Raw genomic sequence first — 115343 nt, forward strand, 5'->3', positions numbered from 1 at the left:
TTCTTCATATAACTTAAAATATTAATAATAATTTCAACTATAAATAGTAGGGGCTAGCTATTTGATCCCGCCCATTCTCGCATACATTTCTACCATGGCAGCTTGTGTTAGCAACCATTTGCGTTCGTCTTTTTTCTTTCCTGAGAAATCCTTGTTGAATAAGCCATTTGTTTCGCGAGTGTTATTCCAAGCAAAGTCCAGATTCTTTTGGAATGTATCGATGTAAGTTTTATTTCCATCTAAATGGTATAGTTCAACAAAACCTCTGAGCATGACAGCAATAAACCATACATCATGTTCTTTAAGGACTTTAAATGCTTCGCCTTCGTTAGGAGTGAAATCAGTGAAGAAATAATTGTAAGATCCTTTTGCTATATTTTGTGCATCTTCCAGATAGTTATTTTCTTTCGTGATTTTGTGAAGCAAAGCAGCAGCTTGCATCATCTGTCCACTATTGTATGGATATTTGGCTTCGCTTATTTTTCCATCTAGGTTGATGTTGTCGAAATACACATAGTCAGTATCCTGAAGGTTTTTCTTAGTCCATTCATATAACTCCTTCCCTTGTGCAAGGTAAGAGCTATCTAGCGTTGCTTCGAACAGTTTAAGTGCAAATACTGCTCCGGGTGCATTAGAACATGTGTTTTTTGATTCTTTCTTTTGTTCGCACCAGTATATTCCTCCTCCAAGTTTATCATCACATCCGCTCATTACGAAGTTCCATATTATTTGAGCTTTATCCAGATATTTTTGGTCTTTTGTCTTGATGTATGTATCGGTAAAATCTATGCCTAGCCATACATTGTCGTCGTAGAAACGGTCTGACTCTTTCGCCGAGTTTATATAAGAAGCATAACCATAAGGCTCTCTCTTGGTGTCATAATATTCTTCCAGTCCATTCAGTACTTTATTGTCTAAGGTATTTCTGAATTTTGTGTCGTCCGACGTTTCAAATAGGGCATAGACTGCAGAAAAAGTGCCTGAATAAGGCCACAAGTATGAATATTGATTAGGAGCATCATTCTGCTCTTCCGAAGCTAGATAAGTTGCTTTGTAATCATCTTTGAATGGATAATTTTCTCTTAGTAGATTGGTCTCGAGAACCGAATAGTGCTTGTAAAGAGAGTCTAATGTCATTTCAGCTCTCTCTAAATTATTGTTTGTAGCGACTTCTTCTCCTTTTCCTTTTTTTTGCTCACATGCAAACGATAATAAACAACAGGCAGCAAGCCATAATACGATATGTACTTTTTTCATGATATTTTGGTATTGTTTTATACTTCGGTTGCAAAGATAGAAGGAATCATAATAGATAGGCTTTGTTTTAGGCGCTTTCGATAATTGTGTCGCAAAAGTAAAGGATATTGTCTCATATTTATATATATAACTCTGCCATATTTTGGACTTTTTGTGTCTATTGGTCAGTGTTTTTTGTTTTTCTTATATTGATTCCTTTATAAGAAGACGACCTAAAGATAAAACTTCTTTTTCTGAGGTAATGGATAGGTGTAAATCGATAATTGGAGAGTGGGCTAGCCTAGAATTTTTTCAGCTCTTGATACAGGCGTTGCACAGGTAATCCCATGATGTTAAAATAAGATCCTGAAATATATTCAACAGCTATATATCCAATCCACTCTTGAATACCATAAGCGCCAGCTTTGTCGAAAGGTTTATATTTACTTACATAATGGTCGATCTCTTCGTCTTCTAACTGAGCGAAGCGAACTTCTGAGGATACACTAAAAACATGTTGTTTCAGTTTGGTCGTAATGCATACTCCTGTGACAACTTGATGTGTATTGCCCGATAATTCATGTAACATTTGCTTGGCCTCTGATTCATCTTTCGGTTTACCATAAACTTTGTTACCGAGCAATACAATCGTATCGGCAGTAATTAATAAAGTATCCCTTTCAATATTGTTTTTATACGCATCAGCTTTCTCTTTAGCTATGTATTTAGCTATTTCTTCACCCTTAAGGCTGGGAGGGAAAGATTCGTCTATGTCGGGAAGGGTTTTTACTTCATAACTGAATTCAAGACCTGAGAGTAGTTCTTTTCTTCTGGGCGAGTTGGATGCTAGAATGATATTGTATCCTGATAGATCAAGCATTGTTTTGTTCTTTATAAAAGAGTTCTAATTCTAAAAGAAGACGTTTTATATCTAAGCCATATGCATATCCGCCTAAGCCATTTCTTTCGTTTATTACACGATGACACGGAACGATGATTGCCAGTTTGTTTCTTCCATTGGCAGAGCCTACAGCTCTGAAAGCTTTGGGTGAACCTATGGCAGAAGCTTGATCTTTGTACGACACGGTTTCTCCATAAGGTATAGTCTTAAGATAACTCCATGCTTTCCGTTGGAAGTCAGTTCCCTCTTGCTTGAGAGGAAGATCGAAACTCTTTCGTTTTCCATCAAAATACTCTTCAAATTGCTGTATAGCATCGTTCAGAAGAGGGGAAATTTCAGACGGAGTATTGGGTGGTTGCTCAGTAAGTATAGTAATAGAAGATATGTGATTATTCGTTTCTTCTATTTCTATTACTCCTACAGGTGATTGATAAAAAGCCTTCATTTTTCTTTTTGGGTTTATCTTCATACCAATCCCAACTCCAGTTTACGACTTGGCGAAGGCGTTTCAAGAAACGTTTTGATGGTTTATCTCTTAGGTATGATTCTATGTGTCTTTTTTTCTTGTCTTCTAGTATTTCATCTTTCTTTATCAGTATTCCCGTTTCTTCAACATTGCCAAATGTGTCATTGACTGCCGTTCCGAATACTTTCATCTGAGGAGAAAGGCTCATATAGGCATTTACTAATGGCGGTATGTTCAGCCCCAAGCGTCGGACTGATGTATTTAGAATGCGATAGTCTGCTTTGAAAGTGTCTCCGGTAAATAGTCTCTTCAATTTTCTTTGGTCTGTTTCTATCTTTAAAGATTGTTTTGGCCAAACAAGTTTTTCTACATCAGGAAAATATTTGTTTAAGAAGAATAAAATCATATCTCTAGCTTCGGTGTCGTAAGTGTCGTACATGGTTACTTTACCAAAGAAATATTTCATTGATGGGTCGGCGACAGATAGGGCCCCAAGTCCATCCCAAAGGTTGTCTAAAGCAAATATACCTTTCGATCCGGCTAATGTAGATTGATATTCTAGTGTAACAAAAGATCTTCCCAGCTCGAAAGTATAAGGAAGGTAATCTTCTATAAATCTTTTCGAAAAGTGGAAGAGGTGAGAGGTTGCTAATATAGGTTCTCCATTTTCGTCGAACTTTATATCCGGTCCGCAAATAAAACGATAACCGCCTAGTATCTCTTCGGCATCTGGATTCCATACAATCAATTGTTTGTAAGGATTGTCCATCGTATCATATTCATCTATATCAATAGACTTGCCGGTGCCTCCACCATAGTAACGGAATGCAATCTCGCGAAGACGCCCGATTTCTAACATGATGTTAGGCGAATTGTGATGCGTGACAATATAAATCTCGTTGTTGGCCTTGTTCGTATGCCTCAGAAACTTATCTTTGCTCAGTTCTGCTTTTATTAGACTTTTGTCTATTGGTGATATGATTGTTTCCATCTATTATTTGTCTGTTTTGCCTAATTCGTAAGTTTTTTCTTTCACATATTCAGCCCACTGAGAAGCACTTCTTTTTTCGTCAAAAAGAGTATATGGGATAGGTGTACCTACCATAATAGAAAAACAGCTATTTTTATTCTTAAACATTTCGTCGGGAAGTAAGATTAGTTCGATGTTGAATTTAATTCCGAGACGTTTCCTTATGTTTGCAAATCTATAAAAGAAATTTGAATTTTTTCCATTAAAATAGATAGGGACTATATGTCTTTTCGATTCAATAGCCTTTAAAATGAAGTTTTTCTGCCAAGGAAGGTCATAAATTAGCCCGTTTTCTTTTCGTGAACATAGCCCGGCTGGGAAAGTTATAATTTGATTGTCTGAGTCGTAAGCTTCTTGTAAAGTATTGGCAGCCATTTTTGACTGGCGACCATACTTGTTGACCGGAAGAAAGATGGACTGTAAGTTCTTTATAAAATAAAGTACGTCGTTTACTACATATTTTATTTTCTTGTCAAATTTTTGCCCGATGACACTTGATAAGCAGATACCATCTAGTCCTCCAAGTGGATGGTTAGAGACGAATATGTAACGTCCGTCATTAGGTATTTTATCCAATCCCTCTACCTTTAGTTCCAAATTGAAATATCCAACAACGGCATCCATGAAATCAACACCATCTTTGTCTGCATAAATGGTGAGTATCTCGTTTAGCTCATCAAGATGTATTTTCTTCTTGAGATAGTTTATAACAAAACGAGGAACTTTGTTATAAATTTTAGGAGCCTTCTCCTGTAATATCTTATCTAAATCGAGTCTCTGAGGTTCTCGCTTCATTTTTTTATAGTCTCTTATCAGTTTACAAAAATACCAAATAAATCTATAAATAAATCTATCGATGTATAAACAATAGTGTATATTAGTTAAAAGAAATCAGAATGTTGTAACTTTTTATATCTTCGCTATTCCTAGTAGAATAAAATATAGATGATGAAAGATAAATTATTTCTGAGTGTATTAGTATTAGCTATATCTCTTATCCTTCCGTTTGGTGTGTCAGCGAATTCGTTAGATGATAAGCCTGAGAAAGAAAAGTCTCCGATTGTAACCCTATCAGCTTCAAATTATCAGGAAGAAACGGCTAAAGGTTTGGTATTTGTGGACTTTTGGGCTGCTTGGTGTGGCCCTTGCCGTAGAATAGCTCCTATGTTAGATGATCTGGCAAAGGAATATAAAGAATCGGTAAAAATAGGAAAACTGAATGTAGATAATTACAAGAAGTTCGCGATAGAGCAAGGAGTAGAGGTATTACCTACTATTGTGATCTATAAAGATGGCAAAGAAGTAACACGAGTGAAAGGTGTTGTGTCTAAAGATAAGCTTGTTGAGATTATCAAGGCTTATTCTTCTCAGAAAGATTAGATCCAGTCGAATCGGAGATAGGGAATAACAGTCTTAGCGACATCAGTAATAAGAGGGTAGGTGTGGGATTCGTTACGCACATCCTCTTTTATTATTCTCTTATCTTGATCAAATTCAGCAACAAGATTTATGATTATACTGAATAGTATAATCCATTTTGCGGCACAAAAAAATCCTCCGGCTATTCTGTTTAGCGCAGTCATTTTTATTGCATCAACGAAGGATTCAATCAATTTTCCTGCAAAGAAAAGGCCTATAAGTATAGCTGTAAAAGCTAGAATGTAAGACAGTGGTCCTACAATGTGAGGCGAGGCTTCTGTAATTTTGATTAGTTCGGGTGCAATGTATTCTGATAGCTTTCCTGCAAAGACAGCCCCTAGTATGATGCCTGCAAGTGTAGCTAGTTGCATTACAAGTCCCGAAAACAGTCCTCTTATCATCGATAGGATAACGATAATGGCTACTATTAGGTCAAACCAATTTATATTTAAGTAAGTGTCCATAAACAACAAAAGTAAGAATTTATTCAATTCTTACTTCTTGTCGTATGCTTAAAATTTCGTTTATCCCTTAGTTTTTAGGATATTCGTCTGAAATTGTAAGTTTCTTTCTTCCTTTAGCTCTGCGAGATGCAAGTACTCTGCGTCCGTTAGCTGTTTCCATTCTAGAGCGAAAACCATGTTTGTTTTTTCTCTTTCTGTTTGATGGTTGAAAAGTTCTTTTCATCGCTATATCTTATTTTCTGTTATTATTTTCTTTCGAGTTTCGGGTTGCAAAAATAGGATGTTTATTTTATATAAGCAAGTATATTAACGTTTTATTTTTCGGAAAGTAATAAAACTATAAGGGTATTTATGCTTCTCGTCAGTCTGGTGATGTTCTGTTGAAATTTCTTTCCATTCACTTTCGTTTATATTTGGAAAGAAAGTGTCTGTCTCTTCAAACTTGTGATGGATACGTGTTAAGTATAATGTATCGGCGATATTTATTACTTCATTATAGATCGTTCCCCCTCCGATAAAAAATATCTGAGACTCATCTTTGCAAAGGTTAATAGCTTCTTCTATTGAACTACACATCTCACAGTTGTCGAATTGCAGATTTTTATTCCTTGTAATAACTATATTCCTCCTGTTAGGCAATGCGCCTTTGGGAAGCGATTCGAATGTCTTTCGTCCCATGATAACAGGGTAGCCATTTGTGACAGATTTGAAGTGCTTCAAGTCGTTAGGTAAGTGACAAAGCAGATCGTTGTCTCTCCCTATTGCGTTGTTTTCGTCAACGGCTACTATAATTGATTTTATTGTCATATCTTTTAGTCTTTAGTTTTATTATATATAGGCTTATTCAAAGCCACAGGGCTTCATCTTTAAGTAGTGAGAAGAAACTGGTTCCATCATAGAGCCTTCAAAATAGAGAAAATATCCATCGTGCCCCATATTGTAGCTAATCACAACGAATTCATCGGGATCTACACAGCATAAAGGTTCTTTTTTGTAGAATACTCTATTTTTATCGCCTCCATAGGGTGACGAGGGACAATAAACACGGAAGGTTTTAGCATCGGCTCCCTCCACTACATCCATCAATAAGGTATAAACTCTTCGTTTGTCTCGGTAAAAATAAGTGGACAAAGCTTCGAATGTTTTAGAGTCAGCTCCTTTAATCAGCCTCCCATAATAATAGACACGTTTCTTATCGAAAGCAATGTTACTATGTCCTTTCATGATACGAAAGGTTTTCTTGTCAATGCCTTTTAGCTCTCTGTGCCGCCAATAGACTCGTTTATGATCACAAGAGTAATGTTCTTCGTCTATTTCCATTCGGCGAAAATTTTTTAGATCACACCCCTCTAGTTTCTCTCCCCAAAAATAGATATTCGATTTGTCGGACGCATAATCAGTGTCCATTATTTTAAAGGTAGTAACATTTGCTCCTTCTACTATGTCTTCCTTGTAGAAAACATGATGTGTGTCGCAAGAATAAAAATCATTTAATGCCCTGAAAGAAGCTATATCTACCCCTTCTATCTGTTTGTTTTTAAAGTAGACCTTCTGACCGTCAGTTCCGTAATTGGAGTTGATAATATTGAAGGACTTGGCATCAACATTATTCATCCTATAATGAGAATAAAACACAGTGTCTCCTTTCGTATAATAACCTCTCTGTGCTGTAAGACCAAAAGGAGAAAGGAAAATAAAAATGAAGATGCCGACTTTCTTTATTTGTTTCTTATTTATGAAAACAAACAGCAATCTATCGAGTAAACGATTGGCAGATATCAAACATGTTTCTAATAGAGTATTCATATAAAGATAGAGGAGGTATTTATCCTTAATCCATAAATAATTAAGATATTTATTTGATGTTTTGAAGATTATTCAATCTTGCTTTAAGAAGTTTTATTCGATTACTCCAAAACAAGCCAGAGGTGTCGATGTTTTGATAAGTATCTATATTTATTTTTCCGGAAGTAATATCGCTCAGTATTTCACCAAGTATCTTTGGATCGTGCATGTCTGTAATCTTACCACATCCGTCTATGATAACATCTCGGGCTGCCCCTACGTGAGTAGTTACAATATAGTCATGGAAGATTTTGGCTTCGTAAAATACTAATCCTGAACTCTCGGTAGAAGATGTTAGGATGAAGACTTTGGCTCTACTGTAGTATTCCCAGAGTATTTTCTCGTCATAGATTGCCCCCGTGAATATAATTTTATCTATTAGGTGAGGGTTTTCCTTGAAGAAATTGTCTTTGTATTCAGTAAATTCATTATTAATAGGACCGATAAGATATGCTTTCCAATCCTTGAACTCAGTATGTTTAAGTCCTTCGAGAAGAAATTCAGTTCGTTTTTCTTTTGTCCCCAGCCTGCCAACAGTTATAAAGATGTTTTCTTTCTCCTCAAAAGATTTAGGCTTTACAGCGATCTCATTGACTAAAATATCGTCACAAGCATTTTCGAGGAGCATAGTCTTGTCCTTAAAATAAGGAGCTAACTGTTCATCATTGACTAGTAGGTCGTAAGCATCGGATGTCTCGCAGCTAAAGAGGTTGACTCGCTTAAAATAGGCAATGTAAAATTGTTTTTTTAGTTTTTCTTTAAGGCGTTGATCTTTGAAAAGAGAAGATACCCTCCCTACCATATAAGTTGGAATATCTAACTTTACATAAGATATGCCTTTGGGATTAAGGAGTTTGTATAGTAATGATATTCGCCCAGATCCCATAAGGATGAAGAGTGTCATCAGAATGTCTATCCTCCTTGCATTCTTGATGAGGTACAGAACAACTTTGAAGAAGAAAGAATGACTGCTTTTGTTTACCCCGTGACTAATCGGATGTAACTTCACTCCCCTATAAACATCAGGCAGATCCGTATTGTTTTCTGTGCGAGGGTATACTATCGTGACATCGAAGTCGCATTCCAGGCCTATGTAATATGGTACAAGAAAAGTATCTCGGGTTAGATGCATTCTCTCAAAATGATTAAGAATCATCGTAAAGTTTTTCTTCTTCATCTTTTTTGTAGCTGTTTGTGTTATTTCTTAGGAGTTAATCCTATCTTCTTCGCTTTCTCTATTAGGTATGCATATACGGCATTGTATTCATTTGGTATAACCCCATCTAGTATTGCATCTTTGATAGATGATTTTAATTGACCGACCTCTCTTCCGGGAGGAAGATTGAATATTTCCATAATTTCCTCACCCTTGATAGGAGGTTGAAAATTGCGAATATGGTCTTTCTCTTCTATTTCCTTTAGTTTCTGACGAACTATCTTGAAATTAGTTAGGTATCGGCGAACTCTATTTGGGTTCTTAGAGGTGATGTCAGCCTCGCAGAGAGTCATCAGGTCTTCGATGTCATCACCTGCTTCAAATAATAGACGACGAACTGCAGAGTCTGTAATGTCTTCATCTACCAATACCTGAGGACGCATGTGTAGACCTACCATCTTTTGTACATATTTCATTTTTTCATTCAGCGGTAGCTTCATGCGACGAAATATACCGGGAATCATTTTTTCTCCTATGAAATTATGATTGTGGAAAGTCCAGCCTAGTTTATTGTCGAAGCGCTTAGTGGCAGGTTTAGCAATGTCGTGCAGTATAGCCGACCAGCGTAACCAAAGATTATCCGTGTTTTTTGATATGTTATCTAAAACAGCCAATGTATGGTAGAAATTATCCTTGTGTCCAACTCCATCTTTTGTTTCAGCTCCTTTCAATGCGACTAATTCGGGAAAAATAATATCCAATAGTCCGGTCTTTTCTAATTGTAAAAAACCGATTGACGGTTTTGGTGATAAAACTATCTTGTTAAGTTCGTCAATAATGCGTTCTTTCGAAATAATGTTTATCCGTTCGCAATTGCGAGTGATGGCATCAAAGGTGCTTGGCTCTATATCAAATCCTAGTTGAGAAGAGAAGCGTATTGCTCTCATCATGCGTAAAGGATCATCGCTAAAGGTTATATCGGGATCGAGGGGAGTTCTTATAATCAGATTCTCCAAGTCTTTCAGACCATCAAAAGGGTCGAGTAGTTCTCCAAAACGGTCTTTGTTGACGCATATTGCAAGAGCGTTTATGGTAAAATCCCGACGGTTTTGGTCGTCTTCCAATGTGCCGTCTTCCACAATGGGTTTGCGAGAGTCTCTCTGGTAGGATTCTTTGCGAGCTCCTACAAACTCGATCTCCATATCTTTATATTTTATCTGAGCTGTCCCAAAGTTTTTGAATACAGATAAATGTGCCTTTCTTCCTAACTTGTTTGCTACAGTTTTTGCCAATTCTATGCCTTTTCCTACAGTGACAAAGTCAATGTCTTTGGATGGACGATATAAGAAAATGTCACGGACATAACCACCTATAACATAGCATTCAAGCTGCATTTCGTCTGCAGCTTGTCTTACTATGGTAAATATTTCGCCAGAAAGTTTCTTCTGTATAATATCTTGTACCTCTAAATTGTTGTCTATCATTCGAGTCTTCTTGTGCATACAAAGATAGTAATTCAAAGCTTTATGCTGAAAAAAAATATAAAATCTCTTTAGATATTGATTTTAAATATAAAGAGTAAAAAAAAGATTAATAAATAAGGAGGTAAAGGAAATAATTTGTACTTTGGCTCCGGTTTTAAGGTGTTATTTTATAATGATTTATAAGGAAAAGTTTTTTTCTATGCAAAAATTACAAAGGGTATTTTTGACACTTTTTGTTGTTTTTTCTTGTGCTTGTGGTTCTAAAGATGAAGGCGCTAAACTGCATTTAGAAGCTGCACGAAATTTCTATCAACAAGGTAAATTTGATCTGGCTAAGCAAGAAATTGACAGTATTAATTTATTGTATACTAAGGCGATTGAGGAAAGAAAGGCAAGTTTGGCCTTGCTTGATTCTGTACGTAGGGGAGAAAATGATTATACAATAGAAATATGTGACTCATTAATTACTTTATATACTCCAGAGGTAGAGAAATATAAAAAAGATTTTGTCTTTCTACAAAATAAAGAATATCAGGAAACAGGGACTTTTGTGCCAAAGACAATAGCTTCAGGAGGGGCTATAACTGGAACTACCTTACGTTCAGGGGTAGGAGAGGATGGTGTGCTTTATTTAGAAAGTGTTTTTGTCGGAGGACAGAAGCACAATCAAATTAAAGTATCAGCTAAAGATGGAACTTTTGTACAGTCTTTACCTGTTACCGATGAAGGATTGCTTTATCGTTTTTCGAATATGGGTAAAAGTTATGAGGTAATTCGATTTCAAGGAGCACATGAGAATGGTATTGCTAAATTTATATATGCAAACAAAGATAATCCTTTGACTATAGCGTTGGAGGGAAAAAATAAATATACGTACACTTTATCACAAACTCTGAAGTCAGCAGTATCTAAATCTTATCAGTTGTCTGTTATGATGCTTCAACTTGATAGTCTTAAGACTGAAAAGGAAAAAGCTGAATTTAAGAATTATAATCTAGATAAGAAATATGGAGCTGTAGAAGAACAATTATAAAACTAAAACATGTAGCCTATGGAGCGAAAAGCGCCATTTACTGAATCGATGAATCGAGCAGTAGAAACGTTCGTCCCTTATATATCCGTTGATTGTATTATCATGGGATTTGATGCAGGATGTATAAAAATTTTATTGTGTAAGCGCAAGGAAAGCGATAAATGGTTATTAACAGGAGGCTTTATCCGTCGAGATGAAGGCCCCGATGACTCAGCCTATCGAATATTGGAAAGTAAAACAGGAATAGGTAGAGATGGATTTCTGAAGCAATTCTATTTTTTTAATAAGAAGTGCAATGCGGGTGATGATGAAAACCTAATGATGCTGAAACGCTTAGATGTGGAAGAGATCCCGGAGAATATGGTGAATCTAGGTCGATTTGTAAGTTTAAGTTATTACCTGTTAGTAAAATATCAGGATGTTGAGATTGCAGCAGAGGAATATGAAGAACTGGAATGGTTTGATATAAATGCACTCCCGGAGCTATATGGGACTCATGGAATGTTGATCAATCTGGCTGTCTCTGAAATCCGGAAGCAAGTCGGTTTTATTCCTTTTGGTTACGAATTATTACCAGATAAATTTACAATGCCTGAACTGCGTAGTATCTATGAAGCAATATTAGGGCGTGAATTGGATAGACGAAATTTTCAACGAAAAATGCTTTCGATAGGCTATATTCAGCCATTAAACGAAGTTAGAAAAGAAGGAGCCCATAAGTCACCTCATTTATATACTTTCGTGAAAGAAAAGTATAGAGCAGCAAAAATAAAAGATGTGCAGTTAATGAGCAATAATCTATAAGAGTATAGCAATAACAAAAAGGACTGAATAATTATTCAGTCCTTTTTGTTTTATATGTAAATAGTTCTTATTTACCTTGTTGTGCGTCTTGGATCATCTTCTCGTTAGGAAGGATGTATACTTCAACACGACGGTTTTGAGTTCTACCATCTTTTGTACTGTTGTCAGCAATTGGTTGAGTAGATCCAAATCCTTGAGTCACCATACGGTTTCCAGAAACGCCCTTGCTTTGTAGGAAGTTATAAACAGCCTGAGCACGTTTTTCTGATAGAGGGTTGTTTATAGCATCGTTACCAGTGTTGTCTGTGTGTCCGTAAATTTGAACATCAGTATCAGGGTTGCTTTTTAATGAATTAGCAAAACTTGTAAGTGAACCTTGTGAAGTTGAGTTAAGAGTGCTTGAGTTAGTCGCAAATAAAATTCCAGATTCGAATGTTACTTTAATTGCTTGACCATCATTTATCGACTCTACTTGAGCACCATTGATTTGTTCCAACTCTTTCTTTTGTTTGTCCATTTTATTTCCGATGATAGCTCCGGCAGAACCACCTACAACAGCACCAATACCAGCACCCCATGCAGCACCTTTACCTCCACCGATAATAGCACCAATACCAGCACCTAGAGCACCACCTGCACCTGCACCAATACCACCGCCTTTAACAGTATCGCTAGCTCCACAACTAGAGAATAAAATAGAACAGCTTAAAAGAATAGCTGCAATAAATGAAAAATGTTTCATAATTATAAAATTAAAAATTATTTATATTGTGAATAGTCTTACTTATTCGAAAATACCAAGAGAGTCGCAATAGGCAAGTTCGCCTTGTATGATGAATGCAACCTCTTCTGGTAAGAATTTATTTACTTTATCTTTTTTGCTACTTTTAATAACATAAGCAATAATTTCATCCTCGTCAATATCTACTAAAGCTTCTCCGTCAGAATCCTCGTCCATGAATCCTTTTTCTTCATAGAAGTCATATATAACGTCGATAATATAATTTATCTCATCGTTAGTGTATTTGCCTTTAAGCTCTTGGGGAAGGTAATTCTGTATAAATTTTACAGCATCGTCTTCGTCATACAGACGTAAGTCTTTTTCTTCGCTCATTCTTTTACAATTTATTTAATAGATTACAATATTTATAACAAATAAATAATTGCGATGTTCAAAGAAGTGAAATAGATTTTGCTGGATAAAAAGTTTTCAATTCAATGTTTGTGTCAAATACATCGCAAAAATACAATTATTTCTTCTTCAAAACAAGATATGTCAATATTATCAGTGGTACAATCATTATACCGATGTATAACATATTAACCTCTAATAGGCTAGGTGCAAATAAAATAGCCATGATAAGTCCGATGGCGGCACCACCTAAATGGGCGTCGTGTCCAATATTTCCTTGGCTCGATTGCATACCATATATTGAATAAGCAAGATAGGCCAGACCAAATATCCACCCAGGTATTGCTATAGGAATAAGGAATATGTATATGCCTATATTGGGCTCTATGGCAATAGCTGCAAAAAGAATACCCACAACACCACCCGATGCACCTATGGCACTATAATAATATTCCCGGCGGTGTACCCAAAGTGATAGAAGTCCTCCTCCCAGTATAGCTGCTACGTAGATTGCAAGATATTTCCATAGACCAAATACTAATATGATAATATCAGAGAAAAAGTAAAGTGTCATCATATTAAATATAAGATGCATATAGTCTCCATGTAATGTCGCAGAAGTTAATAGTCTATCCCATTGCTTAGAACTGCCTAATATCGCCCCAACATTAAACTTATATCTGTCAAAGAAGGCCATATCATTAAAGCCTTTAATACTTGTAATAGCTGTTAGAGCAATAATAAGAATCGGAATTATTTCATTTATATTTAAATTCATTGAGTGTGTATTTTTTATTTTGGAACAAATATATAAAAAAGAGAGGTTACTTGTTGCTTAGTCGTTAAAAGATGAGAAAATAGCAGAAAATGAAAATATAGAAGTGTTATATTCGTTACTTTAGTGAAACTACAAAAGAAAGGACAATGAAAAAACTTTCACTATTCTGCTTATTTACGCTGTTTATATCAGGGCTTACAGCGCAAACTTCGATACGGGGAGTTGTGTTGGATAAGGATACAAGGAAACCTATACCTGATGTTATTGTTCAGTATGGCGATTTGTCGAATGAATATGTATCAACAGATGATAATGGTAATTTTGTAATTCCAGAAAACAATAGCACGGTAATCCATTTTCAATGCTTCGGATATAAAACAAGATCTGTCTCAAAGGAGAATCTCGGTGTTAGCAATCTTGTTTTCATGGAATTGAATCCTGTCTCATTAGCGCCCGTGACGATCAGTCCCGATGAAGCTGATAAAATATTGAAAGAGGTGATGATAAATACCAAGAAGAAACTTGTTGTCGAGATTCCATTGGCTTATTTACTGCATTTCGATCAAACTAAATTGTCAGACACACTTAAAAATGAAATTTATCTCTCTTATACAACATTATTAAAGTCGAAAGAACTAAAGAAAAAACTAAAAAAAGACAAAGTCCCATATGAATATAATATTCTTGATGTAAGGCGCTTGCAGCATGCAGTAATTCCTCCAACAGAGTTGTATGGTGCAGAATACCATGCTTCTCATCTTTTTTCGTTCGGAAAGAGTGCAAACAACGAAACCAAGAGGTCTTATACTTCCGATAGTTCATTAATTATTTTAGAAATTAAGCCTTTGCCCGGAAAGAAAGGATGGGCAGAAGGTGAAGTGATCATTAATAAGAAAGATATGACATTGATGTCTATTGAGGTGGCCTCGGTAGACTCATTAATGGAAGCTCAGCCTTACAAAAAGTATTTGGAACGAAAAGTGAAAGTTCTTAGGAAAATAGGGCGCTTTGAGTTTGCTGAAACTCATGGTAAATGTTACATGAAGAATTGCTATACATATTATAAATTCGGGATGTATGACGATTTAGGCAGAGAAGATGAAATCGTTTATCACTGCGATGTTAACTTTACAGGCTTCGTTAAGCCAGATAGAATAAGAAAAAGAACCTTAAGTGGTTTTTGTCAGGAATTGTTTTATCTTCCCGACTCAACGACAAAAGATTTCTGGCTCGAAGAACCGGATGAAAATGTTTATATAAGAGATAATGACGAACTGGATCAGGCTTTCTTAAATAGCACCTATGCCAAACATAAGAAAATGTCGAATATCATAAAGGCAGCCATTCCACCGGTAGCATTATTTGGATTGTTTATTGTGTTATTTAGATAAAAGGAGGAATAAAATCACTACATCTGATGATTGACCGCTAAAGCTGAATAGTTTTCCTTTGTATTAAACAAATCAACTTTAACAATGAAAAACTATTCTATAATTAGAAGATGTACTCTTTTACTCTGTACGTTTGTGTCTGTAGCTAATATTTTTTCACAAGGACCTCAGCGACAAGATACGCTATATACCGAACTGAAGAACGATATTGTAATACTGTCTACAACGAAAGAAACCAATAGCCTGAAATCGTTACCGGCAGCAGTTACGGTTTTTTCTCCAAAGAATCTGGAAGCTTTACAAGTCCATTCTTTAAAGGACTTAAGTGCTATTGTTCCCAACTATTTTGCGGCAGATTATGGTTCCAAAATGACAGCTCCTTTATATATAAGAGGTGTCGGAGCTCGTTCGGGAGAACAAACAGTAAGCATGTATGTCGACAATATTCCCTATTTTAATACAACTTCGTTTGATACGGAGTTGTTTGATATACAGCGGATAGAGGTTCTTCGAGGCACCCAGGGAACTCTCTATGGAAGAAATGCGATGGGAGGTATCTTGAATGTTTATACGTTCTCTCCTTTGACATACGAGGGAACAAGAATTAAGTTAGGGGGAGGAAGTCATGGGCAGTTATCAGCTAATGCTTCTCACTACCAACGTCTGAATCAAAAGATGGGTTTCTCTGTAGGTGCGTATTACAAGCAAGATGATGGCTATTTTGAAAATCTTTATACCGGAAAGAAAATTGATGATATAAAAAATGTAGGTGGACGTGCAAAGTTTGTCTGGGAGTTTTCGCCTCGTTTCTCTGCTACATATTCCACCAGTTTCGACTATGTAGATCAAGGTGCATTTCCTTATGAGAATGTAGAGACAAAGGAGATCGATTATAATTCCGAAGGCTATTATAAAAGGAAACTTTTTACCAATGGATTGGCTTTGCGTTATTTAGGGAATGGTTATGAGGTAAACTCGACAACCGGTTATCAGTATCTGAACGACGAAATGAATATGGATCAGGATTATACCCGTCTGTCTGTCTTTTATATAAATCAAAAGCAACGTCAGAATTCATTGAGTCAGGAGGTAACGATAAAATCAGCGAACCATTCCAATTATCAATGGTCGGGAGGTGTATATGGTTTTTATGATTATCTGCATACAACCCCTCCGGTGTATATGATGAAAGACGGAATACAAAAATACCTCCAAGCGCCGATTACAGCAGTAGGAGCTCCTTTGACTTTTACCGACGATCAAATAGACTTGAATGGACAGTACAAACGCCCTACATACGGCTTTGCCGCCTTCCATCAGTCAACATTCAATAATATTGCAGAAACGGAAGGCTTGTCATTGACACTGGGTGTTCGTCTCGATTATGAGAAAACAAAGTTAGATTACAATGCAGATGCAGTTGCTAATTTTGAGATTACAATACCGAATGTTCCAATGCCACCTCAAAAATATACAGCCAATGCTCTTTTAGAAGGAACCTCAGAAGCAGATTTTCTTGAATTTTTACCTAAAGCTGTATTGAAATACGAATTTCATAAAAACTCATATGCTTATGTGTCAGCTTCCAGAGGATATAAGGCAGGTGGACATAATATTCAGATGTTTGCCGATCTTTTGCAAGAAGAATTACAGAAAGAAATGATGGCAGGGATGCCTCCGGGTATGATGGGGCGAAATGGAGGAGCAAGTGACGATACCTCTATCGATGACCGTATATCTTACAGTCCCGAATATAGCTGGAATTATGAATTTGGTGGGCAAGTAGAAATTATTGACAATGCTTTTTCTGCTAATTATGCACTTTATTATATGGATATTCGCGATGTGCAAATAACTCAGTTTGTGAACAATCGCGGAGGACGTAAAGTCAGCAATGCAGGTGAGGCTGTAAGTAAAGGATTCGAGCTAGGACTGAAAGCGCGTCCATGCAAAGGCTTCTATCTGTATGGAAGTTACGGATTGGTAGATGCTGTGTTTAAAAACTATGTGGATGAAACCGCGAAAAAAGATTATACAGGAAATCATATCCCATTCGCACCAAGTTCTACTTTTAGTGTAGGGGGAAGCATTTCCTACGATCTGAAAAAGAATCCTGTACTTGATCGTTTTACTTTCGATGCTAATTATATCGGAGTAGGAGATATCTACTGGAAAGAAGATAACCTGATGAAGCAAGGCTTTTACGGAACATTAAATGCCCGCTTGGCTTTAGAGAAAAGTATTTTCACATTGGAATTCTTTGGAAAGAATATTTTAGATAGGGATTATCATACATTTTTGTTCGACTCGGATAATAAGTATTTCGGACAAAAAGGTAAGCCAATGCGTTGGGGTGCTGCCCTGAAAATTGAATTGTAAAAGTTTTAATATTAGTATATATAGATTACTCTTTAAGCGTGTGAACGTGTAAAAGAGGATGAGGAACCAACCGAAAAGGGATGATAATTATATTATTGTCCCTTTTTCTATTTATATTTATGTGTAAATAATTGGTTAGATGATAACTTTATTTCTATGAGATTGATAGTTTGGAATAGATATGAAAAAAAATAAATATAGAATAATAATATCTTTTACTTTTTTAGTCTGCTTGGTGCTAGCTTTGTACCATGCAAACATATTTCCTGTCGTAAGAATTCAAGAGAGTACGTTTTTTGTTAAAGATGCAGACTATAATCTTCAAAAAGGAGATATAGTAAATCCCTTACAAAATCTTGATCTTTCTTCAGACGTGGAAATATATTTACATATATCGAAGAGTGATTTGGAAGAGTTACCTGTAAAAATTCCTGATCATAAAATATTGTATACAAATAATGACGAACTAATTAGAAAGTTAGTAGAAGACTTTAATTGTATATATACAAATGGAGATATGGCTACTTGTGAGAGTTTGTTTTGTGTATTTATTGAAGGAGAATTAGTTTACAAAACAAATATAGTGATCAATGATGATTTTGTAGGTTTACAAAATTCAGCTTTAGGATGGGTTGAAATGTGTAATTCTTCTGAATTAGTGAATATATTTGAAAAATTTATTCCTGTTTATAGACCTATCATAAGTTTATAGACAAAATTATTTCTTTTTTATTTGTAGAACTTTAGTTGAAATAGAAATAGCTAGATCTAAAAAATAAAGTTGTAATTTTGTACACTTTAATAAAAATAGAATAACATACCCTTTTGGCATAGAATATAGATATGAATTATAAGAAGATAAAACTAAAACCTAAGAAAGAAGAATCTCTAAAACGCTTTCATCCATGGATATTTTCGGGAGCAGTACAACAAAAAGATGCTAGCCTGCAAGAAGGTGAAGTCGTAAATGTGTACACTGCGGCTGATGAATTTATAGCGGTGGGGCATTATCAGATAGGTAGTATCGAGGTAAGAGTTTTATCATTCGAACAAGAAGAGATTAATAGCGAGTTTTGGGAAAAACGTTTGTCTGTTGCTTTAAATTTGAGAAAAGCGATAGGATTATTGTCTCCCGAAAACAATTCATATCGTCTGGTGCATGGAGAGGGTGACGGACTTCCCGGACTTATCATTGATGTATATGCCGAAACAGCTGTTATTCAGTCTCACTCGGTAGGTATGCACGAATCGCGAATGGCTATTTGCGAAGCCTTGAAAGTTGTTTTGGGTGATGGACTGAAAAATATCTATTACAAGTCGGAAACAACTTTACCTTTTAAAGCTAACCTTGGAGCCGAAAATGATTACTTATATGGAGGCAAAGAAGTAAATGATGTCGCTATTGAGAATGGATTGAAATTCTATCCAGACTGGGTGAAAGGGCAAAAAACAGGCTTCTTTGTCGATCAACGAGATAACAGAGCTTTGTTGGAGCGTTATTCAAAAGGTAGCTCTGTACTCAATATGTTCTGCTATACAGGTGGGTTTTCTTTCTATGCAATGCGTGGAGGAGCAGAACTCGTACATTCGGTAGATAGTTCGTCAAAAGCGATTATGCTCACCAATAAAAATGTAGAATTAAACTTTCCTGACGATAACAGACACGAGGCTTTTGCAGAAGATGCCTTTAAGTTTTTAGGCAGTATAAAAGGAGATAAATACGACTTGATTGTATTAGATCCTCCGGCCTTCGCCAAACATCGTGGAGCAATTAAAAACGCACTGCAAGGCTACAAACGATTGAATGCAGTGGCTTTTGATAAGGTTGCACCTGGAGGAATTGTCTTTACGTTCTCATGTTCGCAAGTGATATCGAAAGATGCTTTCCGATTAGCTGTATTCAGTGCGGCAGCAATGTCGGGACGTAGGGTGCGTATTCTTCATCAATTGAGTCAACCTGCCGATCATCCTATCAATATCTACCATCCCGAAGGTGAATACCTTAAAGGGTTGGTATTGTATGTTGAGTAATCCTATTCTTCTACCCTAAGAAGACGATTTTTGAACATGTAACTTGCTGTTTGTAACATAGCAGCCGAATATGCTTTCATACTATCGGCTTTAGTTTTATTTTCTTCGATGAAGTTTTGAGGATTATTTTCCCTGTATTTATACAATCCTTCTATATTTGCTTTGAAGTTGTAAGAATAAAAATCTTCTTGATCGATGCAACCTAAGGCATCGTCAGAAGAGAAAAACATATACGGGCGGTTTTCCTTAAACAAATCGACTCCGAAAGTATTGTTTGTATAAGGACGATTCAGTAAACCCATTACAGTAGGGAATACATCTACTTGTCCTCCAAATTGTTCAAACTGTTGAGGGGCATCGGCAAAGCTAGGTGAATAGATTATCAACGGAATATGATTGTAAGAGAGAGGCATGTCGTATGTCTGAGAACCTACTATCTTACCATGATCGCCCAAGAAAACGAAAATAGTATTGTCGTACCATTCCTGTTCTTTTGCTCCTTCCATAAATTGACGAATGGCATCATCAGCAAAAGCTAAAATCTGATATTGTGTGTCTTTACTTATGCTTTTATATTTTTCAGGGATAATATACGGAGGGTGGTTACTGATTGTTAATAATGTAGCAAAGAAGGGTTGAGGTTCTTTTGCTTTCTCATTTATCTTATTCAGTCCATACTCCATAAGGAAATCGTCTGCCACACCGAAGCTGTTTCGACGTTTCTCTCTGGGGTAGTTCTCTTCTGCATATACTTCATCTATTCCGTTTTCATAGAGGAAAGCATTCATGTTGTCGTATTGAGCTTCATGAGTCATAAAGAACATTGTGCGATAGCCTTGTTTTTGCAATTCATTCGGTAAACCTTGACACAGAGGAATGTCCACGTTCTTCATCATATTACGGTCGAATAAAGATGGGAGTCCGTATAATGTAGCCAATACTCCATGATTGGTATGTGTACCGGCCGAATAAAAGTTATTGAAGTAGTATGATTCCCTTTTTAGTTGATTTATATAAGGTGTAACCTCTTGTCCGTTTTCTTTAACATCTAAGAAATCGGAAGACATAGATTCCATGAGGACAACAATCACATTCATATTCTTAGCCTCACCTTCGGTAATAATTTCTCTTACGATAGGAGATGATCCGGAATTGTTGTTTGATGATATATTTAATGTTTCTTGAGTAATGGCAATAGCATCTTCCTCCGAAATAATATTATCTACATTATGATGCGACTTGCCCGATTCAATAATGTCTCTCATTAGATAAAAAGATGGATTGATTCCTAGCTGATTTAAGAAAGAATTGGTGCAGAAGTAGGCTTGGCTTGTCCTTATCGGGTTGTATCCCATTCTTCCGCGTATGCCGAATAGGCAAAGACCTATTAATGCAGCAACAATAGGAATGTATAGAAGATATTCTTTTGGCTTTATGCTAATTTGTTCTTTTTGCAATAGTTGTTTGCTTATTCTGAAAAGTAGAAATCCAAATAATACAATCGAAATAAGGAAAAATACCATGTAGATATAGTACGATGTTTCCTGAGTTACCATACCTAGTGTAGTGCCTCCCTCTTCGTTCCAATTGAAGATGGAGTTATTTAGATGCTTGAAAAAGTAATGAAAATAAGGAATATTGGCTGTACCTATTGCAAAGAGAAGTGTATAAACAGCGATATAGAAAATATTACATATGGTGAATATTGGCTTCTTTACAATGTTGAAAAGTCCAAGAATAGATAGAATAGCAAGAGGTGCAATAGATATATAGCATGCAATAACGTTGTCGAACCATACACCGCGAAGCAATGCCGAAAATATCCAACTGAATTTGGAATCAACATCGGATATGTGTTGTAGATTGGTTAATAAAAGTACAATCCGTTGCGATGTCATAAACAAAAGTGCCAACAGATGGACTGATAGTATATATGTAATGTATGTTCTTATTTTCTTCATTCGTTTTCTTCTTCAATTTAAATTATCGAGTCAATTGCTCCTGAATTAAATAGTCGGCAGTAATCATCATCGATGTAGAGTATTCTTTCATATCTTTTGCTACCTCCTTTTTTTCTTGCAGCAAATTGTGGGTATCATTCTCTCTGTAATGATAAAGACCTTCACTTTTATCAACAGGATTGTAAATGTAGAAGAATTCATCATCAATGCATCCTAGATGTGTGTCAGAAACAAAATAAGTATAAGGGCGTTTTTCTCTGAATAAGTCTATCCCTAAGCTGTTGTTTATATAAGGCTGACGTAGTAGTCCCATTACGGTAGGGAATATATCAACTTGCCCTCCAAAGTCTTTAATCCGTTTAGGGGAGTCTCTAAATAGTGGAGAGTGTATAATTAAAGGAATATGATTGTAGCTTAAAGACATCTCGTAATTTTGCTTGCCTAATACTCGCCCGTGATCACCTAAGATTACGAAGATAGTGTTGTTATACCAATCTTGTTTCTTTGCATTTTCCATGAAAACTTTTAGACTGTTATCTGTAAAGGCGATAATGCGTTCATTATCTGTAGCTCCTGCATCTTTGAACTTGTCAGGAACAACATATGGGGGATGATTGCTGACAGTCATGAAAGTTGCAAGAAAGGGCTTGTTTTGCTTCGCTATTTCGTTTAATTTGTTAGAGCCAAATTCAAATAAATAGTCATCTTGCACACCGAAATTGTTGACTATTTTCCCTGTAGGGTAGTCTGGCTCTGCATATATTTTATCGAAACTGTTTTCGCTTAAAAAAGCATACATATTGTCGTATGACGGATCATGTGTCAGGAAGAAAAGATTTTGATAGCCGATAGATTTCAATACGGTAGGTAACCCCTTATAGTAATTAGGAGTAGACGGCATCATAGTTTGTTCAAATATTGGAGGAAAACCATATAAGGTTGAAGCAATACCATTGTTTGTGTGTATACCGGCAGAATAGAAATTCTCGAAATAATATGATTCAGCTATTAATTCATGTACGTAAGGCGTTAATGTTTTGCCTTTGTACTCCATCTCTAGGTAATTGACTCCCATCGATTCTAAGAGGATGATAACTATGTTATAGTTTTTAGGCTCCTCCTCAAAGTTTACATTTCTGCTAATTGGAGATTTTTCTGTTGGAAGAGAATCAATCGCAAAAGTATTTTGAACATAGGCGATAGCCTCCTCAGCAGAGATTAAGTTTGCTAACTTGTTTTGTTTCTTTGCTTGACTGCTACTTTTTATTAAAAAGAAAGAAGGATTTATTCCCAATTGATTAATGAATGAATTGTTGCAAAAATAAGCGTCACTAACACGAATAGGGTATCTTCCTAATCCTCTAAAACCAACGAAACAAAGTGCCCATACAAGGAAGACAAAAGGAATGTAATATTTGTAATTCCGCTTACTTATATTTCCATACGGTTGTTTGAGAAGTATATTTCCTATACGATGTACAAATAAAGCAAAGGAAATAACCACTAATAAAAATAAAGCAAAGAAGATATAATAAGAAGTCTCTTGTAGTATCATTCCTGCTGTGCCTTCAAAACCAAACCAATTGAAGATAGAATTATTTAAATGAGTAAAATAGTACGAAAAGTAAGGTATATCAGCGACAGATATGGCAAAAATAACTGTGTAGGATATTATATAATATATATTGAAAGACTTGATAAGAAGTCGGGGGATCTTGTTAAATAAAGCTACAACTAATAGTGTGACTGTCGGTAAGATTGCTATATAGCAGGCAATGGCGTTATCAAATTGTATTCCTTTAAGAAAAGCTCTGTAAATTAGAGGGAAAGGGTTTTCTACTCCAGATGTTTGTTCAATATTACTAAAGAATAATATAAATCGAAGTATAGTTAAAATAGTAAGTGCTAGAATGTGAATAGATAGAATATAGCGAAATACAGCTATAGGTTTTTTCATTGTTAAGAGCGTCTTGTTTTCTAAAAGGGTTACCCATAAAAGAGTAACCCTATATTATTGAATATTTAGGATAATAAAGTTATTATTCCTGTCTATTACCAAGCAAATAAAGGATAATCTTTCATCGTTGCATTTACTTTCTCATGAACGCTCTTTATTACTTGTTCATTTTCAGGGTTAGAAAGAACAGTGTCGATCATTTCTACAATTTCACCCATCAATGATTCTTTGGCACCTCTGGTAGTGATAGCAGGAGTACCAAAACGTAGACCAGATGTCTGGAATGGACTACGGGAATCGAATGGAACCATATTTTTATTTGTTGTAATATCTGCTAATACAAGAGCTTTCTCTGCCAATTTACCCGTCAATTCAGGGAATTTAGGACGTAAGTCTATTAGCATAGAGTGATTGTCAGTACCTCCGGAAACAACTTTATAACCTTTGTCCATGAATGCTTGAGCCATTACAGCTGCATTTTTCTTCACTTGAGTCTGGTATTCTTTGTAAGAAGGATCAAGGGCTTCGGCAAATGATACTGCTTTAGCTGCAATCACATGCTCTAGAGGTCCTCCTTGCATTCCAGGGAATACAGCAGAATCCAGCAATGCCGACATCATACGAACTTCGCCTTTAGGTGTTTTCTTGCCCCAAGGGTTTTCGAAATCTTTGCCTAATAGGATAGCACCACCACGAGGACCACGAAGAGTCTTGTGTGTTGTTGTAGTAACAATATGAGCATGAGGTAGTGGGTTGTCTAGTAATCCTGCCGCAATAAGTCCTGCAGGGTGAGCCATGTCGACCATGAAAATGGCACCTATTTCATCTGCAATTTTACGTATGCGTGCATAATCCCACTCGCGAGAATAAGCCGATGCTCCGGCAATGATTAATTTAGGTTTCTCTGCACGAGCAACTTCTTCTAGTTGATCGTAGTCAACTTGTTCTGTATCTTGTCTTACATTATATTCTAAAGCATTGAACATTAACCCTGAAAAGTTAACGGGTGAACCGTGCGAAAGGTGACCTCCGTGCGAAAGGTTTAGTCCCAGAAATTTATCTCCTGCATTTAAACAAGCAAGAAATACAGCTGCATTAGCCTGCGCTCCGGAATGAGGCTGTACATTAGCCCATTCAGCTCCGAATATTTCCTTTAAGCGATCTATTGCTAGTTGTTCGCTTAAATCTACGATTTCACAACCCCCATAATATCTTTTCCCCGGATATCCTTCTGCGTATTTATTTGTTAGACATGAGCCCATAGCTTCCATAACTTGAGGGCTTACAAAATTTTCGGATGCGATAAGTTCGATCCCTTTGATTTGTCTTTGATACTCTCTTTCGATAATATCGAAAATGGCATTGTCTCTTTTCATAAATTGTAAATTATATTATGAGGTAAAAAAAGTTTCTACTATTTGGTTTTATTATAAAATTATAAGCTTTGAATTTCTTGATTTCTTGCTTGTACCTCCAGCCTAGGTAATTCTGAGTGAATTTTCTCCAGTTGCTTTTCTAAATTCAAAATATCACTGGTCATACTCCTTTTTCCTTCAGGAGAAGATTTTGAATATTCTTCTCTCATTACTTTAAGTTTATTTGATATGCTGATATGTTCAGCTTTCATCTGAATAACTCTGTGGTATGTATCTTTAGCGTTGCTGTTCTTGAAATCAGAAAGTGTATAGTAAGTGTGTTTGTCGTTAACAACAAATTCGAAATCACGAACAACTTTAACTTTTTCTTTCGGAGCCTTTCGTGCAAGTTCGATCACACTCGAATAGTTTGTGCCATCGATCCATGTGTCTTTGATTGATGAAATTCTAGCTCTATTAGCTAAAAAAGCCTCGTCATCACTTTCTATCGTCTTAACGGACTTATTTGGTATAAAAGTATATATACAGACTTTACCTTCGGGTTGATATCTGTCAGAAGCAAACCAGCCAATGCCCTTTTCTTCATCTATTACCATCATATAGTCATTGTATGCCGAATTGAAAGGCATATTTAGTCTTTCTGGTGTCAGATAGTTGTCATTGTTCATATTGTAACGAGAAACAAATAAGTCATATCCGCCGATAGATTCAACATCTTTGGCTGCAAAGTAGATGGTTACACCATCGGTCATTACATAAGGATAGTTCACATCTCCGGTTAAACCAAAGTTCGTAGATGAAAGTCGTTTTTCATTTCCAAAGTCATCCAGCAGTTTTTCCATAGAATATAGAGCATATACTCCATTTCTATCCGGCTGAGAATAATAAGCTTTGGTCTCTTTTTCGTTAAAATATACAGTCGATTCTACATCTTTGTTGGCAGAAAACACAGTGTTGAAATAGTCAATCCGTCCTGAACTGTGACTTAGCTTGTAAGCTGAAAGGAAACTTCCTTTGTCAACAACAAGACTGTCTATAATCTGAATATCTTCTGTGTTAGAAACCATGCGGTTAAGTCTGGACATTGCTTTCCGTTTTTCTTCCAGTCTGGCAATGTCACTCTCTTTTTTCTCTGCTTCAACAGAGTTTTTGCGAGGCTTTTTTTTGTTCAGTAAAGATTCGTATTTGTCAAAAGCCTCTTGCGCATTTGTAAATTGATATTTCTCTGTATAGATGAGACCTAGATAGTAGAATGAATCTTGTATGTTTTTTTTAGATGAAAGAAGAAGACATTCTTCCGCTTTGTTTAAGTTTCCGCCAGTTTCAACAAGACAAGCTCCATACCAATGGTTTAAATTAGCGTCAGTAGGTTTCTTGCCATACTCTACTTCAAATATGGGTAAAGCACTGATATAGTTTCCTTCCAGATAGAAGGCTTTAGCTTCTGCTAATGTTTGCGAAAAAGCAATAGGTATGTATAGTACAGAAAGCAATACGTATATAGCAAACCGTTTCATAATTTAGGTCTTTTATTGATGGTCTCAAAGATAAGAATTTATATTATAAAAATCTTACAATAAAAAGCAAGAAAGAATAAACTATCCAAGTTGGCTGAACGGAAATAAATAAGGTTAGTTTATTTGAATGATAAATGAGTCCAGACAGGGTAATGATCTGAATATTTAACTCTGTCTACTTTGCAATTGTATGATTCTATATTCGGAGAGTGCATAATAAAGTCAATCCGAACAAAGAAATAGTTCTCGTGATACGTTATCCCCTTCCCAAATCCAGTGTTTACATGCGAATCGATAAGATTATTCCCCTTTATTGTGTGATATGTGTACGAAATAGGTGCATCATTGAAATCTCCGCAGACTATTGTTGCGTCGGTTTTTTGTTCGTCTAACTTTTGCTTTATCAGTTCAGCCTGCTTTTCTCTTATTTTATATCCGGCTCCAAGTCTGCTATGTAAGGAGTGAGCCATTTCATCAAAGGACTCTCTATCTCTGGTTTTTAGAAAATCCTTGTATGCTTTTTTATCTTCAGAGGTCAGTCTGTTCGATTCTAAGTGGTTGTTTACCAATGTTACTTTTTTTCCTTGTATATCTAGAGTATACATAACAGAACCGTTGTAAGTGCTTTCGATAGGCAGTTTATGCGTGTCAGATATTGGGAATTTAGAGTAACAAGCAACTCCATAGACATGCCCTTTACGTTTGCGTCCCAGATTTATGACTGACCGATATGGATAGTCTTTCATAATTTCGTTGAATTCACTCTGCGTAATAATATCTTTTTTACCCTTGCCTGTAGAAACTGTAAATTCCTGAAGACAAACAATATCAGCATTACTCTCTTTTATATAGTCGAATATTGGGTTGTTTCTAGCCTCTTTACCTCTCAGCCAATTGAAACTTCTTACATTATAGGAGAGTACCTTGAAATTGTTTTCGGGGATCTGACTAGTTTTAAGGTGGATGGGAAAACTAGTACTGATCGGACTCCAGCAACAAAGTATAACTGCAAGTTGCACTAAAGCATACTTCCACCGCCAAGAAACCAGCCATAAGATAAGGTATGCTATATTTATAAAAAGGATGATCGGAAATCCCAATCCTAAATATGCAATTATTGGAATTTTAGATGGTACGACATTCCATGCCAAAATCGATATAAGTAAGACGATTATTGCTATAATATTTGTGGCAAATATTGTGTATTTAAGATATTTCCAAATTGTATTGCTGAAAAAATCACTTTTTGCTGGCATCGAATAATCGTTTTTTTTCATCTGCACTCAGACTGCTGTATCCGGCAGCCTTTATTTTGTCTAATATACGATCTATCTCCTCGTTCTGATCCTTTTTGCGTTCATTGTATTCGTAGTCGGCATCCCTTTTAGTGTGCTTGACCTTCATTTTTTTTGAAGGTTTAGATATGTTGGCAAAAGAATCTATGATTTTACTTACCCATTTAGTTATATCTTTTCCTTGCAGGTATTGTTTTGCATAGATGTAGCCGATCAATGCTCCTCCTATATGTGCCATATGTCCGCCAGGGTTACTATTGCCTGCTATTCCTATAAAATCAAGAACGAATATAATAAGAGCAATATATATAATCTTTATTCGTAGGAGAAAGAATAATGAAACCTCTGTGTTTGGTCTGTAGAAGGCTGCAGCGAAAACGATTGCCATAACAGATGCTGAAGCTCCCCACATAACGGCATCGTTCGATTTAGCAAATAAAGGAATTGTATTATAAGCTAAAATAAAGATAAACGCTCCAGCCAAGCCTCCTAAGATATATAAACTACCCAGATTCTTTGCACTGAAATGAGATAGGAATATTCTTCCAAACCCGTAAAGGACAAGCATGTTGAACAAGATATGGAAGAAGTCTATATGAACAAACATGTACGTTAGAGGCGTCCAAAATCTGGTTGCCAGTTCACTAAGATTGGACGGAACAATAAGGAAGCTCATCACATCTTCTGTAATGTTGACCTCAAATAGCTTAGTGATGTTGATGGCTACTAAAAGTAGAAATACAACAACATTTATAACTATTAATCTCACGAGGATATCCTTCCTCTTTAATATCGGTTTTATATTATCGTTGAAAACTCCCATCTTTAGTCGTTAATTTACCTTTATGCTTCCAATATAAGAGTATGATAAGTCCGGTCAATAAACCTCCTAAGTGTGCAAAGTGCGCGATGTTGTCGCCTTCTCTGTCGGCTATGCCTAGAGCTAGTTCTATAACACCATAGCCTATAACGAACCATTTTGCTTTGATTGGTATAGGAGGGAAGATCAACATTAGCTCAGCATTAGGAAAAATCATTCCAAAAGCGACTAGAATACCAAATATAGCACCAGACGCACCAACCATACCTCCATTTAACAAAAGATTAAGCCCTCCTAATGTCGGATCCGCGTAATTCTTATCTTGCATCAATATACTTAAGCCTTCAGTGTTTATCTTTTGTAGGATATCAGGAAGTATTTCTGGAGGGATACTTGCCTCTAGGTATGAAACCCTTAAATACATGACGAGCAGTTGTAGTAAAGATGCTCCTACGCCGGCTATCATATAATAAAATAAGAACTTTCGGGGTCCCCATATCATTTCTAATGTTCGTCCGAACATGAATACAGCAAACATATTGAAAAATAAATGCCCAATACTACCATGCATAAACATGCAAGTGATGATTTGGTGGGGCATAAAGCTGTCAGAAGTAAAATAATGAAGAGCGAAGATGTTATCTAACGTTCTGTCTTTGAATAAGAGAGTGTCTGCTAAAAAGAAAATAACGTTTATTATTATTAAGTTTTTAGTGACTACAGGGACACTACTCATAAACCCTACATTGTTTTGATTCATTTTACGATCTTATAATATAAATATTAGAGAGCCCCAAAATTACTTATATTTTTTGTTTTGTGGGTAAAAATGGTGTTACGTTTAGATTTTTTCTGATTTAGAGTGAGTTTTTCTTTTTTTTATTTATGATTATTAAATAAAACGACTATATTTGAAAATCATAAAAAAATACTATGTAGACAATATGATATTCAGTAATATAATGTTTAATTAATCATTACAATTTTATTATGAACAAAACAGAACTAATCAATGCTATCGCTGAGAAATCAGGTTTAAGTAAAGTGGATTCAAAAAAAGCGCTAGAAGCGTTTATCGAATCAGTAACAGAAGAAGTTAAAAAAGACGGAAAAGTAGCTCTAGTAGGGTTTGGAACATTCTCTGTAACTCATAAGGCTGCAAGAAAAGGAATTAACCCTAGAACTAAAGCAGTTATCAATATACCTGCAAAGAAAACAGTTAAATTCAAACCAGGTGCTGATCTAGCAGCTCTGTAATTTAACAGTAAAGAAAAAATAAGAAAAGCAGAAGGTTTTAAACTTTCTGCTTTTTTGGTATTTATATAAAGGGAACTTATTCTAATAAGATCAGCTTATTACTACTTTTTTTTATAATTTTGCAATCCTGTTTGCTCAGCTTGTGTGAGTGACGTTTTATTAAGATAATTCAGATATCCTAACATGAAAATAGAAAATAAATTACAAGAGTTAGCTGTGAAGGCTATTGAATCTCTTTACGGACAGGTAGTTGCCGAAAATCAAGTCTCGTTACAAAAGACAAAAAGAGAATTTGAAGGACACCTTACTTTGGTTGTGTTCCCTTTTCTTAAGATATCGAAGAAAAGTCCCGAGCAAACAGCTCAGGAGATCGGAGAGTGGTTGGTTGCTAATGCCCCTGAAGTAAAGAAATTCAACGTAATAAAGGGTTTTCTTAACTTGTCTGTTTCGTCTTCAAGTTGGTTGGGTCTGTTAAACGAAATTCATGAAACAGTAGATTATGGATTTAAATCGATGGAGGCTGATGCTCCATTGGTAATGATTGAATATTCGTCGCCAAATACAAATAAGCCTCTGCACTTAGGACATGTTAGAAACAACTTGTTAGGCTATGCTCTTTCCGAAGTGTTGAAAGCCAATGGTTGCAATGTAGTGAAAACGAACCTTGTAAACGATAGAGGTATTCATATCTGTAAGTCTATGCTTGCTTGGCAAAAGTGGGGTAATGGAGAAACTCCGCAGTCGAGTGGAAAGAAAGGTGACCACTTAGTTGGTGACTATTATGTATTGTTTGATAAACATTATAAAGCAGAACTGGCAGAGCTGAAAGCAAAAGGATTGTCCGATAAAGAAGCCGAAGCTCAATCCGGATTAATGGCTGAGGCCAGAGAAATGCTTCGCAAATGGGAGGCCGGAGATATGGCTGTTGTCTCTCTTTGGGAAGAAATGAACTCATGGGTATATGCCGGTTTTGATGAAACATACAAGAAACTAGGTGTTGACTTTGATAAGATTTATTACGAATCTCAAACATATATGGACGGAAAAGAGACAGTTATGGCTGGTCTCGAAAAAGGAATCTTCTACCAAAAAGAAGATGCTTCTGTTTGGGCAGATTTGACAGACAATGGGTTAGATCATAAATTGCTGCTTCGTGGCGATGGTACATCTGTATACATGACCCAAGATATAGGTACTGCTAAGACTCGTTTCGATGATTATCCGATCAATACGATGGTATATGTTGTTGGAAATGAACAGAACTATCACTTCCAAGTTTTATCTATTCTGTTAGATAAGCTAGGCTTTGAGTTTGGAAAAGGATTAGTTCACTTCTCTTATGGTATGGTCGAACTTCCTGAAGGAAAGATGAAATCTCGAGAGGGAACGGTTGTAGATGCTGACGATCTTGTTGAAGAAATGGTTAGCACAGCTAAGGAAACTTCGCAAGAACTAGGTAAACTGGATGGTGTAAGTGAAGAAGAAGCAAATAATATCTCTAGAATAGTAGGTATGGGCGCTCTGAAATATTTCATACTGAAAGTTGATCCTAAGAAGAATATGACTTTCAACCCGAAAGAATCGATCGACTTTAACGGTAATACCGGACCATTTATTCAATATACATATGCTCGTATTCAATCTGTTATCCGTAAAGCGAATGAGCAAGGATTAAGTATTCCTCAATTTTTACCTACTGATATAGTATTAACAACTAAAGAAGAAAATCTTGTTCAGCTGATAGCAGACTTTGCTGCTGTGGTGAAGCAGGCCGGTGATGAATACAACCCGGCACTGATTGCGAACTATGTATATGATCTAGTGAAAGAATACAATCAATTCTATCACGATTTCAGTATATTGAAAGAAGAGAATGCACCGTTGAAAGATTTCAGATTAGTATTGTCAGATGAGGTAGCTAAGACAGTGCGAAAAGGTATGTCTCTACTTGGTATAGAGGTGCCGGATAGAATGTAAATACGACTTTGATTACGATATATCTATAATGTGCTTCAATAGTATTGAAGCACATTTTTTATTAAAAAAGTTGTACTTATTAATAAATATGAAAAAGTAATTTATCTTATTGATACACTAGGCTCTTTTTCTTAACTTTGGAACAATTTATAAAAAAGCAATCACTATAAATTATATTTATGAGAAAGATATTATTATCGCTATTCTTATCTACCTTATTTATCGCGAGTTCTTTTGCTCAGGAAATGCCTACATCTTGGACTTCTAAATTACTAGATAAAGGCAATGGAGAAGTTGAGTTAACTTTCAACTTCAAAATAGATAGAACATGGCACCTATACGATATTCATATACCCGAAGGCGGTCCTATGGCTACAAGCCTTTCGATCGATAAATTAGTTGGGGCGGAAAAAGTAGGAGAGTTTAAGTCTGTTAATTCGAAGCTGATCAAGAATTACGATGAAATTTTCGAAATGGAGATTGGCTATTATGAAACAGAAGCAACCTTTGTTCAGCGATTTAAAGTAACCGATAAAAATGCTTTCTCGATAGAGGGGGATCTACGTTCTCAGGTTTGTAGCGAAGTAGATGGACAATGTATTCCTATCAAAATAGACTTGGACTTTAAAGGGAAAGACTTACCAAGCACGTTAGCTGTGGCTGGAAATGTAGCTACTGCAACGCCCGATGCAGAAGGACAGCAACCTGAAGCAGAGCCTAAGACAGATAGCGTTGCTGTTGCAGTATCGCCTGAATCTAAATCAGACCTTTGGACTCCTGTAGTAGATGAACTGCGTGCCTATGGTGCAGAAGGTGATACATCAGACCTCTCTTTGTTATGGGTTTTCTTAGGTGGAATTGGAGGGGGCTTTATTGCTCTATTGACACCATGTGTTTGGCCAATGATACCAATGACTGTAAGCTTCTTCTTGAAAAGAAATAAAAAAAGTAGAAGTAAAGCTATCAAAGATGCTGTTACCTATGGTGTAGGTATTATTGTTATTTATGTTGCTTTGGGTTTGATCATTACAGGAATATTCGGCCCTAGTGCATTAAATGACCTTTCTACCAGTGCTATTTTCAATTTATTATTCTTTGCTCTGTTGGTTGTATTTGCGGTATCTTTCTTTGGTGCTTTTGAAATAACTTTACCTTCCTCTTGGACCAATAAAATGGATCAAAAAGCGGATTCAACATCAGGAATATTAAGTATATTTTTCATGGCATTTACACTGGCTTTGGTATCATTTTCATGTACCGGACCAATTATTGGGACGCTATTGGTGCAAGCCTTTGCCGGATCAGGAAATTTATTGGCTCCAGCTATTGGGATGCTTGGCTTTGGTATAGCTTTATCTATTCCATTTTCGTTATTCGCCATATTCCCTTCATGGCTCGAAAGTATGCCAAAATCGGGAGGATGGCTCAATTCGGTAAAAGTAGTATTAGGATTCTTAGAACTGGCTCTAGCTCTTAAATTCTTCTCTGTAGCAGACTTGGCTTATGGATGGGGATTGTTGGATAGAGAAGTGTTTTTGGTTCTTTGGATCATCATATTCGTTCTGTTAGGAGTTTACCTTTTAGGTAAATTGAAGTTGCCGCACGATAGTGATCTGAAACATGTAACAGTACCACGCTTATTCTTGGCTATAGTCTCATTTGCATTTGCTATTTATATGGTACCGGGACTATGGGGTGCGCCATTGAAAGCAATTAGTGCATTTTCTCCTCCGTTATTTACGCAGGATTTCAATCTGTATAAAGGAGAAGTTCATGCTAAGTTTGATGATTATGAAGCGGGGATGGATTATGCGAAGCGTGTAGATAAACCTGTAATTATCGACTTTTCGGGTTACGGTTGTGTAAACTGTCGTAAGATGGAGGCTTCTGTGTGGACAGATCCTAAGGTGAAACAAATTCTTGAAACAGACTATGTGCTTATCACATTGATGGTGGATGATAAGAAAAGTCTTCCTGAAGTGATTGAGGTGGAAGAACATGGTAAAACATCTAAACTGAAAACGATAGGTGATAAATGGAGTTATCTGCAACGTCATAAATTTGCAACCAATTCTCAGCCTTATTATGTGTTGTTGGATCATGAAGGAAAACCAATCGGACCTTCATATGCGTATAAGGAAAATGTAGAGGAATACATTAAATTCCTAAATACAGGATTAAATAATTATAAGAAACAGAAAGAAAATAAATAAACTAAAGAGAAAAAGCAGAACCGAAAAGTCTGCTTTTCTTTTTACCTTTATCTTTAATTATATAGAAAGAATTAAAGAGAGAGAGAGCAAGTAAAAGAATAGCAAAATATGTCACCTTTGTTACTTTTTAGTTAAAATCAGGATTAGAAGTTTTTAAATACTATGCATACAAAAGAACAAAAAATGGAGGCTTTCGGGCGTCTTTTAGATATTTTAGATGAGCTTAGAATGAAGTGTCCGTGGGATGCCAAGCAAACAAACGAAAGCTTGCGTACCAATACAATTGAAGAAGTGTACGAGTTATGTGAAGCCATTATCAAAAATGATAGTGAAGAGATAAAAAAGGAGATAGGTGATGTCTTGCTTCATGTAGTGTTCTATGCCAAGATAGGTGAAGAAAAAGGAACTTATGATATTGCAGATGTATGCCATGCCCTTTGCGATAAATTAGTTTTTCGTCACCCACATGTTTTTGGAGACAATACTCTGGAGACAGCGGGCGAAGTAGAAAAATCGTGGGAGCAGATCAAGTTGAAAGAAAAAGGAGGCAACAAGACTATTTTAGAAGGTGTACCTTCATCATTGCCATCGATTGCTAAAGCTCACCGTATTCAGGATAAGGCTCGAAATGCAGGCTTCGATTGGGAAAAGAAAGAAGATGTATGGGATAAGGTATTCGAGGAGTTGACCGAACTAAAAACTGAAGTGTCGGCAATGGAAGAAGATAGGATGGAAGCCGAATTTGGAGATATGCTTTTCAGTCTGATTAATGCTGCAAGATTGTATAAAGTAAATCCAGATAATGCATTGGAACGCACCAATCAAAAGTTTATCCATCGTTTCAATTATATAGAGCAGGAAGCCAAAAAGCAAGGGAAGAATCTTAAAGATATGACCTTAGGAGAAATGGATGCCTTGTGGGAGCAAGCAAAGAAATTGCAAGCTTAAGAAGAGTTTATTTGTTCCTTTTCTTCCAGTTTTCGTAATCCTTGATAAAGCCTCTGCACATCCAATTAGCCAAAGCTTGTCTGTTGTTGGGGTCGAGAAAGCGCCTTTGATCAAATGCATTTTGTATATTCCCAAGCTCTGCATAGATACCAACAGGAGATGTGTTGCTAAGAACATATAAGTCGCGAGCTGTAACTGTACCCGAATAACCACGGTTGGGTTGATGTCTGTTATAATGATTGTCAAATGTTTCTCGCATTGTTTTTGTTAGCCTCTTGCCGTCGGGACTACCTGCATGATAAAAATATACATCAATTTGCTTCTGCTTATTTTCTCTGCTATCAAGGTGGATAAATGCAGCCCTTTTGTATTTATCTTTTGAAGCTTTGCTTAAACTGTTGATTTTATCACTCCGTTGTTTTAGTCTGTCTTTTTGCCCTCTGGGTATTTTTGTTCCCATACATGTCTCTCTATCGCTGTTTGATAGATATTTATCATCGCGGATGCCATCTTTAGCATCTTGAATTATCATATGTACAGTTGCTCCTTCTTCTAGTAGCGCCTTGGCTAAACGTAAAGTAATGTCATAAGCATATTCGTCTTCGTGTAGAACTCTGCCATCTGCATAGCCTACTGCTCCACAGTCTGGGCCCCCATGTCCGCTTGATAAGAAAAATGTTGCTCCTTTTAGTTTGTTAGATCGAATGGTGTATTCTTCATATTTCTTTCCAAACAGTTTGTTTACTTGTTTCGAGCCATCGGTAGAAGTCGTTGTTGCTGAAGACGCATTAGAACTCTTTTTTATATCAGGGAGGGTGTATTTAATCCCTTTTCTTAGAGAGTTATCTTTTCCTAATTTGCTTTTGTTTAATTCGATGAATTTATCATAATATTCATTCCCTGTCCGGTCATGTCTTTTCAAGAAAGCGTGTATTCCTTCTCCATTGCGAGGAGAATCCTTTTTTGTTTGGCAAAATATGTTTGATGTTGTGGAAAATAATATGAAAAACAATAAAATATATATTCGGATCATTGATACAAACTATTCGGTGAAAATGATTAAAGAAACTGTCTCACAGACAAAGATAGCATATAACAAAAAAACGGCACCTAAACTAGGTGCCGTTTTTTATATTAATTAAGAAGTAACTCCTTATTATTTACGTTGAACTCTTTTGTATCCGTAAACAGCTTTGTCTCCAAGTTCTTCTTCGATGCGAAGTAATTGGTTGTATTTAGCCATACGGTCAGAACGGCTAGCCGATCCTGTTTTGATTTGTCCAGAGTTAGTTGCTACTGCGATATCAGCAATAGTGCTGTCTTCTGTTTCACCAGAACGGTGAGAAGTTACAGATGTATAACCTGCACGGTGAGCCATTTCGATAGCATCAAGAGTTTCTGTTAAAGTACCGATTTGGTTTACTTTGATAAGGATAGAGTTAGCGCATCCTAGTTCGATACCTTTCTTAAGGAAGTCTACGTTTGTTACGAACAAGTCGTCACCAACCAATTGGATTTTGTTTCCAAGTTTGTCAGTGAGAGCTTTCCAACCATCCCAGTCGTTTTCTTGCATACCATCTTCGATAGAGTCGATAGGGTATTTAGCTACTAGTTCTGCAAGATATTCAACTTGTTCTGCAGAAGTGCGTTTAGCTCCGTTAGGACCTTCAAATTTACTGTAATCGTATACTCCGTTTACATAGAATTCGGATGCAGCACAGTCAAGACCGATCATAACATCTACACCTGGTTTGTAACCAGCAGCTTCGATAGCTTTCATGATAGAGTTAAGTGCATCTTCTGTACCATCTACAGCTGGAGCAAATCCTCCTTCGTCACCTACAGCAGTGCTTAGGTTACGATCGTGAAGAATCTTCTTAAGAGCGTGGAATACTTCAGTACCCATTCTCAAACCTTCTTTGAATGAAGGAGCACCAACAGGGCGGATCATAAACTCTTGGAATGCGATAGGAGCATCAGAGTGAGAACCTCCGTTGATGATGTTCATCATAGGTACAGGAAGAGTATATGTGTTAGTACCACCAATATAGCGATATAGAGGTAACTCTAGGTAGTTAGCAGCAGCTTTAGCTACAGCTAGAGAAACACCAAGGATAGCGTTAGCTCCAAGTTTAGATTTTGTAGATGTTCCGTCAAGAGCGATCATTTTCAAGTCGATACCTCTTTGGTCAAGAGAAGATTCTCCTTCTAGAGCCGGGGCAATAATGTTGTTTACATTCTCAACAGCTTTAAGTACGCCTTTACCTAAGTAGCGTTTTTTGTCGCCATCGCGAAGTTCAAGAGCTTCATGCTCTCCAGTAGATGCTCCTGATGGAACAGCAGCACGGCCTACTACGCCACACTCTAGTGTTACATCAACTTCAATAGTAGGATTACCTCTTGAATCCAAGATTTCACGTGCGAAAATTTTCTCGATTCTCATTGTTTCTGTAAATTTAAATAAATGAATAATTTATATTGTTTTATTGTTTGCTTTTTCTTTGCGACACAAAAATACTTCTTTTTCTTGTATTTAAGGTATTAATTCGATTGGAATTTATTGACTCTTATGTTTTGTTTTGACAAAAATTAAATCTTCTCTAAATGTATGATGACTAAAAAAACTATTAGGTAACGCAGAGGAGTATCAAGTGTTACTCTTGATTGTTTTCTGTTTCATCATCTATTCCGAGTTGTTCGTGCAGTTTTGACATGGATTTTACTCGTTTATCCAGAATCGCTTTGTATGCTATAATCTGTAAAGATAAATCAGATTTACTTTGTTCTGGTAGCAGTTCGTAAGCTTTGTTTATCCAGCTAAGAGCTTCTTCTGTATTGTCTAGATATTCGTATGCCAAAGCTATATTGGATGCTAATCGAGCTTTTTTCTTGTTGTTACTCTCATTTTCGTATATGTTTTTCCAAAAGGATGCAGCCTCTTCCCATTTGTTGGCTTTAGCTAATCTCTCGGCTGCTTTCATTTTTGATGATCCACTGGAATAGTACCATCTATTTTGAGATTGCCACGAAGGAATGAATTTGCCTGTTAGATTATCTGCACCTATAGTGCAAATCTCAGCCATCAAGTCATTTAGTTGCAGTATGTTTTCTCTCGATTTACTCCAACGAGAAAAAGATTCAGTGTATAAACTATCGAGCTGTATAATAGGTTTTCCGTATAATTCACCATCTTCCGAGAATACTCTGACTAGTGTCCCTAATTTAGTGCCAAGGATATGATAACTTTCTAGATAACCAGTATTTTCACTTTCAAGTTGTCCTGAGATAGTGAATAAATCAAGAGAGATAATAGCATTAGCCCCTTGTTCAGCACATATTGATTGTACTTTTCTTTCAGATAAAGGATGTACTTCCTCTATGGTGTTATTCATGCGATAAGGATACAATTTAACTTCATTAAAATATTTCTCTTCATTCATAAACTGATTTAATGAATTCAAAAGTACCTTTTTAGCACTGTCTACTGTCAAAACATGTAATTCTCCATCTTTGCTCTCTTCTTGTTGGGGCAGAGAAGCTAGTTTCGGCGAATTATCTACAATTAATATATTGGTGACTTCCGGGGGGAAAGTGACAGAAGCCGGTTTTCTAACATCAATTGTAACTATATTAGTTGAGTTGCAAGATGCTAATATTAGAATAATGGAAAAAATATATAAAAACTGTTTCATTGAATATCTTTTTTGAGATTATAATAGAGTTTTTTTCAACCTGGAAATAGAAAAAGATTATTGACTATCCATCAATATATCCTCTTCTATACTTAAATCCAGTTGCCTTTTTAACATAGGAGCATTCTTAGCCCTATTCTTGATTATGCTTTTGTAATATCTAACATAATTAGTCAATTCTCCATCGTCATTTTTTGATAATAAATCATTTGCCGCATTGATCCATATTTGAGCTGATTTCAGATCATCTTTATATTCACAAGCAAGAGCCATATTAGATGCATATATGATTTTCTGTTTTTTATTCTTTGTATTGTTGAAAGCCTTTTCCCATTCGATAAAAGCTTCTTTCCACATATTTGCTCTCATTAAATTAGACGCCTCTTTTGCTTTATCTGGTAGCTCTGTGAACAGTATTCGTTCTTGTGTTTCCCACTTAGGTATATAAAGATCTACAAGGAGGTCTGCTAATTGGACGGGATATTCGTATATTAGATATTTGTATAATCGGCCTAAACTGTAATTATCTCCACCTAATGGAAGGGTTATTCTGTTAATGATAGGGGGAGTAAGAGAATCTCCCAATGCAGAATAATTTCTAATAGTATAGTCATTTGTTACGCGATAAAGATTTTTATTAATTCTAGATATGCTGATATCTATGAAATCAAGTGAAATCAAAGCATTAGCATCACTCTGATAACAAATGTCTCGTATATCTTCTTTTGTTAACGGCAATTCGAATAATGAATCATTTTCGTAATATAGATATAAAGGCCTTGGGTGATAAGGGTATACCTCAACAGTATCTATTAGCCCATCTTCACTCATAAACAGAGCAATATTGTTTAATAAAGCAGGTCTGATAGAGTCAATTAAGAAATTCCTCAATTGAATAGCTTGGCTTAAGCTATCTGTAGGATGTTTCGCTTTAAAGGAATTGTCTGTAATGATAACCTTGCTGGTACCAGAAGGGAAAGTAACATGTGCAGGCTGACGTATGTCAAGATAGATGTACTCCATTGTTACGCACGAGTGTAGAGATGTGAATATGACCACAGTAAGAATAAAGAAAAGCCACTTCTTCATATAGATCTTTTTTTATGTTTATAAATGTATGGAATTAAGCTTATATTTGCAATAGATATAATTCTGAAAATGGACTTATTGGCTGTGAATGATATTTTTAAGCTAGCTGCTGATGTTGTATGCAATACATCTCAAAATGTATTTCTTACAGGTAAAGCTGGTACGGGTAAGACGACTTTTTTGCATTACATATGTAACAATACAGATAAAAATGTCATTGTCGCAGCACCTACCGGGGTTGCGGCTATTAATGCGGGGGGAGTAACATTACACTCTCTGTTGCAATTGCCATTTGAGCCATTTATCCCTAATTTTGAAGGAAAGAAGAAGTTGGACTTTCACTTCAAGCTGCGCAAGTCAAAAATCGAGATGCTTCGCGAATTGGATTTACTTATTATAGATGAAGTAAGTATGTTGCGGGCGGATCTGTTAGATGCTATTGACTATATGTTGAAGCGATATAGAAACAATCAACGACCTTTTGGTGGTGTGCAGATGTTATTTATTGGTGATATGTTTCAGCTGCCTCCGGTTGTGCAATCTGCCGAATGGGAAGAGTTAAAATATTACTACCCATCTCCTTTCTTTTTTCATGCTCAGGCTTTGGCTGATAATACACCTTTATATATAGAATTAAAAACAATATACAGGCAGCAGGATCAGCGTTTTATCGAAATCCTGAATCGTATAAGAAATAATTGCACCACACCTTACGACCTTACGATATTAAATCAACGATACAATCCTACTTTCAAACATTCAGAAGAAGATAAATATGTCGTGCTTTGTACCCATAATTATAAAGCAGATCGGATAAACAAGGAAGAACTGACTCGTTTAGATACGAAAGAATTTGTTTTCAAAGGTGAAGTGAAAGGCGACTTTTCTGAAAATTCACTGCCTACCGAGCAAAATCTGGTGTTGAAAGAAGGTGCTCAGGTCATGTTTGTGAAAAATGACGTGGGAGAAAGTAGGCGCTATTATAATGGGAAGCTGGCTACTATAAGTCATCTGGGCTCTGATCGCATTGAAGTCCGTTTCGAGAACGGCTATTTGATGGAGTTAGAAAAGGAGACCTGGAATAATATACGCTATACTCTGAATGCAGAATCGGGGGAGATAGAAGAAGAGGTTTTGGGTTCTTATTCTCAATATCCTATACGGTTGGCGTGGGCAATAACAATACATAAAAGTCAAGGGTTGACTTTCGATCGTGTAATTATAGATGCTGGTCAGGCCTTTGCTGCCGGTCAGGTTTATGTCGCCCTTAGTCGTTGTACATCGTTAGAAGGAATAGTCTTGTATTCACGGATAACACCGCAGAGTATAAGTACAGATCCGTATGCAATGGAGTTTGCAAAAACAGAGCATGATATTCGCTATTTGTATCAGATCTTGGCAGAAGAGAAACCTCGTTATTGTGCCGAACAGTTGAAGAAATACTTTGACTGGTCGCCTTTTATCAGAAGTTTGCGTTCGTTGTACGAATTAGCTTCAGAAAAGAAAATTCCTAAACAGGAAGAAACTCAGGCTATTATTGCTCAGGCTTGCAGTAGAGCTGTGGAGCAACAGGAAATAGCGCAGAGTTTTGTACGAGAATTAAACCATATTCTGGTATCTCCAAATGTGAATCTGAAATATCTTCAGGAAAGGGTATGTAAAGGTGTACTATATTTTCATCGCGATATACAGCAGTATATACTCTCTCCTATCGAACTGCATCTTGAAAGTTTGAAAAATGCGACAAGAATCAAACTCTATTTACGGAAAGCAAGAGAAATTTATGCGACTTTGGTAAGTTTACAAAAAAAGTTGGAGACTGTCCGTTATGGAGATGTTTGTCTGACTGATGGGTTGATATTTGATTTGTTTATACCTGAAAAACAAAAGACGGAAGAGTTTGAAGAAGCCTCTAAAAAGAAGCCTCAGAAAGGAGATAGCCAAAAATTAACATTGACTTTGTTTAAAGAAGGAAAATCTATCGAAGAAATAGCATCGGAACGAAACTTGACTATAAATACAGTAGAAAGTCATCTTGTCTCTTTTGTCTTAAGCGGAGATGTGGCTCCAGATTCGTTGATGGATGAAGCAAAACTAAATAAATTACTCTCCTTGCTGGAAGTGGTTGAGCCCGCGACTTCTTTATCTAGAATAAAAGAGATGGTCTCGGAAGAGTACTCTTATACCGAAATAAAAATAGCATTAAACTTTATTGCTTATTCTCGAAAATAGGCTCTGTATCTTCTCGTTTTTTTGTATTTTGCGAAGAAGTGATCTGAGGAAGATTTACTGCCTTTCTTAGAAAGCTGATTTTTTATACTGTAAATAACAAACTGTAAGAACTATGAAGAAAAGGAAAATAGGGATACTAGTGGGTAGTCTTAGAAAGAATGCATATTCTAAAAGTGTTGCAAATTGCTTGATAGAGATAGCTCCGGAGCATTTTGATGTGCAAATTGTAGAAATAGGGAATCTCCCTATCTATAATCAAGACTATGATGATGAAGAGATAGAAGAGTATTCGAAATTTAGAGAAACTATAAAGTCTTTGGATGCAATACTTATCGTTACTGCCGAACACAATCGTTCGATGCCGGCGGTATTGAAGAATGCCCTTGATGTGGGGTCAAGACCTTATGGGAAAAGTGTGTGGAATGAGAAGCCCGGAGCTATAATTAGTCAGTCATATGGAACAATTGGCGGTTTTGGAGCAAATCATCATCTTCGTCAAGTGACGTCTTTTCTATTTTAATAGTATATATATCGCTATTATGTGGCAGATACTGCCTGCTAAAACAAATAAATGAAATACAGTGTGCATGTACTTCAGTTTGGTAAGTGAGTAAAAGATAGCTCCGATTATATAAGCTACACCTCCGGCGATTAACCAATATAGAGAATCTACTTTTTGTATATCAACTAGCGAATCGTATAGAGGCTTTAATGCAATAAGGATGGTGCATCCCATTAGTACATAACAAATTGTCTCTATATAACTATGTTCTTTTAGTTTTTTGAAGCTGAAAAAAGTGCCTGTAATTGCCGCTATATAGACTATGGATAGAATTGTCCAACCCCACATCCCTTGGGTGCGTAAGGCTAATAATGTAAAAGGTGCATAAGTTCCGGCTATATGAAAATAGATTGCAGCATGATCCCATTTTTGAAGAGTGGCTTTTCGGTTTGGCTCCGAAGTAGCATGATACCATGTAGATGTTAGATAAGAAGCTAACATCCCAAATAAATAAGCAATAATACTTATTATTGCCCATTTGTCATTGCTCGAAATAGCTATTGAAAGGAGTTGGTATCCGGCAATAGCTCCAAGTAATAATCCTAATCCATGAGAAAGGGTATTTGCTAATTCTTCCTTTGGGGTATATGTTCGTTTTCTCATTATCGTTTTATGTTTCGGGCAAAAGTACATATTTAGTTTTAAGAATAAGCTTCTGTTCAAAGCCTAATCGTTAAAAATGACATAGCTGGCAAAACTGGATATGTTTTTTTGAATATAGAAGGTTGTTTTAAGGAAAATAATTATTAATTTTGGCTCAATTTGAGAATATGATTTATGGAGTCATTTAGAACCAAAATGAGATTACATTTTATCAAAATATAAATATTTGAAAGCCGTACAGTTTTGTATTCGGCTTTTTTTTTGTCCTAATTATTCAAAAAATTAATAAATCGGAATGAAAGAAGAAAAGAAAGTAGTACTTGGTATTCAAGAAAAACCTAAGCCTGCGCAGTGGTTGTTGTTGAGTATTCAGCATCTGTTTGCTATGTTTGGAGCGACGGTGCTTGTGCCGGCCTTGACGGGAATGAGCCCGGCTGTTGCACTGGTGTCTAGTGGTATAGGTACGTTAGCCTTTATTGCTATTACAAGAGGCAGGGTGCCTTCTTATCTAGGATCTTCATTTGCTTTTATTAATCCTATTATAGCAGTAAAAGCTTTAGAGTTAGATCCGGCTTCGGGTGTCGCTGTAGGTAGTTTCCTGGTAGGTAGCTTCTTGGTCGGTATTACTTATGCTATAGTTGCTCTAATTATTGCTAAAGCAGGTACTAATTGGCTGATGAAATTATTGCCACCTGTTGTAGTTGGGCCAGTAATCATGGTTATCGGACTTGGATTGTCTGTTACCGCTGTGGGGATGGCAACGAATAATCCGGCAGGTGAGTACGATCTCGATTATGTATGGATAGGTTTTGTTACATTGCTTATCACCATACTGACAGCGATGTTTACACGAGGTTTTCTGAGTGTGATCCCTGTGTTGGTTGGTATTGTTGGTGGGTATGTTTTCTCTATAATCATGGGAGTAGTAGATCTTCATGCTGTAAAAGAAGCAAATTGGTTTGAGATACCTCCGTTTATGATCCCATTTGTAGATTATACACCTTCTTTCACTTGGCGAATAGTTTTAATGATGGTTCCCGTAGCTATTGTGCCTATTGCTGAACATATAGGACATCAACTTGTGTTGAGTAAGGTCGTGGGAAAAGATTTAATTAAAGATCCGGGATTGGATCACTCCATGTTTGGAGATGGGGTGGCAACTATGATTGCTTCAGTAATAGGTGGACCTCCTAATACGACATATGGAGAAAATATTGGTGTATTAGCAATCACCAGAGCGTTTAGTATCTATTTGTTTGTAGGTGCTGCTGTTTTCGCAATCTTATTTGGGTTCTGTGGTAAAATTGCAGCGTTGCTTACTACAATTCCAACTCCGGTTATGGGAGGAGTCTCTATTCTGCTGTTTGGTATTATAGCGTCTAGTGGGTTGCGTATGTTGGTAGAGAATAAAGTAGACTTTAGTCGTAAGCGTAATTTGATAATTGCTTCAGTAATCCTTGTAATTGGTATTGGAGGAGCAGCAATTCATATCGGAAAAGGATTCTCTTTGGAGGGTATGGCATTGGCTTCTATTATAGGAGTTGTTTTAAATCAAGTTTTACCAGGAAAACAAGTTGTTGATTTTGACGAGATGTTCAAAGATTGATCGGGGCTGACAAAAAGATAAATTTAATACATAAGAAGCGAGAAAGATGAGATATTCCTTCTCGCTTTTATGTTAAAACAAGGATGCTTTTAATCTTTTGGAAATGTTAAAAAAGATGCATCTGTTTGTTGACGCATGTTTGGTCTCTATTTGTTAACTTTTAGTTGATTAGCAATGTCTATGTTGTTAAATATGTCAAAAAAGCTGTTAAAATATAGGTTTTTAAAAGTTAAAAACTTGTCACTGTTTTATTTATCTTCTATATTTGGAAATTATAATTGACAGAACCCTATCTTTTATTTGTAAACCATGGAGAAAACCCTTGTTATTTTGAAGCCTTCTTGTGTTCAAAGGTCTTTAATCGGAGAGGTAGTGTCTCGTTTCGAGAAAAAAGGTTTACGATTGGTAGGGATGAAAATGGTTCAGTTAGATGATAATGTTTTAAATGAGCATTATGCACATCTTAAAGATAAACCGTTTTTTCAGGAAGTCAAAAATTCCATGCAAGCTTGTCCCGTTATAGTTTTATGTTGGGAAGGTGTAGATGCAACTCAGGTTGTTCGTTCTATTGTTGGTTTTACATGTGGACGTAACGCTGTTGCTGGAACTATTAGAGGTGATTTTTCTGTAAGTATGCAAGAAAATATCGTTCATGCCTCTGATTCTGTCGAATCGGCAGAAAAGGAAATTAAAAGATTTTTTAAAGAAGAAGAGATTTTTGATTACAAGCTGTCTGTTTTATCTTTTTTATATTCAGAGAGTGAGATATAAAATTATGCAAGCGAAAAATAATAATTTGACCCTAACGCTTAAAAAATGCTGCCTCCTTCCTATAGCAGCAATGTTTTTGATTTCAATGAGTAGTTTCTCGCAGACGAATGGAGGAACTACGAACAATAAAGCAGAGAATTCTGATCGTGTTGAGCTGAAATATAAACAGCGACACAGCAGAGCTACTACAGAGAATCTATATGCGGATGGTATTAAGATAAAAAGAGATCTTTCTTTGTTGAAGGAAATTCAAGAAGAACGTATTCTTGATGCCGATGAAATACCTGCAGAGGAATTATATAGTAGTATTTGGAATAACCGTTATGTGAATGCATATCGTTCTATCGAAAATATTCCGGATACATTCAGAGTCAATCTTGATAATTTCACAATGCCTTCGATGGGACATGTGACTTCTCATTATGGAATGAGGGGGAGAGGACGTCGTAAGCGAATGCATTATGGAATAGACTTGAAGGTTCAGACGGGAGATACTATCTATGCTGCATTTGATGGTAAAGTACGCGTAAAACAATATGAACGTAGAGGTTATGGCTATTACGTAGTGTTGCGCCATCCAAACGGACTGGAAACTGTATATGGTCACTTATCTAGATTTTTAGTAGATGAAAATGATGTTGTTAAGAGTGGAGATCCTATTGGTTTAGGTGGTAATACCGGACGTTCTACAGGTTCTCATCTTCATTTAGAGTTCCGCTTCCTAGGTAATCCTATTAATCCTACATTCATAGTAGACTTTGACAATAAAGTGTGTCATAAAGATAATTATCTGGTGACAGCTTCTAGTTACGATCGTAGTAAGAAAGGAGTTAATGTGAATCTGTTGGCCTCATCATCCTCGTCTGCAACAAGATCAAGTGCTACAGTAAAAAACAAATATGCTTCAGGAGAGGTTAGTTACCACCGTATCAAAAGTGGAGATACCCTTGGGGCTATTGCCGGTAAGTATGGAACATCTGTACGAAAATTGTGTTCGTTGAATGGTATTTCGACGAAGACAGTGTTACGTATAGGAAAATCGATAAGAGTAAAATAGAATTATAATAAATCTGTATTTAAGAAAATATAGGGCTGCAAATTTTAATTTGCAGCCCTATATTATTTATAAGAATAAGTTTAGATTACCATTCTATAGGCTTGATCCCTTTTTGTATTAAGAAGTCATTTGTCTTGCTGAAGTGATCATTCCCAAAGAAGCCATTGTGTGCAGATAGAGGTGACGGGTGTACCGATTTTAGAATAAGATGCTTGTTGGGATCTATAAAAGAAGCTTTCTTCTGAGCATACGCTCCCCAGAGGATAAATACAATGTTTTCCCTCTTTTCTGCAAGTTTATGTATTGCAGCATCGGTAAAAGATTCCCATCCTTTCTTCTGATGTGACCCAGCCATGTGTGCTTGTACAGTAAGAGTAGCATTGAGCAGGAGTACCCCTTGATTTGCCCATCGGGTAAGATTGCCTGACTGAGGAACAGGAATGCTTAAATTGCGATTGATCTCTTTGAAAATATTGACTAATGACGGAGGTTGACGTATCCCATCAGGAACAGAGAAAGAAAGTCCATGAGCCTGCCCATCATTGTGATACGGATCTTGTCCTAATATAACAACCTTAACCTGATTGAAAGGGGTATGTTCAAAAGCATTGAATATTAGCTTAGCCGGAGGAAAAATCTGTTTTGTCCTGTATTCATTTCTAATAAAGTCGGTGAGCTTTATAAAATAATCTTTTTCAAATTCATCCTTTAGCTGCTCTTTCCAGCTTTCTTCAATTTTTACATCCATGATAATCGTAGTTTTCTTTGGAGGATAAAGATAAGATAAATGGATGTAAGTTGCTTAAAGTGTTTTGATATTTGTGATAGTCCTTTATCAGTCGTACTTTTGCATCAGTTATGAATAAAAGTATTTTACGTTTAGCTGTTCCCAATATTATATCAAATATAACTGTGCCTTTGTTGGGTATGGTTGATCTATTTATTGTGGGGCATCTTGATTCGGAAGATTATATTGGAGCAATAGCTTTAGCTACAATGTTGTTTAACTTTATCTACTGGAGTTTTTCCTTTTTGCGCATGGGGACAAGTGGGTTTACTGCTCAAGCGTTTGGTGCAGGGAGTAGAGTAGAGCAAACGAATATATTATTGCGATCAATGAGTGTGGCAATGGGGGCGGGTATCTGTATTATACTTCTGCAATACTTGATTACAGCCCTAGGCTTTTATCTGTTGAATGCAGATCCTATGGTTCGCGGCTATGCTGAAGATTATTTTCATGTGTATGTTTGGGCTGCTCCGGCTGTATTGGGTATGTATACTTTCAATGGTTGGTATGTAGGTATGCAAAATGCTAAAATACCAATGTTTGTTGCTATTGGAGTCAATGTAGTCAATATTGGGCTTAGCCTCTTGTTTGTGTATGGATTTGGAATGAAAATAAAGGGGGTAGCTTTTGCGACGCTTTGTGCCCAATATACAGGCTTCTTCTTTTTCCTTTTGATGTGGAATCTTAAATATGGCTGGCTAAAGAAATATTTTAATCTGATGGTACTTCGAGACTTGAAGTCATATATTCCTTTCTTTAAAGTTAATAGTGATATTTTTATCCGAACAATGGCTCTGGTTGCAGTTACTACATTTTTTACATCTGCATCTTCCCGATCGGGCAAGGATATCTTAGCAGTAAATGCATTGTTGATGCAGATGTTTATTCTGTTTTCGTATATGATGGATGGCTTTGCATATGCAGCAGAAGCCTTGACCGGAAAATTTATTGGTGCAAATAAAAGATTAGAACTGAAGTTTTTGGTCAAACGGTTATTTGCATGGGGAATCGTAGTCGTTGTTTTATTTACTGCGGTTTATGCTTTCTTCTTAGAAGATATTTTAAGGTTGTTGACAGATAAAGAAAATATTATTGCGTTAAGTAAAGAGTATCAGTTTTGGGTGCTTCTTATTCCGGTTGCGGGTTTTTCAGCCTTTCTTTGGGATGGTATCTTTGTGGGTGCCACTGCTTCGCATCAAATGCGGAATTCGATGCTTATTGCAGTTGCTGTCTTTTTTATTATTTATTTTGCTTTTTCTCATATTTCGGCGAACAATATTCTTTGGTTTGCGTTTATCATGTATCTGGCTCTAAGGGGAATAGTTCAGAGTTTTATGGCTCCTGCTATTTTGAATGATTCCAGATAGTTGATAATCAATTCAGTAATATATTAATTTGTTATGAGTAAAATTGCAATAGTTTACGGCTCTTCTACCGGAGCCACAGAGGCGGTAGCTGAAAAACTTCAGAAAGCATTGGGTGAAGCTGACCTTTACAATGCTGATGGGTTGAATGTAGAAGATCTTAAGTCTTATGATTTCTTGATCTTTGGAGCTTCTACGACAGGAATTGGAGACCTTCAAGATGATTGGGATATCCTCCTTCCTAAAATTGAAAAATTAGATTTCACTGGGAAAAAAGTAGCTCTATTCGGATTAGGAGATAGTGCTTCTTTCTCTACTAGCTTTGCCGGAGGAATGTATGTAATTTACAAAGCATTGAAAGGAAAAGTGGAAATTGTAGGTTCTGTATCAGCAGAAGGCTATACTTTCGATGATTCGGAGGCTTTGGTTGACGGTCGTTTCGTTGGGTTGGCTCTTGATGAAGATAATGAGTACGATCAGACAGAAGGACGTATTGACTGTTGGGTAGAAGATTTGAAGAAATATCTATAAAAACCGGTAACGTAAGCATATAAATAAGGCTGTGAGTCGTAAGATTTGCAGCCTTATTTTTTATATAATTCGATAGCCTTGATTAGCAGAATTGCAGCTGTAAGAATAACAATAAGCACAATTAGAACAACAGGAAGAGAGCTTATTAACGAGCCTGTATTGGAGGCAAAGTATAGATAAGAAAATATTCCGATCAGTAAAACCCAACTGATAGAAGACAGGATAGAAAGTATTACTAGTAATTTCGATTCTTCCTTTTTTGCACCAAAGTGCCTGATCAGTATATAGATTGGAACATTGAAGCAAATGAATAGGATGATGATATTAATTAATGACATGCTGTTTTTCGTTATAGTTATCCCAGTACTTTGTTTTTAGGAGTTGTAGCTACAAACTCTTTCAGATAAAATGGTTCAAAGTAGGCAACGTCTACAAAGTCTTGCTTTGCATAAGCTTCATTGGCTAATTTTACCATATCCGAAGCTTTCGGATATATTCCATCTATAAAGATAGTATTTTGTTTTGGTAATACCTCTTTACATTTGGCTGCACCGTTCCCAAAAAATACTATCTGTTTTTCCTTTAAAATATCAGCGAACGAATTTTCGTCGATAATATCTGCACTGGTAGGACGTATTTCATTTAGATCTGTGTCTAGTAGTAGGTCATATACTTCCATCCTTCTGGCATCTATCATAGGACACAGAATCGCATTATTGTCTATTGCTTTATTATCAACAATTCCTTGAGCCATTATTTTAAGTGTATTGATGGCGATGAGGGGGATGCTTAGACCATAGCAAAGTCCTTTAGCTTCAGAAATACCAATTCTAAGACCGGTGTATGAGCCCGGGCCACAACTAACAGCTACAGCATCCAGTTTTATGTTTTTTGCACGCATTTCGTTGATGGCATCATTTACAAATACGCCTAATAGGACAGCATGCGAAGGTCCTTTAGTTTCTTCTTTATAGTAAATGATTTCGTTATCTTTTGATATTGAAACAGAGCAGACTTCTGTTGCTGTTTCTATGTTTAATATGTAGGACATCGTTATTTAAATATTTGAAGTACAAAATTAAACAATTTATAATAAAGCCTGCTCAATATCTATTTTTCTTATACGCCATTTTAATTCTTTTTTGTACATTTGATTGTTTCAACAATGTAAAAAAGAGGTTTTGTAGCGATTTTATAATTTGTTGAAATAGATTTAAAAGACGAATTATGGGAAAAAATAGAATACCGCACAAGTCAGATAAGAAAAGAGGCAAGAAAGAAATTACAAAAAGTATAGTTAATTTCTTTAATAGTAATTCTGCTGACTCATTTAGTCATAAACAAATAGTTGAAAAAATAGGGCTGAAAAAGCCAGTTGAAAAAGAAATAGTAGCTAATGTATTGTATAATCTGCTCGAAGATGCCTTTATTGTAGAAACAGCTAAGGGAAAGTTTAAATCTAATAATAGAGGTTTATTTCTGGAAGGTATTTTTGAAAGAAGAAGTAACGGAAAGAATTTCTTTGTCCCTGATGGAGACGCCGAGGATTCACATATATTTATCGCTGAGCGTAACTCTGAACATGCGATGGATGGCGATAGAGTGAAAGTGCAAATGCTGGCAAAGCGTAAAGGAAGAGCGCCTGAAGCAGAAGTAGTTGAAATTCTGGAACGTAAACGTACGACCTTTGTAGGTGTACTCGATGTTCAGAAACACTTTGCTTTTCTGGTAATGGATAGTAAGTTCCTTGCAAATGATATCTTTATCCCAAGAGAGAACCTTAAAGGAGGAAAAGATGGAGATAAGGCGCTTGTAGAGGTCGTAGAGTGGCCTAAAAAAGCAAAAAATCCGATCGGAAAAGTAATTGATATACTTGGTCTGGCCGGAGAAAATAATACAGAAATGAATGCTATTCTGGCAGAATTTGGTTTGCCGTACAAATATCCTGCAAAAGTGGAGGCAGCTGCAAATAAAATTCCGGATGCTATTCCGGAAGAAGAAATTGCCCGTCGCGAAGATTTTAGAAATACATTAACTTTCACAATAGATCCACGCGATGCAAAAGACTTTGATGATGCATTATCCATCAAACATTTGGATAATGGAAATTGGGAAGTAGGAATTCATATTGCCGATGTAACATATTTTGTACAAGAAGGAGATATTATAGACAAGGAGGCTGAGAGTCGTGCTACTTCCATTTATTTGGTCGACCGCACAATCCCTATGTTGCCGGAGCGGTTGAGTAATAACCTTTGTTCTCTTCGTCCTAACGAAGATAAATTGTGTTATTCGGCTGTGATTGAAATGGATGATGAGGCAAATGTGAAAAACTATCGTATCCTTCGCACTATAATTAATTCTGATAGACGATTCACCTACGAAGAAGCACAAGATATAATCGAGACAGGCGAAGGTGAATATAAAGATGAAATACTTAAATTGAATGATCTGGCTAAAAGATTGAGAGCTAAACGCTTCAAAGATGGGGCAATAGCTTTTGATAGACATGAAGTTCGATTTGAAATTGACGAGAAAGGTAAACCGTTGAGTGTCTATTTCAAATATGCAAAAGACTCTAACAAATTGATAGAAGAGTTTATGCTTTTGGCAAACAGAACAGTTGCAGAGTTTATAGGCAAGGTTGCAAAGAATAAGAATCCAAAGACTTTTGTATATAGAATTCATGACGTTCCGAATGCCCAAAAGATGGAGAATCTATCGGAGTTTATTCGCCGATTTGGTTACAAGATAAAGGTTGATGGAACCAAAACTTCAGTATCAAAGTCAATTAATCATTTGTTGGACGAAGTAAGTGGAAAGGCCGAAGAAAACTTGATTTCTACTATTGCCATACGAGCGATGGCTAAAGCCACTTATTCTACAGTAAATATAGGTCACTACGGATTGGCTTTTGACTATTATTCTCACTTTACATCTCCTATTCGCCGCTATCCCGATATGATGGTACATCGCCTGCTTACCCGATATATGGACGGAGGGCGTAGTGCCAGTAAGCAGTTGTACGAAAGTAAATGTGAGCATAGTTCCGATATGGAGCAACTGGCTGCAAGTGCAGAACGTGCATCCATCAAATATAAACAAGTAGAATTTATGTCGGATAAACTGGGACAGGTATTCGATGCTGTAATTTCAGGAATTACAGAATGGGGACTTTATGCTGAAATAGATGAAAATAAGTGTGAAGGTATGATTTCTATCCGTGATCTGGATGATGATTTTTATGAGTTCGATGAAAAGAACTACTGTCTTCGCGGACGTCGCAAAAAACGCGTATATAGTTTAGGTGATCCGATAACAATTAAGGTTGCTAGAGCAAATCTTGAACGAAAACAATTGGATTTTGCTTTAGTTGAATAATAAAACGGAAAAATAAATGATTGGGTATCTGTGAAATAATTTGCAGATACCCAAATTTATGTTACCTTAGACGATTGTTAAGGAAAGCTAATTCTTTAACAAACTAAAGGAAATTGAAATATAAACAAACGCAAAACACATTACATTATGAACAAGTATTCTATCAAATCTTTTATTGAAGAAACGACTCAGGACGAAACGAAAAATGGATTCTTTGAACTGGAAAGCCCTTATATGCTCGAACTAAACCTGAATGACCAAATGGTTATGGTAAAAAAAGGAGCTATGGTTGCCTATACTGGTAACGTGAAGTTCAAAAGAGAGGGGATGTTGAGTAAAGGAATCGGAAATCTTTTAAAGAAGACAGTGTCTGGAGAGGGAACCACAATGATGGAGACTACAGGTACAGGTCGTGTATATGTTGCCGATTTAGAGAAAAGAGTGAGAATCTTGTATCTGGAAAATGAAAATATAGTAGTAAATGGTAACGATATTTTAGCTCACGAAGCTTCTATCAAATCAGAAGTGAAAATGATGAAAAGTATTGCCGGAGTTATGGGAGGAGGCTTGTTCCAGGCACGTCTGAACGGAACCGGTCATGTTGCAATTACTACTCATGGAAACCCTATGACTTTGTTAGTTAAACCTGGACAACCAGTATTTACAGATCCCAATGCGACTGTAGCGTGGTCTGGTAATCTTAACCCCCAAATGAAAACAGATATCTCTCTAAAAACATTTATTGGTAGAGGTAGTGGTGAAAGTTTTCAGTTGATGTTCGAAGGTGAAGGATGGGTTATCGTTCAACCATGTGAGGAAGTATACGGAATGCCTCAATAATAAAAAAAAAGCTATATATAATAAAAGGTGCCCAAAAGAGGTGCCTTTTATTGTTTATGGTATGTTAATATCAATGGTTGGATTGGATAAAAAAGCAAATTAGTTATACAAAATTGAGTGATTTATACTACTTTTGCTAATTATTTAATATTTAAGAACGTTCATCCATGAAGACTGTTAAAGTTAAGGATAAAGAATTTGAACTATTCCTTAGTCAAGAAACTATTGAAAAGGCTATTGCAGATGTAGCAGAAAAGATAAATAAAGATTTAGCCGGAAAGAATCCGTTGTTTATTTGCGTACTGAACGGATCATTTATGTATGCATCAGAATTGATGAAACGTGTCAGTATCCCTTCAGAAGTGTCATTTGTGAAAATGTCTTCCTATAAGGGAACTGCCTCAACCGGAAAAATTAAAGAAGTATATGGGCTAGAAGAAGATATCAAAGGTCGTACAATTGTAATTATAGAGGATATTGTCGATACAGGTCATACAATAGTTCAGATGCTGGATCAGCTAGCATGCGATGAGCCAAAAGAAATTCTAGTCTCTGCAATGCTTTTAAAACCAGCAGCATTGAAACATTCAGTAAAGCTAGACTATATAGCACTAGAGATACCAAATGATTTTATTGTAGGTTATGGTCTGGACTATGATGGATACGGACGCAATCTACCTGACATTTATAAAATAAAAGGATAATATAAATAAATAATAGATTTGAAACTGTCAAATCTATTTTGTAACTTAAAAGACATGTTGAATATTGTTATTTTTGGAGCACCGGGTTCGGGAAAAGGAACTCAGAGTGAAAATTTAATTAAGAGATACAACTTAGCACACATTTCTACAGGTGATGTATTACGTGCAGAAATGAAAAATGGTACAGAATTAGGAAAGTTAGCTGAAGGTTATATCGCTAAAGGACAGTTGGTTCCAGACGATGTTGTAATTGGTATGCTAGCAAATGTGTTAGATACAAAAAAAGATGCAGCAGGTGTTATTTTCGATGGATTTCCTCGTACAATACCTCAAAGCGATGCGTTGGATGAGATGTTGAAAGAAAGAGGTCAGGAAGTTTCTATTGTTGTAAGCTTAGAAGTTGAAGAGCCGGAATTGATTGAGCGTTTGATCAAACGAGGTCAACAATCAGGTCGTTCTGATGACAATATGGAAACAATAAAATCACGTCTTGACGTATATAAAAATCAAACATCACCTCTAAAAGAACACTACGAGAAAACTGGAAAACTGGCTTCTATCAAAGGTGTAGGTACAGTTGATGAAATCTTCGAGCGTATAGCAGAGGCTGTAGATAAAATAAAATAAAAATAAATGTGCAAAAGGAAGTTATAGGACATCTTATAGCTTCCTTTGTCATCTAAAAGCATAAGGAGTGCTTAATACAAAAGAGGAATTCTTTTGTATTATAAAAAAGAAATATGGCAGATTCAAATTTTATAGATTACGTCAAAATATATTGCCGATCGGGTAAAGGTGGTCGTGGCTCGACCCATTTCCGTCGTGAAAAATACATTCCCAAAGGAGGACCTGATGGTGGTGACGGAGGAAATGGGGGAGACATTATATTGCGAGGAAATCGTAATATGTGGACCTTGCTGTATTTAAAATTTCAACGTCACATACTGGCAGGGCATGGCGAGGGTGGTTCCAGACGTATGAGTACTGGAAAAAGTGGAGAGTCTAAAATAATAGAAGTACCATGTGGAACAGTTGCTTATGATGCCGAAACCGGAGAATATTTGTGCGATGTAACAGAAGACGGACAAGAGGTGATCTTGCTGAAAGGAGGTCGTGGAGGTAGAGGAAATACTCACTTCAAGACACCTACCAATCAAGCTCCGCGTTATGCTCAGCCTGGAGAACCTTACGAAGAACGTCGTGTAATCTTTGAATTGAAAGTTTTGGCCGATGTTGGTCTGGTTGGATTTCCCAATGCAGGTAAATCGACCTTGCTTTCGGTTGTTTCTGCTGCCAAACCTAAAATAGCAAATTATCCGTTTACAACACTTGAGCCAAAGATTGGTATTGTTGGTTATCGAGATTATAAATCTTTCGTTATGGCTGATATACCAGGTATTATCGAAGGTGCTAGTGAAGGAAAGGGGTTAGGCTTGAGATTCTTACGTCATATAGAGCGTAATTCACTGCTACTATTCATGATAGAAGCTGAAGCGAAAGATATTCATGCAGAATATAGAATTTTGTTTAATGAACTAGCAAACTATAATCCGGAGCTTTTAGACAAGAGACGTGTTTTGGCTATTACTAAGTCTGATATGTTGGATGAAGAACTGATGCAGGCTTTGTCTGAAGATTTACCTGACATACCTCATATCTTTATTTCTTCTATAACCGGTATGGGGATTACCGAACTGAAAGACTTGTTATGGAGAGAGCTAAATGCAGATGGAGAGTATAAAAAATCATTTGAAATATCTCACCGAAATCTGGATATAAAACAGATTGAGTTTGATGAGGATGAAGATGAAATTCCGGAAGATGATTATGTTGAGGACGATTGGGATGATGAAGACGATGATGACTTTGATGCAGAGTTTTATTACGAAGAAGATTTGGATAAGATAGAATAAACGAAAAAGCCGGACAAGTATTTGTCCGGCTTTTTCATTATAAGAACATATTAGTCAAATTGTTTCTTTATTTTCTTAAGCCTCTCTTTTTCTTCTTTGTACGCTTTTTTTAAGGCTTTCTCTTGATTCTTTCTTTCCGATTTACTCAATAGCGGATTGTCCTCAATCTTATCTTTTTCCGCTTCATATCTTTCTTCTAGAGCATCTATTTGGTCATCTATTCTGTCAGATATAGCATCTTCGTAATCTTCATTATCCTTTCTATCATATTTTTTGTCAAAATATTTTACTTGATCTTTAGAAAGAAGTTTTTGAATTTCTTTTCTGTATTTAATAGCAGCTTCTCTTTTTTTCTGCCCTTTTTCTCTTCCAGTAAGTAATCTGCTCTTTCCTATTTCTTGAAATAACTGGCTTCTTTCCTTTTTCAATTTCTTTATTTTTTCAATCTGTTGGGAAGAAAGTTGATAATCTTGATAGTATTCTCCTCCTTTGTAGTAGTTTTCTAAACTTGGCTCTTGAGCATTTGCGATTGCTACGAATGCAAAAGAAAGTAGTAATAGTAAAGTTTTTTTCATAATGTAATATATCTAATATTTGTTGTACGCTGATAAGACGACAAATCTAATCAAAAGTTTAGTATGTTTAGGTATTATAACATGCTTTGTGTAAAATTAACAAAATAGAAATGGAAGATAAAGTGAACTTTTTGACTTTTAAAGCCCTTCAGAAATATGATTTAACTCACTTCGTAACAACTATATGCGGTGGAGTCAGTAATGGTAATTATTCAACATTCAATCTAAGCCTGTATAGTGGCGACGAAATTGATGCTGTTGCTGAGAATAGAGAACGTTTAGCAGATACTTTAGGTATTCTCGAAGAAGATATACTGGTTCCTTACCAAACACACGAAGATAAAATATTGCTTATAGACGAAGCATTTCTTGAAAAATCAGATTTAGAAAAAGTAAAGCTTCTAAATGGAGTGGATGCACTTATTACTAATCAGAAGAATATTTGTATTGGTGTAACTACAGCAGATTGTGTTCCTGTATTGCTTTACGATCCAGTAAGAAACATATTTTCCGCTGTTCATGCAGGGTGGAAAGGTACAGTTTTGCGAATTGTGGAGAAGGTTATTGATACGATGGTTTATACATTTGAGTGCTCTCCTTCTGATATAAAAGCTGGGATTGGACCTTGTATCTCTCAGCCTCATTTCGAAGTGGGTAAAGAAGTCGTTCAAGCTTTTGTTGAAGCGGGATTTCCTATGGAAAAGATAGGTGTGAGAAACTCAAACTCAGGTAAGATGCATATTGATCTTAGTTTAGCTAATAAATATTCTTTAATCGAAAAAGGAGTTTTGCCGGAGCATATAGAAACGTCTAATTTGTGTACTTTTGCAAATCCTGATAAATTCTTTTCGGCACGCAGACAAACTATCCATTCGGGGCGTATGCTGTCAGGAGGATTTTTGAAGTAATATTCATATATTTGTTATAGGCATAAATAAAATTCATAAAATGAATCACTCTATACTTTTACCTTCCGAATGGCATCCGCAAAGTGCGATTCAGTTAACATGGCCTCATTTCGATACAGATTGGGGATATATGTTAGAGGAAGTGACCGCATGTTTTGTCAACATAGCAACAGAAATTCTAAAACGTCAAAAACTTATTGTTGTATGCAATAGCGCTGATGCAGTAAAGTTTGAACTTAAAGAATCTGAAAAATATTTTGAAAATCTACAATTGATTGAATTACCTACTAATGATACTTGGGCTCGTGATCATAGTGTAATATCTGTGATAAAAAATGGGAGAAAGTGCATTTATGATTTTACATTCAATGGTTGGGGACTGAAATTTGCTTCAAATTATGACAATCAGATAAACAGAGGCCTTTATTCCAATAGTATTTTTAATTCGGATGTGGAATATGAAAACAGAAAAGACTTTGTTCTCGAAGGAGGAGGTATTGAATCGGACGGTAAAGGAACTTTATTAACGACTTCCGAATGCTTATTGTCTCCTAACCGGAATTCTTACTTGTCAAAAGATGGAGTAGAGGATTATCTTAAAGAGATATTTGGGCTTGATAGAGTCCTGTGGTTAGATCATGGCTATTTGGCAGGGGATGATACTGACAGCCATATCGATACGTTGGCTCGCTTCTGTGATGAGCATACGATTACATATGTAAAATGCGAAGATAAAGAAGATGAACATTACGAAGCGTTAGCCAAAATGGAAGCTCAACTGAAAACTTTTGTCGATTACAAAGGTAACCCTTATGACTTAATTCCATTGCCAATGGCAAAGGCCGTTTACGATGAAGATAATGAACGATTGCCAGCTACCTATGCCAACTTCTTGATTATGAATGATGCTGTCCTTCTTCCGATTTATAACAACAAAGAGAAAGATGAAGAAGCTGTGCGTCAGTTGGCAAAAGCCTTTCCTACACGGGAAATTGTGGTAATCGACTGTTCTTCGCTTATCAAGCAGCATGGATCGCTTCACTGTGTGACAATGCAATACCCTGAAAACTTTATCCGATAGTAGTTGTTATGAAAGATCAGAAAGCATTGTTATTCAGATGTCTTCGGAATGATATTCCGGCGATGGTATTTTCGGGCAACGATATTTTATTTCTACCTCTGTTGAAGAAATATTATCAGGATGCTAAAGAAGCCGGATGTACACAAGAGTTTTTAGACGATATATAATTAAGGATAGAAGAGTTTGAGAAACATATTGAGATGTCTCCCGAAACAATTAAATTACCAGATTGATTATGAAAATTGGATTAATACAACAAGCTAATACGTCTGACGTACAAAAAAATATAGAAGGCTTAAAAGATAAAATAAGAAAAGCCGCAGCACAAGGTGCAGAACTGATCGTTTTGCAAGAGTTACACAACTCATTGTACTTCTGTCAGATCGAGGATACTAATATTTTCGATTTGGCAGAGACAATTCCAGGCCCATCTACCAATGAGTTTGGAGCATTGGCTAAAGAATTGGGTGTCGTTATTGTTCTCTCTTTATTCGAACGTAGAGCGCCGGGACTGTATCACAACACGGCAGTTGTAATGGAAAAAGATGGAACTATTGCCGGTAAATACCGCAAAATGCATATTCCAGATGATCCTGCATATTACGAAAAATTCTACTTTACGCCGGGTGACTTAGGCTTCAAACCTATCGAAACTTCTGTAGGAAAACTAGGCGTTTTGGTTTGTTGGGATCAATGGTATCCCGAAGCAGCACGTTTGATGGCAATGGCGGGAGCCGATTTATTGATATATCCTACTGCTATCGGTTGGGAATCGACAGATACAGATGCCGAAAAAACGCGCCAACTGGGAGCTTGGGTTATTTCTCAACGAGGACATGCCGTAGCTAATGGGTTGCATGTTGTCTCTGTAAATCGCACAGGTTATGAACCAGATCCTTCGGGGCAAACAAATGGCATCACATTCTGGGGAAATAGCTTTGTAGCTGGTCCTCAAGGTGAAATCTTATGGGAAGGATCAAATGATAAAGAAGAGGTGCAGTTGGTTGAAATAGATATTGCTCGTTCGGAGCAGGTGCGCCGTTGGTGGCCATTCTTTAGAGACAGACGAATTGATGCTTTCGGTGATTTGACGAAACGTTTTATCGATTGATGTAATGTCAGAAATACCTATAGATATACTAAATAGAAAAGGAGTAACTAAACTTTGCTATTTGACAGATGAGATTAGAAACCTGCTAAACGCAGGTTTAATCGCTTCTGTAAATCTGATAGAATGGCTATCGGTAGATCATCAACTTCTTGTAAAAGCGGTTTTGCCTGCAGAATATCATGCCGACTGTTTAGCTGCTATAGGTGGTCTGAATCAAAGGACAGCAATGAAATGTATTCCTGTTGTAGGGGAAACCCTATATAATAGAGGGGTAGATATAAATTCACCTTTATTCCAAGAATTAAGATCGCATGCATCCGACTCTGTTCGTTGTTGGGCAACTTATATTATTGGATTGGATGAAAAATTGTCAATAGAGGATAAACTAAAAAAGATCAAATCTTTTGCTGCAGATGATAATTTTGGAGTAAGGGAGATAGCTTGGATGGCTGTTCGTAAGGATATAGATGCCCATCTTGAAACTGCAATTGAAATTTTATCCGAATGGGTAATGGAGGAGAGTCCATATGTAAGAAGATTCGCAACAGAATCTACTCGCCCAAGAGGAGTTTGGTGTAAGCATATTGATAAACTAAAGGAAGAGCCTCAGTTGGCAATTTGTCTTTTGGAACCTCTAAAATCAGATCCTCATAAATATGTACAAGATAGTGTCGCCAATTGGTTGAATGATGCCAGCAAAACTCGTCCCGATTTTGTAAGAAATATATGTGAAAAGTGGCTGAATGAAACTGATTCAAAAGAAACAAAATATATAGTAAAGAAAGCTTTGAGAAGTATAAATTGAGAAGATCATTTTTACTAGCATTCTCTATGTATTTTAATGATATAAACCTTAATGGAGCTTAAACAAGATATACATAAAACATACCTTTCTAAAAAGACACTCTGGCTGATGACAGTAGGAGCGGGACTTGTGGTAGCGAATAACTACTACAATCAACCCCTTTTAGGTATGATTGCCCGAGAACTGCAAGTCAGCGAAGAGGCGGTTAGTCGTATCTCTATGTTCACTCAGATTGGCTATGCTTTTGGTTTGTTACTTATTGTTCCTTTGGGTGATATGTTCAAACGGAAGAAAATCATCTTGGGTAGTTTTGGATTGAATATCTTGATGCTTCTTTCTTTTGGCTTGGGTAATAGCCTTTCTGTATTGCTTATATCCAGTCTGTTGATAGGTGTTACTTCGGTTGTTCCTCAGATGTTTGTGCCTATTGCGGCACAGTTATCTGCGCCCGAAGATAAAGATCGGAATGTCGCAACAGTAATGAGTGGGCTTCTGGTCGGAATACTAGGTTCCAGACTGATTAGCGGTTGGGTAGGAGAGTTACTTGGTTGGCGCGAAATGTTTTATATTGCCGGGGGAATAATCTTTATATTAGGAGTGTTAATCTTCTTTCTTCTGCCTGATATAAAACCTACATTTTCGGGAACTTATAAAAAGTTGATGACTTCTATTCTCCATTTTGCCCGAACTATTCCAAGTTTGCAATTGGCATCTGTTCGAGGCGGGCTAGCTTTGGCTTCATTCTCTGCTTTTTGGACTACATTAACTTTTCATTTAGAGCAACCTCCTTTCAATGCGGGAAGTGATGTGGCTGGTACGCTTTCTATCTTTGGTATAGCAGGGGCATTGTCTGCTTCTTTGGTTGGTAAATTGTCTAATAAGGTGAATAAAGCTCATATGATTACTGTAGCTATATCGTTAATGATTATCTCATGGCTGATATTCGGTGGTGCAGGCTATACGTATATAGGACTTATTGCCGGTATAATTTTAGTAGATATGGGGCTGCAATCGACTCATGTATCCAATCAAACAATAGTTTTTTCCACTCACCCCGAAGCAAGTAACCGACTCAATGCAGTGTATATGACATCTTATTTTATAGGTGGCTCACTGGGTACTTATATGGGCGGTATGGCATGGGGGAGATATGGTTGGAATGGAGTAGTGGTAGTAGGAGGAATGTTTGCCCTACTGTGTCTGATTATACATCTGTTGTTTTGCAATAAAAAGAAGTATCAGGTATAAATTAGAACTTATCCTTGAACCAATACTTCACAGCCCATAACTTTCTGTATAGCTTTCTTAATCTGAAGCGGTGCTTATAGTGGTACTTGCTAGTATAGAATTTGTCGCGTCGAGCTTGTATCGGATACTTATCCAATAAAGCCCAATCTCTCTGAAATATTTCGTTAGTTGATATTGCTGCAATGCCGTATTTCTTAGCGAGGATAGAATAGATACTCTGATCGTGCCTGTTCTCTACGAATCCCGGCAAATTAGGCTTGCGCGAAGGAGAATCTGTTGCTAAGCTATAATCGTCCAGATATGCCTGATACCAGTCTTTTACAAACTGTATCACTAACGGGCTTTTCTTGAAGAAAATTATAGTAGATTCGAATTGAGGAGTGTGAGTATACGATTTGTCGTCATAGACTCCGTAATACTCAAAGACATCACCTTTAGTCCATTCATATTCGTAATACAATGTTTCGGGCATACCATTATAACTCTCTACCTGACTCTGTACACCGAGAATTCCAGTAGGCGTTTTATCTACAATGTCGTAATATTCCAACAGTCGCTCACGTCCTTCTGGATTGAAATAACAGCCGATGTCGGAGTAGAGTAATACATCCCCATCGTCCATTTTTTCTAATAGTCGCAGTATGAAATAAGGCTTCCAACACCAATAGCCAAAGCCACGAGAATAAGGGATGAGGTATCGTCCCCATCTTTTGTAGAAGTCCTCGTCTAAGTTTTCTTGAGATATGGTGTGTACCTCATCAAATATATTCATGCTCTCGCACATCTTCCTAAAGCGAGGAAATCCTTCAGTAAGGTAATAGCTTCCGAATGTACAAACAGCTCTTTTCATCGGTGGTAAGTTTTTGGGTGTATCAAACTTTTGAAGAAATAGTTGACTCCCCAAAGTTTTCCGTAAATCTCTCTTAGTCTGAAGCGGTGGTTGTAATGCCACATGCTTTTATAATAAACTTCACGTTTAGCCCAGATAGGGTATTCTTGCATAATACTCCAATCGTAGTTGTCAAACTCATTTGGGCATAATTCGTTGCGTGAAAATTCCTCTATTTTATATTTTTTTGCTAAAATAGAAAAAATACTTTGATCGTGCCTGTTATCAGAAAAACCGGGTAAGTTAGGGGACTTTGAAGGTTTGTCTGTAATAAGGTCAAAATGATTGTATATAACTTCGAGCCATTCGGCAACAAAATTCATAACGAGAGGTGATTTCTTTAGAAAGATTACCGTTGCTTCAAATTGCCTTGATTGAGTATATTCTTCATTATCTCGTACACCAAAGTAATCGAATATATCGCCTTTAGTCCATTCATACTCAAAAAAAGCAAGTTCGGTTCTGTTATCTTTACTTTTTTCTTGTGTTCTGGCAGATAGTATTCCTGATTCAGACTGATTGACAATATCGAAATATTCTAATAGCCTGTCTTTCCCTTCGGTGTTGAATGCACATCCCAAATCTGTATAGAGGAGTATGTCTCCATCTTCCATTTTATCCAAAGTCTGTTTTATGACCAAGGGTTTCCATCCCCAATAGCCATAGCCTCTGGAATATGGATATAGAAAACGCCCATACTTCTTTCTGAACTTAGGATCCAAATCATTCTCGTCGTATGTATAAATCTTGTCGAAGAGATTGAATGACTCCGCCTCCTTAGTGTAACGGTCGAAACCTTTAGAAAGAGGATAATTGGCAAATGTGCATACTATTTTTCTCATACAAGTTTGTTCTTAAATACAAAAATAGGGTATTTATTCAATAAATACCCTATTTATATAAATGGTAATTTTCTATTGTATTACTTCAACCCATCTTCCTATAGTTCTACTTTGTTCGTCAGGGCTATACATAGCTTCTACCGAAACTGCCGGCAGATAGAATCGTCCGCAATAAGCAGCTTGCAATCTTACACGGAACGACATAGAATAACCCGATCCGATATTGAAATATGTGTAAACCCTGTCGTCTCTGATGTCTTCATAGTTGTACGAGCTGTTTACTGTACCTGTTGCACCTTCGTTATACAGACGATTGTTGAAAATCTCCCATCCCGAAGCAAAAATTTGACTGAGTGTCATATCTGTCAAGAATTCTCCGGAAATATTTTGTACAATAACATTGGCATAAAACTCTGTTCCTTGTTTTAGTTTTGTTACATCGATCTCATTATTGTTCTGATCAACATATTTTACAAACAAGTTAGTGCCGTTGTTTTGGGCAGGAGTATTATCTACAAGAGGTTGTGTACGTCCCAGTAATCTGACAAAGATTTCTCCTTCTCCTTTATTTCTGAAAGATATATTTATTTTTTCCTGAGGCTTAATGTCTATCTCATGGAATACATTACCCGAATTTCCTGCTGGTTGTTTCACTCTATTCAGTGTCCAGTCGTAGCTGATAGGACCAGAAGTCATCTTTTCGGCAAGTTTCGACATCGCCATCAATCCATATGCAGCCATTTGTGTAGAAATGTATCTTGCACTAAGGTCTTTAGATACTTCTCTGGCTAGCACCAAGGCTTTGTCTGTTCTTCCCAGTAAGATGTATGTTTCCATTATCATGGCCATATCGCGAGACGCACTTCCGTAGGTATTATTGTTGAACGAATATTTATCGACCTTATCGCTCACATTGTTCACAAGCTGGTTAGCCGCATCCTTTTTACCCGAAATAGCATAAGCAGCAGCAAGACGCCAACGAGCTTGTATTGTCAGGTTAGTCATTTCTTTCAAGCGGTTCATCGCTCCAAGTTCAGGTTCTTCCGCCAAGGCTAGCGTATATAATCTGTAAGCTTGTTGCAAGTCGCTCATAGAATGGCGGTAATATGAATTGTAGATATCCGATTTGTTCCATATCTGAGCCGATTTTTTCTGGAATTGCTTCCATTTATTGATTACCGATGTTGGCACTTCCCATCCTGCGCGTTGTGCTTCAAGTAAAAAATGTCCGGCATAGGTAGTAACCCACTCGTTAGGATAACGGTCTCCCGGCCAATAAGCAATACCTCCATCAGCCAACTGGCGGGCAGAAATGATCTTAATAGCTTCTTTTATGTTATACTCGATCTTCGCTTTCTCTTTATCCGTAAAATTCCGGAAAGCTGTTACGTATAGAAGAGGGAAAGCTTTAGAAGTAACCTGCTCTGAGCATCCGTGAGGGTATGCAAACAGATAATGTAAATTCTTGTTCAAGTTAACTCCCGGCATACGAGAAACCTCGAGTTTAACCCAGTCTTCAGCTTGTATGGCGTCCATTGCTATTTCTAGGTTAGCTGAGTCTTTTGCTGTGACTAGGGCTTGAGAACTGAGTAATACTGGCGGATTAGGATTGCGTATCTCGATATTAATGGTTTCGGTCGCAGTTTCACCACCTCCGGTAGCTTTGATCACCACCTTCTCCTGACCAATTTTCTTAGCAACTTTAACTTTGAAATAGATTGTTTTATCTCCTGTTTCGCTAAAAGATACAGTTTGTGATTTTCCTTCAGTAAATTGGAACAAGCCATTTGACTGTACGGATACAGAAACATTCTTCACTTTCTTATCCATTGCAAATACATTGACAGGAAGCAGAATCTCTTCATCAGGACCTGCTACACGAGGCAATGTAGAGAGAATCATCAGAGGATTTTTCACCGCAACGGTTTTCTCGGCATTACCATATGCACCTTTCGAATTTCCGGCTACAACCATAACGCGTACAGAACCGAAATAAGAAGGTAAAGTTAGTTTATGAGTATCTGTTTTTCCCCCTTTTAGAGTGAATGGTCCAATAAATTTAACGACAGGTTTGAAGCGGCTCATCGTATTGTTACCAGGTTTTAAAGATTCGTCACCACCAATACTTAGTAGAGGTCCTATTTTTCCCGTTTGAGCACCGACTACCTGATCGTACATATCCCAAGTGCGAACACCTAAGGCTTGACGTGAGTAAAAATCATGCCATGCATTTGGAGTTTTGAACGAAGTAAGATCAAGTAATCCTTCGTCTACAATGGCTAGAGTATATGTCATATCTTTACGGTTCTTTTCCGAAACAGAAACCGTAAACTCTTTTTCAGGTCTCAATTCATCAGGCATATTTATGACTGGAGAAAGGATTGTTTCGCTGTTCTCAACATTCACATTAATTACTCCATACATACGGATAGGCAATCCATTGTCAGTCTGTGCGTTAGGTTGTAACAGACTGGCAAAAATATAAAAGTTAGGAGTCATTTCTTCCGTAACGGTGAATGTGTACTTGGTATCCTCGTTAGCACTTGTGTTGACCCATTCTTTGGATAGAACTTTAGATCCGTCTTCGATACTTATCAAAGCTTTTCCATTCGAACTCTTAGGAATGATAACAGATGCTGTTTCTCCTACTTTGTATTTTTGTTTATCAGTAGTAAACGAAAGCATTGTCAGTCCATTCGGGTCGTCTTTTTGGGAGCGTCCTCTCCACGAAGGCCAGTCTACATAAAGTGTTTTACCAGTGATATGTCCTCCATCCTGATCGTTGACCATAACAAGATAACGTCCCCAGTCCGGATATTCGACACGGAATTTAACTTTAGCCTTTCCGTTGGATGTAGATATGTCTTGATTCAAAATAACTTCAGTAGACGTATTGTTGACATAAGAAGCCAAATTATCGTTCGAGTTCCACCACCAAGCCCAGTCTATCTTATAGATCTTTACATTAATATTTTTTCTGTTGATAGGTTTTCCTTCCGGAGATAGTGTGATAATATCGAGCATGTTGTCTTTGTCTGTTTCCATCCATCCATAATCTCTATCGGTAGGAGCCTTGACTCCTACATATGCTGGGAACGGAGAATAAGCAGATGTCTGAGTGTAAATGCTTGCATCACCACCCGTCTCAAATACACGCGATACTATGTTAGCTTTTAGCATGCCCGGTGCACTTGCCGCCTGTGGTAGGCTTGCGCTTACAGACGCATTTCCTGAAGCATCTAATTTGCCATCAAAGATTGTATAAGTATCGGTGCTGAAAGATGATGTAGGGTTGTTGAACGTATATTGTTCGTATCCCTTGAACGGATTGTGTACTTTATTCAACGTCATTTCTACTTTTGCTGCCAGATTAGCTGCAACAGCACCATGTAGCCACTGAGAAGATAATGTTCCATGAAACGATCCGCTTCCTGCATCTATCATATCTCCTACATTAAGTCTAACCTTTAGGCGATTGGGTTTTACTGTTTCTATTTTCAGTGTTTTGTAGAAAGTAACGCCTCCTACTTTTACTCTGGCTTGCCAGTTACCGGTAATGGCATTGGCATCGGTAGCCATACGGAATGGGTAGAATCCATCTTTACCCGAAGTAGAAACATGTCTTTGTGCTAGTTGTCCTCTAGGGTTGTATAGCTCTAAAGAAACAGGATGATCCTTGGGCAGAGTTTGATTTTTATCATCAAGTATAAAGGTAGTGTAGATAGAATCTCCTGGACGCCATACACCACGTTCTCCATAAATATAACCTTTCAGACCTTTTTCGATCTGTTTTCCGCTAACATCAAAATTACTAAGAGATAAAGAGAGGTTAGATGTTACCTTCAAGTAGCCTTTTTCTTTTCCATTAGATGCTACAACAACAAATGGAACGCCTCCATTGTACTCTATAGTAGTGAAACCATTGCTATCGGTAGTTCCACTTCCTATTCGTTGCATCTGATAATTGTAGATGTCTACAGTTGCACCCGAAATAGGAGAAGTAGTCAATATATTGGCAAGGGCTACAAGCATTTTCTTTTCACCGCCAAGTTTTGTTGTGATACCAATATTTGAAGCCAGAGCAATCGTCGAATTTGATTTATTCATGTAATAAGATGCGTGGCAAGGATTGTCTCGCTCATCCCAGTCGTAATTATCCCAATCCCAATTTTCGTAATAATAATAACCAGGATTGTCCCATGTGGCTTCATCCTCTTCGCTGATTTGATTGTCAAATCTTTCTAAAGTAGCCTCTTCCGGAAGCTGAGGTGTTACTCCATCGCAAGGGTATAGGGAATATTCCTGCTTATAAGTAAAGTCGACCCGATAAATAGCTCCGGGGTCTTGTTTCATTAATTTGGACAAATCAAGAGAGAAGTTGTTCCATTCACTTAGTTTCATTGTCGGATCCTCATTGAGGCGGATGCGTTTTTTCAGGATCAAGCGACCAAATCGTTTAATCTCGTCACTTCCTCCTAAGTTATTTGCTTGTAGATAGCCCAGAATATTGTTTTCAAATATCTTGATCACTTTTACATCCACTGCCCAAAGATTTACGGCTTGGAATGGAATAATGAGATTTTCGGAATTAGGAAGAATATTGCCGGAATTAAGCAGCTGTACATCAGGTTTGCTTTGCTGAAAGCTTACACTGGCTACATAATCTTCTTCCATCTTTATATTTGCAGCACTTTTTAGCTCTTTAAATACTTTCAGTTCTATACTTGTACCTCTGACTGTTTTGTCCAAATATAACTTTAATACATTCTTTTGTATATCGTAGGTATAATTAGTTATTTGTCCCGGACGTATCAGCCCTTGTATATTTTGATTGATAGAAAGAGGATCACTAAATGTGATACTTATACACTCTTGAGGAGAATATTCTGTTGATACATCTATAACCTTAAACAGAGGCATTCGAGGTATTGGTATTTTAAATTCTCTATTCGGCTCTTTTTTTACATTAATAGGGTCTCCTTTTACGTGAAGAGTATATTCTAGATCTTTTTCGGTTCTGTACAAGCTATCAATAGATATTGTAAAACGTCCTTTGGTTTCTGTAGGAGTTACTTTTATTTTTGCTTTATCCAGTTTTTCTCCACCTGATAGAGAAAATATTTTTTGAACATCGTCAAACTTTGCATCATCAGCAAGAAGCAAAGTACCTTGTACATTATTCCAATTGAGGTTGTTTTCTTTTATTGGAGAGTAAGGATTCAGCTTGATGTCATAATTCTGTTCAGGAACATTAAATCCAAACTCAAAGCTTTTGAATTTGCTATCAACTTTCAACACTTTGTCTAAAGAAAAACTAGCTTTGTATTCTTGTCCTTGTTTCAACTCGCCTGATTCGGGAACGAATTTTATTGTTCGGGAATTTACCCAAAAAGTTTTTCCTTTGATTGAAGGTGAAAAGTTGAATAGTTTCTGTTCTATTTCTTTATTCAATTCTACAGTAGGAATGTCTTGAGTGAGCTCAATTTGGATCTCGGATGAGGAAGAAATCTTTCCGTAGGTGAATGCTGCTATATATTTAGCAAACTCGGAATTTATCTCTTGTGAATCGTCTTTGCTTTTGCAAGAATAGATGATGAAGAGACATGAAGCTAGGAATAAGCTAAGTAAAAGTGCTGTTCTTTTCATATCGATGAGTTTTGTGTCTGATGTAAATATCTTGTGTCCTTTTAAGGATTATTTACAAATATAAGTGTTTTTAGTATTAGTCAATGCTTAAACTTACTAATTCTAAATGTTTTATTGTGTGTTTTCTAAGAAACTCTATTCAAAAAGAGGATAAATGAGAATATATTTTCCTCGCCCGGAAAAAAAGAAATAAATCGAGAGGGAAAATAGAAGATATTTAAGTTATTGTACTCCCTGAAATTAAATGAAGAGATAGAGACTGAAGGCCATAACTGCCATTCCTGCAACAAGTCCCATGATAGAAATATGGTGTTTGCCATATTTTTCGGCACTAGGTAATAATTCATCTAAAGAAATGAAAACCATGATGCCTGAAACAGCGGCAAGAATGATACCATTCATAGTAAGAGTCCAAAATTGCATAAGAAAGAAATAGGCTATTAATGCCCCAAAAGGCTCAGCCAACCCAGAAGCGAAAGATAGCCAGAATGCTTTTTTCCGATTACCTGTAGCATGATATATAGGCACAGCAACAGCAATACCCTCTGGTATGTTGTGTATAGCTATGGCTATGGTGATAGGTATTGCTACATCCAGCGAGCTTAGGGCAGAGGTGAAAGTTGCTATCCCTTCAGGGAAGTTATGGATTGCAATAGATAAGGCAACAACCAATCCGGTGCGCTTAAGAGCTCGTTTCTTATCGCCCATGTCTTCTACTCCTTGGATCTCATGAGGATTCATCGATTTGGGAATAGCAAAGTCTATGAGGTTGATAAATGCAATTCCGGCAAAGAAAGCAAGTATAAGGTACAGAGTCCCTTGTTTTTCGCCGAAAGCAGAAACTAACTGATCTAGCCCTTGTGGCATCATTTCCATAAAAGAGACATAGAGCATAATACCTGCCGAAAAACCGAGCGAAGCACACAAAAAATTAGTGTTTGTCTGCTTTGCTAAAAGGGCTATAAGGCTACCTATTCCGGTAGATAGACCAGCGAAGGCGGTTAGGGCGAATGCTAATAGAATACTATGTTCTGTCATGTTTAGTGATTAATCCAGTGCAAAGATAAAATATAAGTTTTTAAGGATTGTATAATTTTCAAATAAACCATAGAGGAATTTTACATATAGGAGCAATTTCGCTATTTTTAGGTCACAACTCCTATTAAAATTGATAATTACAGTAAAAAAAATAATGATATATGGTAGAGGTTAAAAGTAAAGGGAAAACAGGTTCGCTCCTGTTTGTAATTTGTTTAGGAGCTTCTTTAGTTCCGTTTATGAGTTCCGCCTTAAATTTAGCCCTTCCTTATATCAACGAAGAATTATCTCTTGATGCAGTCATGTCTGGCTGGGTGCCAGCATCATATATGTTATCGACAGCAATTTTGCAGATTCCATGTGCGCGTATTGCCGATATGATAGGGCGTCGCAAAATATTTATATGGGGAGCTGTTCTTTTTACTATATTCTCGGTCATGAGCGGATTAGCAACAACAGGAACTGGTCTCATTGTTTATCGCTTTCTCTCGGGAGTGGGTAGTGCTATGATGTTCGGAACAAGTACGGCTATATTGACTTCCTCTGTCCCTGTTGAAAAACGCGGGACAGCACTTGGAACTATCGCTGCAACTGTCTATTTTTCGTTGGCAGCAGGTCCTTTTCTGGGAGGAATGCTTACTCAGTACTTCACTTGGCACAGTCTGTTTTATGTATCTGCTCTTGTTAGCTTGATGGTTGCAATTGGAGCTATCCTTGTAATAAAAGAAGACTGGAAAGAAGAAACGAAGAGTAAATTTGATATAATAGGATCTATCTTATTTGCCATAGGATTATCTTCTCTTATCTATGGTTTTTCGGAGTTGCCGCATATCAAAGGTTTTGTGCTGATTGGGGTGGGTATTACCATTCTTATCGTATTTGGCATATATGAGAAAAAGCAAGAATATCCGGTTTTTAATATTCGTGTTTTTCTCGAAAACAGAGTCTTTCGCCTATCTTCTATTTCTGCACTGATAAATTATTCTGCAACTTTTGCTATATCTTTTATGCTCAGTCTCTATCTTCAATATGTACGTGGCTTATCACCCAGAGATGCAGGATTGATACTGATCGTACAATCGATGGTGCAAGCATTAGTTTCTCTGAAATCGGGGCGGCTATCGGATAAGATGTCTGCCACATTTTTGACTACAATGGGGATGGCTATTATAGCTGTCGGACTCTTTGGATTGTGTTTTATTACAGATACAACAAGCTACTATTTTCTAATAACGCTCCTCGTACTGTTAGGTTTTGGTTTTGGAATATTCTCTTCTCCTAACACTAATATAGTGATGAGTTCGGTAGAGAAGAAAAATTACAGTATGGCTTCGGCTACATTAGGTACAATGCGTTTGACAGGGCAATCTTTTAGCATGGGGATAGCAATAATGGCTATATCCTTGATGGTAGGGAATGTGAAAATAACGCCATCTGTACACGACGAGCTGATAGTAAGTATGAAGATAACATTTGTCATCTTTTTTGTCTTGTGTTTATTTGGTGTTTATGCTTCGTCCGTACGAGAAAAGAGGAGGAGCAAGGGTGCGTAACTATCTTTAACAGAAGAAAGAGTTCGTATTTTGCCAATATTTCACAGAATACCTATCTTTACCCATTGTAAACTATAACCAATATTGATATGAAGAAGATATTGTTCTATACATTGTGTTCATTCTTGATGCTAAGTCTATTTACTTATTGTGGACAAAAAGCAGACAAAAAAACTGGGGAAATAGAAACTCAGGAGCAGACTCAGGAGCAGAAAGAAAAGGCTACATCCTATTATCTGAAACTAGCCGAAAAAGAAAATAAAAATATGCCTCAGGTGTATAACGGAGGTATAAGGTTAGATAAACTCGAAGCTGTATCAAAGAACGAATTTAAGTATTACTATACTATGACAAACGATCCGAATGTGTCGCAAGAAGAATTTGTCAGAAGCTCAAAACTTCCTCTTTCTTTGGGTATACGAGAAAGTAAAGACAAAATTTTCGAAACATTCAAAAAAGACAAGATGACTTTGATCTATGCATATTACAAAATGGATGGAAGTCTTTTTGCCGAAGTTGTATTAACACCGGAAGATTATAAATAAAATAAAGAGAAAAGAATGATTAAGCATATTGTAATGTGGAAGCTTAAAGAAGAAGCTCATGGAAATGATAAAGCAACAAATGCGAGACTGATTAAAGAAAAACTGGAAAATCTGAATGGAAAAATAGATGGTTTACTAAAACTGGAAGTTGGTCTGGATTTTTTAGGAGGGGGCAATTTCGACGTTGTTTTATATTCAGAATTAGCGAGTAAGTCGGATCTTGATGTTTATCAAAATCATCCTCTACATCAAGCTACATTACCTTTCATCAGAGAAGCTGTTGAAGAAAGAAAAGCAGTAGATTACGAATTATAATATGCAGGAAATAATACAGGATATTCGTCGTAAGTGTCGTCTTGCGATGAACGGAATAGCTTCTACTAGCATGAGGCAAAGAGGTTTGGCATACAAGATAAACTTTGGCTTACAAATCTCTCAAATTAAAGAACTGGCATCCAATTACAAACCTGATGCTGGGTTAGCCAGCCAGCTTTGGAAAGAGGACACTCGCGAGCTTAAGATTCTGGCTACATTACTTTATCCTATTGCTGAATTTACACGCGAAGAGGCGAATAAATGGGTCTCAGAAGTGTCTAATCAGGAGATAAGAGAGCAGGTGTCTTTGAACCTTTTTCAGAATCTGTCTTTTGCTAAAGAATTGGCAGAAGAGTGGGGACGATCAGAAAATCAGAATATAAGAGCAACAGGCTATTGGTTGTTGGTCAGACTATTTCTGACTAAGAAAATGACAACTGAGGTTAGTGTTGAAACCTTTCCTTCGATATGGGATGATGTAATTTCAGAAGATACTTTTTTAAGAAACTCGGCTTCTTTGGCATTGAAGCATATTGGGCGACAATCTTCGGCTATAGCCCAAAATATATTGTCGAAACTCGGAGTTTATAAAAATAGTGAAGACTTGGTCAAGCTAGAGGCATACAATAGTCTGGCTTTCGAATTTGAATTTTATTTCGAAGACGATAAATAAACGACCTCTAATATTGTGTATCCCATCTGCTTTTAGTATATTTATATCAGTATTAATCTGCTAAAACGAATGTCATGAAAGAAGATCTAGTTACTTTAAAGAGTTCCGATTTTGAAGCAGACCTAGTCATAGCAAAATCATATTTGGTAGATAATGGTATCGATTGTGTAATCAATACCGGATATTTGACAATCTCCACTTACGAAGGCAAAGCCGCAAGGTTGCAAGTTAGGCAGGAAGATTACCGAAGAGCAGCTGAGTTGTTAATCGAAGGAGGATTCTCGAAAAGAGAAGACTTTGAAAATATAGAAGTGTATGAGTAGTGTGGTAACAATAATGTCTTCGACCGTAGCTAATGATTTGTTTGTTGCCAAAACTTATTTAGAAGCTAATGATATAATTTGTTTTGTTCAGGACGAATTAATGAATAGAGCATATCCAGGGGTTACAGGTGGAGCGAAACTGTGTGTAGCAGAAAGAGATGCTATTAGGGCAGCTGAGTTGTTGATAGAAGGAAACTTTGCTACAAAGGAAGATTTTGAAATACCGGAGTCTACGATGCGGATGGTAAGGATATACGAAAAGATAACGGACTTCTTTAAGAAGAAACAATAAAACGAAAGAAGCATTTCTTATTTAGAAATGCTTCTTTTTCTTAGCATACCCTTGTATTCTGGGTCGTAATTCTGTATCCACCATCTATACATCAAGGTGGCAGTGATACAATATATTCCTGTCTCTATCCATAATGTAATGTACTCGGGCCATACATCAGGCAGAGTAGCACCCATCGTATTTATTTTTACAAAACCATGTATTCCCGGTGTAGATGGAATGATATAAGCTATGGCTTTCAACGGATCGGGAATTGATGTCCATGGCCAGGAAATACCCGACATAAAAATAAATATAACGCTGGTGAATACAAATAGTAGCATTCCGAACTCCCTTTGCGAACAGAAATAAGAAAGTGTCATCGCAAAGAATGTTGCCGATAACAAGAATGGCATAAGGAATGCCGCGATAGTGAGCGGATCTCCTATTTGTGGAAACTTGAATAGATAAGGGACAACCCTAAGTACCCATACACAAATGACCATATAAAGAGATGCGTAACAAAATGCCTTACCCATTGTTAGTTTTACTGCGTTTACCTTACGTCCCTTTGCTGTATGCGAAGCTATAGTAAAGCGTTTCTGGTCGTTGTGCGTACCTATGATTGTACAAATTCCAAGCAATAAGGTTTGTTGAATAATCAATATCAATATAGCAGGAACCAAGAAGCTGGCAAAGCCATTTTGAGGGTTATATAGTGTGACCCATTCGCTCTCTACGGTTTGTCTTGTTGTAGCGTCTTGTTCCTGACTTCCTCCACCCATTTCAGCTACACGGATATCAGCACCCATATCGAGAGAAACTTCGGTAGCGCTCAGCAACATTGCTTTGTAAAACAACAAACTGCTCATATCGGCATATACGCTTACAGAGGTCTGCTGCTGTGTATGTATTTTTTTACTGAAATCGCGAGGAATGTACATTATGCCATAAGCTTCTTTCCTTCGAAGGGCTTCTCTGGCTTCCTCCATGTCGGTAGCATAACCAATGATATTCACATCGGCAGTAGCATCAACTTTCCTTTTGAATTCTCTGGATAAAGAGCTGTTGGAATCATCTACCATAACGACTTTCACTTCGTGAGCTGTTTCATTATTGTAGATGAAACTATAAAGGACTGGATAGGCCATAGGTACGATAAAGAAAAGCAGAATAACAGCTTCGTCTTTGAAAACGACCTTCAGTTCATTTATCCAAACATAATATATATCTAGTAGAAGTTTCTTCATAGCTTATAATTCGTATATATCGTCTTCCAGTAGTTTTTTTACAGGTCTTAAAAAAAACAGAGATAGTAGCACAAATGCCAGCAAGGCGGCATATTGGTACATAGAATATCCAACAGGGATTCCGTTCAGAGCCTGATCTATATAAATAAGGAAGAAGTGACGTAGCGGGAACAAGTTACTTAATGCACTCAGGCTTCCGTCCATAGCCAATGTTGAGAATGAAAAACCTGCAATAGAAAATGAAACCATCCCTATCAGACTGGCAACACTAAGAGCAAAACGATAATTTTTGAAAATGGCCAATATGATGACACCTACTCCTTGTGCTGCAAGTATCAATAGAAGATAGTTGAAAAACATTGGCAGAAAACCATTACCCAACGGGAACCGATTGTAGTAATACAGTACGGACATAAAGAATAGAGCAATTACTAAAAAGATAAGCGTATAAGGAAGTAACTTCCCTATTACAACCTTGAGAATGGAATTGTTCCCCATCTTTAATAATGATCGTCCGTTTTGAGCTTTTATATCATAGCCGAAAGCTGATACAGTAAAGATCAAAATTATCAATTGTAAAATACCCGGCAGAATGACATTGTTCAGGTAAAGTGAATAATTGAGCCAAGGATTACCGATAGGATGCGAATCTATTGTAATTGGTTGTAGTATGGGCATAACCTGATTTACGGTAAAGCCTTTTGCCTGAGCTGTCTGTAAGCCTACCGATGCAGAGGCAAGGGTAGATATAGTCTTCAGGTCTTGAAACAATAGCGATCCAGATATCAGAAATGCATTATTTGTATAATATACCAATTTAGGACGATTGCCGGAAACTGCATCTCTAGCAAAATTTTCGGGTATAGTCAGCACAGCAAAAACCTTCATTTGCTCCATCTGGTGACGGGCTTCCTTGAACGATAGGCTTTTGTATTCAATATTTGTTTTCTCGAAAGCATCAAGCTGGCGAATCAGCTTTCGGGAAGTAGGAGTATTATCTAAGTCGACTACAGCAATAGGAATTCTCGATGGCAGACCACTATCCATCATCCATAGCAACAATACCATAGATAACAATGGTGCCACCATCATTCCCCATATACATATTTTAGAAGAAGTGATTAGTTGCCACTCTCTTCTGAATATTGCCAGTATGCCTGTTTTAGAATTCATTTATAGTTATTCTTTAATAATAAGCGACATTCCGGGTAATACTTCGATGGATGGATCTTTAAATCTGGCCCTTACTTCAAATGTTTTGCGATCGTACTGACCTGTAATTTTCGTCGCTTTCCATGCAGCATAAGATCCCAGATCCTTGATGTAGTAGATTGTCATGTCTATATTCTGATCCAATGCCGGAACGAATACTGTAATGTCTTTACCCACTTTGTAGTCTTTCAGACGATCTTCTCTTACATTGAACGATCCCCATTTATCATCTAGTTTGGCAACATTCATGATAGGGGCACCCGTCCCAACAAGTTCCCCCTCATTCGGAAACTTCTCTGATATACTTCCATCGATAGGAGAGATTAGGTAGCTTTCTGCAATGTATGACTCTACTTCTGCTACTGCACCTTTGGCTCTTTCCAATAAGGCAGCGGCGGCTTCTCTGTCCTCTCTTTCTGCACCGTTTACAGCCATGTCGTATTGAGATTTAGCGGCTCTTTCGGTTGCTACTGCTGCTTCGTATTGAGCTTCTACCTCGTCGCGTTTCTGAGCTGTTACTACCCCTTTGTCGTATAGGTTTTTTACTCTCGAAAACGACTTCTCGGCAATGTCAACACCTACCTTTGCTTTTTGCCACATTTCGTAAGCACCTTGTATTTGTTCTGCTCTGGCTCCTTTAATTGCTTTCTGATTTTGAGCCGCAGCGCCAGATGCAGCTGCAGTAGCCTGTGCAAGCTTGGCTTCTACATCGGGAATACTTAATACGGCAAGTGTATCTCCTTTTTTTACAAAGCTACCTTCTTCTACCCAATATTTGGCAACACGTCCGGGCACTTTACTTGATATACGTACTTCTGTTACATCGGCTTCACCTTGTATGATGTTATCTTCTTGATTCAAGAAAAAGAATCCATATAGTCCGACAGCTATTATAACTGCAGCAAATACCAGTATCGGAATTAGTTTTGAGCCTGATTTTCTGTTTTCAGTATCCATAGAATTATTATTTATTTTCAAGAGTTGTTGGTTGATATTGTTTTCTTCCTAAAGCTTTATTTAGATACATATTGCATAATATAATATCTATTTGAGCGTCTATAAGCTCTGCATGAGCTGATAGCCAAGCAGTATGGGCAGCCATTGCATCGGAGGCAGTGATTACCCCCTCTTCGAAACCTGTATTTGCATATTGGAGGTTTTCGTTAGCTTTCTCTGTATTCCTCTTAGCTGCTGTTAGCTTTTTATTGGCTTCGATAAGCTTATAAGTTTCCTGATTGATCTGTAACGTTATTTTTTCTTTTGCCTCGGCTAATTCTAGTTGTTTAATTCTAGTTTCTGCTCTGGCTGAATTTAGTTTGGCCGAACTGGAAAAGAAATTTAGCGGTACTTTCAGAACCAAGCCAACATTCCACATTCCTCCAAACTTATGTTTCACTCCATCAAAAGCACTTGGATTGGTCCAGAGATAATTGGCTGTAAGAGCAAGGTTGGGCATAAATTCGGCTTGCGCAATCTTTTCTTGTTTCTTGTATATCTGAGAGGCGAGTTGCAAACTTTTTATTTCAGTCCTGTTCGATAGCGCTTCTTCTATGTTCGGAACAGTCGTTTGCTCCTCGTTGATAGCAATGGTTTCTATATTTTCATCTTGTAGAGTGATGGCATCTGTTATTTCTAATCCGCATAATTGAGTAAGCAGCATCTTTGATAAACTAAGTCCATTCTCGGCTTTTGTCAATGTCATTTCAGCTTCATTTAATTTTACATTGACTGATAGTTTATCTGCTTTAGTCGCCATTCCTTCTTGTTCCAGTAGTGAAACGTCAGCTTCCATCTTTTTTAGAAGTTGGACATAGGCTTCGGCTAGTTTTTTCTTGTTGGCAACAGATACTACCTGCCAGTATGCATTGTCTACTTCAACAATAACATCTGTCATTTGTGACTCTTTCATTGTTGTTGCCAGTTCTTCTGCATAGCTGCGAAGATCGTTGTAAGCAATGATTTTACCTCCCATAAACAATGGTTGGGTAAGATTAAAGCCTCCAGCCCATATGTTTTGAATATCAATTTCGCCCATTCCTAAAATTTTCTGGCGAATGTCACTAATGTCGATCGGAGTGCCAGCAGGGGGCAAAGTTGGTGGAAGCGGAATTCCTAAGCCCGATAGATCAGGCATAGGAATACTAGATGGGATGGAAGATGAAGGAATCAGGTTTAGATTCTTCTGATTACGCAGATATCCTCCCATAAATTGTATACTCGGAAAAAACTTACTAAGAGCCTCTTTTTTGTTGTAATAGGCAATACGCTCTTTTTCTGAGGCAATCTTCAGTGTTTTATTGTTTTCAATAGCTAATTGCCGACACTGATCCAGACTTAAAGACTGTTGAGCAGCAATGTACGGTACAGCTACGGAAATTAAGAAAATCAATAAGATTGTTTTCTTTTTCATATTCATAAAATATAATTAGTGTCTGTTTTGTTTTATTAATTGTTTATGCAACTAAAAAACTGAATGCAAAAATAAAATACTTTTTAAAATAATAAAAGCATTTCTTTGTGTTTACTATAATTTAACATTTATAAAGAGGAAAGGTTCATTTCTAATTCGTCTGTATTATTGATATTTAAATAAAATCCTCTTTCTATATTCTAAGAAAGAGGATTTTATTTAAATAGTACTTTATTTTAGCCTAATTGACCTGTAATTGATCTTGCTCTATCGTATGCTTTTTCTTTTTCTTATAATTGTAAAAGTACATGTCGTCAAAACTCTTGTTCTGATTGTATTCAGTTCGTTTGAAGAAGAAACATGGTTTAATATCCTCTAATTTATCCACTCCGCATGCTCCAATAAATTCAGCTAAAGAGAATAATGTATTTCGGTGGAAATTGGCTACACGTACGCTCTTGTTTGCCACATTTAGCCCCTTGTATAGATTTTTGTTTTGTGTTGCAATCCCTACCGGACATTCTCCACTGTCGCAACGAAGGGCTTGTATGCATCCTAACGAGAACATCATTCCTCTGGCGCTGTAGCAAGCATTAGCCCCAAGAGCCAAGGCTTTAGCAATATCGAAGGCCGTGATGATTTTTCCAGAAGCAATAATTGAGATTTGTTTCTTTAGATTACGCTTCGTCATTTCAGTTGATACGAAAGCTAGCGAATCGGAAAGAGACATTCCCAGACTATCAATAAACTCAAGAGGAGCAGCACCTGTTCCCCCCTCGGCTCCATCCACAGTGATGAAGTCAGGTATGATATTAGTTTCTAATGCAGCGTCTAGTATGTCACAAAATTCGCTTTGTCTACCAATACAAATTTTGAAACCAACAGGTTTGCCTCCCGAAAGCTCTCTTAGTTGAGCAATGAAGTTTAATAAACCTTTGGCATCAGAAAATGCGCTGTGGGAAGTAGGAGAGTGGATTTCCGTATATGGTGGAACGTTTCTTATTTTGGCTATCTCAGGTGAGTTTTTCTCGGCTGGTAGTAACCCTCCGTGTCCGGGTTTAGCCCCTTGAGATACTTTTATCTCGATCATTTTAACGTTTGGAAGATTCGCCTTTTCTTTGAATAGCTCAGGCGAGAAATTTCCATTTTCATCTCGACATCCAAAATAACCTGTTCCTATTTGCCAAATAAGGTCCCCCCCTTGTAAGTGGTATTCACTTATACCACCTTCACCAGTGTTGTGTGCAAAGTTATCCATTTTAGCTCCTTCGTTGAGGGCTGTAACGGCAGTTTTACTCAATGCTCCGTAGCTCATAGCGCTTATATTTAATACGCTTAGGCTATATGGTTGTTTACATTGAGCATTACCTACATTTACCCTGAAACTCTCAATAGAAGCTTTTTTTGTGTATATGGAATGGGCTGCCCATTCGTAACCTATTCTTTCAGGGTCATCTTGCATACCAAAAGAGATAGTTTGCTTTTCATTCTTGGCTCGTTGGTAAACAATGGAACGCTGACGACGGTTGAATGGTTTTCCATCTAACTCTCCTTCAAAAAAGTATTGTCTGAACTCAGGTCTGACAGATTCAAAAAGATATCTAAGCCTAGCTAGTACCGGAAAGTTACGTAGCAAAGCTCGTTTCTGTTGTATGAAACTGTCGTAAAAAGCTAATGCTAATAGTGCTAAAGGAATAAGAGACCACCAATATGAAATAATGTCTTTATACGCTAAAAATAGCATTATTCCCGCAAAGCCTAAAAAAAATGCCCATATTATCAATTTGATACTAAGGCTAGGTGAAGATGTCTTTCTAGTCATGCTTGTGTCTTTACAGTTGATATCAATATTGTTAAATAATAGTATTGTTTTCTTTATTTACTATCTATATGTAAAGATATAAGATAAAAGAATATGGCAATACTTTTTTACGAATATTTCATCCTTGAAAGGCTAAAAATAAAAACACCCCTATATGCATAGAGGTGTTTCTGAATATACGAATAGTAAATATTATTCTTTGTAATATATATGTTTTACCCTGTTAGATATAGAGGTTAATATCTCGTACGGGATAGTATCAATCTCTTGCGCAAGATCAATAACAGAAGGTTTTTCTCCAAAGATATGTACTGTATCCCCTTCTTTTGCATCGAGTCCTGTAATATCAACCATAGATAAATCCATACATATATTGCCAACTATAGGAGCCATTTGTCCATTGATAAGAACTTTCCCAACACCATTTCCAAATTGGCGACTAAGCCCATCAGCATAGCCAATACGGATAGTGGCTATTGTGGCATCGTAATCGAAATGACCTTTGCGTCCATAACCAACGGTTTCCCCAGCTTTAATATGCTTGATTTGTAATATTGTTGTTTTTAGTGAACAAACATTCCGTAAGCCTTTAAGTCCGCTAGCGCTTACGCCGTAAAGACTAATTCCTAAGCGTACCATATCCAATTGCTCTTCGGGGAAACGTTCTATACCGGCCGAGTTTAGGATATGCTTCATGATAGGGTATTGCATCCCATCCTCTATTTGTTTTGCTGTTTTTTTGAAAGTGCTGATTTGTTCCAAAGTGAAATCGTCAAAATCCCAGCTTTCGCTCGCCGCAAGGTGAGAGAATATGGATTGAATACGGACTCCTGTTTGTTCTTTTATTTTTTGTAAAAGTTCAGGAACATCTTCTTCTGTAAAGCCAAGACGATGCATTCCCGTATCTATCTTTATATGTATAGGGTAATTGTTTATCCCTTGAAGCTTGGCCTCTCGGATAAAAGCATCAAGGATCCTGAAATTATACACTTCGGGTTCGAGACCGTATGTTGCTAGTTCTTCAAAGCCTCCGACCTCAGAGTTCAGAACAATAATTGGAACTTTGATTCCTTGCTTACGAAGCGATACGCCTTCTTCTGCTATAGCAACGGAAAGGTAGTCGCATTTGTGATATTGTAATGTTTTTGCAATTTCGGGAGCACCAGTACCATATCCGTCAGCCTTGACCATACAAATCATTTTTGTGCCGGGTTTTAACTTCGATTTATAGAAATTGAAATTGTGCACGATAGCATCTAAATCAATATCTAAGACGGTTTCATGTGTTTTTACTTCCAGAAGTTTATTGATGTTCTCGAAAGAAAAGCTTCTTGCCCCTTTCAGTAGTATAAACATGTCATGGAAATCGTGCCAAAGATTGGAGTGAATGAAATAATCGGTTGTCTCATAAAAATAGCTTTCAATATCGACAAACATTGATTGATGAGCTGAAATTTCTTTTCCTATTCCAATGAGTAGATCTATTTTCTTATTTTTTATCAGATTTGAAGCCAGATAGTACAACTCTTTAGATTGTAGTCCTGATTGGGGAATATCTGATATTATCAGGGCTTTCTTTTGATCTTTGACGGTCGCTCTTTGTACAAGAAAATCTAGAGCTATGTTTAGCGAGTTAATATCTGAATTGTAAGAATCATTAATTAATGTAATGTTATTTTTCCCCTGACGAACATCTAATCGCATGGCTACAGGTTCTAAAGTTGCCATGCGTTCATTTATATCCTTAATAGGGATATGTAGGTATATAGCTGTAGCTAATACGTGTATAGCATTCTCGATCGAAGCGTCATCGTTGAATGGAATCGTAAATTCTGAAACAAAATCAAGGATAGAATAATGAATTGTTGAAGAAAACTCGTTCTTCTTGATTTTAAGAATATGTACTGGGCTATCGGGAGATCCTTTTTTAGACCACGTCAATCTTTTGTGCGACAGACAGGCTATTTCCATGCATTCGTCAATAAGTTTGTTTTCTTCTTCGCAAATAATGACATCGCAATGAATAAAGAGCTCTAGTTTTTCCAGACACTTTTGTTTCATGGATTTAAAGCCTTCTTGATGTGCCTGTCCTATATTGGTGAGAATGCCGATTGTAGGATGAATGATCGCTTCGAGTTTAGACATTTCCTCTGTCTGAGATATTCCAGCTTCGAAGATGCCAAGTTGGGTATGGTTATTAATTTGCCAGACAGATAAGGGAACTCCTATCTGAGAATTATAGCTACGGGGAGAATGAGATATATTATAATTATGATGAAGAACCTGATATAACCATTCTTTTACAATAGTTTTTCCATTACTTCCAGTAATGCCAATTACAGGAATGTTGAACTGCTGACGGTGGTAAGCGGATAAGCGTTGTAATGCTTCTAGAGGATTGACAACTACCAGAAAATTAGCATCTGTATAGGGTTCCCACTCTGCATGTAAACAAGAAACAACAAAGTTGCGAACGCCTAAGTCGTATAACTCGGATACATATTTGTGACCATCATTATTTTTGGTTGTTAGTGCAAAGAATAAAGTTTCGGACGGGAAAAATACCTGTCTGCTATCTGTCAGTAGAATGCTTACTTCACATTTGTGAAGATCAGTAGGTATAGCCTCTAAAATCTGAGCTATTTTTTGTATAGAGTACTTCATTTCTCCCTGATTGTTTGTGATAGAATTTTCTCCAATTTAGTAATCTCTTTCTTACAACAAATGTATGGATATTTTTTGTTGAAGGCTTGTAGTTTTAACAAAGTTTGCTTTAAAAAATCCTTATGCTCTGTGCTATCCGCATTAATTGCTCTGTGATTTAAAGCATTGTTTATTTTAGCCCATTCCTTAATGATTTGAGCTGTGTCTTCGTTGAAGAACATTTCAGAGAATCGTTGCCATATGTACTTGACCGCAAGAAGAGTAGGGTGCGTCATGTCTTCGTTGTAGAATCGATAATCTCTTAGTTCGTCCAGAACAATCTCGTAAGATGGGAAGTAAGATGTTCCTTCATTGTTTCTGATTAGTTGATCGATAGCCAAGAGAAGGATACTTTTACTCAACTGATTGTCGTGAGCGCCATCTTTAAGGTGGCGGATAGGACTGACGGTGAATATAATTTTTAGGTTAGGGTTTATTTCTCGTAGCATCCTTATTAAAGTATTCCAATCTTCTACTATCGAGTGAATGTCTAAACGATATCTACTGAAGGTCGATGCCGGTAATTTATGACAATTACCAACAATAAGATTCAATTCTTTAGCCTGAAAAACATAAGCTGTACCAAATGTAATGATAAGAATGTCTGCTTTTTTTATACTGCAAGTTGCCGTTGTTAAAGCGTCGTTTATTCTGTTTATGCATGTAAGCTTGTCTGCGGAAGAGAAATCTCCATGATGCCAAAAACTATGATAAAGCCCATTATGGTAAATGATTTCATTTTCAGTAAAAGTTTTACCCTCAATGATCCGATTTATAGCCTGACTTATCGACTTGGGATTGTATAGAATGCCAAAAGGATTAGAATTGATATTAAATTTATTTTCATATAAAAGTCTTCCGATATTCTCAGAAAAGCAAGACCCAAAAGCCAATAGATGCTCTTTGTGAGAAATGGAGATATTAGATGGTGGTATATTTATTTTACTCCTAAATTCCATATGCTAATCTTTATTTTTATAAGTAAAGGTATAAAAACCATTTAATATACTTGCTATTAGAATCGGACTACATTTTGTCTATGTTACGGCTTTTAGTCGAGAAAAGGAGGTGAGTTTTATAATATTTCTTATATTTAAGGTTTGATATGTTTAATGCCCATACTTATCTCAAAAGAGTAAATTCTATTTATTTTCCATGATATATACACTTAAACTATGAAAAAGATTTTCTTGTTTTTAATTATCTCAGTTTTAGTAGGCTGTAAAACATCTCCCAACGAACCTGTGTTGGCGAAATGGATAACGGCGAATGTAGAAGGAGTAGATGCACCCAATAGATGGATCGCATTCCGAAAAGACATAAATCTGAAAGAAGTCCCTAAAGAAGCTTTTACCAAAATAGCAGTAGATAGTAAATACTGGCTTTGGATAAATGGCGAGTTAGCTGTTTTTGAAGGAGGATTGAAAAGAGGTCCTAATCCTACAGATACTTATTATGATGAGTTGAATCTAGCACCTTTTTTGAAGGAAGGAGAGAACCAAATATCTATTCTGATGTGGTATTTTGGGAAAGAGGGTTTTTCTCATAAAGACAGTGGAAAAGCTGGGCTGATCTTTGATATGGATGTAGATGGTCAACACTATGTGAGTGATGCCTCGTGGATGAGTCGTGTCCATCCTGCGTATGAGAATACTGGAGAACCATTACCTAACTTCCGATTGCCGGAATCGAACATTCGCTTTAATGCCGAAAAAGATATTGTAGGATGGCAATCTAGTAATGACTTCGAAAAATATGATTTTAAAACTTCTGTAGAAATAGGAAGTTGGGGAGATGCTCCTTGGAATGCTCTTGTAAAAAGACCAATTCCATTTTGGAAAGATTTTGGTGTCAAGTCAGCTTCTTTTACTAAAGAAGAGAAAGATGGAAAAATAGTATATACGGCATCCCTTCCTTATAATATGCAGATGACTCCGATATTGGATGTGTCGGATGAAAAAGGGGGAAGTTTAATTGAGATAGAGACAGATCACCTATATGGTGGAAGTGATACTAATCTTCGTGCCGAATATATCACAAAGAGTGGCAAGCAGGAATATGAATCTATCGGGTGGCTAAATGGGCAAAAGATCATTATAAAATGTCCAAAAGAAGTTGTCGTTAATAATATAAAGTATAGAGAGACTGGGTATGATACTCAAGTTGATGGTTCTTTCTCTTGCGATAATGAATTTTATATGAAGTTCTGGGAGAAAGGTTTGAGAACTCTGTATATAAATATGCGTGATACTTATTATGACTGCCCCGACAGAGAGCGTGCCCAATGGTGGGGGGATGTTGTTGTGCTTATGGGAGAGAGCTTCTATACCTATTCAACCTCTGCTCATGCTTTAATGAGGAAAGCAATCCTTGAGCTTGTTGATTGGCAAAGAGAAGACGGAACTTTATTTTCTCCTATCCCTGCAGGTAATTACTCAAATGAACTTCCAGCACAAATGCTGGCAAGCATTGGTGAGTATGGGTTTTGGAATTACTATATGAATACCGGTGATGAAGAGATCTTAGCGAGAGTATATCCAAGTGTAAAAAGATATTTGGGTGTGTGGAAGTTGGATGATACAGGTCTGACAGAATATCGAGCAGGTGACTGGTCATGGGGAGACTGGGGGGATAATATTGACGAAAGACTTATCCTTGCAGGATGGCATTATATAGCATTGAATAGTACGGCTAAGATGGCAGATATATTAGGGCATAAAGAAGATGCTAAGGAGTATCGCAGCCTAATGGAGAAAATTAAAGATGCTTATAATAAATGTTGGGATGGAAAGTGTTATCGCCATCCTTCGTATGAGAAAGATACAGACGACAGAGTGCATGCAATGGCCGTTATTTCGGGAATAGCAGAGCCTAAAAAATATAGTCAACTGTTTGAGGTATTTAAAACACAATGGCATGCTAGCCCATATATGGAAAAATATGTGATGGAAGCTCTTTTCCAAATGGGATATGGCGAATATGCATTGCAACGTGTAGAGAGAAGGTTTTCACCAATGGTTAATTCTAAAGATTATACAACTCTCTTTGAGGGTTGGGAAGTTGGAGGATACGGTGGAGGAACGACCAATCATGCATGGAGTGGGGGAGCCTTGACTGTAATAAGTCAGTATTTGTGTGGTATAGCTCCTATGAAAGCTGGTTATGATTTATTTAAGATAGAGCCTGATCCGGCATCGTTTAACTCGGCATCTATATCTGTACCTACTGTTAAAGGTCTAATCAAGTCGGAATTTATGAAAGATGGTAATACGTTTACACTAAACGTGAGTATTCCTGATGGAACAGAAGCGTTAGTGTACTTGCCTAAAGATTATAAAGAGCAGGTTTTGATTAATAATCAGTCTCCGAATGAAAAACAAAATATTGTTGATGCTAAATATAAGAAAGCCGACAAATTAGGGTTCTTGTTAAAATCAGGGGAATATACTCTTCAAGCTAAGCGCATTAAATAGTAGTTATAAGTTGTATTTATATAGAATGCTCTCTCATTTGTTTTATCTTATGGGGGAGCTTTTTTATGGATTGCTATAAAAAAAGAAAAGGTTGTCATCCCGACAATCTGATTTGTGATTTTTAGTCTTTATATATCAGTTATTTAACAAACCTCTGTTTGAAACTATATACAAAATTGTATACACAAAAGCGATTTATACTATTATTTAGAACAGTACTGTGGCGTGCACATAAAACCTAGCACAACGGACTGTATTATATCTAGTTACAAAGGTATAAAAAAGACATTACTCCAGTGCTCTCAACTGTATGTTTTTTTAGTATACATAACTGAAAGAAACTTTATCAATACATATATAATATAGGTTTTTGATAATGTTGAGGTAAAATAGGGTATTCACATATCCTATCTAAAATGTTTCTAATAATTATTATAAAACTAATAAAAGTAAAAAACGAGGAGGGTATCCTCCTCGTAACGTATTCGATATATATAATTTAGCTTTTTTTTAAAGTCTGATTTTTATAGTAAAAATATAACTATATCAAATAAATCAATGTCTAGGAGGGGGTGATAGTGTAACAACTATAATTAAATCACGACCCTATCTTTATTTAATTTCTAAAAAGGCTATCCACTTTTTGTTTATGCTTATTATTTAACTGCCAATCTTTTTGAGTTTCATCTATTCTCAATTTAGTATTTTTGTATTCTTTTGCTAACCACAACTTTTTATCTATAGAGTCTATGGATACTAATATCTCATGTAACTTTAAAATATCTTTTTCTTCTACGTCTGAATTCTCTAGCAACGAATATTTGTCTTTTAAAATGTCACCAAGACTTGAATAAAATTTAGGAATCTCAGTACAATATATATTGTTATAAGCAAACTGAGACAATCGTAAAAATGAATTGCTGTTATCTTGATAAGAAAAGCCCCAATTTCCTTGATAATAGTATTTGTAGTCAGTTGTACGTTCACCTATGTATATCAAATCACCATAAAAGAAAGGAACTTTACTTTTAAATGGCTCTAATGATTCAGAAAGCATTTTTCGACCTTCCTCTAGCTGCTTTAAAAGACTATCATTTCGAATAAGATTGATAACATCAATATTATTATATAATGATTCTTTACCTTTCTTCTCAGACTCTTCGAGATAGGGCATCCAAGTATCCATATAGGCATACCTTTCACCTACAGTCATGTCTTGTTCTCTTACTTCTTGTATCTCCTTTTCTATGGCAGTTTTTCTACTCTCTTTTTTATTATGCTCTACCTGCAACAATAGTTTCTCATAACTATCCCAACAATTCATTTCGTTTATGACTGAAATTTCTTCAATATTAGCATAGAAAGATTCTTCTTTACAAGAAACACTATTCAAAGCAACTATTAGTATTATAAGTATTGATATATTTTTCATCGAGTATTTTTTTACTTACAAAAATACTTGAAATACTTATCTATACAAGATTTCATAACAAAAAACAGCTTACCTACATAAAGTTATTATGCAAGTAAGCTGTTTCTATATTTAAGACATAACTTTGACTTTTGAGGGAAAGATAGTATGCTTTTTAGTATAAAAAGTATACTCAACCCCCTCCCCATAGCTATATATAGAATAGTATGGGTCGTACAGGCTTTCATCCCCCCTTTGAAGTCGTACATTACCTTTGTACAATGAAAGCGTGTCAAGGGAGGATCAAGATAAGCTTACTAGCATACTGGTTGTGTACCGTTCATACTTACCTTCTTTAATCTCTATGTAAAGGGTGAGATTGATTCCTTCCTTATAATAGAATAGGATTTTTGCTCCCGAAAGTTTAAATAGCTTGTCTAATTTTTTCGGCGACTCCTTTTCGCTCGTTCTCTACTATATGGTAATAGTGCTTTTCTATTATCCTAGGTGAGTTTCCTGCTTGGTCTCCTACTAGATGTGCTGGTATTCCTGAGTTAAGCATATTAGTGATATAAGTACCTCTAGCAGAATACCAAGTTACTTTTTCTGATATATAAAGAATAGAGCATATTTTGACTAAAGTTTTATTTACCTTGAGTGTTACCCTTTCTACTTTACCACTTTTCTGTTTATCAGTCTTTTGCTTATGGCTGAATATTGGAAATACATAGTTGTCGTAAGCTTCTGCATTATACCTATTCACAATCTCTTTAGCTTGCACTAAATATGCTGGATATGCTTTCCTGATGCATTTGTGGCGTTCATATTCAATGTGACTATCTTTCAAGCAAGACTTATTCAGATAGCATACATCTACATTAGCCATCCCTCCAGTATAGTAACTGAAGAGAAATAGATCAAGCCAGAAACATTCTTTTTTAGAAAGTAGACTCCTGTCGATATCCCTGATGCGCTCAAATGAATATTTTGAGATCGTTTTAGGCGTTGTTTTAGAACTTGCAAGGTATCCTTTCGCGACGCTAAAGATATTCATATTAATGCCTTCTACATCGTTTTCTAAAGCCTTTCTGAATACGGCTTTCAGATTTGAAATCTTATTGCGTAATCCGCCTTTGTTTCCTTTCTCTCTTGCTTTCTCTTGTATATACTTACAATAGGCTCGTAAAAAATCTTTCGTGATATCACAAAAGGTTATTACTGAGAGATCTTTCTTGTAAACTTCCAAAGTAAAAGCTTCCAAAGTATTCTTTAACCATTGGTAATTTCTAGAGTTGGAAGAGCCTTTTAACACTTCACCATTCTTAAGCCTTTCCTTGTTAGAGAAATAATTGATTTGATAGTCTATCCAGTACTTAATTTCTTCGTTAGTGCCAGAAATACAATTTTGATTCTCTTTAAGAGAATCCCTTAATTGATTGGGAGTCCAGCTTGTTCCTTGTATCTCCCATAAAAAAGCTTGTTTTTCGAGTCTACTTTGCATTGCATCGAGCAAAGGATTTAGTTCTACTGCTGAAGAACTTGAACTCTTTAAACGTTTTCTTTTATTATCCCATTCTTTTGTATTAACAGAGTATTGAAGGGCTTTTGGTAATCTGTTGAATCCAGTCTTACGGATGACTAATTCTATTCTCAATTGTGCAGTTTCTCCTGTAGCTTTTTTCAATGCTTTTTCAGCTACGAAATAAATGCTGTAACTCATTTCAATTGGCTTTTTAAGCCTTTGTGCAAAGTTAGTGTATTAGTTTTAGTGATTAAAGGATTTTGTCAAAAAACTCACTCTTTTTTTAAAAAAAGGGATATACAAGAACCTATACAGATGCAGATTTTATCTTGATTTTTCATTCCTTTTTTACTGTAGAGTATCTTTATAGAGAAGAAACTATAAGCTATTAATCAGTGTTTTCCCTCTAAACAGTACTGATATAAAAAAGAAAAGGTTGTCATCCCGACAACCAATCTTCATTGTTAACCTTAAATCTAATACTATGAAAAACACATTACAAAGGTAGGTGCTGAAAAGATATATTCCAAACAAAATAGACTGAAAAATATGTTGTTTAAAATAGTTTAACGAAATCGAGTAATTTTGGCATCAATTTTGTTAAATAATCTTACGCCCTATAAATAAAAAGAAAAAGCCATTTACAGATGTCTGTAAACGGCTTTTCTGTATAATGAGAGAAATTTCTTACTTATAAATTTCTTTTTTGCCGGCTAATAAAGTATTCTTCATCAAGGAAATAATAGTCATCGGTCCTACGCCGCCAGGAACGGGTGTAATAAATGATGCTTTTGGAGAAACTTCATCAAAGGCTACATCTCCTTTCAACTTAAAACCTGATTTAGTTTCGGTCGAAGGTACACGTGTTGTGCCAACGTCAATAACCACTACACCTTCTTTTACCATATCTCCTTTTAGGAATTCAGGAACACCCAATGCTGCGATAATAATATCAGCACTCAAACAAATCTCTTTGATGTTTGAGGTTCTGCTATGGCAAACAGTAACGGTTGCATCTCCGGGATATCCTTTTTGCATCATAAGGGTTGCAGCAGGTTTACCTACAATGTTGCTACGCCCAAGAACTACACAGTGTTTTCCCTGAGTAGGAATATTGTATCTCTTCAATAATTCCATTATTCCTGAAGGGGTTGCGGAAAGGAAACATGGAAGTCCTATCGACATACGTCCTACATTTATAGGATGAAAACCATCTACATCTTTTCTATAGTCAATCGCTTCAATTACCTTTTGCTCCGAAATGTGCTTGGGTAAAGGTAGTTGCACAATAAAACCGTCTACATCATTATCGTTGTTTAAACGGTCTACGCACGCCAGTAATTCTTCTTCAGAAACATTGTCCTCGAAGCGTATTAAAGTAGATTTAAAGCCTACTTCTTCACATGTACGGACTTTGCTTGCCACATAAGTCTCGCTACCGCCATCATGGCCTACTAGTATTGCTGCCAGATGAGGAGTTTTCCCTCCTTGTTCCTTTATTTGCAATACTTCTTGTGCAATTTCTTTTTTTATTTGGGCTGATATTGCCTTTCCGTCTATTAGCTGCATATTAGTCGTATTTAGATGAGGTATATTTATTTTTTATATAGTTTTATTCCTACTTTTTCTATTCCGTTCAATGATTCATCTTGCATCCCATGCTCTATTTTTATAGAGTAATTGCGTTTCTCTTTAAAGATAACATTATTCTGGAGAATAAACGAAGACTGATACAGTGTTCCGAACCCCGATCCCAACCATTTTCCAAAATCAGTAGCAAGGGAAATCTCTTTCGAAAGCGGAGTAAAGGTAGAGTCGTTATCGATATCACATTGAGTAAAGACCCAAATGTTTTTATATGGATAATTCACATTATTGGTAAGCTCTAAACTCAGAGTATAGGGAATGTTTAGTTCAAAAAAAGAAGAGTCTATTTCGAAAGAAACCATTTCTTTTTGTTCCCATCCAGCATCCCTAAATTCGTGAAAGTCGGAATAAACAATATTTTGCTCTCCACAAGAAGAAGTGAAGAGACAAAATGTTAAGCAGAATAAACTGAATAATATATTATGCTTCAGGATTTTTCTGATCGGGTTTGTCATTCTTATTCGATCTGTTTCTGTTTTTATTTCGGTTATTCCTGAAATTATTATTTCTCTTTGGGTTATTTGAATCGGCTTGTTGAGGCTGCTGTTCACGTTCACCCTGAGGTTGGGTTGGGTTTACAGGAGTTGTAGGCCTTGTTTGATTCCTATTCGGTTGTTGTTTATTGTTATTTCCTCTTCTGTTGTCTCTCTCTTGTCCTTTGTTTCTATTATTTTCATTATTAGCAATAGGAGAGTTTTCTTGTTTCTCACCCTGCTGTTTATTCTTCGATAATTTCTTCTTTTTATTGCGTCTAGCATTGTTAGAGTTATTTCCACTATCGTCGAATCTATTTATATTTTCTTGTAAGATGTCGTAAGAAACAGGTTTCTCTTCCTGGCTCTGTCTATCATCTGCAAGGTGTTCTGGTTTTTTCCCTTGCTTATTGATTCTTATAATTTCATATACTCTGTCTTTTGGAATAGTGACGATGTTAGCCGCAAAATTCTTGTCAGTAGAGTATGAGATCATTCCAGACAGAATATCAGTTTTGAAATGATAATAAGAAGAGTCTCTGGTTTCAAGAGGAATATCTCTGGGAGGTAATTTGCGTTGAGCTTCTACATAGGTGTCCACTTCAAAGTTTAAGCAACATTTAAGCTTTCCACATTGCCCTGCCAGTTTTTGAGGATTCAGAGGAATGTCTTGTAAACGGGCAGCAGAAGTAGATACAGATACAAAGTTAGACATCGAACTAGAGCAACAAAGCTCTCTTCCGCAAGGACCAATTCCTCCAACCCTGCCAGCTTCTTGGCGAGCTCCAATTTGCTTCATTTCAATTTTTACATGAAATTCAGAAGCATAAACTTTAATCAGTTGTCGGAAGTCAACGCGTTCGTCGGCAATGTAATAGAATATAGCTTTATTTCCATCTCCTTGAAATTCAACATCGCTGATTTTCATGTTGAGATTTAGTTCTTCTGCAATCTCTCTGGCACGAAGCATTGTTTTATGTTCTCTCGATTTTGCTTCTTCCCATTTCTCTATATCATTTGGCTTAGCGATACGATAAATGCGTTTAGTCTCACCTCTGTAGTTGTTTTTTAGCATTTGCAGCTGCACTAGCTTTCCCGTGAGGGTTACTTCACCAATGTCATGTCCGGGTGTCGCTTCCACAGCAACTATATCTCCTCTGTAAACCTCAATATTATTACTGTTTAGGTAATATCCTTTACGGGTGTTTTTGAACTGAACTTCTACCATTTGTGATCCTTCAGGAGTCTCAGGTAGATCTTCTAGCCAATTGTATACTTCTAATTTGTTTTTGCCACTACAGCATCCGCCTTTTTTCGATTTACATCCACATGTTTTGGCTGGGGCTGGACGAAATGAAGGATATACTATAGGAGCTTCTTCACTTTCAGTAGTGGCGGCTTTCTTGTTTGCTTTGCTACATGTGCATCCAATAGGGGTTTTACATGTTCCTTGGCAATCGAAAGGTAATGGCTTATCTTGATTATTTTGATTCATATTTGTTGTTTAAAAAAGTTTCTAAAACAAAGCCCCTTTAACGGCTTTGTGGGTTTATATTTATTTATTGTTTTATCAACATTGTTATTTTTAGGCACAGATCGAAAAATACCATTTTAGCATTTACATTCTGTTCAATATGTCTTTCCGCTAAGGCTAATTCATCCATGAAGCCTATGATGTTCTTTTCATTTATAAAAGGAGAAAACCGTATGCCGAAGTTAGCTTCATCCTGAGCTAAATAGATCATTTCTGCTTGCTTCAGATTACTTACAAAGTATTCTCGAACCATTTTCTGACAGTAAGCTAAGAAACTTTTTTGATTTTCTCGCCCTATACCGCCCAATTCATTTCCTATAGTTTTTATTTCTTTGATGTTTCGGGCATAGGAAGCACGCATCATCTGTACAAACAGATTGAAAAAGAATTTATGCTCTTCGTTTAGGCTTATCGTTTCTAATGCTTTTAAAAAGCTCCCGTTGGACAGATGGGCAATATTCTCTGCATCTTCTGACGAAAGGTTGTAATCGCCGCTTAATGTCTGAATGATAGCCGCTTTGTCTACACCATGGATGTTAATGCGCTGACATCTGGATTGTATTGTTGTGATAATATTGTCCGGAGTGTCGGAGACTAAAAGAAAAACTGTGTTGTCTGTAGGTTCTTCTATTATTTTTAGCAGCTTGTTGGCACAAGATTCATGCATCTTTTCAGGAAGCCATATAATCATTATTTTATACTTAGCCTCATATATTCTTAGGCTAAGTTTTCTGATTATTTCTTCGCTTTCTTTTGCATAGATTAATCCTTGCGAATTTTCAGCTTCTATATATTCTAACCATTGGCTGAGATTGAAGTAGGCACTTGTCTTAATGAAATCTCTCCATTCGGTTATATAATCGTCACAGACTTCTTTCTTTTTTGCCGCTTTTTTTACAATCGGAAAAACGAAATGTAAATCGGGGTGTGCTAAATTATTATATTTAATGCAGGAAGAACATCTTCCGCACGAGTCGTTTTCGGAAGGATCTTCGCAATTAAGATATTGAGCATAGGCAATTGCTAGAGGTAGCTTGCCTACACCTTCGGGGCCACAGAAAAGTTGGGCATGTGGTATAAAGCCTTCTTTGGCTGTTCTCACAAGTCTGTCTTTTATTTCCTGTTGTCCTATGATATCTTTAAAAAGCATCTAGTATATCTCCTTTTCTTCTCTTTTTTTAATAAATTTCTTTTGCGATACGGCGTACGCTCTCTGTAGCCATTAGTGAATAAAAATGTAAACTAGGTACTCCATGAGCAATAAGTTCTTTACATTGCTTAATGCCCCATTCTATGCCTATCTCTTTGGCTTCTTCGTCAGTTTTACATTTGCGAAGTTCTATTGCAAACTCTTCAGGTATGCTTGATTGAAATATGCGAGGAAGAACTTCTAACTGGTTCATTAATACGATAGGTTTAACACCTGGTATAATAGGCTGAGTTATTCCTTCTTTCCTACATCTGTCTACAAACGAGAAGTATTTCTCATTGTCGAAGAACATTTGAGTAACGAAATATTCAGCACCATTCTCGGCTTTCTTCTTCATATAGAAAATATCAGATTCCATACTTGGTGCATCTTCGTGCTTCTCCGGATAGCATGCCATTCCATAGGAGAAAGGTGTTAAATTTTTCTCGAAAAGAGATCCATCTTCAGAAATACCTTCGTTAAAGTTGTTTACTTGCAACTGTAAATCTGTAGCATACTCATTCTGATTTGGGTATATCTGTTCAGGGGCTAAGCGTTTAGAATCACCTTGAAGCAGCAGTAAATTGTGTACACGTAGAAAGTTTAGGTCTATCAGTGCATACTCAGTCTCTTCTTTAGAAAATCCTTTGCATATCATGTGTGGAATTGCAGTAACATTATACTTGTGTTGTATAGATGCTGCGATAGCCACAGACCCCGGACGTTTACGAATATTTACTCTCTTTACCGATCCATCGGACATTTCCTGATCTTTGTACTCGCTGTGATGGGTCGTGATATTTATATATTTAGGATCAAACTCAATTAGTTTGTCTATAATATTATACACCTTTTGTATGTCATTCCCTTTCAACGGAGGTAGTATCTCGAAAGAGAATGCTGTTCTATTGTCTTTATTGATAAGTTCGGTAACAGTGTTCATAATTGTAAATTAGGTTTATCCAAAAATAAGTCTAATCAGGTCGTTACCATTAGCAACGACAAGTAATAACAGTAAGAATAACATTCCGGTTATTTGCGCATATTCCATGAACTTCTCGCTCGGCTGTCGTCTGGTAATAACTTCGTACAGAAGGAACATGATATGGCCTCCATCGAGAGCAGGGATTGGGAGGATATTCATAAACGCAAGTATAATAGAAAGGAATGCAGTCATAGTCCAGAATAGTTGCCAGTTCCAAACCGGAGGGAACAGATTACCGATTGCCCCAAATCCACCTAGGTTTTTAACCCCTTCTTTGCTGAATACAAATCGCATCTGAGCAACATAGGCTTTTAGTGTATTTACTCCCATGGTTATCCCGGCAGGAAACGATGCGAAAAAGCTATATTTATCTGTCCGTAAATCGACTTTCGTAAAAGGGATTGTTTTTGTAGTTATACCAACAACTCCAGACGTGTCAATATTTGCTGTTACAGTCTGTTTTAGTGTGTCACGATAGAAAGTAATCTCCACTGGTTTTATTTCATCATTCTCCAGGTCTTCACTAAGCTTCGAAATAATACTGCGCAGTTTGTTGAAAGATGTGATAGGCTCAGAATTTAAAGCAACAATGCTGTCACCTTTCAGTAATCCTAATCGGCTTGCTTCAGTTTTTGGAGCAATACTATCTATAGCAGGAGATAACCAAAAGTCAAAAGGGGCAATGCGAGAATTGATCACATTGTCAGCAAAATCATCAGGAAGATCTATATCAACTAATTGTCCGTTACGTTCTACTTGTATCGTTTTAGCATCGATGAAATTCATTAAAGAATTCATGTCTAAAACACCTCTTCCCTGAGCTATTTCTTTTCCGTCGGCACTGATAAGGATGTCTTTTTCTTGGAATCCACCAGCCTGGGCTGCTTCTGAAAAATACATTCCTTGTTTTACATTCTTGAGAGGAATATAAGTATCTCCCCACACAAAAAGCATCATAGCAAAAATGATGATGGCAAGAATGAAGTTAAATAATACACCTCCTACCATAACCAATAATCTTTGCCATGCAGGTTTAGACCTGAATTCCCAAGGCTGTGGCGGTTGTGCCATCTGCTCTCTGTCCATCGATTCGTCAATCATACCGGCTATTTTAACATAGCCTCCTAGTGGTACCCAACCAATACCATATTCGGTATCGCTGTTTTTAGGCTTGTATTTGAATAAAGAAAACCAAGGGTTGAAGAAAAGATAGAATTTCTCAACTTTTATTTTAAAAATACGGGCAAAAAGAAAATGTCCGAATTCGTGAATAATAACGAGTATGGATAAACTAAGAATTAGTTGTAATGCTTTGATTAAAAATGTTTCCATTAAATGTTATGCTGTTAATTTATAAGTTCTTTTGCTATGTGGCGAGCTTCATTGTCGGTTTGTACGTAGTCATCGTATGATGGCATTTGTACAAAACTGGTCTTTTGCATTGTTTTTTCGATAATGTCACTCATTTCAAGAAAACCGATTTTGTCTTCAAGGAAGGCTGCAACGGCAATTTCATTGGCTGCATTCATAGTACAGGCCATGTTCCCTTTGATCCGGGCTGCTTCGAATGCAAATGTAAGATTGCGGAAACGGTTTGTATCAGGTTTCTCGAAAGTCATTGTTTGTAACTTGAAAAAGTCTAATCGCTCAAAGCTGGACTTCAAGCGGTTCGGATATGTCAATGCGTATTGTATAGGCAAATGCATGTCCGGTAATCCAAGTTGGGCAATGATTGAAGAATCTTCGAACTGCACCATCGAATGTATGATGGATTGAGGATGAACTACAACTTCGATCTGATCAGGATTTACATCGAAAAGCCATTTGGCTTCGATCATTTCCAATCCTTTATTCATTAACGAAGCTGAGTCTATTGTTACTTTGGCTCCCATACTCCAGTTAGGATGTTTTAAGGCTTCTCTTTTTGTAACTTTTCTTAGATCGTCTATGCTATGATTTCTGAAAGGACCTCCCGACGCGGTTAGAAGTATTTTCTCGATAGGGGAGCGTTCTCCGTTCAGGCATTGGAAGATTGCAGAATGTTCAGAATCTACAGGCAAAATAGGGACTTTGTTCTCTAGGGCAAGAGAGGTTATAAGCTCTCCGGCAACAACAAGTGTTTCCTTATTTGCCAAAGCTATTACTTTTCCTGCTTTGATAGCATTAATCGTCGGCTTTAAGCCTGAGTAGCCAACCATTGCTGTAAGCACAACATGGATAGGTTCACTTTGCACTACTTGTGCAATAGACTCACTGCCTGCCCAAACTTTGATGGGTAGATCATGCAGCGCTTCTTTGAGAATGTCGTATTTGCCCTCGTTAGCAATAACAACAACTTCGGGAAGAAATTCTCTGGCTTGTTTTATTAATAAATCTACATTTTCGTTCGCAGTCAGAGCATATACCTCAAATTGTTCGGGATGCTCTCTTACTATATCTAATGCTTGTGTTCCAATGGACCCTGTAGAGCCTAGAATCGCAATATTTCGTTTCATATAAATAAATTCCCTTTTTCAGTATTATTTAAAATGATATATAATTCTCTGGGTTTTGAGCCACTCCTTTGTACCATAACTCAAATTCAAAAGAAGTAGTGATTTCTTTCTCATCCTTCTCTTTTTTGTTGTCTATGATAGCGATAGCCTCACCTGTACGAACCTTGTCTCCCATTTGTTTGAGGAGTAAAGTGCAATTCTTATATATCGAAATAAAACCGTTTTTATGTTGTATTTGTATCATGTTTCCTGAGTGTAAATCGTATCCGGCAAAAATTATAGAACCTTCGAGTGTAGCAGATACTGTCTCTTTCTTCGAAATGCTCATTCTCACTCCATAAGAACCAGTGTCTGGGTTGAACTTGTCGGTTATCAAGCCGCTTACAGGTTTGAAGAATACAATTCCTTCCATGGGTGTTTGCGAAGATTGCGATAGTACAGATAGATTGTATTTTTCCTCTTCCTCGAAACGCTTAGTGTATTCTTTTTCTAATTCAGATTTTTGAAGTAGAGGATCGTTTTCCGATACAGATACAGTGTCTATCTGTTTTACTGAATCGATTGAACGAACACCTGTAAATATATCTCTTATATTGTTGATGTATACCTCCTGGAACTTTAACTGCTGTTCCAAAGAATCTGCTTTGATAGCAGAACGGAGAGCTTTTTCTCTTACCTCAACATCTAGATAGCCAGGTAGATAGTATCGTATAGGTGTGGCTATGATTAGAACGGACGTAATGGCAACAAGGAAAGAGGCGAAAATAAGAATTAGTATAGCACCCGAAAAAATAGATGCCTTAATTTTCCATATTTCCTCCAACGTATTTTCATTAACAACCGAAAGTCTGTACTTAAAATGTAAGCGCTTCCAAAAGTTATGCTTGTTTTTTCTTTTTGTCATAAAGTCTATCCGTTATCTCCTTGTGAGATATAGTCTAAAGTCTTTTATATATAATATATATAAGGACTAATCCGCAAATTTAAGAAAAAAGCAATATAGTTTGGATAGATGTAAAGAAAGAATGTCTTAAAATGCCTTTTTTTAAATAATTATTACAAAAAGTACCTAGTCTTATTTTTTTTAGCTATTTTTGCAGCCTGCATTTTTGTGAGATTATGTGTTCTTAACAAATGCAGTTATAATAATATTACTTTGTTATAATTTGAATATGAATTTATTAACTGATAAGTTATATCGGTACGATGCAGCACGAAACGCAAGAGCTGCGGGGATCTACCCTTATTTTAGAGAAATCCAGAGCGACCAAGATACTGAGGTTATCATTAATGGTAAAAAGGTATTGATGTTTGGATCAAATGCCTATCTGGGACTAACTAATCATCCGAAAGTGAAAGAGGCAGCTATCGAGGCTGTAAAGAAATATGGAACCGGTATGGCTGGATCACGTTTCTTAAATGGTACTTTGGATATTCACGTTGAGCTAGAGAAAAAACTAGCTAAGTTTGTAGGTAAAGAAGATGCTATTGTTTATTCAACTGGTTTTGGAGTAAACGAAGGTGTTTTGTCTTGTATAACAGGACGTGAAGACTATATCCTCTGGGATGAATTAGACCATGCTTCTATTATTGAGGGAGCAAGAATCTCTTTTTCTACTAAATTGAAATTCCGTCATAATGATATGGAATCTCTGGAAAAGCAACTGCAAAGATGCGAGCCTGATAAGGTTAAGCTAATTGTTGTTGATGGAGTGTTTAGTATGGAAGGTGATGTCGCAAATCTACCTGAAATAGTAAGATTGGCTAAAAAATATAATGCCAACGTAATGGTAGATGAAGCACATAGCTTAGGCGTTTTAGGCTCTAATAATAGTGGTAAAGGACTTGTAGAACAATGTGGACTTGTTGATGATGTTGATCTTATCATGGGTACATTCAGTAAGTCTTTGGCTTCTATTGGAGGTTTTATTGCAGCTAATGAAACAGTGATAGATTATTTACGTCACAACTCAAGATCATATATCTTTACAGCTAGTATAACTCCGGCTGCAACTGCTGCTGCAAGTGCCGCTTTGGATATTCTGATAAGTGAGCCTGAAAGAATAAAGCATTTGTGGGATATTACTCATTATGCATTGGATGGTTTCCGTCAGATGGGATGTGAAATAGGGCATACGTCTACACCTATTATACCATTGTTCATCAGAGATAATGAGAAAACGTTTATGATAACAAAAATGCTTTTTGAAGAAGGAATTTTTGTGAATCCGGTAGTGTCTCCAGCTGTATCTCCAGCTGATACCTTGATTCGTTTCTCATTGATGGCTACAAATACTAAAGACCAAATAGATATTGCATTTGATAAGATAGAGAAAATATTCAAAAAAATGGGTGTTCTTTAAGTCACTCGTTATAGAATATAAATCTTTTATAAAATATCAGAACCCTCTGTCCGTTAAAAGATAGAGGGTTTCTTTCTTTTAAGATGATTTTATGAAAAAGTTACTTCTATTGTTACTTATAAATGTATTTACCCATTCTTTATATGCCCAATATAAGGTGGAGGGTGGAGTAGGTAAACTGTATGAATATACAGAAGATCTGAATGGGGCAGGAATAGAGAAGATATGCTTGTTAAATACTTTGTCAGGAGCGACCATTACTTATACATCTTCGGCTGTTTCTGTAAAGTTTTATCGCTATAAAGAGTCGTTGACAGATAAAGAAGAGTTAGAATATTCTTATACGTCTTTGGGAAATGAGACTACATATGTTGTTTCAGGTCTACTTGATGGTTATGGTTACTTTGTAGAGGAGAACGGAAAACCAAAAGATGCTGTGTGGATTATAGATTACTCGCAACATCAGCCTGAACTTATATCTATTGAGACCATAGAAAATGAAGATAAGTGTGAGAATCTGAAATTATCTGTACAAAAAAAAGACGAGTTGCATTATTTTTCTAAGAATGGTGCTAAGAGGTCAATTCCTCGCAGATATACATTGTCTTATGATAAGAGGGAATGGAATGCTGAGGAGAAGAGCTTTAAAGAAGAGAGAATAACACTTGATGAAAAAGAAATAGGTACCGAGGTGCTTATTGAAGCCCCTTTGGTTGATACGAAGTTCATTTTGGAAGGAGATCAGTTTGCAAGGCATTTTAATATGCTTAAGAAAATAGAATCTCAGCCCTATACTGCTATAGCAGTCAAAGCCTATATCGAGGCAGAGCAGGAAAGGCGTGAGTCAAATAATGAAGTGGGTGGCGACAATGAATTGGGAGGTTCTGCTCCTGTTGTAGTCAATTTTAAAGGTCATGGAAATGAACCTCAAGTAGCTTATTATACATGGTTTATATATAATTTGAAAGATCCGGAAACTCCAATAGCTAGGTATACAGATAAAGATATTCGCTATACATTTAACGAATGGGGAGACTATCTTGTTAAACTCGAAGTGGCTGAGCAATCGTCGATGTGTGTGGATACAACCAGTGTATCTTTCAGTATTTCTGAATCGTCCTTAGAGGTTCCAAATTATTTTTCACCAGGCGACTCTCCCGGATCTAATGATGTGTTTAAAGTAGCTTATAAATCTATTGTCAAGTTTAAATGTACAATCTTTAATCGCTGGGGAACAAGATTGTATCAATGGACAGATCCGGCAAAAGGTTGGGATGGAAAGTATAAAGGGAATTATGTGAATACAGGAGTATATTATTATGTAATAGAGGCTGAAGGCTCGGAAGGTAAAAAATATAAATTGGGAGGCGATATAAATATTTTGCGTAGTCGTTAGTTGAACCAATCTGTATTCTTTTTAGAAGAAATATTTTATATTTGAAGTCTAGCTAATTTCACATTATTTATGAAAAATATTCTTTCCCTATTGCTTCTAATTGCATTTCCTATTATATCATTCTCACAAGAAGTGTATAATTTCACAGGATTGCAAGGAATAAAAACAAGTAACGGAGATGTATATCTTGAATTTCGTGGCTATGATATTTACACAACTTCAGTTTCGGCTGATCTGATTACTGTGACTTCCAACGAGACTCTCTCTCGAAAAATACAATTGGGAGAAGTATATGCCGATTATAATGAAGCTGTAGGCAATGCTTATTGTCGGATTGTAGAATCAGAGATCCCCTCGGAACATGGACTAGGAGAGAAAGTGAATCAGGCTCTTTATTTTGCTAATAAATTAGGAGGAGAGGTTGTAGTAATACAGTTCAAAACATATAATCAACGAGATTTTGTAATAGAGCGAGCTTTCGTTCAGGCTTTTTTAGAACAACGATTAGATAATTTCATTTCAGATAGTTGGTCTGCAAGTACGATAGACTTTGTCGGTCAGAAAATTCAGTTAGGATATGAGTGTGTATGGACAAGACCACATAAGGTAACATGTGGAGATGCTCAGATTTCGTGGTCTGAATTTCTTACTAAAGAAGAAGCAATATTAGATATTGACAATCGAATCCGGATCTTCGATTCGATTCTTTACTCTATTATTGAAGAAAATGATATAGAGGTTCTTTTTGAAGGTGTTCCTACCATAGCGAGAAGAGTAGTATTTCGCAATATGAAAAATAATGATGAACCATATCAGATTTATTATTATCTGGCTCAAGGGCTCAGGGGGCGATATGTTAGTTGTGTTTTACGAAATCCTGCTTATAATCAGAAAGAATATGGTCTTGCGGCATTGTTGCAGCAGGTAATGAGCATTCCCTATTTACCTGATGATGCATATCATGCTTCAGAGGTCGATTATTTTGAGCGTGGAGACGATGATGATTCATTCTCTCCAGAAATAGAAATTCAAGCTAGCTCGTGGACTCCACTTGCGAAATTGAGTGATGCTTTTGGTTATGCACCTACTCTTGGACTCGTATTGAAATTTCCGGTTAAACATCAAATTACAATTGATATAGGAGCTCAGTTAGGTCTTCCTCTGAAAAAAGGGAAGTTTGATTATAAGATGGATGGGAGCTATTATGAGACAGAAGGAGACTTCCTTTTTAATATGTCATTACGTTGTAGAAAATCGAAAACTTTTTCAAAAAAATATAGATTCAGTACTTATCTTGGTATTGGTCTTAATGCTTTGCAGACAGATGTTGAGAAATGGGACTATGAGGATGATCAAAATAAAGTTGAATCAATTGAGACAGTTGATGTTTTTGGTGGTGTGAGTCTTCAGTATAAGAGAATGAGTGTTTTTGCCGAATACCATTATACTCCATACAATATTGCAAATAAGGTGAAAAGCAATTTCGGTCACAGCGCATTAAATATAGGATTGGCTTATTCTATTACCTGGAAATAGAGCTTTAGAATAATTCTTTTTTACCGTAAGTGTATCAGCATAGGAAGAGTGTAGTAAACATCAACAGTTTTTCCGTTCTGTTTGCCGGGGTTCCAATCAGGCATCATTTTTACAACTTTGATAAGAGAGTCTGCCAAAGGATTACCCATGTCCTTTACTTTTTCTATATCTTTGATTTTCCCTTTTTTAGATATAACAAACCGGAGTACTATACGGCTTTGTATAGCATATTCTTCTCCTATTGCAGAGTATCTTAGATTTTTATGTATGAATTTGTGCATAGCAGCTTCTCCTCCCGGATAAGATGGCATCTGTTCTACGACAGTATAAACTTTGTTGTTTGAGGAGCAGTTGTATATTAAGAATATAGTAAAGATACAGGTTAATGTCTTGATGATGTTTTTCATGATAAATCTTTTTTATTACCACTTTGTAATTATTCGTTCGCCTAAAGCTTTCGCTAGGGCTTTTCGAACATTCTCTAAATCTTTAATCTGTTGCATCAATTCTATTGCAGCATCCCAATTCCCTTCTTTTTGTTTCTCTTCCATTTGTTCTTTAATTTCTTTTAAACGATCGAGAATATAAGCATTCTTTAATTCGGTTAGAACTCGTGGAACATTTTTAATAAGTTGTTTTTCTTCCGCCAGAGGAGTGTCTTCTTGTTTGACATTCTCTCCAAATTGCTTAGTATGTACCTTGCTTAAGTGGTATCTGTCACTCATCAGGTTGACAGCAATCTTGCTTATATCCTGATTGGGGTGTGCCAGAAAGTAACGGCTAGGATCGAAGTTCGGGTTTTTACTACTTTGTTCTACAGCTTCAATTAATATCTGCGAATATAGAGGGTGTTTAAACCATAGTCCGTCTCGCTCTAAATCAAACTTGATATAATCAAGTACACTTGGAGACTCTGAATTGATATTATCTGTTGGTTCTTCAGTTAGAGGTAACATGCCGTAACGGATGATATAATATAGAATAGAAAGTTCAAACCGTTCTATAGGATTCCGTTTTGAGAGAGCTTTGGTGTTGCGGATGATTGGCTGAGATAAGTCGTTTGCTGCAGCAGACTGTTCTGGCTCTATTCTTTGGGGAGCAGCCTTCTCTATATGGTTCAACCTTTTTTTGTTGACCTCTTGGATGAGAATTCGTTCATCTATATCCATCAATAGGCTGCAGTCTCTGATGTAGACAGTGCGTATAATATTGTCAGGGATGACAGCAATGCTATTTACTATATCAGAAATCAGAGTTGCTCTTTTTATGGGATCATTTCCAGCTTCATCTAGTAAAAGCTTTGTTTTGAAACGCATAAAGTCAACCTCATTCTCTTTTATAAAACTAATGAGAGATTCTGCATTTTGTTTACGGGCGAAAGAGTCTGGGTCTTCTCCATCAGGTAGAAGCAGAACTTTTATATTCATTCCTTCTTCCAGTAATAGGTCTATCCCTCGCAGAGCAGCTTTTATGCCAGCAGCATCACCATCATATATAACAGTGACATTGTCGGTAAATCGATGTATTAATCGAATCTGTCCAGGTGTAAGTGCTGTTCCAGAAGAAGCGACAACATTCTCTATCCCTGCCTGATGCATTGAGATAACGTCTGTGTATCCTTCAACCAAGTAACAGCATTCTGCTTTAGTAATTGCTTGTTTAGCAAAGTAGATTCCGTATAGTTGATTCCCTTTGTGATAGATGTCACTTTCTGGAGAGTTTACATATTTTCCCGTATTCTCGGCTTTTTTTAGAATACGACCACCAAAGGCTACAACTTTTCCCGAAAGACTATGGACAGGAAACATAACTCTTCCTCTGAAACGATCTATCAAATAATTGTTATTCTCTCCTTCTATTGTAAGTCCGGTCTTTACCAGATACTCTTTCTTATAACCGTTTTTTAGAGCTTCTTGTGTAAAAGCATCTCTTTGTTCGAGACTATATCCAAGTTGGAACTTATTAATTATATCTTCTCTAAAACCTCTCTCTTTAAAGTAGCTTAGACCAATAGTTTTTCCTTCAATATGATTGTGGAGTGTGTTGACGAAGTAATCACGTGCATAATCATTTAGGATGAATAGGCTTTCGCGCTCGTTGTATGCTTGCTTCTGTTCGTCAGTTAACTCACGCTCTTGAATTTCTATGTTGTATTTTTTTGCGAGAAATCTCAATGCTTCAAAATACGACAATTGTTCATGCTTCATGATGAAGTGAACGGCTGTACCTCCTTCTCCGCATGCAAAGCATTTGCATATATTCTTAGCAGGTGATACATAAAAAGAAGGGGTTTTGTCTTGGTGAAACGGACATAATCCGACAAAGTTTATACCTCTTCGCTTAAGTGTCACAAATTGAGATACTACGTCTGTTATTTCAGCAGCATCTATTATTCTGTCTATGGTAGCTTGATCAATCATATTTTACAGATACGAAAGTAGTAAAAAAATACCGAAGCTGATGTTAAATAGTTGTGAATGGTGGGGTAGACATGATGAAGTCCTTTGCCATAGTGTCTTATGAATATATATGAGCTTGTCCATGTGCTTAATGGTCATATTTTGTTGTTATTTGAACGGTATTTTCAAAGGTGTCTAGTTTTATAAAGCGATTTTTGTAACGTGAAATACTCAGTATTCTAATGTGAACATTTTAATTTATCATGAAAAAAATCAAATTATCTTATTCCTGTTATTTTGTTTTGTAATTCAGACGTCAATTTCTGCTCAGAAGTGGGAGATGAAAAAGGCTCGGATAATGACTTCCTGGTCAGAAAATATTGATCCTAAAAATGTGCTTCCTGAATATCCTCGTCCTCAGATGGTGCGGAATAATTGGATAAACCTTAACGGAGTTTGGGATTTCACCCAAGTAAAGGAAATGACATATAATCCTTTGCAAAAATATGATCAAAAAATATTGGTGCCATTCCCTATGGAATCTGCTATTTCTGGGGTGATGAATACAAATCATATGGAAAATAAAGGGAAAGTATTTGCTTACCGCAAGAAATTTTCTATTCCTAACAAAATGAAGAAAGATGATATCCTTCTACATTTTGGTGCTGTAGATTGGAAATGTGAAGTGTATGTTAATGGAAAGAAGGTTGGTCTTCATACAGGAGGTTTCGATCCATTCTATTTCAATATAACAGATGCCGTGGATCTAAAGAAAAAAGAGCAAGAGGTTGTTGTGTATGTTCAGGACTTTCAGGAGTTTGGAGGGCAGCTTCACGGGAAGCAGAAGATTGGTGAGAAAGTGATTTGGTACACACCGGTAACCGGTATCTGGCAAACAGTGTGGCTAGAGTCTGTGCCTAAAAGTTATATCGAGAAACTAGTCATTATGCCTAATATAGATAATGAAACAGTAAATGTAAAGGTATTAGGTGCTAATGTTAAATCAGGGCTAAAAGCAAGAGTAAAAGTTCTTGATGGTCAGAATGAAGTAGCCTCTTTGGATAATGTTGCTATTGAAGAAGAGGTCACACTATCTATATCGGATATGAAATTGTGGAGCCCGGAATCACCATTCTTATATGATCTGATAGTTGAGTTGAGAGATAATGGAAAAACTATAGATAAGGTTGATAGCTATTTCGGTATGAGAAAGATAAGTGTTGATTACTTCAATGGTAAGCCAACCATGTTTTTGAATAATAAGCACTATTTCCATTATGGGCCTCTCGATCAAGGATATTGGCCTGATGGTATCTATACAGCTCCGACGGATGAAGCACTTAAATTTGATCTGGAGAAGATAAAAGAGTTTGGAATGAATATGTCTCGCAAGCATATAAAAGTAGAACCTGCTCGTTGGTATTATCATTGCGATAAAATGGGAATTCTTGTTTGGCAGGATATTCCTAATCCGGGTTTTGGAGAAGATGGAAAAATCATGGGAGATGGTAGAAATCTTAGAGAAAATTTTCATGACGAGATGGTAAGGATTATGAAGTCGTTGGGAAATCATCCATCTGTAGTGATGTGGACAGTGTATAACGAAAGTTGGGGGCAACCGGATGAAGCTACTTCAAAGCTAAGTCTTGATATTGCTCGTGAGGCGGACTCTACTCGTTTGATAAGTATTGCAAGTGGATGGAATGATTATGAATATGGTGATATTAAAGATACACATTGGTATCCAGAACCCAATGTTTTACCCAATCCTGTAAATAAAAGAGTGTCAGTGTGTGGTGAGTATGGAGGTATAACGTTGATTGTCGATAACCATCGCTGGATTGGAGGAAGCGACATGAAATACACTCAGGTATATTCTTCCGAAGAATTGAAAGATAGATTTGTGAACTTTACAAATCAAATTCTAGGTTTGCAGGCAAATGGATTATGTGCAGCAGTTTATACTCAGATCACAGATGTGGAAGATGAAGAAAACGGGTTGATTACTTATGACCGTAAAGTTGTGAAAGTGAATGAAGAGCAAATGGCTGAAATAAGAGAAGCGATTCAGAAAAATTATTCGCACACATCTCTACCGATAATGCCTGTTTCGCAAGCTGGGAATATGGTTAGTAAATGGCGTTATAAGATACAAGCAAAATCGTTTGATAATCAGTTTTGGAAAGAGACTTCTTTTGATGATGCCACATGGGCTGAAGGTTTTGCCGGCTTTGGGAATGGAGGGCTGCAAGGTGCAAGCGAAAACACGAAGTGGAATTCTACTCATATCTATTTAAGAAAATTGTACAGCTTTGATACTTTGAAAGCTACAGATATAGATAAACTGGTGATGCAGGTGTTTCATGACGAAGATTGTGAAATTTATATTAATGGAATTCTTGCTGCTAAGCTTTCTGGATATACAAACAGATACGAGTTTGTCGAAATAAGTAAAGAAGCTAAGAGTAGTATAAAGATTGGAGAATCTAATCTGATTGCAATAAAATGTAAGGATGCAGAAGGTAGTCAATTTATCGATTTAGGATTTAGTTTAGTAGGTGTTCCTATTGAATAGTTTAGGTAGAATGTTTTTTTAGTTTTAGATCGAAAGGCATGAGTGATTTTCTCATGCCTTTTTTCTTTTTCATAAGGGTTTTATTAGTGTAAATGTATATCTTGTAGTCAGTTAATCTTTTATATCTAAAAACTTATATTATGAAAAAAAGGATTTTAATTACTTTGTTAATTTTCATCTCTGTTGCTATTTCAATGTTTGCAGGAGATAATCTGCCCGAAGAATTTACTGAATTGTTGAAACGCACTAACTTGACTTATGAAATACCCGAAGATTTTGTAGAGGTAGAACCTGTTGACAATTCTCACATGTTGTATGAGTATGCGATAAAACATCCTATAGAAAAGTTTGAGGTGCGTTATGCTATTAGGCCTATTGATGAGATGTTAGTTGAGTATAATGAATGGTCTAAAAACCCCAAAGAAGGAGAAACTCGGTTAGATCCTAAAAATCTCTATCCGGCTATAGGTCAAGCTGTGAAATTAAATATTTCGGACAAGGAAATTAATGGTGGCTCTTTGCCTGAAGAATCTCTTAAAAATGATTTTGGAGCAGATGCGGGTATGTCATATTTTGTAATGCCACGCGAAGCATTTTCTAATGGATATAAGCATACTATGATGATTGCTATAAATAAGAAAGAAAAAGGAACTGCTTTTATCTTTTATATGTTTGATGATCCTAAAATATTCGCTCAATTAGCAATGCCGATATTTTATAATTTACGTTTCGAGTAATTGTTAATAAAATATAAAATGATATTTTGATCAATAAGTATTATTGGATAGTTATTATTAATAAGTATATTTACGAAAAGTTAGTAATTATACGAATTGATAGATTATGGAAAAATTGACTCATCAAGAAGAAACAGTGATGCTTCACATTTGGCAGTTGAAAGAGTGTGTAGTAAAAGATATTGTTAATGAAATGGACGAACCGAAGCCTCCTTATACAACAGTAGCTTCTATTGTTAGAAACCTGGAGCAAAAAGGGTATCTTAATTCAAAGAAATATGCAAATGTGTATGTTTACACTCCCAAAGTATCGGAAGATGAATATAAGAACCAGTTTATGTCAAATGTGGTGAAAAGCTACTTTGAAAATTCTTATAAAGAGTTGGTTTCTTTCTTTGTGAAAGAAGAAAAGATTTCGGAGAAGGAACTCAAAGAAATCATACGAATGATAGAACGAGGAGATTCCTGAATAGCTAAATCTTATTGTCATGGATAACACAATCGCTTTATATTTGATCAAATCCTCAATAGCATTAGCTCTGTTTTATGGATTGTACATGCTATTCCTGAATAAGGATACTTTGTTTGGAGTACGTCGGGTTTATTTTTTATTTGCAATTCTTTTCTCTGTTGTTTTCCCTTTATTTACAATAGAGTTATCTCCTTTGCAAGATGTGGGTGCGGAACCTCCGATTTATACTTATTGGCTGTCTCAAATAGAGGTTGGAGCTGTTGAGGTAGAAACTGCGCCTAGTTACACTGTAGATGGCTGGACAATACTCAGTTTAATAATAATTGGAATATCTGCTTTCCTTGCTTTCCGTCTTATTGTTCAGATGCTTAGTGTTATACGACTAAGAACCAATAATGAGTCTTACCGGGTGTCCTCCTTTCGTATTATTGAATTAAAAGATACACAGATGACTCCATTTTCTTTCTTCAAGTGGATATTTGTAAATAAAGAGTTTCAGAACGAAGAAAAGCTTAAGGAAATTATTGCTCACGAGCATGTGCACGCTCGCCAGTTCCATTCCATCGATGTTGTTCTCTATGAATTACTTTGCATTGCCTTTTGGTGGAATCCGTTTTCCTGGTTGTTAAGGAATGAAATGAAGTTAAATCTAGAATATTTGGCGGATGAAGGTGTTCTCAGTGCTGGGTTTAATTCTAAGGAGTATCAATATATATTACTAAAAGTATCAAATAAAAACACAGGTATACCAATAATAAATAATTTCAACGTATCACAACTTAAAAAACGAATTACCATGATGAATAAAAAACGAACTTCAATAATCTCTGTGGCAAAATATATGATGGCCTTTCCTTTGGCTTTCGTGTTGCTATTAGGGAATGCAGTATATGCTTCTCCTACAGAATTTACAAATATAATCGACGAATTCAATACTGTTGAAAAAACAACCGAGAAGAAGCCAATGTTTGTCGGAGGAGAAGATGCGATGTATAAATTCTTGATAAATAATTTAAAATACCCGATTGAGGCTCAGGAGACTAATATAGAGGGGAAGGTTTCTGCAAAGTTGAAAATTAAAAAGACTGGCGAAATAGCTTCCATAGACTTGACAGCCAAAGCTGATGAAATGCTAAATAAGGAAGTGAAAAGAGTTTTGAACGAGATGCCTGTATGGGGCAAAGGCGAAGCTGGTACGGATGTTGATTTAGCATTCTATTTTAAAATTAAAGGAAATGGTACAAAACTACCACCTAAAGAAAAAGGAGAGTTAGATATTGTTATTATGGCATATGGGCCAGCTAAAAAAGGTATTGCTGGAGAAAATCAGGATAAGCAAAAACCTTTCACAATTGTTGATCAAATGCCTTCTTATCCCGGTGGAGAAGAAGCTATGACTAAATTTATATCAGAAAATCTAAAATATCCGATTGAGGCTCAAGAAGCAGGTGTCAGTGGGCGAATCATAGTTCGCTATGTTGTCTCAAAAACAGGAGAGATTAAGGATGCGGTTATTGTAAGAGGAATTAGTTCTGAATGTGATAAAGAGGCTTTGCGTGTGGTTAATGCTATGCCAAAATGGGTGCCAGGAAAACAAAAAGGTGAAGCTGTAGATGTTTATTATACGCTACCAATTGTATTTAGATTGAATAAAGGTGCAGAGAAAGCGGAAAAAGTAGAAGTCGCTCAATTGCAAAAAGGAAATGAAAGTTCTAGTGGTCTAAAACCTTTCACAATTGCAGAGCAAATGCCTGCTTATCCTGGAGGTGAAAGTGCTATGCATAGGTTTGTCGCAGATAATCTAAAGTATCCTGTTAAGGCTCAAGAAGCTGGTATTCAAGGACGAGTGACAGTTCGCTTTATTGTAACAAAAACAGGGGAGATTAAGGATGCGACTATCGTAAGAGGAATTAGTCCCGAATGTGATAATGAAGCTTTGCGTGTGATAAATGCTATGCCAAAATGGGAGCCTGGAAAACAAAATGGGCAGGTTGTTGATGTTTATTATACACTGCCATTAGTATTCAAGTTGTCAAGCGGTACAGATAAGGGGGAATATGTACTTATATATGAAGATAAAGAAGTAAGCGAGGATGAGGTGAAAAAAGAAACAGAAAGACGACAAGCAGAATTGAAGAGTGAAGGAAAGGAATTGATTGCAATACAAAAAGTTCTAACAGAAAGCCAAGCTAAAGCAAAATATGGAGATAAATATAAAGGGAAAAAAGTTGTGCTTGTGTCTTATAGTACCAAGAACAATTAATACTTAGATTTATTAATAATACGGACACTTACTTTACAAAGTGTAAAGGCGGATATTAAATGTCCGCCTTTATAGATAATAAACAGATTGCTTATGAAATATATAATTGTAATTTTACTTCTGATTTTGACGCCGATAGGTGTTTTTGCTCAGGATGACACAAGTATTCTGGACGAGTATTTAAATACTTATCAGTATCAAAAGGCATTGGATTATATTGATAAGCAGGAGGCAAGTGTAGAGTTGCAAATTAAGAAAGCCTTATGCTATAAAGCTTTAGGGGAATATTACAAAGCGATAGAAATTCTAGTTCCCTTATCAGATGAATATGAAAAGGATATACAGATAAAATTAAATTTAGCTGCATGTTTCGAATCGATAGGTAGGAGTCAGTCAGGACTTGAATACTACGATAAATTGATTCGTTTAGACTCAACTAATGTCTATTTTAAAAATCAGAAAGCTGATATCTTGTATCAACAAGGTAAGTATCGGGATGCTTTATCTTTGTTTCAGCATATTTATTTCCTAAATAATTCTCCCTCAGCCTTGAAAAGAGCGGCTCAGTGTTTCGATAAAATGAATATGGTCGATAGTGCTAAGGTTTATTTTATGGAAGCTTGGGATAGGAATGCTCTGGATGCTTTTGCTGCAGCTAATGTTATTAATCTATCACTGAAAACAGGGAGCGTATTAGAAGCAATAATTTATTCGGATCGGTATATTGCAATAGATTCTACCGATCATCAGGTGAACTTGTTGAATGCGTTGTCTTATTATACGGCCGATAATTATGAAGAGGCGGTCAGTCGCTTTACTAAATGTTATTTAGCTGGGGATAGCTCTCTGGTTGTTACCCGAAGTTTAGGAATTTCTCATTATTCGCTAAATGAAAGTTCAAAAGCTATTCCTTATTTAGAGTCGGCATATAGAAATGATACTACCAATAATAATGTATTGTATTGTTTAGCCCTATCATATAAGGATATGTCAGAATATGAATTGGCGATACCTATGTTGCAAAAGTTGCTAGACCGTACAATTCCTCCCAATCTAACGTTATATCTTTATTATAGAAATTTGGCAGAATCTTATAGTAGTTGGAGTGATGCTAAAAATGCAAACATTAACTATGAGAAAGCTTTGGATTTTGCCGATGAAGATCAGAAAATGAATGTTTACTATCTTTTGGCAAACCTAAATGAATATAAAATAAGGGATAGGAAAAAAGCTTTTTCCTATTATCAGTTATATAAGGATAGTCTTATTGCTTATATTGAAAGATTAAAGAATAAAGGTGGAGATGAGTCTAAAGAAATAGCTAGATCTACTCAAATACTGAAAGATTTGGAAAAATTCATAAAAGAATTAGAAGCTAGTAGAGAGAGATAAGTGTTAACTTATTAATCCCCAGTTATATTTATTGCCGCTGAGTTTTCTTAATTGTTTCAAGAGAATGCGATTGTCTGGCCTTTCTAGCTGAGGGTCTGCATCAAGTATATTCTGAGCAACTTCTCTTGCATATTGCAGAATTTCAGAGTCGCGTACGAGATTAGCTATTCTCAGGTTAAATGGAATTCCGCTCTGTTGAGTTCCCTCCAGATCGCCGGGACCTCTTAATTTAAGGTCGGCTTCGGCAATTACAAATCCGTCGTTGCTTTCCACCATAATGTCTATTCGCTTGCGTGTGTCGGCAGAAAGTTCGTATGGAGTTACCAAAATGCAATAAGATTGGTCTGCTCCTCTGCCAACTCGACCTCTTAGTTGGTGAAGTTGAGAAAGTCCAAATCGTTGAGCTGATTCTATAACCATTACAGATGCATTAGGAACATTCACCCCAACTTCGATAACGGTAGTTGCAACCATGATTTGAGCTTCGTAGTTGACAAAGCGCTGCATCTCAGCATCTTTTTCTTTCGGTTTCATCTTTCCATGCACCTTGCACACAGTATAATCAGGAAAAACTTCCTTTATATGTTCGTATCCGTCTTCCAGATTTTTCAAGTCTAACTTCTCACTTTCTTCTATCAGCGGATATACGATGTAAACCTGTCTTCCCTCTTTCAATTGTTTTCGGATAGATTCATACAACGACCCTCTTTTTTTGTCGTATTGATGAATTGTCTGGATTGGCTTTCTTCCAGGAGGAAGTTCATCAATAACCGAAACATCCAAATCTCCGTACACAGTCATAGCCAGTGTTCGTGGAATTGGAGTGGCTGTCATGACCAATATATGAGGAGGATTGACGTTTTTAGTCCAAAGTTTAGCCCGTTGGGCAACTCCAAACCGGTGCTGTTCGTCTATGATGACAAGTCCTAAATTTGCGAATTGCACAGTGTCTTCTATCAAGGCATGAGTGCCTATGAGTATTTGTAAATCGCCAGTCAGGAGATTGGAATGTATTCTTTCTCTATCGGCCTTTTTAGTAGAGCCTGTCAATAGCCCTATATTAATATCCATCCCTTTCAGCAGTTCTTTGATGGATAAATAATGTTGTGTAGCTAGTATCTCTGTCGGCGCCATCATAGCTGCCTGGAAGCCGTTGTCTAGAGTAATGAGCATCAGCATGAGGGCGACCAATGTTTTACCGCTTCCTACATCACCTTGAAGCAGGCGGTTCATTTGCTCTCCGGTAGCCATGTCTTGCCTGATTTCTTTGATTACCCGTTTCTGAGCATTGGTTAGTTCGAATGGTAAATTTTGTTCGTAAAATTTATGCAGATTATCACCCACTTTGGAAAAGATAAATCCTTTTAATTTAGACTTACGATCGGCAGTATATCTTAAAATATTTAACTGTATATAGAACAGCTCTTCAAATTTTAAACGGTGCTGAGCTTCCCGTAGCAATGTTGCATTTTCGGGGAAATGAATATTTCTCATCGCTTGCTTGAGGCTCATCAAACGAGCTGTCTGTATAACTTCGTCGGGTAATGTTTCCGTTAAATTTCTCACAACAGAGGAAAAAGCTGAAGCTATTATTTTCTGAATCGCTTTAGAGTTCAGATAATGATTTTTCATCTTTTCTGTTGTGTTGTAATAAGGCATTAATCCTGTTTGTCTTTTTTCTTCATTTATGTAAGGGTCGATATCGGGGTGTGCTATATTAAATTTATTCCCAAAAAGCGTAGGTTTTCCAAAAATGATATAAGGAGAATTCACTTTGTATTTGTCTGTAATAAAACGTGCTCCTTGAAACCATACCAAGTCAATGAAACCTGTTCCATCTGTAAAATGAGCAACGAGTCTTTTACGTCTTCCCTCTCCAAAAGTTTCGAATGCGGTAATCCTTCCTTTTAACTGTATATAAGGCATATTCCCATCTATTTCGTGGATGAAATAAATACGGCTTCTGTCTATGTATTTGTATGGGAAGTAATAAAGTAAATCCTCTACTGAAAATACTTCGATTTCTTTATTTAGTATTTCAGCTTTTTTAGGCCCAACTCCGGGTAAGAACTTTATGTCAGTTTGGGAATAATCCAGCATTGCTCTAAAAAATAAATTTTATTTGTAAAGTTAAAATATTTTGTTCTATTGTTATAATTTATTCGTATTTTAGGTAATTCTTAGTCTGAATTTTATTTTTTTGATTTAGAATTGAAGAGAGTTTGTTGACCGTAGGTAAATGAATTTTGTTTAAAATGT

General features: G+C 36.6%; 98 protein-coding genes. 44 read left to right on the top strand and 54 right to left on the bottom strand.

Annotated elements, in window-relative coordinates; genetic code table 11:
* Positions 1-57 precede the first annotated feature (57 nt).
* The 5 genes from DHU68_RS10715 to DHU68_RS10735 form a co-directional block, all read right to left on the bottom strand.
* Positions 58-1257 carry a glycoside hydrolase family 76 protein gene (locus tag DHU68_RS10715; RefSeq protein ID WP_108822989.1) on the bottom strand — a complete coding sequence of 400 codons (1200 nt, stop codon included), beginning with the start codon at positions 1255-1257 and terminating at the stop codon, positions 58-60.
* A gap of 280 nt (positions 1258-1537) precedes the next feature.
* On the bottom strand, positions 1538-2116 hold the full coding sequence (locus DHU68_RS10720; RefSeq protein ID WP_108822990.1) for a Maf-like protein: 579 nt from the start codon (positions 2114-2116) through the stop codon (positions 1538-1540).
* Entirely contained in the window at positions 2109-2582 is a 474-nt protein-coding gene (locus DHU68_RS10725; protein ID WP_108823087.1) for a methylated-DNA--[protein]-cysteine S-methyltransferase, read from the bottom strand. The genes DHU68_RS10720 and DHU68_RS10725 overlap by 8 nt, the downstream gene beginning before the upstream one ends.
* Positions 2527-3594: a GNAT family N-acetyltransferase gene (locus DHU68_RS10730; protein ID WP_108822991.1), complete on the bottom strand. Its 1068-nt coding sequence runs from the start codon at positions 3592-3594 to the stop codon at positions 2527-2529. The genes DHU68_RS10725 and DHU68_RS10730 overlap by 56 nt, the downstream gene beginning before the upstream one ends.
* 3 nt (positions 3595-3597) lie before the next feature.
* A complete protein-coding gene (locus DHU68_RS10735; RefSeq protein ID WP_108822992.1) occupies positions 3598-4428 on the bottom strand; it encodes a 1-acyl-sn-glycerol-3-phosphate acyltransferase in 831 nt (276 codons plus the stop codon).
* A gap of 153 nt (positions 4429-4581) precedes the next feature.
* On the opposite strand from DHU68_RS10735, the gene trxA reads away from it, so the two are divergent.
* Complete coding sequence (gene trxA / locus DHU68_RS10740) at positions 4582-5013, top strand: thioredoxin (protein ID WP_108823088.1); 432 nt, start codon at positions 4582-4584, stop codon at positions 5011-5013.
* Here the strand turns inward: trxA and DHU68_RS10745 are convergent.
* The 6 genes from DHU68_RS10745 to DHU68_RS10770 all read right to left on the bottom strand — a co-directional run bounded on the left by DHU68_RS10745 (position 5010) and on the right by DHU68_RS10770 (position 10001).
* Positions 5010-5516: a CvpA family protein gene (locus DHU68_RS10745; RefSeq protein WP_255412483.1), complete on the bottom strand. Its 507-nt coding sequence runs from the start codon at positions 5514-5516 to the stop codon at positions 5010-5012. The two genes, trxA and DHU68_RS10745, sit on opposite strands and share 4 nt — an antisense overlap.
* A gap of 67 nt (positions 5517-5583) precedes the next feature.
* Entirely contained in the window at positions 5584-5739 is a 156-nt protein-coding gene (gene rpmH / locus DHU68_RS10750) for a 50S ribosomal protein L34 (RefSeq protein ID WP_108822993.1), read from the bottom strand.
* A gap of 83 nt (positions 5740-5822) precedes the next feature.
* Positions 5823-6323, bottom strand: a complete 501-nt coding sequence (locus DHU68_RS10755) for a dihydrofolate reductase (RefSeq protein ID WP_108822994.1) — start codon at positions 6321-6323, stop codon at positions 5823-5825.
* A 33-nt stretch (positions 6324-6356) separates the two neighbouring features.
* Positions 6357-7394 (bottom strand): DKNYY domain-containing protein, encoded by a 1038-nt coding sequence (locus tag DHU68_RS10760; RefSeq protein WP_108822995.1) that lies wholly within the window; start codon positions 7392-7394, stop codon positions 6357-6359.
* The gene (locus DHU68_RS10765) at positions 7372-8538 is read right to left on the bottom strand and encodes a glycosyltransferase (protein WP_108822996.1); all 1167 of its coding nucleotides are present in this window, start codon (positions 8536-8538) and stop codon (positions 7372-7374) included. Before DHU68_RS10765 ends, DHU68_RS10760 begins: the two co-directional genes overlap by 23 nt.
* A 20-nt stretch (positions 8539-8558) precedes the next feature.
* Positions 8559-10001 carry a CCA tRNA nucleotidyltransferase gene (locus tag DHU68_RS10770; RefSeq protein WP_108822997.1) on the bottom strand — a complete coding sequence of 481 codons (1443 nt, stop codon included), beginning with the start codon at positions 9999-10001 and terminating at the stop codon, positions 8559-8561.
* A gap of 199 nt (positions 10002-10200) precedes the next feature.
* Between DHU68_RS10770 and DHU68_RS10775 the strand changes: the two genes are divergently transcribed.
* Together DHU68_RS10775 and DHU68_RS10780 are read left to right on the top strand one after the other, a co-directional pair.
* Positions 10201-11034 carry a hypothetical protein gene (locus DHU68_RS10775; RefSeq protein WP_108823090.1) on the top strand — a complete coding sequence of 278 codons (834 nt, stop codon included), beginning with the start codon at positions 10201-10203 and terminating at the stop codon, positions 11032-11034.
* Positions 11035-11052: 18 nt separating this feature from the next.
* On the top strand, positions 11053-11838 hold the full coding sequence (locus tag DHU68_RS10780; protein ID WP_108822998.1) for an NUDIX domain-containing protein: 786 nt from the start codon (positions 11053-11055) through the stop codon (positions 11836-11838).
* A 67-nt stretch (positions 11839-11905) separates the two neighbouring features.
* Here DHU68_RS10780 and DHU68_RS10785 read toward each other — a convergent pair whose 3' ends face one another.
* From DHU68_RS10785 to DHU68_RS10795, 3 genes are all read right to left on the bottom strand, one after another.
* Entirely contained in the window at positions 11906-12580 is a 675-nt protein-coding gene (locus DHU68_RS10785; RefSeq protein ID WP_108822999.1) for an OmpA family protein, read from the bottom strand.
* Positions 12581-12622: 42 nt separating this feature from the next.
* Positions 12623-12952, bottom strand: coding sequence for a hypothetical protein (locus tag DHU68_RS10790; protein ID WP_108823000.1), 330 nt, complete (start codon positions 12950-12952; stop codon positions 12623-12625).
* Positions 12953-13088: 136 nt separating this feature from the next.
* Positions 13089-13748: a rhomboid family intramembrane serine protease gene (locus tag DHU68_RS10795; RefSeq protein ID WP_108823001.1), complete on the bottom strand. Its 660-nt coding sequence runs from the start codon at positions 13746-13748 to the stop codon at positions 13089-13091.
* Positions 13749-13894: 146 nt separating this feature from the next.
* Here DHU68_RS10795 and DHU68_RS10800 point away from each other — a divergent pair, with 146 nt between their 5' ends.
* From DHU68_RS10800 to DHU68_RS10815, 4 genes are all read left to right on the top strand, one after another.
* Entirely contained in the window at positions 13895-15139 is a 1245-nt protein-coding gene (locus DHU68_RS10800; RefSeq protein ID WP_108823002.1) for a carboxypeptidase-like regulatory domain-containing protein, read from the top strand.
* 84 nt (positions 15140-15223) lie between these two features.
* Entirely contained in the window at positions 15224-17518 is a 2295-nt protein-coding gene (locus DHU68_RS10805; RefSeq protein WP_108823003.1) for a TonB-dependent receptor, read from the top strand.
* Positions 17519-17699: 181 nt separating this feature from the next.
* Positions 17700-18230 (top strand): hypothetical protein, encoded by a 531-nt coding sequence (locus tag DHU68_RS10810; protein WP_108823004.1) that lies wholly within the window; start codon positions 17700-17702, stop codon positions 18228-18230.
* A gap of 131 nt (positions 18231-18361) precedes the next feature.
* Positions 18362-19549 carry a class I SAM-dependent rRNA methyltransferase gene (locus tag DHU68_RS10815; RefSeq protein WP_108823005.1) on the top strand — a complete coding sequence of 396 codons (1188 nt, stop codon included), beginning with the start codon at positions 18362-18364 and terminating at the stop codon, positions 19547-19549.
* A 2-nt stretch (positions 19550-19551) separates the two neighbouring features.
* On the opposite strand, the gene DHU68_RS10820 is transcribed toward DHU68_RS10815, so the two are convergent.
* The 7 genes from DHU68_RS10820 to DHU68_RS10850 form a co-directional block, all read right to left on the bottom strand.
* Entirely contained in the window at positions 19552-21510 is a 1959-nt protein-coding gene (locus tag DHU68_RS10820) for an LTA synthase family protein (RefSeq protein ID WP_255412484.1), read from the bottom strand.
* A gap of 22 nt (positions 21511-21532) precedes the next feature.
* Positions 21533-23467, bottom strand: coding sequence for an LTA synthase family protein (locus DHU68_RS10825; protein ID WP_108823007.1), 1935 nt, complete (start codon positions 23465-23467; stop codon positions 21533-21535).
* A gap of 95 nt (positions 23468-23562) precedes the next feature.
* Positions 23563-24843 carry a serine hydroxymethyltransferase gene (glyA, locus tag DHU68_RS10830; protein ID WP_108823008.1) on the bottom strand — a complete coding sequence of 427 codons (1281 nt, stop codon included), beginning with the start codon at positions 24841-24843 and terminating at the stop codon, positions 23563-23565.
* A gap of 59 nt (positions 24844-24902) precedes the next feature.
* Complete coding sequence (locus DHU68_RS10835) at positions 24903-26360, bottom strand: M48 family metallopeptidase (protein WP_108823009.1); 1458 nt, start codon at positions 26358-26360, stop codon at positions 24903-24905.
* Positions 26361-26479: 119 nt separating this feature from the next.
* Positions 26480-27637, bottom strand: coding sequence for an endonuclease/exonuclease/phosphatase family protein (locus tag DHU68_RS10840; RefSeq protein WP_255412485.1), 1158 nt, complete (start codon positions 27635-27637; stop codon positions 26480-26482).
* On the bottom strand, positions 27600-28424 hold the full coding sequence (locus DHU68_RS10845) for a rhomboid family intramembrane serine protease (RefSeq protein WP_369831339.1): 825 nt from the start codon (positions 28422-28424) through the stop codon (positions 27600-27602). The genes DHU68_RS10840 and DHU68_RS10845 overlap by 38 nt, the downstream gene beginning before the upstream one ends.
* 34 nt (positions 28425-28458) lie before the next feature.
* Positions 28459-29235: a rhomboid family intramembrane serine protease gene (locus DHU68_RS10850; protein WP_108823011.1), complete on the bottom strand. Its 777-nt coding sequence runs from the start codon at positions 29233-29235 to the stop codon at positions 28459-28461.
* Positions 29236-29465: 230 nt separating this feature from the next.
* Here DHU68_RS10850 and DHU68_RS10855 point away from each other — a divergent pair, with 230 nt between their 5' ends.
* The 4 genes from DHU68_RS10855 to mazG all read left to right on the top strand — a co-directional run bounded on the left by DHU68_RS10855 (position 29466) and on the right by mazG (position 34870).
* On the top strand, positions 29466-29732 hold the full coding sequence (locus DHU68_RS10855) for an HU family DNA-binding protein (protein WP_108823012.1): 267 nt from the start codon (positions 29466-29468) through the stop codon (positions 29730-29732).
* Positions 29733-29915: 183 nt separating this feature from the next.
* Positions 29916-31709 (top strand): arginine--tRNA ligase, encoded by a 1794-nt coding sequence (argS, locus tag DHU68_RS10860; RefSeq protein ID WP_108823013.1) that lies wholly within the window; start codon positions 29916-29918, stop codon positions 31707-31709.
* Positions 31710-31888: 179 nt separating this feature from the next.
* Positions 31889-33922 carry a cytochrome c biogenesis protein CcdA gene (locus DHU68_RS10865; protein ID WP_108823014.1) on the top strand — a complete coding sequence of 678 codons (2034 nt, stop codon included), beginning with the start codon at positions 31889-31891 and terminating at the stop codon, positions 33920-33922.
* Between the two features lie 162 nt (positions 33923-34084).
* Complete coding sequence (gene mazG / locus DHU68_RS10870; protein WP_108823015.1) at positions 34085-34870, top strand: nucleoside triphosphate pyrophosphohydrolase; 786 nt, start codon at positions 34085-34087, stop codon at positions 34868-34870.
* A 7-nt stretch (positions 34871-34877) separates the two neighbouring features.
* Here the strand turns inward: mazG and DHU68_RS10875 are convergent, their stop codons facing one another.
* The 4 genes from DHU68_RS10875 to DHU68_RS10890 all read right to left on the bottom strand — a co-directional run bounded on the left by DHU68_RS10875 (position 34878) and on the right by DHU68_RS10890 (position 39651).
* Positions 34878-35903, bottom strand: coding sequence for an N-acetylmuramoyl-L-alanine amidase (locus DHU68_RS10875; protein ID WP_108823016.1), 1026 nt, complete (start codon positions 35901-35903; stop codon positions 34878-34880).
* A gap of 123 nt (positions 35904-36026) precedes the next feature.
* Entirely contained in the window at positions 36027-37313 is a 1287-nt protein-coding gene (gene eno, locus DHU68_RS10880) for a phosphopyruvate hydratase (protein WP_108823017.1), read from the bottom strand.
* Positions 37314-37524: 211 nt separating this feature from the next.
* Positions 37525-38562 carry a DUF6340 family protein gene (locus DHU68_RS10885; RefSeq protein WP_108823018.1) on the bottom strand — a complete coding sequence of 346 codons (1038 nt, stop codon included), beginning with the start codon at positions 38560-38562 and terminating at the stop codon, positions 37525-37527.
* Between the two features lie 57 nt (positions 38563-38619).
* On the bottom strand, positions 38620-39651 hold the full coding sequence (locus tag DHU68_RS10890) for a DUF6340 family protein (RefSeq protein ID WP_160111122.1): 1032 nt from the start codon (positions 39649-39651) through the stop codon (positions 38620-38622).
* A gap of 24 nt (positions 39652-39675) precedes the next feature.
* On the opposite strand from DHU68_RS10890, the gene DHU68_RS10895 reads away from it, so the two are divergent.
* Together DHU68_RS10895 and DHU68_RS10900 are read left to right on the top strand one after the other, a co-directional pair.
* Complete coding sequence (locus DHU68_RS10895; RefSeq protein ID WP_255412486.1) at positions 39676-41883, top strand: helix-turn-helix domain-containing protein; 2208 nt, start codon at positions 39676-39678, stop codon at positions 41881-41883.
* 112 nt (positions 41884-41995) lie between these two features.
* Complete coding sequence (locus DHU68_RS10900) at positions 41996-42403, top strand: NADPH-dependent FMN reductase (protein ID WP_108823020.1); 408 nt, start codon at positions 41996-41998, stop codon at positions 42401-42403.
* On the opposite strand, the gene DHU68_RS10905 is transcribed toward DHU68_RS10900, so the two are convergent.
* On the bottom strand, positions 42395-43048 hold the full coding sequence (locus DHU68_RS10905) for a hemolysin III family protein (RefSeq protein WP_108823021.1): 654 nt from the start codon (positions 43046-43048) through the stop codon (positions 42395-42397). The genes DHU68_RS10900 and DHU68_RS10905 overlap by 9 nt on opposite strands.
* Before the next feature lie 295 nt (positions 43049-43343).
* Between DHU68_RS10905 and DHU68_RS10910 the strand changes: the two genes are divergently transcribed.
* From DHU68_RS10910 to DHU68_RS10920, 3 genes are all read left to right on the top strand, one after another.
* Positions 43344-44654, top strand: a complete 1311-nt coding sequence (locus tag DHU68_RS10910) for a solute carrier family 23 protein (protein ID WP_108823022.1) — start codon at positions 43344-43346, stop codon at positions 44652-44654.
* 309 nt (positions 44655-44963) lie between these two features.
* The gene (ndk, locus tag DHU68_RS10915) at positions 44964-45425 is read left to right on the top strand and encodes a nucleoside-diphosphate kinase (protein WP_108823023.1); all 462 of its coding nucleotides are present in this window, start codon (positions 44964-44966) and stop codon (positions 45423-45425) included.
* Between the two features lie 4 nt (positions 45426-45429).
* A complete protein-coding gene (locus DHU68_RS10920; protein ID WP_108823024.1) occupies positions 45430-46482 on the top strand; it encodes a peptidoglycan DD-metalloendopeptidase family protein in 1053 nt (350 codons plus the stop codon).
* Positions 46483-46567: 85 nt separating this feature from the next.
* Here DHU68_RS10920 and ung read toward each other — a convergent pair whose 3' ends face one another.
* A complete protein-coding gene (ung, locus tag DHU68_RS10925; protein ID WP_108823025.1) occupies positions 46568-47230 on the bottom strand; it encodes a uracil-DNA glycosylase in 663 nt (220 codons plus the stop codon).
* Positions 47231-47340: 110 nt separating this feature from the next.
* Between ung and DHU68_RS10930 the strand changes: the two genes are divergently transcribed.
* The gene (locus DHU68_RS10930; protein ID WP_108823026.1) at positions 47341-48636 is read left to right on the top strand and encodes an MATE family efflux transporter; all 1296 of its coding nucleotides are present in this window, start codon (positions 47341-47343) and stop codon (positions 48634-48636) included.
* A gap of 33 nt (positions 48637-48669) precedes the next feature.
* Entirely contained in the window at positions 48670-49164 is a 495-nt protein-coding gene (locus tag DHU68_RS10935) for a flavodoxin (RefSeq protein ID WP_108823027.1), read from the top strand.
* A gap of 53 nt (positions 49165-49217) precedes the next feature.
* Here DHU68_RS10935 and DHU68_RS14185 read toward each other — a convergent pair whose 3' ends face one another.
* A complete protein-coding gene (locus DHU68_RS14185; RefSeq protein WP_160111123.1) occupies positions 49218-49502 on the bottom strand; it encodes a hypothetical protein in 285 nt (94 codons plus the stop codon).
* Positions 49503-49519: 17 nt separating this feature from the next.
* Positions 49520-50215, bottom strand: a complete 696-nt coding sequence (gene tsaB / locus DHU68_RS10940; protein ID WP_108823028.1) for a tRNA (adenosine(37)-N6)-threonylcarbamoyltransferase complex dimerization subunit type 1 TsaB — start codon at positions 50213-50215, stop codon at positions 49520-49522.
* 176 nt (positions 50216-50391) lie between these two features.
* Between tsaB and rnr the strand changes: the two genes are divergently transcribed.
* The 5 genes from rnr to obgE all read left to right on the top strand — a co-directional run bounded on the left by rnr (position 50392) and on the right by obgE (position 56002).
* Complete coding sequence (gene rnr, locus DHU68_RS10945; RefSeq protein WP_108823029.1) at positions 50392-52545, top strand: ribonuclease R; 2154 nt, start codon at positions 50392-50394, stop codon at positions 52543-52545.
* 147 nt (positions 52546-52692) lie between these two features.
* Positions 52693-53385 carry an AIM24 family protein gene (locus DHU68_RS10950; RefSeq protein ID WP_108823030.1) on the top strand — a complete coding sequence of 231 codons (693 nt, stop codon included), beginning with the start codon at positions 52693-52695 and terminating at the stop codon, positions 53383-53385.
* A gap of 167 nt (positions 53386-53552) precedes the next feature.
* Positions 53553-54089 (top strand): hypoxanthine phosphoribosyltransferase, encoded by a 537-nt coding sequence (gene hpt / locus DHU68_RS10955; protein ID WP_108823031.1) that lies wholly within the window; start codon positions 53553-53555, stop codon positions 54087-54089.
* Positions 54090-54143: 54 nt separating this feature from the next.
* Positions 54144-54716, top strand: coding sequence for an adenylate kinase (locus DHU68_RS10960; protein ID WP_108823032.1), 573 nt, complete (start codon positions 54144-54146; stop codon positions 54714-54716).
* A gap of 113 nt (positions 54717-54829) precedes the next feature.
* Positions 54830-56002, top strand: a complete 1173-nt coding sequence (obgE, locus tag DHU68_RS10965; protein ID WP_108823033.1) for a GTPase ObgE — start codon at positions 54830-54832, stop codon at positions 56000-56002.
* A 50-nt stretch (positions 56003-56052) separates the two neighbouring features.
* Here the strand turns inward: obgE and DHU68_RS10970 are convergent, their stop codons facing one another.
* On the bottom strand, positions 56053-56577 hold the full coding sequence (locus tag DHU68_RS10970) for a hypothetical protein (protein ID WP_108823034.1): 525 nt from the start codon (positions 56575-56577) through the stop codon (positions 56053-56055).
* 110 nt (positions 56578-56687) lie between these two features.
* On the opposite strand from DHU68_RS10970, the gene pgeF reads away from it, so the two are divergent.
* The 6 genes from pgeF to DHU68_RS11000 all read left to right on the top strand — a co-directional run bounded on the left by pgeF (position 56688) and on the right by DHU68_RS11000 (position 61730).
* Entirely contained in the window at positions 56688-57485 is a 798-nt protein-coding gene (pgeF, locus tag DHU68_RS10975; protein WP_108823035.1) for a peptidoglycan editing factor PgeF, read from the top strand.
* Positions 57486-57525: 40 nt separating this feature from the next.
* Positions 57526-58566: an agmatine deiminase family protein gene (locus tag DHU68_RS10980; RefSeq protein WP_108823036.1), complete on the top strand. Its 1041-nt coding sequence runs from the start codon at positions 57526-57528 to the stop codon at positions 58564-58566.
* A gap of 8 nt (positions 58567-58574) precedes the next feature.
* Positions 58575-58733: a hypothetical protein gene (locus tag DHU68_RS10985; RefSeq protein WP_255412488.1), complete on the top strand. Its 159-nt coding sequence runs from the start codon at positions 58575-58577 to the stop codon at positions 58731-58733.
* Between the two features lie 68 nt (positions 58734-58801).
* Complete coding sequence (locus DHU68_RS10990) at positions 58802-59677, top strand: carbon-nitrogen hydrolase (RefSeq protein ID WP_108823037.1); 876 nt, start codon at positions 58802-58804, stop codon at positions 59675-59677.
* A 4-nt stretch (positions 59678-59681) separates the two neighbouring features.
* Positions 59682-60482: a DNA alkylation repair protein gene (locus DHU68_RS14380; protein ID WP_185117507.1), complete on the top strand. Its 801-nt coding sequence runs from the start codon at positions 59682-59684 to the stop codon at positions 60480-60482.
* A 51-nt stretch (positions 60483-60533) separates the two neighbouring features.
* Positions 60534-61730, top strand: coding sequence for an MFS transporter (locus DHU68_RS11000; protein WP_108823038.1), 1197 nt, complete (start codon positions 60534-60536; stop codon positions 61728-61730).
* A 1-nt stretch (position 61731) separates the two neighbouring features.
* Here DHU68_RS11000 and DHU68_RS11005 read toward each other — a convergent pair whose 3' ends face one another.
* From DHU68_RS11005 to zupT, 4 genes are all read right to left on the bottom strand, one after another.
* Entirely contained in the window at positions 61732-62580 is an 849-nt protein-coding gene (locus tag DHU68_RS11005) for a hypothetical protein (RefSeq protein ID WP_108823039.1), read from the bottom strand.
* The gene (locus DHU68_RS11010; protein ID WP_108823040.1) at positions 62577-63461 is read right to left on the bottom strand and encodes a hypothetical protein; all 885 of its coding nucleotides are present in this window, start codon (positions 63459-63461) and stop codon (positions 62577-62579) included. The genes DHU68_RS11005 and DHU68_RS11010 overlap by 4 nt, the downstream gene beginning before the upstream one ends.
* A gap of 72 nt (positions 63462-63533) precedes the next feature.
* The gene (locus DHU68_RS11015) at positions 63534-69107 is read right to left on the bottom strand and encodes an alpha-2-macroglobulin (RefSeq protein ID WP_108823041.1); all 5574 of its coding nucleotides are present in this window, start codon (positions 69105-69107) and stop codon (positions 63534-63536) included.
* Positions 69108-69347: 240 nt separating this feature from the next.
* Positions 69348-70145: a zinc transporter ZupT gene (gene zupT / locus DHU68_RS11020; RefSeq protein ID WP_108823042.1), complete on the bottom strand. Its 798-nt coding sequence runs from the start codon at positions 70143-70145 to the stop codon at positions 69348-69350.
* 161 nt (positions 70146-70306) lie between these two features.
* Between zupT and DHU68_RS11025 the strand changes: the two genes are divergently transcribed.
* The 6 genes from DHU68_RS11025 to DHU68_RS11050 all read left to right on the top strand — a co-directional run bounded on the left by DHU68_RS11025 (position 70307) and on the right by DHU68_RS11050 (position 73846).
* Positions 70307-71698 carry an MFS transporter gene (locus tag DHU68_RS11025; RefSeq protein ID WP_108823043.1) on the top strand — a complete coding sequence of 464 codons (1392 nt, stop codon included), beginning with the start codon at positions 70307-70309 and terminating at the stop codon, positions 71696-71698.
* A gap of 89 nt (positions 71699-71787) precedes the next feature.
* Positions 71788-72243, top strand: a complete 456-nt coding sequence (locus tag DHU68_RS11030) for a hypothetical protein (protein ID WP_108823044.1) — start codon at positions 71788-71790, stop codon at positions 72241-72243.
* A 15-nt stretch (positions 72244-72258) separates the two neighbouring features.
* Complete coding sequence (locus tag DHU68_RS11035) at positions 72259-72558, top strand: Dabb family protein (RefSeq protein ID WP_108823045.1); 300 nt, start codon at positions 72259-72261, stop codon at positions 72556-72558.
* Between the two features lies 1 nt (position 72559).
* Positions 72560-73231, top strand: a complete 672-nt coding sequence (locus DHU68_RS11040; RefSeq protein ID WP_108823046.1) for a DNA alkylation repair protein — start codon at positions 72560-72562, stop codon at positions 73229-73231.
* 74 nt (positions 73232-73305) lie between these two features.
* A complete protein-coding gene (locus tag DHU68_RS11045) occupies positions 73306-73554 on the top strand; it encodes a hypothetical protein (RefSeq protein WP_108823047.1) in 249 nt (82 codons plus the stop codon).
* Positions 73547-73846, top strand: a complete 300-nt coding sequence (locus tag DHU68_RS11050) for a hypothetical protein (protein WP_108823048.1) — start codon at positions 73547-73549, stop codon at positions 73844-73846. Before DHU68_RS11045 ends, DHU68_RS11050 begins: the two co-directional genes overlap by 8 nt.
* 17 nt (positions 73847-73863) lie before the next feature.
* Here DHU68_RS11050 and DHU68_RS11055 read toward each other — a convergent pair whose 3' ends face one another.
* The 7 genes from DHU68_RS11055 to DHU68_RS11085 form a co-directional block, all read right to left on the bottom strand.
* Positions 73864-75075 carry an ABC transporter permease gene (locus tag DHU68_RS11055; RefSeq protein WP_108823049.1) on the bottom strand — a complete coding sequence of 404 codons (1212 nt, stop codon included), beginning with the start codon at positions 75073-75075 and terminating at the stop codon, positions 73864-73866.
* 3 nt (positions 75076-75078) lie between these two features.
* Positions 75079-76248 carry an ABC transporter permease gene (locus tag DHU68_RS11060; protein ID WP_108823050.1) on the bottom strand — a complete coding sequence of 390 codons (1170 nt, stop codon included), beginning with the start codon at positions 76246-76248 and terminating at the stop codon, positions 75079-75081.
* Between the two features lie 6 nt (positions 76249-76254).
* A complete protein-coding gene (locus DHU68_RS11065) occupies positions 76255-77244 on the bottom strand; it encodes an HlyD family secretion protein (RefSeq protein WP_108823094.1) in 990 nt (329 codons plus the stop codon).
* A gap of 7 nt (positions 77245-77251) precedes the next feature.
* A complete protein-coding gene (locus DHU68_RS11070; RefSeq protein ID WP_108823051.1) occupies positions 77252-78697 on the bottom strand; it encodes a TolC family protein in 1446 nt (481 codons plus the stop codon).
* Positions 78698-78938: 241 nt separating this feature from the next.
* Entirely contained in the window at positions 78939-80519 is a 1581-nt protein-coding gene (locus DHU68_RS11075; RefSeq protein ID WP_108823052.1) for an FMN-binding glutamate synthase family protein, read from the bottom strand.
* 192 nt (positions 80520-80711) lie between these two features.
* The gene (locus DHU68_RS11080; RefSeq protein ID WP_108823053.1) at positions 80712-83183 is read right to left on the bottom strand and encodes a bifunctional UDP-N-acetylmuramoyl-tripeptide:D-alanyl-D-alanine ligase/alanine racemase; all 2472 of its coding nucleotides are present in this window, start codon (positions 83181-83183) and stop codon (positions 80712-80714) included.
* Positions 83180-84181, bottom strand: coding sequence for a GSCFA domain-containing protein (locus tag DHU68_RS11085; protein ID WP_108823054.1), 1002 nt, complete (start codon positions 84179-84181; stop codon positions 83180-83182). The genes DHU68_RS11080 and DHU68_RS11085 overlap by 4 nt, the downstream gene beginning before the upstream one ends.
* A 216-nt stretch (positions 84182-84397) precedes the next feature.
* Here DHU68_RS11085 and DHU68_RS11090 point away from each other — a divergent pair, with 216 nt between their 5' ends.
* On the top strand, positions 84398-86695 hold the full coding sequence (locus DHU68_RS11090) for an alpha-L-rhamnosidase C-terminal domain-containing protein (protein ID WP_108823055.1): 2298 nt from the start codon (positions 84398-84400) through the stop codon (positions 86693-86695).
* A 616-nt stretch (positions 86696-87311) separates the two neighbouring features.
* On the opposite strand, the gene DHU68_RS11095 is transcribed toward DHU68_RS11090, so the two are convergent.
* From DHU68_RS11095 to DHU68_RS11140, 10 genes are all read right to left on the bottom strand, one after another.
* Entirely contained in the window at positions 87312-88127 is an 816-nt protein-coding gene (locus DHU68_RS11095; protein ID WP_108823056.1) for a hypothetical protein, read from the bottom strand.
* A gap of 403 nt (positions 88128-88530) precedes the next feature.
* The gene (locus tag DHU68_RS11100; RefSeq protein ID WP_108823057.1) at positions 88531-89826 is read right to left on the bottom strand and encodes a phage integrase SAM-like domain-containing protein; all 1296 of its coding nucleotides are present in this window, start codon (positions 89824-89826) and stop codon (positions 88531-88533) included.
* Between the two features lie 489 nt (positions 89827-90315).
* A complete protein-coding gene (gene folD, locus DHU68_RS11105) occupies positions 90316-91197 on the bottom strand; it encodes a bifunctional methylenetetrahydrofolate dehydrogenase/methenyltetrahydrofolate cyclohydrolase FolD (protein WP_108823058.1) in 882 nt (293 codons plus the stop codon).
* 26 nt (positions 91198-91223) lie between these two features.
* Entirely contained in the window at positions 91224-91730 is a 507-nt protein-coding gene (locus DHU68_RS11110) for a gliding motility lipoprotein GldH (protein ID WP_108823059.1), read from the bottom strand.
* Positions 91696-93243, bottom strand: a complete 1548-nt coding sequence (gene ricT / locus DHU68_RS11115; RefSeq protein ID WP_108823060.1) for a regulatory iron-sulfur-containing complex subunit RicT — start codon at positions 93241-93243, stop codon at positions 91696-91698. The genes DHU68_RS11110 and ricT overlap by 35 nt, the downstream gene beginning before the upstream one ends.
* 64 nt (positions 93244-93307) lie before the next feature.
* A complete protein-coding gene (gene holB, locus DHU68_RS11120) occupies positions 93308-94432 on the bottom strand; it encodes a DNA polymerase III subunit delta' (protein ID WP_108823061.1) in 1125 nt (374 codons plus the stop codon).
* A gap of 28 nt (positions 94433-94460) precedes the next feature.
* Positions 94461-95414, bottom strand: a complete 954-nt coding sequence (locus DHU68_RS11125) for a methylenetetrahydrofolate reductase (RefSeq protein ID WP_108823062.1) — start codon at positions 95412-95414, stop codon at positions 94461-94463.
* Positions 95415-95429: 15 nt separating this feature from the next.
* Positions 95430-96788 (bottom strand): RIP metalloprotease RseP, encoded by a 1359-nt coding sequence (gene rseP / locus DHU68_RS11130; RefSeq protein WP_108823063.1) that lies wholly within the window; start codon positions 96786-96788, stop codon positions 95430-95432.
* 14 nt (positions 96789-96802) lie between these two features.
* The gene (locus tag DHU68_RS11135) at positions 96803-97951 is read right to left on the bottom strand and encodes a 1-deoxy-D-xylulose-5-phosphate reductoisomerase (RefSeq protein ID WP_108823064.1); all 1149 of its coding nucleotides are present in this window, start codon (positions 97949-97951) and stop codon (positions 96803-96805) included.
* 28 nt (positions 97952-97979) lie between these two features.
* Positions 97980-98855 (bottom strand): murein hydrolase activator EnvC, encoded by an 876-nt coding sequence (locus DHU68_RS11140; RefSeq protein ID WP_108823065.1) that lies wholly within the window; start codon positions 98853-98855, stop codon positions 97980-97982.
* A gap of 268 nt (positions 98856-99123) precedes the next feature.
* On the opposite strand from DHU68_RS11140, the gene DHU68_RS11145 reads away from it, so the two are divergent.
* From DHU68_RS11145 to DHU68_RS11155, 3 genes are all read left to right on the top strand, one after another.
* Positions 99124-100314 (top strand): pyridoxal phosphate-dependent aminotransferase family protein, encoded by a 1191-nt coding sequence (locus DHU68_RS11145; protein ID WP_108823066.1) that lies wholly within the window; start codon positions 99124-99126, stop codon positions 100312-100314.
* 91 nt (positions 100315-100405) lie between these two features.
* A complete protein-coding gene (locus DHU68_RS11150; RefSeq protein ID WP_108823067.1) occupies positions 100406-101710 on the top strand; it encodes a gliding motility-associated C-terminal domain-containing protein in 1305 nt (434 codons plus the stop codon).
* A 69-nt stretch (positions 101711-101779) separates the two neighbouring features.
* Entirely contained in the window at positions 101780-103246 is a 1467-nt protein-coding gene (locus tag DHU68_RS11155; protein ID WP_108823068.1) for a hypothetical protein, read from the top strand.
* Positions 103247-103266: 20 nt separating this feature from the next.
* On the opposite strand, the gene DHU68_RS11160 is transcribed toward DHU68_RS11155, so the two are convergent.
* Positions 103267-103653: an energy transducer TonB gene (locus DHU68_RS11160; protein ID WP_108823069.1), complete on the bottom strand. Its 387-nt coding sequence runs from the start codon at positions 103651-103653 to the stop codon at positions 103267-103269.
* A gap of 15 nt (positions 103654-103668) precedes the next feature.
* Entirely contained in the window at positions 103669-105666 is a 1998-nt protein-coding gene (gene dnaG / locus DHU68_RS11165) for a DNA primase (RefSeq protein ID WP_108823070.1), read from the bottom strand.
* 337 nt (positions 105667-106003) lie between these two features.
* On the opposite strand from dnaG, the gene DHU68_RS11170 reads away from it, so the two are divergent.
* From DHU68_RS11170 to DHU68_RS11190, 5 genes are all read left to right on the top strand, one after another.
* Positions 106004-108220: a glycoside hydrolase family 2 protein gene (locus DHU68_RS11170; protein WP_160111124.1), complete on the top strand. Its 2217-nt coding sequence runs from the start codon at positions 106004-106006 to the stop codon at positions 108218-108220.
* A gap of 140 nt (positions 108221-108360) precedes the next feature.
* Positions 108361-108957: a hypothetical protein gene (locus DHU68_RS11175; protein WP_160111125.1), complete on the top strand. Its 597-nt coding sequence runs from the start codon at positions 108361-108363 to the stop codon at positions 108955-108957.
* A gap of 106 nt (positions 108958-109063) precedes the next feature.
* Entirely contained in the window at positions 109064-109426 is a 363-nt protein-coding gene (locus tag DHU68_RS11180) for a BlaI/MecI/CopY family transcriptional regulator (RefSeq protein ID WP_108823073.1), read from the top strand.
* Between the two features lie 19 nt (positions 109427-109445).
* Positions 109446-111692 carry a M56 family metallopeptidase gene (locus tag DHU68_RS11185; RefSeq protein WP_255412489.1) on the top strand — a complete coding sequence of 749 codons (2247 nt, stop codon included), beginning with the start codon at positions 109446-109448 and terminating at the stop codon, positions 111690-111692.
* 93 nt (positions 111693-111785) lie between these two features.
* On the top strand, positions 111786-113084 hold the full coding sequence (locus DHU68_RS11190; protein ID WP_108823074.1) for a lipopolysaccharide assembly protein LapB: 1299 nt from the start codon (positions 111786-111788) through the stop codon (positions 113082-113084).
* A 3-nt stretch (positions 113085-113087) separates the two neighbouring features.
* Here the strand turns inward: DHU68_RS11190 and recG are convergent, their stop codons facing one another.
* Entirely contained in the window at positions 113088-115184 is a 2097-nt protein-coding gene (recG, locus tag DHU68_RS11195; RefSeq protein WP_108823075.1) for an ATP-dependent DNA helicase RecG, read from the bottom strand.
* Positions 115185-115343 lie beyond the last annotated feature (159 nt).

Source organism: Dysgonomonas sp. Marseille-P4361 (assembly GCF_900343125.1).
Lineage (GTDB): Bacteria > Bacteroidota > Bacteroidia > Bacteroidales > Dysgonomonadaceae > Dysgonomonas.

Coding starts and splice junctions, on each gene's coding strand:
- DHU68_RS11110 (WP_108823059.1), bottom strand. CDS start 91,730: ATGACAAACCCGATCAGAAAAATCCTGAAGCATAATATATTATTCAGT.
- DHU68_RS11100 (WP_108823057.1), bottom strand. CDS start 89,826: ATGAGTTACAGCATTTATTTCGTAGCTGAAAAAGCATTGAAAAAAGCT.
- DHU68_RS10910 (WP_108823022.1), top strand. CDS start 43,344: ATGAAAGAAGAAAAGAAAGTAGTACTTGGTATTCAAGAAAAACCTAAG.
- DHU68_RS10985 (WP_255412488.1), top strand. CDS start 58,575: ATGAAAGATCAGAAAGCATTGTTATTCAGATGTCTTCGGAATGATATT.
- DHU68_RS10895 (WP_255412486.1), top strand. CDS start 39,676: ATGTATGGAATTAAGCTTATATTTGCAATAGATATAATTCTGAAAATG.
- DHU68_RS10725 (WP_108823087.1), bottom strand. CDS start 2,582: ATGAAGGCTTTTTATCAATCACCTGTAGGAGTAATAGAAATAGAAGAA.
- DHU68_RS11085 (WP_108823054.1), bottom strand. CDS start 84,181: ATGGAATTTAGGAGTAAAATAAATATACCACCATCTAATATCTCCATT.
- DHU68_RS10820 (WP_255412484.1), bottom strand. CDS start 21,510: ATGAAGAAAATAAGAACATACATTACATATATACTATCAGTCCATCTG.
- DHU68_RS11175 (WP_160111125.1), top strand. CDS start 108,361: ATGAAAAAAAGGATTTTAATTACTTTGTTAATTTTCATCTCTGTTGCT.
- DHU68_RS10745 (WP_255412483.1), bottom strand. CDS start 5,516: ATGGACACTTACTTAAATATAAATTGGTTTGACCTAATAGTAGCCATT.
- DHU68_RS11180 (WP_108823073.1), top strand. CDS start 109,064: ATGGAAAAATTGACTCATCAAGAAGAAACAGTGATGCTTCACATTTGG.
- DHU68_RS11135 (WP_108823064.1), bottom strand. CDS start 97,951: ATGAAACGAAATATTGCGATTCTAGGCTCTACAGGGTCCATTGGAACA.
- holB (WP_108823061.1), bottom strand. CDS start 94,432: ATGCTTTTTAAAGATATCATAGGACAACAGGAAATAAAAGACAGACTT.
- DHU68_RS10885 (WP_108823018.1), bottom strand. CDS start 38,562: ATGAAACAGTTTTTATATATTTTTTCCATTATTCTAATATTAGCATCT.
- zupT (WP_108823042.1), bottom strand. CDS start 70,145: ATGACAGAACATAGTATTCTATTAGCATTCGCCCTAACCGCCTTCGCT.
- DHU68_RS10785 (WP_108822999.1), bottom strand. CDS start 12,580: ATGAAACATTTTTCATTTATTGCAGCTATTCTTTTAAGCTGTTCTATT.
- DHU68_RS10715 (WP_108822989.1), bottom strand. CDS start 1,257: ATGAAAAAAGTACATATCGTATTATGGCTTGCTGCCTGTTGTTTATTA.
- DHU68_RS10815 (WP_108823005.1), top strand. CDS start 18,362: ATGAATTATAAGAAGATAAAACTAAAACCTAAGAAAGAAGAATCTCTA.
- DHU68_RS11015 (WP_108823041.1), bottom strand. CDS start 69,107: ATGAAAAGAACAGCACTTTTACTTAGCTTATTCCTAGCTTCATGTCTC.
- ung (WP_108823025.1), bottom strand. CDS start 47,230: ATGGATGTAAAAATTGAAGAAAGCTGGAAAGAGCAGCTAAAGGATGAA.
- DHU68_RS10755 (WP_108822994.1), bottom strand. CDS start 6,323: ATGACAATAAAATCAATTATAGTAGCCGTTGACGAAAACAACGCAATA.
- DHU68_RS11035 (WP_108823045.1), top strand. CDS start 72,259: ATGATTAAGCATATTGTAATGTGGAAGCTTAAAGAAGAAGCTCATGGA.
- DHU68_RS11095 (WP_108823056.1), bottom strand. CDS start 88,127: ATGAAAAATATATCAATACTTATAATACTAATAGTTGCTTTGAATAGT.
- DHU68_RS10905 (WP_108823021.1), bottom strand. CDS start 43,048: ATGAGAAAACGAACATATACCCCAAAGGAAGAATTAGCAAATACCCTT.
- DHU68_RS10900 (WP_108823020.1), top strand. CDS start 41,996: ATGAAGAAAAGGAAAATAGGGATACTAGTGGGTAGTCTTAGAAAGAAT.
- DHU68_RS11055 (WP_108823049.1), bottom strand. CDS start 75,075: ATGAAGAAACTTCTACTAGATATATATTATGTTTGGATAAATGAACTG.
- DHU68_RS11060 (WP_108823050.1), bottom strand. CDS start 76,248: ATGAATTCTAAAACAGGCATACTGGCAATATTCAGAAGAGAGTGGCAA.
- DHU68_RS14185 (WP_160111123.1), bottom strand. CDS start 49,502: ATGTCATTAATTAATATCATCATCCTATTCATTTGCTTCAATGTTCCA.
- DHU68_RS11190 (WP_108823074.1), top strand. CDS start 111,786: ATGAAATATATAATTGTAATTTTACTTCTGATTTTGACGCCGATAGGT.
- rnr (WP_108823029.1), top strand. CDS start 50,392: ATGGGAAAAAATAGAATACCGCACAAGTCAGATAAGAAAAGAGGCAAG.
- DHU68_RS10770 (WP_108822997.1), bottom strand. CDS start 10,001: ATGATAGACAACAATTTAGAGGTACAAGATATTATACAGAAGAAACTT.
- DHU68_RS11070 (WP_108823051.1), bottom strand. CDS start 78,697: ATGAAAAAGAAAACAATCTTATTGATTTTCTTAATTTCCGTAGCTGTA.
- recG (WP_108823075.1), bottom strand. CDS start 115,184: ATGCTGGATTATTCCCAAACTGACATAAAGTTCTTACCCGGAGTTGGG.
- DHU68_RS10735 (WP_108822992.1), bottom strand. CDS start 4,428: ATGAAGCGAGAACCTCAGAGACTCGATTTAGATAAGATATTACAGGAG.
- rseP (WP_108823063.1), bottom strand. CDS start 96,788: ATGGAAACATTTTTAATCAAAGCATTACAACTAATTCTTAGTTTATCC.
- DHU68_RS10825 (WP_108823007.1), bottom strand. CDS start 23,467: ATGAAAAAACCTATAGCTGTATTTCGCTATATTCTATCTATTCACATT.
- DHU68_RS10970 (WP_108823034.1), bottom strand. CDS start 56,577: ATGAAAAAAACTTTACTATTACTACTTTCTTTTGCATTCGTAGCAATC.
- DHU68_RS10930 (WP_108823026.1), top strand. CDS start 47,341: ATGAATAAAAGTATTTTACGTTTAGCTGTTCCCAATATTATATCAAAT.
- DHU68_RS10920 (WP_108823024.1), top strand. CDS start 45,430: ATGCAAGCGAAAAATAATAATTTGACCCTAACGCTTAAAAAATGCTGC.
- DHU68_RS11050 (WP_108823048.1), top strand. CDS start 73,547: ATGAGTAGTGTGGTAACAATAATGTCTTCGACCGTAGCTAATGATTTG.
- DHU68_RS10890 (WP_160111122.1), bottom strand. CDS start 39,651: ATGAAGAAGTGGCTTTTCTTTATTCTTACTGTGGTCATATTCACATCT.
- DHU68_RS10775 (WP_108823090.1), top strand. CDS start 10,201: ATGCAAAAATTACAAAGGGTATTTTTGACACTTTTTGTTGTTTTTTCT.
- tsaB (WP_108823028.1), bottom strand. CDS start 50,215: ATGTCCTACATATTAAACATAGAAACAGCAACAGAAGTCTGCTCTGTT.
- DHU68_RS10950 (WP_108823030.1), top strand. CDS start 52,693: ATGAACAAGTATTCTATCAAATCTTTTATTGAAGAAACGACTCAGGAC.
- rpmH (WP_108822993.1), bottom strand. CDS start 5,739: ATGAAAAGAACTTTTCAACCATCAAACAGAAAGAGAAAAAACAAACAT.
- DHU68_RS11125 (WP_108823062.1), bottom strand. CDS start 95,414: ATGAACACTGTTACCGAACTTATCAATAAAGACAATAGAACAGCATTC.
- mazG (WP_108823015.1), top strand. CDS start 34,085: ATGCATACAAAAGAACAAAAAATGGAGGCTTTCGGGCGTCTTTTAGAT.
- DHU68_RS10800 (WP_108823002.1), top strand. CDS start 13,895: ATGAAAAAACTTTCACTATTCTGCTTATTTACGCTGTTTATATCAGGG.
- DHU68_RS10795 (WP_108823001.1), bottom strand. CDS start 13,748: ATGAATTTAAATATAAATGAAATAATTCCGATTCTTATTATTGCTCTA.
- DHU68_RS11075 (WP_108823052.1), bottom strand. CDS start 80,519: ATGACTAGAAAGACATCTTCACCTAGCCTTAGTATCAAATTGATAATA.
- trxA (WP_108823088.1), top strand. CDS start 4,582: ATGAAAGATAAATTATTTCTGAGTGTATTAGTATTAGCTATATCTCTT.
- ndk (WP_108823023.1), top strand. CDS start 44,964: ATGGAGAAAACCCTTGTTATTTTGAAGCCTTCTTGTGTTCAAAGGTCT.
- DHU68_RS11005 (WP_108823039.1), bottom strand. CDS start 62,580: ATGAAAAGAGCTGTTTGTACATTCGGAAGCTATTACCTTACTGAAGGA.
- DHU68_RS10960 (WP_108823032.1), top strand. CDS start 54,144: ATGTTGAATATTGTTATTTTTGGAGCACCGGGTTCGGGAAAAGGAACT.
- DHU68_RS10840 (WP_255412485.1), bottom strand. CDS start 27,637: ATGAAAAAAAACGATTATTCGATGCCAGCAAAAAGTGATTTTTTCAGC.
- DHU68_RS10835 (WP_108823009.1), bottom strand. CDS start 26,360: ATGAAACGGTTTGCTATATACGTATTGCTTTCTGTACTATACATACCT.
- DHU68_RS11155 (WP_108823068.1), top strand. CDS start 101,780: ATGAAAAATATTCTTTCCCTATTGCTTCTAATTGCATTTCCTATTATA.
- DHU68_RS10990 (WP_108823037.1), top strand. CDS start 58,802: ATGAAAATTGGATTAATACAACAAGCTAATACGTCTGACGTACAAAAA.
- DHU68_RS10810 (WP_108823004.1), top strand. CDS start 17,700: ATGAAAAAAAATAAATATAGAATAATAATATCTTTTACTTTTTTAGTC.
- ricT (WP_108823060.1), bottom strand. CDS start 93,243: ATGAATCAAAATAATCAAGATAAGCCATTACCTTTCGATTGCCAAGGA.
- hpt (WP_108823031.1), top strand. CDS start 53,553: ATGAAGACTGTTAAAGTTAAGGATAAAGAATTTGAACTATTCCTTAGT.
- DHU68_RS11080 (WP_108823053.1), bottom strand. CDS start 83,183: ATGAAGTACTCTATACAAAAAATAGCTCAGATTTTAGAGGCTATACCT.
- DHU68_RS11040 (WP_108823046.1), top strand. CDS start 72,560: ATGCAGGAAATAATACAGGATATTCGTCGTAAGTGTCGTCTTGCGATG.
- dnaG (WP_108823070.1), bottom strand. CDS start 105,666: ATGATTGATCAAGCTACCATAGACAGAATAATAGATGCTGCTGAAATA.
- DHU68_RS10855 (WP_108823012.1), top strand. CDS start 29,466: ATGAACAAAACAGAACTAATCAATGCTATCGCTGAGAAATCAGGTTTA.
- DHU68_RS11185 (WP_255412489.1), top strand. CDS start 109,446: ATGGATAACACAATCGCTTTATATTTGATCAAATCCTCAATAGCATTA.
- DHU68_RS10935 (WP_108823027.1), top strand. CDS start 48,670: ATGAGTAAAATTGCAATAGTTTACGGCTCTTCTACCGGAGCCACAGAG.
- DHU68_RS11000 (WP_108823038.1), top strand. CDS start 60,534: ATGGAGCTTAAACAAGATATACATAAAACATACCTTTCTAAAAAGACA.
- DHU68_RS11090 (WP_108823055.1), top strand. CDS start 84,398: ATGAAAAAGATTTTCTTGTTTTTAATTATCTCAGTTTTAGTAGGCTGT.
- DHU68_RS11030 (WP_108823044.1), top strand. CDS start 71,788: ATGAAGAAGATATTGTTCTATACATTGTGTTCATTCTTGATGCTAAGT.
- DHU68_RS11045 (WP_108823047.1), top strand. CDS start 73,306: ATGAAAGAAGATCTAGTTACTTTAAAGAGTTCCGATTTTGAAGCAGAC.
- pgeF (WP_108823035.1), top strand. CDS start 56,688: ATGGAAGATAAAGTGAACTTTTTGACTTTTAAAGCCCTTCAGAAATAT.
- DHU68_RS11140 (WP_108823065.1), bottom strand. CDS start 98,855: ATGACAAAAAGAAAAAACAAGCATAACTTTTGGAAGCGCTTACATTTT.
- DHU68_RS10780 (WP_108822998.1), top strand. CDS start 11,053: ATGGAGCGAAAAGCGCCATTTACTGAATCGATGAATCGAGCAGTAGAA.
- DHU68_RS11025 (WP_108823043.1), top strand. CDS start 70,307: ATGGTAGAGGTTAAAAGTAAAGGGAAAACAGGTTCGCTCCTGTTTGTA.
- DHU68_RS11160 (WP_108823069.1), bottom strand. CDS start 103,653: ATGAAAAACATCATCAAGACATTAACCTGTATCTTTACTATATTCTTA.
- DHU68_RS11010 (WP_108823040.1), bottom strand. CDS start 63,461: ATGAGAAAAATAGTATGCACATTTGCCAATTATCCTCTTTCTAAAGGT.
- DHU68_RS10805 (WP_108823003.1), top strand. CDS start 15,224: ATGAAAAACTATTCTATAATTAGAAGATGTACTCTTTTACTCTGTACG.
- DHU68_RS14380 (WP_185117507.1), top strand. CDS start 59,682: ATGTCAGAAATACCTATAGATATACTAAATAGAAAAGGAGTAACTAAA.
- DHU68_RS10875 (WP_108823016.1), bottom strand. CDS start 35,903: ATGATCCGAATATATATTTTATTGTTTTTCATATTATTTTCCACAACA.
- folD (WP_108823058.1), bottom strand. CDS start 91,197: ATGCAGCTAATAGACGGAAAGGCAATATCAGCCCAAATAAAAAAAGAA.
- DHU68_RS10790 (WP_108823000.1), bottom strand. CDS start 12,952: ATGAGCGAAGAAAAAGACTTACGTCTGTATGACGAAGACGATGCTGTA.
- DHU68_RS10850 (WP_108823011.1), bottom strand. CDS start 29,235: ATGAATCAAAACAATGTAGGGTTTATGAGTAGTGTCCCTGTAGTCACT.
- DHU68_RS11065 (WP_108823094.1), bottom strand. CDS start 77,244: ATGGATACTGAAAACAGAAAATCAGGCTCAAAACTAATTCCGATACTG.
- DHU68_RS10865 (WP_108823014.1), top strand. CDS start 31,889: ATGAGAAAGATATTATTATCGCTATTCTTATCTACCTTATTTATCGCG.
- DHU68_RS10980 (WP_108823036.1), top strand. CDS start 57,526: ATGAATCACTCTATACTTTTACCTTCCGAATGGCATCCGCAAAGTGCG.
- DHU68_RS10730 (WP_108822991.1), bottom strand. CDS start 3,594: ATGGAAACAATCATATCACCAATAGACAAAAGTCTAATAAAAGCAGAA.
- argS (WP_108823013.1), top strand. CDS start 29,916: ATGAAAATAGAAAATAAATTACAAGAGTTAGCTGTGAAGGCTATTGAA.
- DHU68_RS10765 (WP_108822996.1), bottom strand. CDS start 8,538: ATGAAGAAGAAAAACTTTACGATGATTCTTAATCATTTTGAGAGAATG.
- glyA (WP_108823008.1), bottom strand. CDS start 24,843: ATGAAAAGAGACAATGCCATTTTCGATATTATCGAAAGAGAGTATCAA.
- obgE (WP_108823033.1), top strand. CDS start 54,830: ATGGCAGATTCAAATTTTATAGATTACGTCAAAATATATTGCCGATCG.
- DHU68_RS11150 (WP_108823067.1), top strand. CDS start 100,406: ATGAAAAAGTTACTTCTATTGTTACTTATAAATGTATTTACCCATTCT.
- DHU68_RS11145 (WP_108823066.1), top strand. CDS start 99,124: ATGAATTTATTAACTGATAAGTTATATCGGTACGATGCAGCACGAAAC.
- DHU68_RS10720 (WP_108822990.1), bottom strand. CDS start 2,116: ATGCTTGATCTATCAGGATACAATATCATTCTAGCATCCAACTCGCCC.
- DHU68_RS11170 (WP_160111124.1), top strand. CDS start 106,004: ATGACTTCCTGGTCAGAAAATATTGATCCTAAAAATGTGCTTCCTGAA.
- eno (WP_108823017.1), bottom strand. CDS start 37,313: ATGAGAATCGAGAAAATTTTCGCACGTGAAATCTTGGATTCAAGAGGT.